Source organism: Sphaerisporangium sp. NBC_01403 (genome assembly GCF_045040145.1).
GTDB classification, from domain to species: Bacteria; Actinomycetota; Actinomycetes; order Streptosporangiales; family Streptosporangiaceae; genus Sphaerisporangium; species Sphaerisporangium viridialbum.
This window is the reverse complement of record NZ_CP109534.1, coordinates 7,495,301-7,608,489: the sequence shown is the minus strand read 5'-3', so window position 1 is coordinate 7,608,489 and position 113,189 is coordinate 7,495,301. Positions and strand designations below refer to the sequence as shown.

The window sequence follows — 113,189 nt, the reverse complement described above, 5'->3', positions numbered from 1 at the left end:
GAACCTTGAACGAGGTGCGCTGTAGCGATATCGGCCAGGATGATCGCGGCTCTCTTCCTCTCCACATGAGGAAGTCGTGCGATGACGGCGTGCGCCATCTCTTCTGCCTCGTTCAATCTTCCCATTCGCGAATAGGTGGCAATACGGAACGAGTCGAAGCGGTCTTGATCGAGAAACCGTGTCCAGACTCGATCTTCTTCGGGGTCCGAGATGCTGAAGGCTTCTTCGGCACGCGCCCATGAGTGAATAGCGCTCTCTTTGTCGCCAAGAGCCGCGCTCTCCTCTGCATGTCGCGCAGCGAGCCATGACATCGTGCCTGGCGAAGCAGAAGGCGGAAGTACCTCCAAGGCGCTTGCTAGCAATGCCCTAGCTCGCCCATGAGAGCCCTTAGCGCTCGGGATGTAGCTACGGTACGCGTAGGCGCACGCAACGATGCTGGGGTCGTTCGCCTCTTTAGCGGCTCTTTCCGCAGTGCTATAGAAGTTGCGCGCGGTCGTAGGGCTTCCCATGTCGCTGGCGATCCAGCCGGCCAGCACGCTACTTTCGGCCGCTACGACGATCAGACGCCGCCTTAGCTCGTCTTTCGGGTCGGTGGTCGTGCCGTTGAGAATGGTCCCAACCTCTTTGAGGTGGAGAGCAAGTCCTTTGTAGATAGAGCCTGCCGACATGATTTCTTCGAGGCGATGGAATCCCGCTGATCTAGCTTCCATCTCCCGAACGATCGCTTCGTCTATGGCACTTGGTTTGGCCAAGGCATACGAGAGTCGTTCCCAGACCTCATTTTGTGCGAGTGCTGTAGTGGCACCGAGGCGCGCAATCATGCCGAGTAGTTCGCGTCGCTTCAACGCGTCACCCCGCTTCCCGACTTCCTCCGCTAGAAGCTGCAAGTCGAACGTGTCTGTAGGGATTTGAAATTCGCCGCTGATGAGCTGCGCACCGTCCGCGCCGTTGCCGTCACTCTTTGGGGAAAGCCCCAAAGAGTGACGTAAGTGCGCAGGCATGCCCAAGCCATCAGCGAACGCCTCAAATGTAGACTTAGCGGTCGGGATGCGCTTGCCTGTCTTGTACTCGCTTATGCGCCCCTGGGCGATTCCTGTAAGACTGGCGATCTGCCCTTGAGTGACTCCGTACTTGCCGAGGATGCGGATGATGCCCCCGACGTCACGCCGCCGGCATACGTCATCCATGTCTTGACGTGCAAAAACGCCATCAAGGATCTCTCTGACGTTTCGCTGATCCATCGCCATGGCGTGCGTTCCGTCCCTTTGGCAGCTCGCCTGTAAAGAAGTTCGCAGATCTCTAAGTCCATCACATCGTGAGATATCACGGTGAGATTAGCCCGAACGCCTTTGCTTGAAACCCTCCCGTCAAGGCAAGACGCAGGTCAGGGCCGGGGACTCGCAGAGAGATGTGCGGCTCGCCGATCACAGGAGGTGCAGAGCCGTGATTGCTTCGTGAATACGTCGATACGGACCGCAATCGAGAGGTTGCGGAGCGCTGGAATCGAACTGAGAGCGGCCTCCCAAAGGGGGAGTGCCACGCATCCGATCGAGCCGCCTAGCGTGAGCAGGGTCATGAAGCCGGTTTATGACCCCTCTCAGCCCAATATCGCCCGGATCTATGACTGTTTCCTCGGTGGCAAGGACCACTTTCCCGTTGACCGACAGGTAGCCGCGAGGGTCATCGAGATCGCGCCGTACGTCCCTCGGCTTGCCGTAGCGAACCGGACGTTTCTCAGGCGTGTAGTCCGCTACTTGGCGCAGGAGGCGGGTATTCGACAGTTCCTCGACATCGGGTCAGGTCTACCGACACGGCAGAACGTGCACGAAGTGGCTCAGGCGGTCACGCCAGATGCCCGAGTGGTCTACGTGGACAACGACCCGTTAGTGCTGGCCCATGCAGACGCTTTGCTGGCCACCAACCCCACCACACACGCAGTCGGCGGTGACCTCCGGGAGTCCGGTGCGATCCTAGGGCAGGCCAGTACGCTACTGGACTTCTCCCAGCCGATCGCCGTCCTGTTGTTCGCGATCCTGCACTTCTTCCCCGATGGTGGCGAGCACGACCCGTACCGGATCGTCGGCACCCTGACTGACTCGCTGGCATCCGGCTCATACGTGGCGATCTCGCACCTGGAACCGACTCCGGCCATGATCGAGGCCTCCCATGGCTACACCGCTGCCGAGATCGCCTTCCGTGACCGCGACCGGGTGTTGCCGTTCTTCGCCGGAACCACGCTGGTAGAGCCCGGCCTGGTACGGCTGAACGAGTGGCGACCGGACGACTTCGACCCGGTGTACCCCAGCGATCACCCTGACGTACCCGTGTGGGTGCTTGGTGGCGTGGGGAAGAAGCCGTGATCAGGATGGTCACCGTTCAGCGCTCCCCTGTCGCGTCAGCCGTGCTACGGCTGTGCCGAGAGCTGGAGAGCCACGGGATCACCGCTGACCCTCATCCAGGCGACCAGGTGGGAGCGCTATCGCTCCGGTACGGCCTGGTCGTGTGGTGCGAGTACGGACCCAAAGGGCTGCATTACCGCTGGTGGACGGGACGCCTCTCCGAGCGCACCGGACGAAGGGTCTACACCTGCTGTCCCGCCGACGCTCCCACCACGGCAGCACGGCGAGTAGCCGAACGCTATCGGGAAATGGCCACCGACCATTCGCCGTCACCCGTGACAAATGCCCCTGTCCAGAGGGCGACCGACATCGACAACGAGTCCCTCCGTGGCTGAGTTTGAGATCATCTGGGTCCAGTCGCCGAAGATCAACGCATTCAAACACGGCATGGTCGGTGGCGTGCGTGCCTTCACCTTGGACGTGCTGTGCCGGCCGATGGAACTGCACTGCAAGCTGCCCGGTCCCAAGGGGGCACAAGCGATCGAAAGGCTCCCCACCGAGCAAGCCGCCCATGAGAGGGCACGCGAGAAGGTCATTGAGTTCTTGGAACTGTTCGGCCAGGCGTGCCCGCCATCTCGATAGCAGGATGCGGTGCCTCGCTGACGATTCTGTCTGACCCGGAGACGTTCAGCCACGCGCCGTAGTGTCCCAAGCTGCCCCCGGCAGAGCCGCAGCGTCTACAAGGCGCCTCATTCCTCGGCTCTGTCGGGGGCTTTCTCATGTCTGAAGTGGCATCTACCAGGCATTTATCTCACCACCAGATCCAGTTGATCTCATCGCAAGATCTCATCTCGTGATGGGGTCACCCCTTCCGCCGAACCTACCTTCGCTATCGCAAGGTTCCCCCCCGGCCGAAGGAAGTGATCCCGATGGCATACCCCGACCATGAACACCGCCCCCGCCTGATCACCGGACTCCGAGCGCTTGCGGACTTCTTGGAAAGCCGCCCCGCGGTGACCGCTCCGCGCGACGTGGCCGCCACAGTGTTCGTCCCGCGCGGTACCGACGCGGACATGCGCGCTGAGGTCGAGCGCTTGGCTGGCCTCATCGGCTCGACCATCGACCCCGAGGGCATCGCCTACGGCCACCACCGCACCGCCGTGCGCTTCGGTCCCGTGGAGTACGGGGCGGTCGCGATCCTGGCCGGTGCGCGTGCTCGTTACGAGGCCCTGATGTCCTACTCCGGCGCGGTCGTCCCTGACCTTCACGAGGGGGCGTGACCGTGGACATCTGCTTGATCATCGTGTTCCTCGCGCTGTTCCTGGCCGCTGTCGTGCTGGTGGCGTTCATCGCGTTGACCGCCAGCATCCGCAGGCAGGACCGCCGCATGAGCCTCGCCGGCGGACCGCGTACCTCCCTCGACGGCGCGACCCGTCGCCTTGTCGGCGTCCACGTCCGCCACTGCCACGACACCGCCCCCAGCTTTCACGACGTGAGGAGGTGAACCCCGTTGCGTATCCCTCGACTGTTCGGCCGCCGTTGCCCCTGTGGCGCCATCACTGACCCCGGTACCGGCCGATGCCGCAAGTGCCGCGCCCGTGCCCGCTGGCACCGCCGCAAGGCGCACCACGACGGCATCTGACCGCCAACCCCTGACCGGATCCCCCGCTACATGAGGCAAGTCGAGAGGAGGTGACCCGTTGACGGTATCGGTTCCCCTGGTGGTGCTTCTGGGAGTGGCCGTGCTGGTGGCCTGGCGCTACCTCGGCCTGAGGCTGTGGCAGGCGATCACATGCCTGTTGTTCGGCTTCTTCCTGGCCGCTACCGCCGTCGCCCCTGACATCCGCCGTCTGGTGAGCGCCGCCCTGAGCTGGCTCACCGGCTCCTGACCCTGTTCCCCGACCTAAGGAGGGATGCCTAGTGCCCTACACCAACCCTTATCCCGACCCGGCTCTTCAGGAGGTCATCGCCCGTAACCGCACCGCTCGTCAGCTCATCAACGCCTTCTCTTCCACCACCCTGACCCTGGCCGATATCTGGCAGCACGTCACGACCGCGCTGGACGACACGCTTTCCCTGGCTGCGGAGATCGCCAAGCTCCGTACTGAACTCGCGCGCACTCGCCGCAGGCGCGCCGACCTGATCGCCGCAGCTCGCGCGACCTTGAGCGCTCACCACGACGGCGAAACCGATTCGCTGTTCTACCTGCGCGACGAACTCACCGCACAGCACGCCGATTACGCGAGGCAAGGTGAGGCCAGATGGTGAGGCATCGCCACTCGCGGCACCGGTTGCGCCGCAACGCCCGCCGGATGCGTCGCGACGGTATCGAGCCCATGATGGTGCTCTCCGATGATCTGGAGTTCGCACCCATCGCCCTCGTGACCATCGCTCGCGCGATGTGGCGTTACCGCTCCGAACTCGCCCCCCTGACCGCGATGCTTCTCGCCCTCACGGGCGGGAAGATCCTGCACACGGCCTATCCCACCTGGTGGCCAACCGTCCTGATCCTCACCGGACTGGCAGCGTGGGCGCTGGCCTTGTACGGCCGATGGGTCAACCTGACTCGACCCGTGGAACGCGGCTACGCGGCCGCAACCGTCATGCTCATCGGCGGATGGACGGCTACCGCCACGGCCGTAGGCCCGTTCACCGCGCCGCTTCCGGCCACGCTCATCATCGGGGGGCTGGTCGCTGGCCTCCCGTGGTGGGCGCATCGCCGGCGTCGTGCTCGGGTACGCGTGGAACGCACGCTCGCCGCCTGGCCGGAGATCTCCCACGCTGTCGGGCTTACCGGCTCACGCATCCAATCGGCGATCGTCGATCTGTGGGGATACCGCGCCAGGGTCGCTCTGGCACGCGGTCAGACGGTAGAGGACGCCGTCGCCAAGCTGCCCGCTCTGGAGTCGGCCCTAGGAACACGACGCGGCGCGGTACGAGTTCAACCAGTCCCCGAACGCGCCAACCGCCTGGAATTGCGTGTCATCGAGACCGACCCGCACGCCGACGCGATCGCCTGGCCTGGCCCCTCCGTGACCTCCATCACGCAACCCGTCAAGCTGGGCCTATTCGAGGACGGTAGTCCCGTACGGGTCTCCCTGCTAAGGCGTCACGCGCTTGTCGGAGGCGTGGCCGGCGCGGGCAAGAGCGGCGGAGTCAACGTCATCCTTGGCGACCTGTCCGCCTGCCCGGACGTGGTCATTTGGGGAATCGACCTCAAACGAGGGATGGAACTCCTCCCGTGGGCATCCTGCCTCGATCGCCTGGCCACCACCCCCCAAGAGGCCGAAACGCTGCTGCGCGACGCGGTAGCCGTCTTGGATGGTCGGGCTGACATGCTCGCCCAGCAAGGCCTACGGATCTGGCAACCACGTCCTGACGCTCCCGCCCTGGTCATCCTGATCGACGAGTACGCCGAACTCGTCGACGAGGCACCGGAAGCCATCCGGCACGCCGACTCTGTCGCCAGACGCGGGCGCGCCGTCGCGGTCACACTCGTAGCCGCGACGCAACGCCCCTCCCAGAAGGCCATGGGCCACGGCGCGGTCCGCTCGCAGATGGACGTACGGATCTCGTTCCGCGTTCGGGAACGGCGTGACGTTGATCTGATCCTCGGCCAGGGCATGCTCAAAGCCGGTTGGCACTCCCACACCCTTAACGCGCCCGGCAAGTTCCTGGTCAGTGCGCCCGAACACGACATCCCCCGTCGCGCTCGCACCTACCTGATCCGTGACGACACGGTTCAGCAGGCGGCAAGGCACTACGCGCCGCACCGGCCGACCCTCGATGCCGTATCCGTGGCCGCGCTTGATGCCGTGCCGGCTGACCAGCAACCGCCGACAGAGCCCCCGGAGACCGACCCGGTACTCAACGGCAGGCACGCCCGTCAAGAGGCGCCCTATGCCGCTGAGGCGCTCCTATGGGCAGCCCTCCGCGATGCTCCCGCTCAGGGGGCGACCCTGGAAGATCTCATGCGGGACTCCGGCATGGGGCGCTCATGGGTCTACTACCGGATCAACGAGCATGCTCGCGCTGGGCGTGCCGAACAGACCAGCCGGGGACGGTGGCGCGCCATCCCTGACGTTCCGACTCCTGACAGTCCGTAATCGTCCACGTCCACGTCCACGCGCGCGCCTGCACGTAAGGGCAGCGAACGCGTCCATGGACGAACGCGTGGACGATCACCAACCGTAACAAGGGAGGGAGGTGATGCCCCAACGACAAGACCCGAGAAGCGACGGATTCCGTCACCGGAAGAGTGGGCGCAGGAGCAACTGAAGAACGCGCCGCCGCGATCGCACGAGTGGGCACGACGCGTTGCTCGTATCTACCAACTGGAACCCGATGAAGACGACGGCCTCTGAAACCAATGGCGCTGCCCAACGATCCCGCGCTGGCGGGGATCAGCTTGAAGGTGGGCGACCCCCGGCCCTACTTCGGCCTCAACGGTGAGCACGGAGCATGCACCGGAGATGGAAATGAGGGCCTCCACGACATGGTCACCGACCTCACCCCCGGTGACGACCCGGCGTTGCCCGGCGGGTGGAACCTGCCCGGCAAGTCCGCCCAGTCGTTCCATCCCAACTTGGAGATGGGCGCCCGTCTGTACACTCAGACGATGAACGCGGTCACCTTGGCGCCCGGATTCTAGTTGACACGACTCAAACTGCCCGGCCTGGCTGTGACGGTGGGTCTCTTGCTCGCCGTCACAGCTCCGGCCTGCGCTTTCGAGTCGCCTCGCGAACGGGTCACCCGCCTTGCCGCTGAAGGTGCCCGACACGAGGTCGACGGGGCCAGGACGCGGATGATCGGTCTCCTGCGGGAGGGCTGGAAATCCGGCCGGCTCTCCCCGGACAAGACCATGGAGGCGCTCGAACACGATTTCGGGCGGCGCGACGGCACACCCTACAGCGGGGCCATCTTCGCCATGGAGCCGGAACCGGATGGGACCGTTCATGCCGACATGGTCCTCACGTCGGGGGCCTCGGCAGGTGGTGGCCTCGACTATGTCCAGATGGGGGCCGCGGCCTGCGTCAGACTCTCCGGGAGACCAGCACCGGACCCCGCGGTCACCGTAAGCGACGTCACCTGCCCGGACGGCGTGGCGGCGAACAACGTGGTCGTCGTCAAGGTCGGCAAGTCGAGCTGAGCTCCACGGTCGGCCGCCGACCGGCGGGCGCCGGCCGCTGTCAGTTCCGTGGGCCGCGATCTTCTTTCCAGATCGGTTCGATCAGATTCGGATCGAACTGTCGCTGTCCGGGGCGCGTGGGGTAGATCACCACGGCTTGGAGGCTCTGGGCGATCGCGGCTTGCCGCTGGTCCAGGGTGAAGCTGGGATCCTTCCACTTCTCGGCGAGGTCGGCGACTCTCTCAGTACGCCGAACGCGTGCTGTCTGGTGTCTGCGCTGGTCAGCTTCGAGTCTGCGTTCCTCGGCCTCCAACTCTTCCAACAGCGTGAAGTATCGACTTCCCTTGATCCGCCGTTCCTTGTAAGCCGTCGTGATCTCTTGGAGCTGTTCCCTCACCTCGTCAAGGTCGCCCTGCCTGTCCCACTCTGGAAACTCGCCGATCTCACGGAGCTGGGCGCGTTGATGGTCTGCGATCACGAGGGCCGTGATGTACTCATCGACCTTCTCTGCGATGCGAGCGCAGCCGCCGCATCCTCCCTCTGTCTTGTCCCGACAGGCGTAGATGGGGGTTTTGGTGCCGTTCGCGCCGGGGCGCATGCCGCCGCGCATGCGGCTGTTGCACTTGCCGCAGCGGACGAAGGGGGAGAGCAGGTACTTGGTGGGGTGGCCGCGACCGTCACGGGGGTTGTCGCGGCTGTAGACCTTGAGTATCTGGACGAGGGTGTTGTGCTCATCATCGGTAATGATCGGTTGCCATAAGCCTCGTACCGGCTGACCGTCCTTGTCATTGAGGATCTCGCCCTTGTAGGTCTGGAGACCGCAGAGGCGAGGGTTGGTGAAGATCTGTTCGATGGTGCGCGTGGTCCATTGGCCTCCCGCCACGGTGGGGATGCCCTGTTCGGTCCACTCCCGGGCGACCGTTCGGGCCTTGACTCCGGCGATGATGCGTTTGGTCGCTTCCCTGATCAGCTCAGCTTCGTCAGGGTTGATGTCGAGCTTGTTCGCTTCCCAGCCGAAGGGGCGTAGCCGGCCGCCCATGGCACGCCCCTTCAGTGCGGCGCGACGCTTGCCCGTCGTGATCCTGCGGGACAGGTTCCGCGATTCGAGGTTGCGTTGGTTGACCTCGTTGCGCGCCATGGCGATGCCCGCATCGGTGGTGAGGTCGAGGTAACCCGTCATACCGACGACTAGCACGCCGAAGTGCTCGACAAGATCGATGAGGTCTTCCAGATCGCGGGGGTCGCGCATGCCTCGATCGATGTTCGGGAGGGCGAGCGCGTTGTACGTACCTCTGCGTAACTCGCGTAAGAGATCGTCCCAGACGGGCCGTACGACGCGGAACGCGACGGTGCCGTCTTCGAGGCGGACCCGCACCTTCTTGAACGCCGAGGTGTCGTTCTCGGCGTACTCCTTGCTGATCCTTCCGCCGATCTCGGCAGCGAAGGTACGGAGGTCGTCGAGCTGGTTCTCTACCTGCTCCGCCTCTCCCTCGGCATCCAGGGACTCGCGGGCGTACAGAGCCCAAACGAGCGGGTCAGGGACGATGTCCAACTCTGTACGACCGCCGACACGGCGGGGGTTTCCATGTCATGCATTCGATGGGTCCATCTCGAACGGCATCGGCGCGGGCTTCATCACGTACGTCCTGATCAAGCTCGTCAAGGGCAAGGCCCGCGAGGTCCACCCCCTGCTCTGGGTCGTGACCGCCCTCTTCGTGATCTACTTCGCGATCGGCCCCATCAAGATCCTGCTCGGCCTGTCCTGAGGTCCTTTCTGGCCTCCGTTAGGGATCCGCGGAGACCGTCATGTGGTTTACGGAAGTGAGCTTCGTGGCGGTCTCCTGTCCGGTGGGGTCGTTTCGAGCCGATCAGCGCACTGGCGCTCTTCCATTGGCGATCAAGATGCTGCATGCTGCTGATTTCGCTGGTTGCGGTGGTGAGCGGGTGGGAGTGACGGTGCGTGAAGAGGCGGAGTATGGCCTTCCTGCTGATCTTGGCATTGGCGGCTGTGCCGACACTCAGCACCGCCGCCCCACTGGCTTGCCGAGTGCGACCACTCACGGATGCGGAGTTCCTTGCGCTGCAGGAGTCGCTCCTGGAGGAGATGCGGAAGGAGTGGGTCCTGCCCAGCCCGAATCCGTCCGCGATGGTGTCCGGCGGCTACATGCCTGACGTGAAGGTGGGGACTGTGGCGCCCATCGGCGTTGACATCGTGGAGCCGCCAGGCTGTCCCGAGATCAGCGATCAACTGGACGTCCCCTACCCCGGTTCACCTGGTCCATCAGCAACGGAATCGGTGCCGGGTTCGTCACGTACGTCCTGATCAAGCTCGTCAAGGGCAAGGCCCGCGAGGTTCGTCCCCTGCTCTGAGTGGTCACGGCCCTCCTCGCGATCTGCTTCATTCGGATCACTACGGTGGCCGTCGTCGCCTGGGTTCCATCTTGACCGGGAGGCGGTCCGCATCAGCTATTGGATCGCATCCGGTAGGCGGATCATCCTGCTGACGGTGTTCCGAAAGCAGCGGATGCGTGAGACTGCCGAGATCGACAGAGCGTGGCGGGCCATGCGGCGATGCGTCGCAGAGGCGCACACGGCAGATGCGGAGTGAGCGAGATGGGCGAGCGCAAGGCGTGGGCCGACAAGCGAACCGAGATCATGAACCGTCCAGGTGCCGGAGCCGCTTACGAGTCTGCCCGGATTCGCTTCGAGCTGGGGGAAGCTGTCCGGCTTCGCCGCGAGGAACTGGGGCTGACCCAGGCGGAGTTGGCCCGGCGCACAGGACTCAAGCAGCCAGCGGTCGCACGGTTCGAGGCGGGCGGCACCATGCCCACCATCCCGATGCTCGAACGCCTGGCAGAGGCGCTGGAGATGCGGCTCAACGTCCAATTCGAGCCACACCGCCAGGCGAGTTGATCCAGCCGTTCGACCGAACAGACCGGCGGGGTCCACCCTCTGCTCTGGGTTGTGACGGCCCTCTTCGTGGTCTACTTCGCGATCGGTCTATCAAGATCCTCCTGGGCCTGGGCTGACGTCCCCGGCCGTTCCGGAGCCCACGCACTCCGGACTGGCCGGCACGCTCCCCGAAATGGGCCTCGCTTCGCTCGGGCAGTGTTCCAAAGGGTCTCCGGCCCTCTCGCGACCCATTAGCCGCTCGCAATGTGACTGCAAGACATCCAGATGACGTCCTGATCTCGTTCCGGCCTACGCGGCGCCCGGTTCCTCAACCGCTGCGGATCTCGTCGTACCTCGCGATCGTGCGGTGGGCGCGGGACGTGACAGGACCGCATCGAGTAGCGGCAGGGTCCTCCCGACCCGACCGGCGCGGATCACCAGGTCCCACAGCGGCTCGAACTTCTTCCAGCCTCCGGAGTACGCCACGTGCCGGGCGCGCCCCCGCAGCGTCGGCTTGACACGCGCTCCCTGCCATATCGATCTCCACCGGTAGAAGTCCCGGTACGCCCGCCAGTAGCCTTCCTCCAGCTCTCCGGGGGTCATCCGGGCCGGCCGGAAGACGGTGTGGCGGGTGTCGTAGCGGTCCCAGTCACTGTGCAGCATCCGTCCCTGCCCGGCCATCCGCTGTGGAGATCTGCCGCTGTTGCGTCCTGTTCAATCTGAGGAGTCCCGTTGATTTCGGCTACCGCGGTCCCGAGCTGCGCGAGAACCCTCGGGTAAAATCTGTCGTGCGAGCCAGCGACATTCCTTCTGGTCATGAGGGGCTGACGGGTGAACAGCGCAAGTGATCCTGAAGCCGATATCCGGGCTCGGCTCCAGCAGCACTGGGAGGCATCCGAACGCGGGGACGTCGACGCTGAGCACGCGATCTACGCCGCAGACGCGATCCTGGACTACCCGCAGTCGGGCGAGCGCTTCAGGGGCCGGTCAAGGATCCAAGCGCAACGCGGCGGGCACCCGGCCGAACGCCACTTCACCATCCGCCGGATCCTGGGCGGCGGCGACCTTTGGGTGAGCGAGTGTGTGATCACCTATGACGGCGTGCCCACATACTCGCTCAGCGTCATGGAGATCACCGATGGTCTCGTCACGCACGAGACCCAGTACTTCGCCGACCCCTTCCCCGCGCCTCCCGGGCGCGCTGCGCTAGCTGAGCCGATTCCGGTCCGCGACCAATAAGCCGATTGAGCTGTCGGGTCGATGGACGACATCGACCGGACGTTGCCGGATTTCCATCTGGAGGACTTCTACGCGGACCACACCTCGGTGCTCCGGGACGGTTGGCTCGGTAGGTAGTTGTGCTCAGGGGCGCCTGAGTAGGGCGGCGCATGCGAACGGTGACCTGAAGGGAGCATTGTTCTCCCATGCGCGGAGATGTGCGGTGCCCGGACTGCGGTGCGGCGTTAACCGGAGTAGGCCCCCCGGAGCCGGATTCGGCACCCAAGTGCCCTGAGTGTGCGCTTCCACTGTGGGGACCTGACGCGCACGAGCTGTGGCGGGTGGACGAGGCGCTCGCCGGGCTGCGGATCCAGGAGACCCGGCTGCTGGGCCGCCGCGAGGAACTGCTGGGCATCCTGCGCGACGGGCGCACGCGGGCGGCCCGGGAACCGGTCGGCCCGACGGCTCAAGGGCGTGCCGGCGGGGAAGCCGGGGGGCAGGCCGGCGCGCCGGCCCGGGGGCAGGCCGATGCGGCGGGGCAGGGACAAGGCGGTGCGGCGGGGCAGGGGCAAGGCGGTGCGGCGGGGCAGGGGCAAGGCGGTGCGGCGGGGCAGGGGCCGGTCGGGGTTGGAGCGGCGGGGCCGTACTCGGGGGCGGGTGGTGAGGGTCGGGCGCGGGAGGTTTCGGCGGGGGCCGTGCAGAACGTGCTGCTCGTGCTCGGGGGGCTGCTGCTGACGGTGGCCGCGGTGGTGTTCACCGTGGTGAGCTGGGGGCGGTTGGGCATCGGCGGGCGCGCGGGGGTGCTGGCGGGGTTCACCGCGCTGGCCATGCTGGCACCGGCGGTGCTGGTCAGGCGCGGGCTCACCGCGACGGCCGAGACCGTGGCCGGATTCACGGTCGCACTGTTGCTGCTGGACGGTTACGCGGCCAGGCGGGTGGGGTTCCTCGGGGCCGACGCCGTCGAGATGCTGGACTACACGGCCGGGGTGTTGGGGGTCGTCGCGCTGATCCTGGTGGTCTATGCCCGGGTCGTGCCGCTTCGTGGGCCCGTCCCGGTCGCCGTGGTGCTGGCGCAGCCGGTCCTTCCGCTGCTGGCCGGAGACGCGTCGGCGACCTGGGTGCTGGCCATGCTGGTGGCCACGGCGGCGCTGGACGTCGCCCTGGTGCGGTACGTCCGGGCGGGGTATGAGCGGGTGCGGTACGTCCGGGCGGGGTACGAGCGGGCGGAGTATGAGCGGGCGGGGTACGTCCGGGCGGGGTACGGCCCGGCGTGGACGACGGCCGTGCTCTGCGGTAGCGCGGTCGCGACCCTCGCACTGCTGGGCGGCGCGCCGTACGCGCTCGACGCCGGCTCCGTCGGGCAGGCGGTGGGCAGGTCGGCGCCGCTGGCCGGGCTGGTGCTGCTCGGCGCGTTCGTGGCGTGGAGCCTGGCCGGACGGGGCAGGACCGAGGGGCAGGTCTTGGCCTCCCTGGTCACAGTGGGAACCTCGCTCGCGCTGATCGCCGCACTGGCCGCGCCCGCGAAGTCGGCGCTGGGCATGCTCAGCCTGGACTGGAGCCCGCTGGCGTACCTGGTTCCGGCGCTCGTGGTGGTGCTCGCCGCCACCTGGCTGCCCTGGCGCAGGGTACGGTCGGCGGGCATGGTCACCGGCGGGCTGGTGGCGCTGCTGACGGCGCTTACGCTCCTGCCCTGGGTCGTGGTCACCCTCGCGGCGCCGCTGGCCTGGTTCGACACGCTCTGGACGGGCACCTGGGACGGCGGCTTGTGGCCGACCGGGGTGACGTCGCCGGTGGACGTGGTGGCGCTCGGCGTCCTCGCGGCCTGCCTCCTGGTGCCTGCCGTACGCGGAAACGGCGGGTGGCCGGTGAAGGCGGCGGTGATCGGCGCGCTGGCGTCCGGGGCGCTCATGGTCGCGGTCGCGCCCGATGCCCTCGCGATGGCCTACCCGGCGGCGGTGGCGGTGCAGGTGGCGCTGGTCGCGGTGCCGGCGGTGTCCGCCACGCTGGGCCGGACGCCCTGGTGGGCGGTGGCCTGCGCGCTCACCGCCGGTCTGGCCTCGGTGGAGGCGGCGGCGTACGCGTTCGGCGGCAGGACCGCGACCCTGATCGCGCTGCCGATCCTGGCGGTGGTGGCCGCCGCCGTGGCGCTGGCGGCCAGGGTGACGGCATTGCGGATGTGGGGGCTGGGCGTCGCCGTGCTGTTCCTCGGCCTGGAAGCGGTCGCGGTGGGACTGGCGGTGGGGCTGCAGGTCAGGGTGGCCGCGAGCGTGGGGTGCGCGGTGGCCGGGGTGCTCCTGCTGGGCAGGTCGCTGTGGGCGGGCCGGTCCGGCCGGGACGGGCTCAGGTACACGGGCACCGCCCTGCTGCTCCTGGCCTCGTGGTTGCGGCTGTGGGCCGGCGAGGTCACCGTCGTCGAGGCGTACACGGTGCCGTGCTCGCTGGTCCTGCTGGGATTCGGCTGGTGGCGGCGGCGGAGCACGCACGTTTCGTCGTGGGCGGCCTACGGTGCCGGGCTCTCCTCCACGATGCTGCCGAGCCTGGTGGCGGTCTACGCGGACACGGAATGGCGGCGGTCGATGGTGCTCGGCGTGCTGGCGCTGGCGGTGCTGCTCGCCGGAGCCCGGTTCCGGCTCCAGGCGCCCACGATGATCGGAGGCGTCGTGCTCGCCGGGGTCGCGGTGCGGGAACTCGCCCCGTACGTGTCGGAGATGTTGCTCGCGGTGCCGCGCTGGGTGCCGATCGCGGTGGGCGGGCTGCTCCTCGTGGTGCTCGGGGCGACGTACGAAGCGCGCAAGCGGGACCTGCGACGGTTGCGGGGCACCCTGGCCACGATGGACTGACCCCTCACCTTCGGGCGGGGTCAGTGGCGCGTTCGCCGGATGTGCGCGACGGCCGCGCGCACGGTTCCGGATGCCGCGAGAGGGGGCGGCGTGAGGGCGAGGCTAAGCGGACGTGGTCCAGTGGCCGACGAGGGACTGGTACATGTCGCATCCGGCCAGCAGTTCGTCGTGGGTGCCGAGATCGGGGCCCGGCCTGCCGAGTACGAGGATGCGGTCGGCGCGGCGGGCCGAGGAGATGCGGTGGGCGATGACGATCAGCGTGCCGGGCCTGGCCCGGAAGGCGGCCTCGACGCGGGCTTCCGCCACGGGGTCGAGGTGGGCCGTGGCCTCGTCGAGGATCACCACCGGCGCGGGCGCGAGGTAGGCGCGGGTGAGCTCCACGAGCTGCTTCTCTCCCGCGGACAGCGGCGAACCCCCGGCGCCCAGCTCCGCGTCGAGCCCGCCCAGCCTGTGGACGACGGCCGCGAGCCCGGTGACGCCGGCGGCCTCCCACAGGCGGGCCTCGTCCACCGCGGGGGCGAGGCAGGTGAGGTTCTCCCTCACCGTCCCGGCGAACACGTACGCGTCCTGGGAGACGAGAACGATCACGCCGCGCGGCAGATCCGCGACGGGAACGCCGCCAAGCAGCACGTGCCCGGTGCCGGGGCTGCACACGCCGGTGAGGAGGTCGGCCAGGGTCGACTTGCCCGCACCGCTCGGACCGACGATCGCCAGATGGCCTCCTTCCGGCACGCTCAGACGCAGGCCGTCGATCACGGGTTCGGCGCCGGGAGCATACGCGTAGCCCACCCCGGCGAGCTCGATCGCGGTGCCGTCGGCCCGGTGATCGGCCGGGGCGCCCGGACGTACGGGCGCGTGGGTCACCAGGTCGGAGAGCCGCCCGAGGACCGCGGCCAGCCGTGTGCCCCAGGAGGCGACGGTCTCCAGCCCCGCCCGCAGGGCCGGTTCCAGCGTGGTCGAGACGTAGGTGACGGCGCCCGCGACGGCGCCGGCGGTCATGCCGTTCCGCAGAAGCGTGGGCGTGCCGATCAGCAGGAAGACCAGCGGAAGCTGGCCGCCGAGCATGGCCAGGGCGGGCCGTACGGCGTCGAGCCCGGCGAGCGCTCGGCTGAGTGCCGCCTGCCGGTCGATGACGGCCGCGGCGTCGCGGTCGGCGCGTGCCTGGGCGCCGCACGCGGTGATGTCGCGCGTGGCGCCGAACAGGTCGCCGACGTGCCCGGCGGTCCGCTCCTCCGCGCGCATCAGCTCCCGTTGCCGCCGGGCGACGCGCCGCAGCAGCGGCACGGTGAGCAGCATCGACGCGACGACGGGCGGGAGGATCACGAGCAGGGCGCCGGGAGCGAGCGTGGCGAGGCCGCCGAGCGCCGCGAGGAGCCCGGTGACGGTCTGGCGGGCGCTGCGCAGCAGTACGGAGAGCAGGGTGCGCACCGTCTCCACCTGCTGGGTGAGGCGGGCGACACCGGCCTGGTCGGGCCGGTCGACACCGGCGGCCACACGGTCGAGCGTCGCGCCGACCACCGACCGCATGATGGCGTCCCGGATCCGCTCGACGAGGTCCGCGACGTACGGGGTGACGGCTCGGGTCGCGGCGGCCTTGAGCAGCATCGCCGCGCCGAACAGCGCCAGCCAGGCGCTCCCTGCCATCGGACGCCCCACCAGGAAGCCCCGGTCGAGAGCCTGGGCCACGAGAATCCCGGAGGCGAGCGCGGGCAGGGCCTCGACGGCGGACCACCAGGCGATCCAGCGGAGCGGTCGGGCATAGCCGGTCAGATCTGGTACGAGCCGGTGGATCGGGCGGGCATAGCCGATCAGATCCGGTACGAGCCGGCGGAGCGTGCCGGTCATCATGAGGTCTCCCCGTCGGACTCGGCGGGCTGGAACAGCGCGCGGTACTCGGGCAGGGTCCACAGCTCCTCGTGCGGCGCCAGGGCGCGGATCTTCCCTTCGTGCAGCCAGGCGACCAGGTCGCAGCGGGCCGCCATGGCGGCGCGGTGGGCGACGAAGAACCGGGTGCGCCCGGCCAGAGCCGCGTCGATGGCGGTGCTGACCTCGGCCTCGGTCACGGTGTCGAGGCTGGAGGTGGCGTCGTCGAGCACGGTCACGTCGGCGTCGCGGATCAGCGCGCGCGCCAGCCCGAGCCGCTGTGCCTCGCCGCCGGAGCGCGGGGCGTCGGCGAGCGGTGTGTCGTAACCCCGGGACGACCGGCGGACCCAGCCGTCGATGCGGGCCCGCTCGGCCGCCCGTACGACGTCGGCTCTGTCCACCGGCCCGAGCCCGTAGGTCAGGCCGTCGTGCACGGAGGCGCCGAGCAGGTGGGGGTGGGCGAACGCGTAGGCCACCAGGCGTCGCAGCTCGGCGGGCCCGATCGCGGAGACGGGCACACCGTCGAGGAGCACGGTGCCGTGGTCCGGGTCGCGCAGGCGCCCGACGAGCGCGACGAGGGCCGACTTGCCGGAGCCCGACCGGCCGACGACGGCGACGCTCGTGCCCGCGGGAACGGTGAGATCGAGCCGGTCGAGCACCGGGGTGCCGTCGACGAGGACCGTGATGTCGCGGAACTCCACGTCGGCTCGTACGGCCGGCAGGGTGGCGGTTCCCGAGCGGTCGGGCGGCTCGGTGGAGAGCACCTCGCCGAGGCGACCGGAGCCGGCGCGGGCGCGGGCTATGCCGAGCATCACCTCGACCAGGGCGATGCCCTGTAACGCGAGGCCCGCGTAGGCGACGGCGGCGAGGAGCTGCCCGGGGGACACGCGTCCGGCGGCGACGCCGTACCCTGCGATGCCCAGGGTGAGCATGCGCAGGGCCGGGATGATCAGGTCGAGATGGAACAGCACGGAGCGCTGCATCCGCCACATCGCCCGGCCCGCCTCCGCCATGCGGGGCAGTGGCTGGAGCACCCGGTGTTTCTCCCGGTCGACCATCCCGCAGGCCCGTACAGTGCGGACGCCCGCCATGACGTCGGCGAGCCGGGCGGCGAGGTCGCCCTGCGCCTTCTGGTAGTCGCCGGCCAGCGTGGTGGTGGCGGAGACGAACCGGCGGACCAGCAGCAGCGTCAGCCCGACGCCGAGGAGCAGTACCACGGCGGTGACGGCGTCGATGTACCACAGGACCAGCCCGCCGCCGAGCGCGGTGAGCGTCGTGGTCACGGCCGTGACCACCAGGGGGCCGATCATCGCCGTCTCGGTGGTGGCCGTCAGCAGCCTGCTCGTCAGGTCGCCAGGCGCGAAGCGCTGAAGCCCGCTGGTGAGGGAAAGGGTGTGGGTGACCAGTCGTCGCCGCAGGTCGGCTATGGTGCCGGCCGACCAGCCGCCCATCATGCGCGCCTGCGCCATCGCGAGCAGCGTCCCGGCGCCGTACAGAACCCCGAGCTGGAGGAGCGGGCCGGCGGTCGGTCGCCCGGCGAGCGCGGCGTCGACGGCGGCGGCGACGGCGAGCGGCCCGGTGAGGGTGACCGCCGTACGGGCGAGGGCCACCGCGGTGATCGCGGCGAGTCCTCGGCCGCGGTGCCCGGCCAGGGCGCCGGCGGTGACGGAGGAAGTGGTCATGGAGTTCTCCCAAGCGCGTGACCGGGCCGGGCACGTCATGACGTGCCCGGCCCGGTGCGTGCGGGTTCAGGACCTGATCGTGGTGGTGTGGAGAGTCTCGAAAGTGGAGGTGGGGAACGGCGCCAGGCCGTTCACCCCGCCGGGTTCCGCTCGGGCGAACGCCGCAGAGCGCCGGCTTCGAGACTCATAACGAACGGTCCTTTCCGATCGCGGGTTTTACAGCCAGCCGGTGAAGACCCACGTGCAGGTCCAGGTGAAGGTGGGCGGCGGGATCAGCCCGTCGGCCGCCGGGTTCCGCTCGGGCAGTCGCTGGAGGGCGTCGGTGTCGAGGCTCATGGTGAACAGTCCTTTCTGATCGGATCGTTGGATCGGTGCGTGCGGGTGTTACATCCAGGTGCTGGTCAGGTCGGTCAGGAACATCGTGCAGGTCCAGGTGGGCGGCGGCCGCAGGCCGTTGGCCGCCGGGTTCTGCTCGGGCAGTCGCTGGAGGGCGTCGGTGTCGAGGCTCATGGTGAACAGTCCTTTCTGATCGGATCGTCGGACGGTGGTGGCGCTCACCACGTCGCGGTGGACGTGATCGCGGTGGACGAGTGACACTGGAAGATCGTGGTCACCTCGCTCACCTGCTTCCGGGCCATGCCGGTCTGGTGGCCGGCGTGCTCGGGCAGCCTCTGCAGTTCCGCTACGTCGAAGCGCATGGCGGTTCTCTCTCGATCGACAAGCGGGGCTTGTCAGTTGGCGGTGTACACGCCGCAGATCGTCCACCAGATGATGTCGGTGAGCGTGCGGGACTCGTTTGCGGCCAGCCCCCTGGTCTCCGGCTCTCTCAGCGGCAGTCGCTGGAGAGCGTCGACGTCGAAGTTCATGGCATTCACCCCCTCTGTCGGTCCGGTGGCCGGAGTGCCGGTCACGTGGTGAAGATCGTCCAGACGATGATCGAGATGATCGACTCGCCGGCGGCGAGCCCCTTCATCTCAGGCTCGCGCAGCGGCATCCGCTGCAGGGCCTCCAGGTCGAAGGTCATGGTGTTCACCTCCTTTCTTCGGTCGCCGGGTCCCGCCGGCGGGTTCGCCGGGGGAGGTCTGAGGCGGTCAGGCCGGGTCCCGCAGGAGGAACCGGATCATCGCGTCGGCGAGCGCCGCGCCGCCCGGCTCGCCGATGGGGAAATGGCCGCCGCCGGGCACCTCGACGTAGTCGAGGTCGTCCGAGCGACCGGCGCGGCGCAGGAGGCCGACCAGCTCGCGGGACTGCTCGACCGGAACCACCTGGTCGCCGGTGCCGTGGATGATGTGCAACGGGACGGCCAGGCGCCGGTGCAGGTCGCCGAGATCGCGCGGGCCCAGCGCGTCGACGTGCACGTGGTCGCCGCCGAGTCGCGCGACGAGCCGCCGGGTCGGGTGCGACGCCTGCCGGTGCAGCCGCTGTCCCGACAGGAAGGGGGCGACCACGGCGACCCTGCCGAACAGCTCGGGGGCGGTGGCCGCGGCCAGCAGCGCGAGGAACGCCCCGTAGCTCGCGCCGTACAGCATCGGCGGCGGGAGCCCGGCGCCGGCGCGGGCCTCGGCCAGGTCGCGGGCTAGGGCGTGGACGTCGTCCAGGTCGGCGCCGCCCCAGGCCCCGTCGATGCGGGCACGGTACGGCTCTCCGTAGCCGGTGCTGCCCCGCTGGTTGGGGGCGACGACGGCGATGCCCGCCTGCGCGAACCACTGGAACTGCGGCTCGAACTCTAGCCGCCAGTGCGCCTCCGGGCCGCCGTGCAGCGCGATGAGCAGATGCCGGGCGTGCCGCCAGTCGTCGCCGTACACCACGGCCTCCATCGGTTCCCCGGCGCCGGTCAGCCAGACGGCGCGGCCGGGAACCCACGGCGTGGGCCGGGGCGTCGCGGGGTCCCCGGCGCGCACGAGCTCGCCGGGGATCGTGGGCGTGCTGACCGACACGTACAGGCCCGCCGGGTTCCACACGGCCTCCCGGTTGATGATCCCCACGGGAGTCGTGAGGCTCTCGGCCCGGTCGGTGTCCACGTGGTAGCCGAGCAGCCGGCTGGTCGCCCCCTGCTGCACTCGCAGCGCGAGACGTTCCCCGGTGGGGTCGATCGCGATCGGGGCCACGGTGCCGTCGATGGCGTTGAGCCCGGCGGGGAAGGTGACGTCGCCGCCCGGCGTGGCGCAGGCGACGCCGAAGTGGCCGGGGGCGTCGCTGGCGAGCACGAGGCGACCGCTGACCGGCGAGGCGAGCAGCAGGTGCTCGCGTGCCTGTGCGGACGCGCCCGGCAGCGGCGTGACGTCGCCGCCCAGCGTGTCCACGGCGACCGGCCGAGCGGTGTCGCCGGTGAGGTGGGTCATGCCGAGGCGGCGCCCGGCGGTGTCGAGCGGGAAGCCGCCGGCGAGCATCCCCTCGACGGTCGCGACGTGACTCACCCACGGCTCGTGGGGGAGCACCAGGAACAGGTGGCTCCTGACCAGCGCGTCGTCGAAGACCACGGCGTACGCGAGGACCTGCCTGGGTGGTGCCGCCAGCAACTTGGCCGACGTCCAGTCCAGGGTCCGCACGTGCCGGTCGGCGGCCGGGGACAGCAGGTGCAGGCGGTAGTCGCCCGGTGCGCCGCGCAACACGGCGATCTGGTCCCCCGCCACGGGCACGGCACGGGTGTAGGCGGTCTCGTCGTCGCTGAGCAGCCGCCACCTGCCGCCGGGCAGCCGCCGGACTTCGAGGGCGAGCCGCTCCTCGCCGTACGGGGCCGTCAGGCAGGTCACCGTCCGTCCGTCGGGCGAGGCCTGGAACGCGGTACGGAAGCGCATGCGGTCCACCAGGGCGGTGGCCGGAGCGATCGTGGGCGCGGTCACCTGGCTCCCTCTCCTTGCGGGATCGCGGGGAGCCACATGCGCGGGCCACCGTGGTGCAGCCGCGTCAGCAGCGCGAGCAGCCCGCTCAGCCCGGTGTTGTAGCTGGCGCTGACCCCTCGGCCCGGCGCGTCGGCGACGAGCAGGCGGCCCGCCTGGCGTACGGGACGGGCGAGCGCGCAGGAGGCGAGCTCCGCGGCCTGGTCCCGATAGCGGGGCTCGTCGAGTGCCTCGGCCAGGTCCAGCAGGAAGTCGGCGTCTCCGGCGAGGCCGTGGCAGGCGGCGGGAAGTGCCCGCCAGCGGTTGCGGTACACGGCCACCGCGGCCTCGCGCGCGAGCCCGGCGAAGCGGTCCTCACCGGTGACGGTCGCGAGGCGCAGCAGGAAGGTGCCGATGCCCGAGGAGCCGCTGCACCAGTGCGCGAGAGGAGTCGCGTCGTGCGGACCCGCGGGCCACCACGCGGCCCCGTCCTCTCGGACGGCCAGCCCCGCGAGGGTGGCGCCGGCCTCGACGGCGAGCGCGACAAGGTCCGCGCGTCCGCCGGCCGCCCCGGCGGTGAGCAGGAACGTCCCGATCCCGGCGACGCCGTGTGCGAAGCCGTAGTGGGTGGCGCCGGCCAACTCCGAGCGGAGGCTCGCGGGGATCGGCCAGTACACGCCGCCGTCGCGGCGGGTCACGGCGGCGGCCAGCCCGTCGGCGCAGGTCAGGGCGCGCTCGCGGAAGGTCTCCACGCCGGTGGCCCGCCACAGGTGAAGCTGGGTGAGGCCGGCTCCGGCAGCGCCGTGGCACACGTCCGGGTTCGGCCAGACCAGCGGCACGGCCTTGGCCTGGGCGAGCGCCACGGCGGCCAGATCGTCGTCGTCGAGCGCCCGGGCGGCGTCGTGCAGCGCCCACGCGGCACCGGAGCGGCCGAAGTACAGGCCGGGCAGGACGCGGTCGTCGCCCGCGAGCCTGTCGCGGATCCACCCGGCGGCGCGCCGCAGCGGGTCTTCCAGGCCACCGCCGAGCAGGGTGTGGGCGCGGGCGAGCACCCCCAGCGTGCCGGCCGCGCCGTGCTGGACGTTGAGCGGGTCGCTGTCCGCGTCGTAGTGCCACAGCCGGGCCTTGTCAGGGGTCATCGTCTCGGCGACGAACGCGAGCCCGTCGCGCAGCACCGACTCGTGCCGGGCGGCCGGCACGCGGGCGTCGCCGACGCGGGCCGGCGGGGCGGCGGGCGGGTCGACGTCCCGGAGGAAGTCACGCACGCGGCGCAGAGACCAGCGCGCGCCGGAATCGTCCGCGAGCAGCCCGAGCAGCAGCGGCCGCAGCCGCCGCACCGCGCCGTTGGTCACCGCGGCGATCCTGACCAGCTCCTCCGCGGGGCCGGCGCCGGGATGTCGCGGCCTGCCGTCCACGACGTCGTACGAGGACGCGGGCGGGGTGCCCCCGGTCAGCAGCGAGAACAGCAGCGCGCCGAGCGCGTATCTGTCGACCGCGAAGTCGGGGGCCGGTCCGGGCCGCATGGCGTCGATCTGTTCCGGCGCGGCGAACCCCGGGGTGTAGGCGGGCTGGACGAGATCGCCGGGCCTGGCCGCCATCTCCAGGTCGATCACGCGGACCTCGCCGCCGGGTTCGACGATGACGTTGGTCGCCGTGAAGTCGCGCAGCGCGTACCCCGCGCCGTGCACGCGTTCGAGGGCGCCGGTCAGGCGGCGCGCCATGTCGAGCACCACCGGCCAGGCCGGTTCGAGCGTGTCCAGGCCGTTGTGCGAGATCTGCTCGTGGCTCCAGGCGGCGAAGGTGGATCCCGTGACCTGTTCCTCGGCGAGGAAGAGGTCGTCGTCCTGCCGGAACAGCTTCACCGGACGCGGGGTGACGCCGAGGCCGGCGAGATCGGCCAGCACCTCCGCCTCGTAGCGCAGGCGGTCCTGCACGTCGTTGCCGGAGAGCCCGGAGTCCACGTGCCGCCGGGCCTGCTTGACGACCACGGTGGCGCCCGTCTCGGTGTCGGTGGCGAGGTACACGCCGCCGCGGTTGGCGTGCCGGATCGCCTCGTAGACCTTGAACCGGCCGTCGAGGAGCACCGCTTCCGGCGCGTCGCCCGCGGGCGGTTTCGCGGGGTCAGGCAGGGGCGCGGTCGCCCACGGCGGCGGGGTGAACCACGGATCGCGCCGGTCCTCGACGAGATCGCCGGCCGGGGAGACGATCACGTGCCTGATCCGCCCGTCGTCGTCGCGCTGGGGGAGCCCGCGGAACGCGCCGTACCGGTAGTGCACGAGGCTGCCGGGCAGGTACGGCCGGTCGGACAGGATCTGCGGGCCGGGAAGGCCCACGGTGGCCTCGTGCAGGCCGGCGGCGACGCGGCGGAAATGGTCGTCGTCGAGCGGGTAGGCCGTGATGAACTTGCCCGCGCCGCCGCGCGGGGTGTGCGCGCCGCCGAGTTCCAGCACGCGGGCGAGGGTGGGGGCGAACTTGAAGGCGCAGCCGTGGCGCACGAGCACCTGTGCGGCACGCCGCAGCACCAGTGGGGCCGCCAGCGCCGTCGTCGACACGTGCAGCTTCCAGCCCTGCGTGCGGTAGCGGTACCCGTGCGGTTCGACCGCGCACCACACGTCGCGGTCCCGCGTGACCCAGCCGTCCGCGTCCTCGCGGTCGAGGATCGTGCGTACCACTTCCGCGAGCGGGAACCCGTCGTCCGGTTGAGATTCGGCTGCCGCGCTGACCATGACGCCCCCCAGAGTTCTTTCGTGTCCGTCGAACAGGGGTAAGGCTGTCCGGCGGGACCACCGGGGCACATCCGTACGCTCCACCCGGTTTGCGGCGGGGGCGTGGCGGCGAGCGGGTAGGGGCGGCGGCCGTGACCGCCCGGCGCCCGGATCACCCGGCGGCTCGGCGGTTCACCGGCTGGGCGGTGGAAGTGCGCTGGTCAGCGGGTCGAGCGCAAATATGGGTACTCAGCACCCATGTCCGGCTGATCGCGGCCTGGCACAGTCGTCGCCATGCCCGGAACGCCGACTCTCGCCCCGTCACCGGTGATCGCACCCGCCTGGTGGACGCCCGGTCTCAACCTCGCCGAGCGTGCCGTGTCGCCGGTCGCCCCCGACGCGGCCGAGGCGCCCGAGTGGGCCACCGTCACGGAGCGGGTGCTGGCAATGGACCCCGGCGCTCGGACGGCTCCGGACGGCTTCGGGTCGATCGTGCGGCCGTTCGCCGCGCACGCCGAGCGCGAGCTGGCCGAACGGCTGCCGCCCTCGCGGGGCACGGTGGAGGTCGAGGCCGTCCTCGACGCCTTCGTCCAGCAGCTGAGCGCCCGGCTGGTCCGTACGGCGAGCCGTACGCTGGTCCTCGAACTCCACCGGGCCAGGAAGGCAGGCCGGCTCGGCGGGGCCACGCCCGAGCAGCGGTTCGCCGACTTCGTACGCCTGCACTCGACCCCCTCGGGTCTCACCGGCCTGATGTCCGAGTACCCCGTGCTCGCCCGGCTGCTGGCGCGGATGAGCGGGCAGGCCGTCGACGCCACCGCCGAGCTGCTGGAACGCTTCACCGCCGACCGCGGTGCGATCGTGGACCGGCTGCTCGGCGGCCGGGATCCCGGCCCTCTCACCCGCCTCGCCGAGTCCGGCGACCGTCACAGGGGCGGCCGTGCCGTGGCCGTGCTGCACTTCGCCACCGGGGCACGCGCCGTGTACAAGCCGCGCGCCGTCGCCGTGCACGAGCACTTCAACGACGTCGTCCGCTGGCTCAACTCCCTGGTGCCTGGGCTCGGGCTGCGCACCGTCGCCCTTGTCGACCGGTCGGCGTACGGCTGGGCGGAGTTCGTCCACCCTCGGCCCTGCGAGAGGCCGGCCGACGTCGAGCGGTTCTACCACCGGCAGGGCGCCCTGCTCGCCCTGCTGTACGCCCTCAACGGCACCGACATGCACTACGAGAACGTGATCGCCTGCGCGGACCAGCCGGTTCCCGTCGACGTGGAGACGCTGCTGCACCCGGCGCTTTCCACGGTGACCGATCCCGCCGCCGCGGCCCTGTCCGCGTCGGTGATGGAGACCATGCTGCTGCCGTTGTCCCTGGTCGGCGATCGAGGGGCGGCCGACATGTCCGGGCTCGGCGGCGACCACAGCGCCGTGTTCCCCGTCGACGTCGTGGAGTGGGACGCGCCGGGCACAGACGAGATGAGGCTGGTGCGCCGGCCCGCCCGGTTCACCGGCGGAGCCAACCGGCCGAGGCTCGACGGGGACTCGCCGGACCCGGCCGACCACCGTGACGCTCTGCTGTCGGGGTTCCGGGCCGCGTACGACGCGATCGTCGCGCACCGCGCCGATCTCGCCGGCCCGCGCGGCCTGCTGCACCGGTTCGCGGACGACGAGGTGCGCGTGCTGACGCGGCCGACCCACGTGTACGCGTCGCTCCTCGACGAGTCGACCCATCCCGACGTGCTGCGCGACGGGGTGGAGCGGGACCGTGTGCTGGACTACCTCGCCCCGGCGACCGCCGAACCCGTGCACGACCTGACGCTCGGCCACGAGCTCACCGAGCTGTGGAACGGCGACGTGCCGCTGTTCGGCACCCGGCCGGGGAGCCGGGACCTGTGGACCGGGTCGGGCGAGGTCGTGAAGGGAGTGCTCAGGAGGTCCGCCCTCGACGCGACCATCCTGAAGATCCAGAGCATGGGCCCGAGCGACCGGTGCGACCAGGAATGGATCATCAGGGCCTCGCTCTCGACGCGCCGTGCCGACGCCGGCCACGAGAGCGGAGAGCCGGTCCGGACCGTCCCGTCAGGCGCCGTCCCCGATCGCTGGCGTCTGCTCGCCGCGGCGTGTGGCCTGGCGGACCAGATCATCGGCCGTGGCTACCGGGACGGCACACGGGTCAACTGGCTGGGGCTCGAACCCGCGGGCGGACACCGGTGGACGCTCATGCCGCTCGGCGCGGGACTGGCCACCGGCTACAGCGGCACCGCCCTGTTCCTCACCGAGCTGGCCCACGTGACCGGGATCCAGCGGTACGCCACCGCGGCCCGCCGGGCACTTGCGCCGTTGCCCGATCTGCTCGCCGCCCTGGCCGCCCGGCCTGAACATGTCCCGGCCATCGGCTGTGGTGGTTTCTCCGGATTCGGGGGGATCGCCTACGCGCTCGCGCGACTGGCCGATCTGCTGGACGACGCGGTTCTGTCCGACTGTGCCGAGACCGCCGTACGGCTCGCCGCCCTGGCCGTGGAGACCGACGACGATCTCGGCGTCGCCGACGGCAGCGCGGGATGCCTCGCGGCGATGCTCTCCGTTCACGAGCTCACCGGGTCGCCCGCCGCGCGGCGTACGGCCACGGCCTGCGCGGACCGCCTGCTCGCGCACCCCGCCACCTCCGGCCTCCCCTCCGGCTTCGCCGCGGGAACGGCCGGTGCCGGCTGGGCGCTGCTGCGGTTCGCCGCGTCCGGCGGCGGTGACCGCTACGCCGAGCACGGCCGCGAGCTGCTCACCCGCTCGGCTTCTGAGCTACTGACCGGCTCGGCATCTGAGCTGGTGACCCGCTCGGCTTCTGAGCTGGAGACCGGCTCGGCTGCGAGCCTCACCTCGGCACCATCCTGGTGCCGTGGCGCTCCCGGCGTGGCCCTGGCCCTCGCCGACAGCCCCGCGCTGCTCGCCGACCCCGCGATCTCCGCGCTCGTCGACCGGGTCGTCACCGGCATCCCACGAGGGGGGCTGCTGCCCGACCACAGCCTGTGCCACGGCGAGGCGGGCCGTCTCGACCTGCTCGCGGTCGCGGCGGAACGCGGGCGCACGCCGGCCGTGATCGCGCTGCTCCAGCAGGGGGGCGCCCTGCTGGCGGCCCTGGAGAGGTACGGCCCGAGATGCGGCACCGCCGACGTCGCCGGCCCCGGCCTGTTGCACGGCCTCGCCGGAATCGGGTTCGCGCTGCTCAGGCTGGGCGCGCCGCACCAAGTTCCCTCGGTGCTGCTTCTTCGGGCACCGGGGCGTCAGAGGGGCACCTGAAGATCGGGCGCCCATGTTCCTAAAGGGGGAGAAGGCAGTATGGAGAACAGTGATGCCGTTCCGTCGACGGCCGAGCGCGGTGCCGACGACGCGAACGCGGGGGAGCACCCCGCGGGGGAGATCAAGATCAGCGTGCTGAGGCGCGCGACGCTTCGAGCGGGGCTGCTCGCCGGGGCGATCGGGCTGGGGGGCGGCACCACGGTGGACCCGGGTAACAGCACCCATTCAACCGTGTTCATGTGATCTGGTGACGAGGGCGCCGGGCCGTCACCCGGCGCCCTCGTCGCGCGGATGCAATCGCGAATCGATCGTTCGTCAACCTCCCTGATCAAGCCTCGGATCATGCGCGTTTTCTCACCTGTCCTTGTCGGTCGTGATGACGAGCTGGAATTGATCGGCGATCGGCTGGCCGCCGCCCGCGACCGGCGCGGTGACACCGTCTTCGTCCTCGGAGACGCCGGCATCGGCAAGACACGGCTCGTGGGAGAGAGCGCCCAGCACGCCGCGGAGAAGGGCATGGTGGTGCTGCGCGGTCGCGGGAGCGCGGTCGGCCCGGCGGTGCCGTTCCGGGCGGTCACCGAGGCGCTGCTCTCGCTGCCCCGCGCGGGCGGCATACCGCTCGACGACCCCGATCTCGCGCCCTACCGCCCCGCTCTCGGCCGGCTCGTCCCCGACTGGCGCGAGCACGCGGCACCCGGCACAGGGGAGTCGGTGATCGTGCTCGCGGAGGCCGTGCTCCGCCTGCTCGCGGTCGTCGGCCGCGACCGCGGCTGCCTCCTGATCCTCGACGACCTGCACGACGCCGACGCCGAGACCCTGGCCGTCGCCGAGTACCTCGCCGACAACCTCGCCGACCAGCCGGCCCTCCTGCTCGCCACCCTGCAACCTGGCTCGCACGCCGCGGGGGACGTGAGCCGCGCCGCGGTCGTCCGGCGGGCCGCGACGGCCGTCACCCTGCGCCCCCTCGGCACGGAGCACGTGAGGGCTCTTGCCGCCGCCTGCCTCGGCATCGAGGCCGGCGCACTGCCAGGCCCCGTCTCCGACCGGCTCACCCGCGACGCCGACGGCATCCCCTTCATGGTCGAGGAACTGCTCGGCGACCTGCTCGACCGGCGTGTCCTGGTCCGGGACGGCAGCGCGTGGCGCCTGACCGCGGCGCCCGGCAACGACGTGCCCTCGAACGTCACCCGCGGCGTCGCGCAACGGGCGACGGGTCTCGGCCCCGAGACGCAGGAGGTGCTGCACCTGGCCGCCGTGCTCGGACGCCAGTTCCCCCTGGAGGCCGTCCGCGCCGTCCTCGGGCTCGACGAACGCGTGCTCTTCGGCCACCTGCGCGCCGGCGTCGACGCCCAGCTCCTGGTTCCCGATCCGGCCGTGCCCGACTGGTACGCCTTCCGCCACTCCCTGATCGCCGACGCGCTGCTGGCGGTGCTCCCCGCGGCGGAACGCGCCTCGCTGGCCCGGCGGGCGGCCGATGCCATCAGCGCCGCGCACCCCGGGCTGCCGGACGACTGGTGCCAGTTCGTGGCGGGACTACGCCTGACGGCCGGCGACGCGCACGCCGCCGCGCTGCTGCTGGCGGAGGCGGGCAGGCGTGCCCTGGCCACGGGCGCCACCGCGTCCGCGGCGACCCTTCTCGAACGTTCCTACGAGCTCGCCGACGGTACCTGCGCCGACGACCGCGCCCGGATACTCGAATCATTCCTCCAGGCCCTGGCCGAGGCGGGCCAGGCCGACCGGGCCTTCTCCGTGGCCGCCCGGGCCACCTGGGCCAACGTCGCGACGCTGAGCGCGGAACCGCACGTGGCGCTGCACGCCAGGCTGGCCTGGGTCGCCGTCGTGACCGGACGCTGGGCCGAGGGCGCGGCCTCGGTGAAGACCGCGCGCGCCGTGCTCGGATCCGCGCCGGAGCCGGGGCTCATCGCCCGCATCGACGTGGTCGAGGCCCACCTGATCCTGAACGACGGCCTGGGCCACGACCGCGCCGTCGAGGCGGAGCGACTCGCCCGCCACGCCGTCACGTCCGCCATGGAGGCGGGGCTGCCCGAGGTGGCCTGCCAGGCGCTGCAACTGCTGGCCATGATCGCCCGGCAGCGCGGCTTCGACGAGGCGGACGCCCATCTGCGCCGCATGCTCGCCGTCGCGGAACAACATGATCTCCGCATGTGGCAGATCAACGCGCTGTTCCGGCTCGGGGTCAACGAGAGCATGCGCACGGGCGAGCAGGTCCGCCTCGAACAGGCCCAGCAGGCGGCCAGGCAGACGGGCGCGATCATGCTCGGGTACAGCATCGACGCGGTCTTCGCGATACGAGCGGTCATGCACGCCGAGTTCGACGTGGCGCGGGCGCTCGCCGATCGTTGCGCGGCGGCCACCGCCCGGCTGCGCAACGCCGACGACCACCAGTTCGCGGTGCTGACCGCCGCGGCCGCCGCCGCCCACCAGGCCAGGCGGCAGGAGATGGAGTTCATGCTCGGTGAGTTCGGCCGGCTGGGCGGCGCGCGCACCCAGCAGGCCCCGCTCGTCTCCGGTTTCTGCCAGGCGACGTGCGCCCTCCTTGAGGAGGACAGGCAACGGGCGATCGACGAGCTCGACCTGGCGTGGGCCTGGGAGGAGGACAACCCGCCGGTCTTCTTCCTGACGGGGCGCTACGGTCTGCGGCCGTTGCTCGCGGCGCTGCGATCCGCCACGGACCTCGCGGAGTACGAGGCCGTGGCCGGCGATGCAGCGGCGGAGCTGCGATGGAACCGGCAGTTCCTCCACCTGACGCAGGCGGTCCTCCTCGGCAGGTCAGGCCGCCACGACGCCGCCGCCTCGGCGGTCGCGGAAGGGATGCGGGCCGCGGCCCCGTACCCCATGGCCGGCCACCTCGGGCTCAGGCTCGTCGCCGAGGCCGCCCTCGCCGACGGCTGGGGCGACCCGGTGACCTGGCTGCACACCGCCGAGGAGTACTTCCACAAGGTCGACGTCCCCGCCGTCGCGGCCGCGTGCAGAGGGTTGCTCCGCAAGGCGGGCATCACCGTGGCGCAACGCCGCACCGGCCATGACCGCATCCCGGCCGAACTCCGCAAGCAGGGCGTCACCGTGCGTGAGTACCAGGTGCTCGAACTGCTCATCGACCGCCACACCAACCACGACATCGCCCACCGCCTGCACCTGTCCCCCCGCACTGTCGAGAAGCACGTCGCGAGCCTCCTCGCGAAGACCGGGCACCCCAACCGCGTCGACCTGGCCCTCTACGCGGCCGACCTTCACTAACCGCAAGGACCACCGGCGACGCGGGACAGATACAGCGGTAGTAGTCAGCGGCGTCGGCAGTAGTCAGCGGCGTCGGCCCCCGGCCGTGCCGTCGAGGACATCTCCTTAGCCGTAGAAGCGGAGATCGTGTTGCCGGGTACCGTGTGCCCGCACAAGATGAGGTGGTGGATGGTCTTGCCGGGGTCGTCTCCCCGGAGGCGTGGGGGAGTCTGGTCTCGGCGGGTGTGCCGCGGACGTACGAGCCGGGTTCGACGGTGCTTCGCCAGGGTGACACGGCGACGCATGTGCTGCTGCTCCTTGCCGGTCGCGTCCGGGTGTCCAGGGTGGCCGCCGACGGCACCGTGCTGGTGCTCGCCGTACGCGGCCCGGGCGAGCTGCTCGGCGAGATGGCGGTCCTCGGGGACGACGACCGTTCGGCCACGGTGACGGCGATAGACAGGTGCGAGACGCGGTCGATTCCGGCGGCCCGGTTCGTCGGGCTCGTCCGTTCGCTCGGGCTGGAGGGCGAGCTGCTGCGCCATGCCATGAGGCGGATACGTGAGGGGGAGGAGCTGCGCGCCGAGCTGGCGGCGTTGCCCGCCGGGCAGCGCATCGCGCACGCTCTGATGAGGCTCGGCGTTCCGCTGACGGACGCCCGCGTCTCGGTGGACGTGGGCCTCGACCAGACCGAGCTAGGGCAGGCGACCGGGCTGTCTCGCAGTACGGTCGCGGCCGAGCTCGCGCGGCTGAGAGAACAGGGTTTGATCGTCACGGCGAGGCGCCGGATCGTCGTCACTGATGTCCGTGCGCTCCGCGAGCTTGCCGGTGGGTGACGCTTGCATTCCCAAATCGGGCCAATGTCTGGTTTCCGACAGATGGCTGCCATTCGGTATCGCACAGTGTGCCCCAGATGACAGGAGGATCTTCAATGTCCGAGATGAGCCCGTACCGCGCGCTTCTGACGGTGGACGCGTCGGGTTACGGCCAGCAGCCAGATGCCCTGCTTCCGTTCGTCCACCACGAGATCCACACGGCCCTGACGAACGCCTGTGAGCGCAGCTCGCTGAGCGAGCCGTGGGAGTCGGTGTCGCTGTTGCAGAGGCCGGGGGACGAGCTGGTCGCCCTGCTCCCCGTGGAGACGCTTCCCCTGCTCGTCCACCCTTTCCTCGACAACCTGCAGGACGAGCTGGCGCGCACCGACCAGAGGGTCTTCGAGCAGGACCATGGCCCCCGGTTGCGGCTGCGGGCGGCGGTGCATGTGGGGTCGCTGCAGGAGGACGGCTCGGTCACGACGGGCATCGCGCGGGCGGTGAACGACATCCACCGGCTGCTCAACTGCGAGCCGCTGATAGACGCGCTGTGCGACAGCGACCCCGACGTCACCTTCGTCGCGGCGATCATCTCGTCGGAGGCGTTCAGCAGGTACGTGGAGGAAGGGCGGACGAGCCTGGATCCGTCCCGCTTCACGAAGGTCCGGGCGCGGGTGAAGAAGTTCGACCACCCGGCCTGGCTGTACGTCCCCCGGCCGTCCCAGGCCCCAGAGCAGGCGGCTCCACCCGCACCCCAGGAAGGCGTGCATTAAGGAACCTGCACCAGATCCTTGTCTCCTGAATGCCGGTGGATCAGGACAGGACCGCGCATAGAGCGGTCGTGTGGACAGTGACGGGCCAATTGTTGGGGTTGGTGGCCCGATAACCCCAGGTGTTCCGCAGCTTGCCGGTTGATGGGTCCAGGCTCAAGCCCGTGTAGCCCACCAGCATGTTGTCTTCGAGGTTCCAGTGGTCGGCACGCCCGTAGGCGTACCCCCCGCTGAGGGGCAGCTTGCCCTCCGGACAGGTCACTACGGCATCTCCCTGCTGGTGGGCGCCGATCGTGACGGTGCGCTCGACCATCTGCAGTCCGGAGATGCCCGCCTCGCCCTTCGGCCCAGCGGGTCCCACCGCCCCCGATGGTCCAGTGGGTCCTTCCGGTCCCGTCCTGTTCCAGGAGATCTCCTTCTCCCCGGCCATGCAGCCTCCCGGAAGGGGGGTGGGGCTGCCGGTGGGAACCACCGCGAGCGACTGCGGAGACGTCGATGTGGGGGTGGGGTTTGGCCTCTGCGGGATACGCACCGTGCCATTGCCGTTCACGCATGCGATGATCTCGTCGCTTTCGGCCGCAACTGTGGCGACCGCCACACCCGACCAGCCGACGAACAGCCCTATTACCGCGCCGATGGCCAGTGACCCCTTGCTTACTCTCACCGCTGACTCCTTAGTAGCTGAGGTTTACTGCGGAAGTTGCGACGAAGTGCGGTTGCTGACGGCTGACGGCGTCTTTGGTATGCCAGAGATATTGCGATATGCCGAGGGTGGCGGTCTGACCGCTGGGGCAACGCGCCGAACAGGAGCGGCTCCGCTTCGAGGCCGCGGCACTGTTCGCCAACTCGAACTCAGGGTCAGGTCGTCCACCCACGAACGCATACTCACCGAGTCGCGCTCTTCGGCCTGATGATGACGCCCGACGGCCCGGAACGTTGGCGCGGTCTCACCTAGTGGCAGGTCACCGCGTCCTTGACCGATGGCGGGCGGGAGGGGTGAGCCTAGGCAGGCCGAGGTACGGAAGCCCATAGGGGGAGTTTGAACCACCGGGGCACGGCGCGGCGTAGCGCTTCGGGACCGTGCACCTCGACCGCGTGGGTGCCCAGCGCATCCGACCAACCCAGGTCGCCGCGCCAGACCTCGGTCATGCTGCGCAGGTCGGCGGTAACCGTCACGGTCACGGCGTGGCCGGGGTCTGTGTCGCAGACGTCGACCTCCTCACGTGTGATCACGAGCCACCAGTGGCGACTCGTAGGTGGCACGTCCGGGAATTGGAACTGGATGACCGTCCGCCCGTCCGGAACGGCGGTCTGGTCGACGTTGCGGTGCATGTCCCACAGCAGCAGCTTCGGGTCCAGATCCTCGTCGCCCAGCTCTCCGATCCAGCGGATGCCCCAGGAGGCGAGCGCCTCGACCACCGGCCGCAGCTCGTGGCCGGCCTGGGTCAGGACGTATCGCACATCGTTGTCCTCGACACGCCTGTGCACGATGCCGGCACGTGTGAGCTGGTACAGCCGTCGGGACAGCAGCGTGGGAGACATACGCGGCAGACCGCGACGCAACTCGTTGAAACGCTCGGTCCCGCACACCAGTTCGCGGATGACGAGCAGCGTCCAGCGGTCGTCGAGTAATTCCATGGCCTTGGCGACCGGGCAGAACTGGTGATACGAGGAGCCCATGCCCGCAGTCTAGGTTCGGCGGCCGACGCGAACACTGACCACCGAGTCCGGGTTCCAGTACAGATCGTGTACTAGATAGCGGACTTCTCCTTTCTTACCGTCGACCCCAGACCACCGGGGGATGACGACGAGGGAGAAGCAGATGAACGTACAGAGCGTAGAGGCCGACCGTGTCCTGAAAGCCAAGCATCGCGACATGTGGGCTCTGGGCGACTATCCCGCGGTCGCCGCCGAGATCATCCCCGATCTGGGCGCGATCCTCGTCGAGGCGTGCGGGGTGGGACGTGGGGACCGGGTGCTGGACGTGGCCGCCGGGTCGGGCAATGCCGCCATTCCCGCGGCGCTGGCGGGGGCGAGCGTGGTGGCAAGCGACCTGACCCCGGAACTGCTGGAGTCGGGACGGGCCTTGGCCGCGCGGCGCGGTGCGGAGGTCGAGTGGCGGCAGGCCGACGCGGAGGCTCTGCCGTACGCCGACGGCGAGTTCGACACGGTCCTGTCCTGTGTCGGGGTCATGTTCGCTCCCCACCACAAGGCCGCCGCCCGCGAGCTGATCAGGGTCTGCCGGCCGGGCGGGACGATCGGCCTGCTCAGCTGGACTCCCGAGGGGTTCATCGGCCAGATGTTCGCGACGATGAAGCCGTACGCGCCCGCGCCTCCGCCCGGCGTGCAACCTCCTCCGCTATGGGGTAGCGAAGACCACGTCCGTGAGCTGCTCGGGGGCTCGGTCACCGATGTCGTCGCGCGTCGGCAGACGGTCACGATCGATCGGTTCGCTCATCCCGGCGAGTTCCGCGACTACTTCAAGGCCAACTACGGCCCGACCGTCGCCGTCTACCGAGGGATCGCCGGGGACCCCGACCGGGTCGCCGCACTGGACCACGACCTCACCGAACTGGCCCGCCATCATCTGCGAGGAGAGGACAAGACAGTGATGGAGTGGGAATACCTCCTGCTCACGGCACGCAAGCACGACTGACGGCCAGAAACCACAGAGGCCCGGTTCGTGCACCGGGAAGCCCTCGGCCGCGGCCGAGGGCTTCCCGTGCTTCCGAGGGTCGGGGTCAGAAGTCGAACTCGCCCTTCTTGGCACCGTCGATGAAGGCGTCCCAGACACCGGCGCTCACCACGAAGGGCGCTCGCTCGGGAGCCTCGGTGTCCCGCAACCCCACCCGACCACCGGACAGCGGCGCGACCTCCAGGCAGTTTCCCTGGTTGGGCCCGCTCTTGGCGGCCTTGCGCCAGGCCGCTTTCTGCAGCTCGTCACTCAGGTCCATAGCTTCTCGGCCTCCCTGATCAAGTCGATCGACACAGAGTGCGGCTGTGCCTGAGCTCGTACAGTGTCGTAGCTGCTCTGAACCATTTTGACGTCTTCAGGGCGGTTTGACACGTGCCCGTGAGTCGCGGATTCGATGTACACGGTATCCGGACTATCCGGAAGTTGCGCGATGACGAATCCTCCCAGCAGCCCCGTAGTGACGCCGAGAGCTGTAGGCACGACTTGGATGCCGATATGCGGGGACTCGGCCGCTTCCAGAAGTCGCTGGACCTGGCGTCGCATGACCTCTTTGCCGCCGATCGGCCGCGCCAGCACTCCCTGATCTATCACAGCCCAGAGCATCGGCGGGGAGTCGCGAATGAATATTTCCTGGCGTTCCAAACGAGTGACCACAGCCTTCTCGACCTGCGCGGCGGTTATTCCGGCTTCGCCGCGAATGACCATTCGCGCGTACTCTTCGGTCTGGAGCAGACCTGGAATGACCAACGGTTCCCACGTGTGGAGCGTGTGAGCCTCCTGTTCTATGTCGAGCCATCCACGGAACCACCGAGGGCTTGCGTCGCGGGTGAGCTGTGCCCACAGGCGGACGATCTCCCCTCCTGCCTCTAGGGCGTCGTCGCACCGTTGTGCCAGGTTACGGCTGGGCGTGCGCTCGCCTCGTTCGACGAAGCCCAGCAGACTCCGGCTGAACTGCGTTATTTCGGCCAGCCGCCCTTGAGTGACATCAGCCCGTCTGCGGCGCTCGCGAAGCTCGGCACCGAAAACGGCTAGGGGCTTCTCGGCTGGGTCGTGCTCCAACAACATGGACATTTTGGCTCCGTCCGGCGAGGGAAGACTGCGCGGCCACGGAAATGGCACACCCAAGACACAAACTGTCTCAGTGGTGTGCCTGGGATTTCGCTTCAAAACGTAGCCGGGTGAAGGCACCCTGTGAGGGGATTCGGGAAATCGGGAATCCGTACGAGGAGCTTGCGCCTACCTATCGAAGTGCGCCTCTGTTGCCATCACAAGAATCACCGGATATGTCCGGATAAGAGAGGTCAGAAATGAAGGTCGAGCCACAAGGAGGTGTAGCCCTCATGGGTGATCGACGTATCTCGCGGATACCGGCTTGTCACCGGTTGGAAAGCCGGTTCGTGGTCGCGATCCACCTACGTGCGCCGGGCCGCCCGCCGTACACGGCGCCGACTTCACCGCCCCACGACTCGCCGACCCGGCGCCGTACACGACAGGCGTCTGCGGCGCAGTGAAGACCAGCACGGCCCCGCAGAATCACCCCGCCCTACCGGGGGTAACCCCGCCCTCCCGGGGGTAACGGGGGACGCCCCGTACAACCGCTGTCAACGTGCAGGACGGCCCTAGGAGGACTGTCCCCTCCCTGAGGGCAACGGGGCCGGCCCGTACACCTCACCCGAAGCCTGTGACGAACGGCCGCACATGAAACGGGGCTCGCCTCGGCGGGTGACCAGCCGGCGCGCACCCAGGCGATCGCCGTGACCGACCACACCCGCCCGTACACACACCCCCACCGCCCCCCCGAGGAGTGACCATGCTCAACATGCCGGACGGCTCGCGTCGCGTCTGCTGGGACGTGCCCCACGATCTGTCGATGGTCGGCAAGACCCGGGGCATGGTCAACGAGATCCTCACCGCCTGGGCCCTCCGGCATCTCGCCGACGACGTCGTCCTGGTGGCAGGCGAGCTTCTCGCCAACGCGATCACCTACGGCGAACCTCCGGTACGGCTCACCCTGAGCGCCGGGACCGGCGAGCTCCACCTCCAGGTCACCGATCACGGCCCCGAACAGCCCCGCCACCTCCACCTCAGCCTCGAAGCCGTTCACGGCCGCGGCCTGACCATCGTCGAAGCCCTCGCCCACCAATCAGGCGTCACCCAGCTCCCCGGCACCCAAGGCAAGACCGTCTGGGCCCGCTGGCGCCTTCCCCCTCGCCTACCTCGCCTGAGCGAAGCGGGCCGCGCGGGAGGCGCTGGTTCGGCGGGCGCGAGCCGTACCGAGCGGAGATGACGACATGAACCAGCCTGGCACCCCGATTGTTCACCAGGGTCTGCGATGATTTGTCCTGGTTTGTGATCACGTATCGGGGAGGGGTGCTCAGGTGGCCGTCGTGCACGGTGCCCTGGATCATCGCTATCGCGGCGAGCATCCTCTGCGGACGCTGGCGTACCTGTTCCGCGAGGACCGGAACAGCATCGCGATCGCGTGCGGCGCGTTCATGGTCAAGCACAGCCCGACATGGCTGCTGCCGCTGATCACCGCGAACATCATCGACGTCGTGGTAGGGCACCTGCCCATCTGGCAGCTGTGGGTCAACACCGGCGTCCTGCTCGTGCTCCTGATCCTGAACTACCCGTTCCACCTCGCCTACGTCCGCCACCTCAGCGGGGCGATCCGCCGGATGGGGACGAGCCTGCGGTCGTCGCTGTGCCGCCGCATGCAGCAGCTCTCCATCGGCTACCACTCCCGCGTCAGCGCCGGGGTGCTCCAGACCAAGGTCATCCGCGATGTGGAGAGCGTCGAGCAGATGCTCCAGCAGGCGGGCGACCAGGGCCTGGCGGCGCTGTGGATGCTCGGCGGCGGGCTGGTCGTGATCGCCGTGCGGGTGCCGGCCGCGCTGCCGGTCTTCCTCCTCGTCGTCCCGACGGCGGCCCTCCTGGTGATGCGGATGCGGGACCGGCTGCGCACCAACAACGAGAGCTTCCGCCAGGAGGTGGAGCAGCTCTCCTCGCGGGTGACCGAGATGACCCACCTCATTCCGATCACCCGCGCGCACGGCCTGGAGCAGGACGCGCTCAACCGGGTCGACGGGACGCTGTCCAAGGTGCTCCGCACGGGCCTGCGGCTCGATCTGCTCAACGGGCGGTTCGGCGCGCTGGCGTGGATCACCCTCAACGCCCTCGGCGTCGGCTTCCTCGCCACGTCGGCGTGGGTCGCGTACTACCAGGTTCTGCCCATCACCCCGGGCGACGTGGTGATGCTGAGCACGTTCTTCGCGACGCTGACCTCCTCGGTGACCACGCTGATGAGCCTGACCCCGGTGATCAGCAAGGGCCTGGAAGCCGTACGCTCCATCGGCGAGGTCCTTCAGGCGCCCGACCTGGAGAACAACGCGGGCAAGGCCGAGATCGACTCCGTCCGCGGCGTGGTGGAGTTCCAGGACGTGACCTACGCGTACGAGGGGAACCGGCAGGCGGTCCGCGACTTCAACCTGACCGTTTCGCCGGGTGAGACCGTGGCGCTCGTCGGGGCCTCGGGCGCGGGCAAGTCGACCATACTCAACCTGGTCATCGGCTTCCTGCGGCCCACCTCGGGACGTATCCTGCTGGACGGCCGCGACATGGAGACGCTCGACCTGCGCACCTACCGCCGGTTCGTCTCGGTCGTGCCCCAGGAGTCGATCCTGTTCGAGGGGAGCATCCGGGACAACGTCCTGTACGGCATGCGGGACGTCTCCGACGAGACGCTCAGGATCGCCCTGCGGGACGCCAACGCGCTGGAGTTCGTCGACCGGCTTCCCGACGGGCTCGACACGGTCGTGGGCGAGCGCGGCGCGCGGCTGTCCGGGGGGCAGAAGCAGCGCCTCGCGATCGCCCGCGCGCTCATCCGCGACCCCCGGGTGCTCATCCTCGACGAGGCGACGTCCGCGCTCGACACCAGGTCCGAGGCGCTCATCCAGCAGGCGCTGGCGCGGCTGGTCGCCGGTCGCACGGTCTTCGTGGTGGCCCACCGCCTGTCGACCATCCGTACGGCGGACCGCATCGTCGTCATGGAGGACGGCCGCGTCGCCGAGGTCGGCACGCACGACGAGCTGGTCCGGCGGCGCGGCCTCTACTCGGGACTCCAGGCCGCCCAGCTCGGATGAGGGCGGCCGGAAAACGGATTGCCTGTTCGGGGGCCGCCTCACTACCGTCGAAGTCCTCTGCCCCGCGTTCGATCGGAAGATAGTCATGCTGTGGCGCGCCCTAGCTCGCCGCTTCCCGGTGCTCGCCATCCGCGACTTCCGGCTGTTGCTCGCCGATCGCCTGCTCGCACCGGCCGCGTTCGCGTTCTCGCTGGTCGGCGTGTCGTTCGCGGTGCTGGACATCACCGGGTCCACCGCCGACCTGTCGTACGTGCTGGCGGCGCAGATCGCGCCGTCGCTGGTGTTCACGCTGATCAGCGGGGTCATCGCCGACCGCATCCCCCCGCAGCGGGTCATCGTCGCGGCCAACGTCATGATCGCGGTGGGCGAGGGCACCTTCGGGATCCTGGTGCTCACCGGTCAGGCAGTCCTGTGGCAGATGATCGTGCTGGAGACGCTGACCGGCGTGGGCATGGCCGTCTTCTGGCCGGCGTCGCAGGCCCTGCTGCCCAAGATCGTGCCTGACACGCTGCTCCAGCAGGCCAACGCCATCAGCAGGCTCGCGATGAACGGCGCCCAGATGGGCGGGGCCGCCGTCGCCGGAGTGGTCGTCGCGGCCGTCGGGCCGGGATGGGCCCTGTCCGTCTGCGGCGTCGGCCTGCTCGGCACGATCCCGATGCTGCTCGCCATCCGGGTGACCGGTCACGAGCGGGCTCGCGACGCCGGCATGCTCGGGGAGCTGCGCGACGGCTGGTCGGAGTTCGTCTCCCACACCTGGCTGTGGGCGATCGTCGCCCAGTTCGGCGTCATCATGATGGCCTGGTACGGGGGCTTCCAGGTGCTCGGCCCCGCGGTGGCCAAGGCCCATCTCGGCGGTTCGGCCGCGTGGGGCGCGATCGCCGCGGCGGAGGCCCTCGGCCTGATCATCGGGGGTGTGCTCTCCCTGCGCTTCACCCCGAGCAGACCCATGCTGTTCGTGGTCTGCATCGGCGCCGCCATGGCGATCTCGCCGCTGTCGCTCGCCATGCACTGGCCCCTTCCCGCGCTCTGCCTGGCCGCGGTGTTCCTCGGGGTGATCATGGAGATCATGATGGTCCAGTGGAGTGTCGCATTGGCCCGCAACGTGCCGCCGGGCAAGCTGGCCCGCGTCTCGGCATACGACGCGCTCGGCTCCGTCATGGCCATGCCGCTCGGCGCGCTGGTCGCGGGGCCGATCGCCGCGAAGGTCGGGCTCTCGGCCACGCAGTACGGCGCGGCGGCGCTGATCGTGGCGGCGTCGGCGCTCACCCTGCTGTCGCGCGAGGTGCGCACCATGCGTTCGCCCGTGGACGCCGGCACGGCCGGCGAGCTGTCGGAGACGCGCGCCTGACCCGCGAGGCCTCGCGGGGTGTGTACGCGGATCTTAAGTGCTGTGCGCGAACGTCTCGGGGGTCGCGCACGTTCGGCATGTCAGAGAAGGTCGTACGCCGAGAAAAACATCGAGCCATCTGGAATCATGACATGTCCTATATAGTTAGCAAAGGTAATGACTCATGCTAACGAACACTCCAAAGACGGGGCGCCTGTCGGACCTACGCAGCGACGCCGGGCTGGCGTCCGCGCTGCGCGTCTCCCTGGCGCGGCTGACCAGACGGCTGCGGCGACAGGCCGGAGCCCACACACTGACCCCCACCCAGCTCGCGACGCTCGCCGCCGTCGAACGGCACTCAGGGATAACCCCTGGCGAATTGGCCGAGCTGGAAAAGATGCAACCCCCCTCGATGACCCGGGTGATCGCCGCGCTGGCGGAGCGGGGGCTGCTCGCCCGTACCCCGCACCCGACCGACAGGCGCCAGGTGACCGTCAGCGTGACGGAGCACGGCCGAGGGCTCCTGAAGGAGGAGCGCCGGGGCAAGGAGGCGTGGCTCGCCCAGCGGTTGAAGGAGCTGACTCCCGAGGAGCGGTCGACGCTGCGGGCGGCGGCGCCGATCCTGGAGAAGCTTTCCCAGATGTGACCCGCCCACAGGCTGTGGACGAGGACGCCGGAGACCCTCCCGAACCAGTGGCGCGAGCCGTGGAAGCGCTGGCGGAGATCGAGGAGGCCGAGCTCCGTGAGGTGCAGGCCGACGAGACCCGGGGCGTGCAGGCCGAGGAGGCGCCGGCCGCCCGGTCGGCCGCCCGGTCGGGCGGCGGGATGTTCCGCTCGTTGCGCAACTACAACTATCGCCTGTTCGTCTCCGGCAGCGTCGTGTCGAACGTCGGCACCTGGATGCAACGCACCGCCCAGGACTGGCTGGTCCTGGAGCTCACCCATGGCAGCTCGGCCGCCCTCGGCATCACGACCGCCCTGCAGTTCCTGCCGGTGGTCCTGTTCGGCCTCTGGGGCGGCATGCTGGCCGACCGGTACCCGAAGAGGCCGCTGCTCATGGGCGCCCAGTCGCTCATGGGCCTGCTCGCGCTCACGATGGGCCTGCTGACGGTCACCGGGCACGCCCAGACGTGGCACGTCTACGTGATGGCGTTCATGCTCGGGCTGGTCTCGTGCGTCGAGGTGCCCACGCGTCAGTCGTTCGTCGTCGAGATGGTCGGCCGTTCCGACCTGTCCAACGCGATCGCCCTGAACAGCTCCACCTTCAACCTCGCGCGCGTCGTCGGCCCCGCCGTCGCCGGCCTGCTGATCTACGCCCTGGGCGGCACCGGTCCGATCTTCCTGCTGAACGCGGCGTCGTTCGCGGCCGTGATCACCGGTCTGTTCCTGATGCGTTCGTCGGAGCTGCGCACTCCGGAGCCCCTCGCCCGGGCCAAGGGGCAGCTTCGCGAGGGCCTGCGGTACGTGTGGCAGCGCCCCGAGTTGCTGATGCCGATCCTGCTCGTGGCGTTCGCGGCGATGTTCGCGACCAGTTTCTCGATGAGCATCGCACTGATGGCCAAGCAGGTGTTCGGCCAGGACGCGTCGTCGTTCGGCGTGGCGTCCAGCGTGTTCGCGGTCGGGGCGCTGGGCGGGGCACTGCTCGCCGCCCGCCGGGCGCGCCCGACACGCCGTCTGCTGGTCGGCGGGGGCGTCTGCTTCGGCGTCGCGCAGATCGCCGCCGGGTTCGCGCCCGCGTACCCGATCTTCCTGATCCTGCTGGTACCCGCGGGCATGGCGATGATCACGACGAACACCGCCGCGAACTCCGCCGTCCAGCTCGCGGCGTCACCTGAGATGCGTGGCCGCGTCATGGGAATCTATGTTCTGGTGTTCACGGGTGGAGCCCCCATCGGCGCGCCGCTGATCGGGTGGGCCGGCGAGCTCGCCGGGCCCCGCCTCGGAGTGGTGATCTGCGGTGTGATGTGCCTGGTGGGCGTCGGTCTCGCGATCCTGCTCACCAGGTTCGCGGCGGGAAGGACACGCGGTGCGGTTGTTCGTGGCGTTGTCGCCTCCCCCGGAGGCGCTCGCTGAGGTGGCGCGGGTCGTCGCCTCCCACAGCGAGGCGTGGCCGGAGCTGCGGTGGGTGGCGCCCGAGACCTGGCACGTCACGATGACGTTCCTCGGCGAGGTCGCCGAGGAGGTGCTGCCGCGCCTTGAGGTACGGCTGGCGCGGGCGGCGGGCCGCTACCCCACGATGACGCTGACCTTCGGGGGGGCGGGCGCCTTCTCCTCCGCCGCCCGCGCCCGGGTCGTCTGGCTCGGCCTTTCCGGCGGAGGCACCGCCCTGCCCCGGCTGGCCGCCTCGCTGGCCGCGGGCGCGCAGCGCGCCGGGGCCGTCCACACCGACAGGAAGCCGTTCCATCCCCATCTCACCCTCGCCCGCTCCCGCGCCCGTACGGGCACCGACGCGCGGGGGCTGGTCGAGTCGCTGGGCTCTTTCGGCGGTACGCCCTGGCGCGCGGACTCCGTGCACCTGATGCGCAGCCACCTCGGGCCGTCCGTGCGTTACGAGACTCTCGGGTCATGGCCACTGGCAGGACGCGACTAGGCTCCTGTGCGTGGACCGTCCCCGTCGCTGGCTGCTGCCCACGGTGCTCGCCCTGCTGGTGATCATCGTGGTGATCGGCGCGCTGCTCTCGTAGAGCCGCCCCGGCCCGATGAGGGCGGAGCCGCGGCCCTCGCTGGGAGCAACCACGGCTCCGCGTCTCCGGTCAAGGCCTCTACCAGGCGTACGCCTCGGGAGCCGGGCCGCCGGGGCCGGGGAAGATCTCGTCCAAGCGGGCGAGCGCCTTGTCGTCGAGCTCGATCTCCAGCGCGCGGAGGCTGCCTTCGAGCTGCTCGACGGTGCGGGGGCCGATGATCGGGCCGGTCACGGCCTGCTGCTCCAGGAGCCAGGCCAGCGCGACGTTGGCGGGGTCCTCGCCCAGCTCGTCGCAGAACGCCTCGTACTGCTCGATCTGCTCCCTGTGCTTCTCCAGCTCGGAGAGCATGTGCTCCGAGGCGGAACGCCCCTTGTCGATCTTGCGGAGCACGCCGCCGAGCAGGCCGCCCGCGAGCGGGCTCCACGGGATCACTCCGAGCCCGTAGTCGTCGCAGGCCGGCAGGACTTCCAGCTCCACGGTGCGGGTGAGCAGGTTGTAGTGCGACTGCTCGGAGACCAGGCCCAGGAAGTGGCGCCGCTTGGCCTCCTCCTGCGCCTTGGCGATGTGCCACGCCGCGAAGTTGGACGACCCGACGTAGATGATCTTGCCCTGCTGGCGGAGGACCTCCATCGCCTCCCAGATCTCGTCGACCGGGGTGTTCCTGTCGACGTGGTGCATCTGGTACAGGTCGATGTAGTCGGTCTGCAGCCGCTTGAGCGAGGCGTCACAGGCCCGGCGGATGTTCAGGGCGGAGAGGTGCTTCTCGTTCGGCCAGTCGCCCATGGCGCCGTTGAGCTTCGTGGCGATGACCGTCTTCTCCCGGCGCCCGCCGCCCTTGGCGAACCACCGCCCGACGATCTTCTCGGTTACTCCCTCGCCCTTCTTCCAGCCGTAGACGTTCGCCGTGTCGAAGAAGTTGATCCCCAGCTCGTGGGCCCGGTCCATGATGGCGTGCGAGTCCTCTTCCGAGGTCGAGGGGCCGAAGTTCATGGTGCCCAGGCAGAGGCGGCTCACGGAGAGACCGGCGCGTCCAAGGTATGCGTATTCCATGTCTTCACCCTAAGCACCTGGAGTGCACTCCAGCCCAGCCAGGGTTGGGCGGAAGGCCCGTTCCGGCCACGACGCCCCGTCCAGAGGAGCCCCAAGTCCAGCCCAGGCCCGGTGCGGCTCCGGCGCGGTGCCTTCGAGAGCGGGGCATGATGAGCGGATGGGGAGCAGACGGGTGGTCGCGGCGGCAGGGGTCCTTACGGCGGTCGGGCTGGTGATGGCCGGTCCCGTGCCGGCGTCCGCCGGCGGGGGTGCGGCGCACGGCCAGGTCCGGCCGCACGGCGAGGGCAAGGAGCCGGGCAAGGGCGACGAGCGGCTGCTGTTCCGCTTCAAGGACCCGCGGATCTCGGAGTCCAGCGGCCTCGCCGTCTCGCCCACGCACAAGGGCGTGATCTACACCCACAACGACAGCGGCGCCGGCCCGCAGTTCTACGCGGTCGGGCCGGACGGCCGCACCCTGGCGATGTTCACGCTGGCCGGGGCCGCCGCGAGGGACTGGGAGGCGATGGCCGCCTCCGTCGACCCGGCGACCGGCGAGAGCTTCCTGTGGTTCGCCGACATCGGGGACAACCTCAACGGCGCCTGGCCCGACTACTCCATCTACAAGGTGACCGAGCCGAAGACCATGCGCGACCAGACGCTCCAGGCGACCCGCTACCGCTTCCGGTACAAGGACGGCGGGCGCAACGCCGAGGGCATCATGGTGCACCCGGTCACCGGGCGGCTCTACGTCGTGAGCAAGGAGTTCGCCGGGTCGATCTACGCGGCCCCGGCCAAGCTGCGCACCGACAAGGTCAACATCCTGCGCCGGGTCGGCCCCGCGCCCATCATGGCGACGGACGCCGCCTACGCCCCTGACGGGTCGAGCTTCGTGATCCGCACGTACTTCTCCGCGTCGCTCTACCGGGCCCCGGGCGAGCTGATCAGCCGGGTCTCCATGCCGCCACTCCAGCAGGCCGAGTCGATCACCTACACCCGCGACGGCAAGGCACTGCTGACCGGGTCCGAGGGCGTCAACAGCCCGGTGTACCTGGTGCCGCTCCCGGCCGCCGCCGCGGCGAGGACGGCGACCGGCACCCCGACACGTACGGGCACCGCGCCGTCCAGGGTCGCCGGGGTGCCCGACGCGTCGGCCTCGAACGCCGCCGCGGGCGACGGCGACTCAGGGGTGCCGGCCGGGGTCATCGCCCTGTGGCTCGGCGTCGCCCTCGGTGCCACCGGCATCATCGCCGCCATCGCCCGCCGCGTCGGCTGAGCCCGGTCAGCCGGGCCCGTCGGCTTGGCCGGCTGAGCGCCGTCAGCGCGTCATCGTCTCCGCCGGAGGGAGGACGATCGGCTCCGCCCCGGCGCCGGGCGGCGTGGTACCGCCGGGCGGTGCCGGCGGCGCGACGGGAAGGGGCGCCAGCGGGAGCCCCAGCGAGTCGCACGACCGGCGGGTGAACTTCACCTTCGGGCAGGCGCCGGTGCAGCCGATCTCCACGGAGTCCAGGAGGTTGCCGGAGGTCGGCGACCCCGAGGCGGCGGAGACCGACTCGATGGAGATACGGGTCACCTTCTGCCGCTTGGGGACGCGGTAGATGCCCATGTAGTGGCCCCAGGCCATGCCGCCGTCGGCGATGGCGCCCGTGGTCTGGCCCAGCGGCACCTGGACCGCGGTGGCGCCCGGCGCGCCGATCTTGACGCGGATGACGTCCTTCTGCTCGGGGCTCGCGCTCCGCGCGCGGTGGGCCAGCCGCCACACCAGCAGGGTCTTGGGCCTGGTCGTGAGGTCCTGGTGCAAGGTGGAGGCCTGCGTCCCGTTCAGCTCGGCGAACTGGATGCCCGAGTCCGCGGGGATCTCGACGCCGGTCGCGCTCGCGTTGCCCCGTCCCCAGATCTTGATGAGGCCGTCGGCCGAGTTGGTGTGCCAGCTCGGCACGTCCTTCTTCAGCGTGCCCGCGCCGTCGACGCCGGGGGGCTCCTCGAAGCCCCCGTTGCCCGGCAGGCAGGCGATGGGAGGCGAGGTGTGCGGGCCCTTGGGAGACGGGTGCGCCGAGGCAGGGGAGGCCCGGAGACCGGCGGCGGGGACGGTGAGGAGTGAGGCGGTGACGCCCAGGAGGAGGACACGCCGTGGCAGGGATGCCAGAGCATGGGGTTGATTCATGGACTTCCCCTCGATCGGATGACCGCCCCGGGAGGCCGGGGCGAGGAGAGCGCGCCCTGAACACCAGTGCGGATCATGCGACGCGCCTGTCGAGGTATGCCCTGGTGAAACGCGAAACCGCGGGAGGCCGGAGACTCTTGGACCCTCCCGCCCCATGCTTTTACCTGGGCGGTCTTCTTTGCCCCGAGGTGTCCATGCGGGCGACGAAGGGCTCGCCGCGCAGGGCCTGCTCGACCAGTTCGACCGAGGCGGCCAGTCGCACCAGCCGTGGGCCCTCACGGCGGTAGGCCTCAAGGACGGCCTCGATGGCGTGGGGCGGCAGGTGCCCCTTGAGGTCGACCGCCGCGCCCCGGTAGCCGGTGCGCGCGGCCTCGACCATGGCGTTCACGTGGTGGCGGGCCATGCGCGCCAGCGCGAGCGGATGGCGCCGGAGCACTCCGTACGCGCGGTAGTCGGGGGGCACGGCGTCGAGCAGCCAGGCCACCGCCGAGGACTCCCAGTCGGGGCTCCCCGGCGGGAGGACCTCCGATGGCCACCCGGGCGGAACGTACACGCCAGGCAGTGTATCGAATGTCTGTTCGATGGCTATGTGGGGTGTTATAGCCTCTTTCCAGGCAGTCTGCCAAGCGCTAGCTTGCGTTCATGCGCATTGTGGTCACCGGGGCCTCCGGATACGTCGGCTGCCACGCGGTAGCCGCGTTACGGGCCGCCGGACACGAACCCGTCCTGCTCGTTCGCAACCCCAAAAGGGCGGTGAAAGTCCTTTCAACTCTTGGCATCACCGACCCGATTGAGACCTACGAGGCCGACATCCGGAACGCCCGGGCCGTACGGGAGGGGCTCGCGCACGCGGAGGCCGTGCTGCACACCGCCGCCGAGGTCGGGGTGACGGGGCACGGCGGAGACCTGGCGGGCACCAACGTCACGGGCCTCAGGAACGTCCTCGGCCAGGCCGTCGAGCTGGGCCTCGACCCGGTGGTCCACGTCTCCACGACCGCGGTCTTCGTACCGCCGCGCGACCCCGTCATCACGCTCGACAGCCCCCTGGCGTCCCCCAGGACGGCCTACGGCAGGACGAAGGTCGAGGGGGAACGGTACGCGAGGGCGCTCCAGGACGAGGGGCACCCGGTCACGATCGTCTACCCGTCGGCGGTCATCGGCCCGCACCAGCCGACCCTGGACTCGATGGTCGAGGGCCTGCGCGGCGGTCTCACCCAGGGATGGCCGATCACCTCGGGCGGCGTCGCCCTGATCGACGTGCGCGACCTCGCCACCGTGCTCACCCGCTGCGCCGAGCCGGGCAGGGGGCCGAGGCGGTTCCTGCTCGGCGGCCACTTCCTGCGCTGGGCGGAGCTCGCCGACGTGTGCGACGAGGTCACCGGCGGCCGGTGCCGCCGCTTCCCCGCTCCCGCGCCGCTGCTCAGGGCCGCGGGGAGCATGCTGGACGGCCTCAAGAAGATCAGGCGCATCGACTACCCCCTGACCCGGGACGCCGCCGACATCATCGTGTCGATGGTCCCCGTCGACGACACCGCGACGCTGGAAGCCCTGGACGTGCGCCTCCGGCCCGTACAGGAGAGCGTGGCAGACACACTGCGCTGGCTCGCCGAGGCGGGGCACCTGGCCCCCCGCCGCGTCGGCCGTCTGGCGCGGCCGGCGCAAAGCGAGGAAGATATCGCCCTGTGAGCGAGCGAATCGGGGTCGTCGGTGCGGGCATCCTGGGGCTGGCGGTGGCCAGGGAGCTGGCGTCGCGCGGCGCCACGGTGACCGTTCTCGACAAGGAGGACCGCGTCGCCGCCCACCAGACCGGCCACAACAGCGGGGTCGTCCACGCCGGCATCTACTACACCCCCGGCTCGCTCAAGGCCAGGCTCTGCCGGGACGGCGTCGCGCTGCTGCGGGAGTACTGCGCGGAGCACCACATCCCGTACGAAGAGGTCGGCAAGCTGGTCATCGCCTCGACCTCGGCCGAGCGCGCCGGGCTCAAGCGCATCGCCGGCCGGGCCAGGGAGAACGGCGTGCCCGGCATCGCCGAGCTGGACGCCCTCGGGCTCCGCGAGATCGAGCCGCACGCGGTCGGGGTGGGCGCCGTCCACTCCCCGCACACGGCGATCGTCGACTTCCCCGCCGTCGCCCGCCGCCTCGCCCTCGACGTCGCCGACCTGGGCGGGTCCGTACGGCTCGGGCATCCCGTACGCGCGCTGCGCGAGACCGCGAGCGGCGTGGAGGTGCTGGCGGGGACCACGCGGTTCGCCTTCGACCGGCTGGTCTCCTGCGCCGGGCTGCGGTCAGACGCCGTCGCCGCGATGAGCGGGCACGCGGGCGACGTGCGCATCGTCCCCTTCCGCGGTGAGTACTACAAGCTCGCCGGTTCCGCCAAGGACCTCGTCCGCGGGCTCGTCTACCCGGTGCCCGACCCGCGCTATCCCTTCCTCGGGGTGCACCTGACCCGGCGCATCGACGGCGAGGTGCTGGTCGGGCCCAACGCCGTGCTGGCGCTGTCCCGCGAGGGCTACTCCTGGGGCCAGGTGTCGCCGCGCGACCTGCGCGAGATCGCGGCCTGGCCCGGCACCCGCCGGATGGCCGCTGCGCACTGGAGGACCGGCATCGCCGAGGTCTACGGCTCGCTCGCGAAGAAGTCGTTCCTCAGGGCCGCCCGCCGCTACGTGCCCACCCTCACCGCGCAGGACCTCGTGCGCACCCCCGGTGGGGTGCGGGCCCAGGCCGTCGCCCGGGACGGGAGCCTGGTCGACGACTTCGTGGTGGACGTGCACGGCCGGGTGATCCTGGTGCGCAACGCCCCCTCACCTGCCGCCACATCAAGCCTCGCGATCGCCCGCCACATCCTTTCTTTCATCCCAGCTTAAGGAAATCAGGCCACTATAGGGGCGTGACCGATTCGCCTGAAGCCCGACTGCTGGTCGTCGAGGACGACCCGAACATCCTCGAACTGCTGGCGGCCAGCCTGCGGTTCGCCGGGTTCGAGGTGACCCCCGCCGGAAGCGGGGCCCAAGCGGTCGAGGCCGCCCAGCGCCGCCGCCCGGACCTGATCGTCCTGGACGTCATGCTGCCCGACATGGATGGCTTCGATGTCGTACGGCGCCTGCGCGGCGGCGGCACGCACACTCCTGTGGTCTTCCTCACGGCGAGAGACGCCACCGAGGACAAGATCAGGGGTCTCACGCTCGGCGGCGACGACTACGTGACCAAGCCGTTCAGCCTCGAAGAGGTGATCGCGCGCATCCGCGCCGTCCTCCGCCGTACGGCCGGCGACCCCATGGCCCCGCCGCCCCGCATGACCTTCGCCGACATCGAGCTGGACGAGGAGAGCCACGAGGTGTGGCGGCGCGGCGCGGTCATCCCGCTGTCGCCCACCGAGTTCAAGCTGCTCCGCTACTTCATGGCGAACGCCGGGAGGGTGCTGTCCAAGGCGCAGATCCTCGACCACGTGTGGGACTACGACTTCCGGGGCGACGCGGGCATCGTCGAGTCGTACGTGTCCGTCCTGCGCAGGAAGATCGACAATTCGAGCCCCCGGCTGATCCACACCCTGCGGGGCGTCGGCTACGTGCTGCGCACCCCTCCCACGTGAACGGTGCCGCGCCCGTGAACACCACCCCGCGATCGGCCCTGTCGTCCGTCTTCGCGCGGACGCCGCTGCGCATCAAGCTGATCGCCACGATGCTGGCGCTGGTCGCGATCGCGCTGGCGGGCATCGGCGTGAGCAGTGTGTCCGTGCTCCGCGGCTACCTCGTCGACCGCATGGACCAGCAGCTGGCGACCTTCGCCCAGGACGTCGCCCGGCGCCTGCAACGCGGTCCTGGCCTCGGCAACCGGGTGCCCCCTGACGGGCTCATACAGCTCCGCGACCGTGACGGGAAGGTCGTCGCCACGCTGGCCGGGCTGGAGACCGAGAACCGGCCCGGGCCCGTGCTGCCGGACCTGAGCGAGGTGTCGGCCTGGGAGCCCGAGACGGTGCCCGCGGCCTCGGGCGGGGGCGAGTGGCGCGTCCGTGTGGTCTCCGTGGTGGGGGTGGGAAGCGTCGTCATAGCGATCGACCTGTCGTCGGTCGACCAGATCACCGCGCGCCTCGCCCTGACCGAGCTGCTCGGAGGCGGGGTCGTCATGGTCGTCCTCGCCCTGTTCGGCGTGGTGATCGTGCGCAGGAGCCTCCGGCCGCTGGTGGAGATGGAGCACACCGCGGCGGCGATCGCCGCGGGCGACCTCGGCAGGCGGGTGCCCGACCGCGACCCGCGCACCGAGGTGGGCAGCCTCGCGGCCTCGCTGAACGGCATGCTCGCCCAGATCGAGACCGCCTTCCGCGCCCGCGAGATCTCCGAGGCGGCGGCCCGTACGTCCGAGGAGCGCATGCGGCGGTTCGTCGCCGATGCCTCGCACGAGTTGCGCACCCCGCTGACCTCGATCCGGGGCTTCGCCGAGTTCTACCGGCAGAACCCCGCGGGCGACCCGGCGAGGCTCATGCGGCGCGTGGAGGACGCCGCGGCCCGCATGGGCGTCCTGGTCGAGGACCTGCTGCTGCTCGCCCGCCTCGACCAGCAACGGCCGCTCACGGTGGGGCCCGTCGACCTGCTCGCCCTGGCCGCCGACGCCGTCCAGGACGCGCGCATCCTCGCGGGCGACCGTGACATCGCCCTGGAGGTCGCGGGCGAGGTGGCCCCGATCGTCTCCGGCGACGAGGTACGGCTGCGCCAGATCGTCGGCAACCTGATGAGCAACGCGCTCACGCACACCCCACCCGGCACCCCGATCAGGGTCCGAGCGGGAACCGGCGGCGCCACGGCGTTCCTTGAGGTGATCGACAAGGGGCCCGGTCTCGATCCCGACCAGGTGGAGCGGGTCTTCGAGCGCTTCTACCGCGCCGACCCCTCACGATCCCGCGCACCGTCCACGGGCGAGCCGACCGGTGCGGGTGACGAGAACGTTCCGGCGCAGCAGGTGTCCTCCGGGGGCAGCGGGCTCGGGCTCGCGATCGTGGCGGGGCTGGTCGCCGCGCACGGCGGAGCCGTCACCGTGGAGACCGCTCCCGGCGCGGGAGCGACGTTCCGGGTCGTCCTGCCACTCGCCCCCGATGTGCTCCCGTCGCCGTCCGGCATCCCGTGATCCCGGCGCACCGGAGGTCACGGTGAGGTCCAGCGCGGCGAGGGGCGCTTTCCCGGCCTATACCCCCGCGGCAAGATCGATTAGCGGCCGCGGGGAAGCCGGACGGTGACGGCCAGGCCGCCGCCGTCGCGGGGGACGGCCTCGGCGGTGCCCCCGTGCGCGCGGGCGACGGCGCGTACGATCGACAGGCCCAGCCCGGCGCCGGACGCCGATGCGGTGCGGTCGCCGTCGAGACGGCGGAACGGCTCGAACAGGCGGGATACCATGCCGGAGGCGATCGTCGGGCCGGTGTTCTCCACCGCGACGAACGCCCCGTCCAGGTCCGATCCGGTGCGTACGGAAACGGTGCCGCGTTCGTCGTTGTACTTGACCGCGTTGTCGGCGAGGTTGGCGATCACCCGTTCCAGCAGGACGGCGTCGCCCATGGCAGGAGCGGGGCGGAGGTCGGCCTCGATTTCCTGGTACCGGGCGAGGGTGGTGCGGGCGAGATCGGACAGGTCGACCGGTTCACGATCGGTCAGCTCCCTCTCGGTGTGGGCGAGCGTGAGCAGCCCTTCGATGAGGCGTTCCTGGCGGACGTTCGAGGCGAGCAGCTCGTCGCGTACCGGCCGCAGTCCCGCCGGGAGCGCCGGATCGGAGAACGACACCTGCAAGAGCGCCCGGTCGATCGCGAGCGGCGTCTTGAGCTCGTGCGACGCGTTGGCGACGAACCGGCGCTGCCCGTCGAAGGCGCGGTCGAGCCGTTCGAGCATGGAGTCGAAGGTGTCGGCCAGCTCCCTGATCTCGTCACGCGGCCCGTCCATGGAGATCCGGCGGTGCAGGGTGCTATCGGACAGGCGCCGGGCCGTCTCGGTGACCTTCTGGAGGGGCGCCAGCACGCGCCGGGCGATGGCCCAGCCGACGGCGAGCCCGGCCAGCCCGACGAGCAGCGTGGCCAGGATCGACCACACCACGGTCGAGGTAATGACCTGATTCTTGTAGGCGTTCACCTCGACCGCGACTTGCCGGAAGAGGATCTGGTCCGCGGGCTCGGGCGGCAGGGCCGGCCCGACAGGCCGGCCCCCGACCGAGATCGGCCGGCTGACGATCCGCGTGACGACGAAGTAGTTGACGATCACCAGGATGCCTGCGGCCAGGAAGAACAGGCTCCCGTACACAAGAGTCAGCCGCCATCTGACCGGCAGGCGCCGCCCGCTCACAGGCGGTATCCCGCGCCGGTCACCGTCTCGATCACCGGCGGCGGGCCCAGCTTCTTGCGCAGCGTCCCGACGGTCACCCGCACCGAGTTAGTGAAGTAGCTGATGTTCTCGTCCCACGCCTTCTCCAGCAGGTCCTCGGCACTCACCACGGCTCCCTCCGCGCGCAGGAGGACCTCCAGCACGGCGAACTCCTTCGGGCTGAGCGCGACGTAGTGGCCGTCCCGGAACACCTCGTGCCGCGCCGGATCCAGGGTGATGCCGGCCCGCTCCAGGATGGGCGGGACCCGTGCCGGCGCCCGGCGGGCCAGCGCCCGCAGCCGGGCCACCAACTCGGGGAAGTCGAACGGCTTGGCCAGGTAGTCGTCCGCGCCGAGCGACAGCCCTTCCACCTTCGAGCGCAGGTCGCCCGCCGCGGTGAGCATGATGATCCGGGCCGTGACCCGCTCGGCGGCGAGCCTGCGGCACACCTCGTCGCCATGGACCAACGGCAGGTCCCGGTCGAGCACGATCACGTCGTAGTCATTGGTCATCGCACGCTCCAGAGCCGCGTCGCCGTCGTACACGACGTCCACCGCCATCCTCTCCTTGCGCAATCCGGTCGCCACGACGTCGGCGAGAACGTGCTCGTCCTCCACGATCAGTACCCGCATGTCCCGATGATCCCAGGTGGTGCACACCATGACCCAAAGCTCCGCTCGGCCGTCAACGGGATGTCACGCCGTGGAAAGGGCCAGCGTGGGCGACATCCGGGCGGCACGCATCGCCGGGTAGATCCCGGCGATGGTGCCCACCAGCAGCGTCGCCGCCAGCCCGCCGCCCAGAGCCCATGCAGGCAGCACCATGGGCAGGTCCCGCCACGTCGCGTAGCCGTAGGTGACGATGGTGCCGAGGAGCGCACCGCTAGCCCCGCCGAGCCCGGCCAGCAGCAGCGATTCCGCCAGGAACTGGACCCGCACCTGCCCGCGGGTCGCGCCGAGCGAGCGGCGCAGGCCGATCTCACGCCGCCGCTCCAGCACCGAGATGACCATGGTGTTGGCCACGCCGACGCCGCCCACGAGCAGCGCGACCCCGCCGATGCCGAGCAGCAGGTTGGTGAACGCCCCGGCGGCCGCCGTCCGCGCGGCCAGCACGTCCGACGGGCGGGCGACGGCGACCTCCTCTGGATGCTCGGGGTTGGCCGTACGAGCCAGCACCGCCCATACGTCCGAGATGTACTCGTCGGCGACCCTGGTATAGACCGTGGTGGGATGCCCGTCGAAGTGGAGGACCGACTCGGCGGCAGGGAAGCCGACCAGCGCCGAGACGTCGATCTCCTCGGCGAGTGGCGAGGCTTCCAGCACGCCGATCACCGTCCACCACTGGCCGTCGATCCACACCGGGTCCCCGGCCGTCACGCCCAGCCGCTCGGCCGCCGTCACTCCGAGCACCACCGCTCGCCGCGCTGCGGTGGCCTGGTCCAGCCATATGCCGGCCCGCACCTGGATCCGCAGGGTCAGCGGCAGGTCCAGGGATGTGGCGCGAACCTGCAGCCCGCCGGTGCGGGTGTTCGGGATGCGGTCGCTGCGGTAGATCGGCACCTCGGTGTCGCCTGTCTCGCTCGCCATCCGGACCGAGGCGATCGCCCGGATCATCGCGGGCGCCCGCTTCGGCAGCTCCGCCTGCCCGCCGCCGAAGAGCCGCCCGCCGGGACCGACCGTCAGCAGGTTCGTGCCCAGCTTGTCGAGCTCCTGCAGCAGCCGCGCCTGGCTGGAGAACGAGATGCCGAGCACCGCCACCATGGTGGCGATGCCGATCGCGATCCCCAGCGCCGACAGGATCACCCGCGTGGGCCGGGCGCGCAGCCCCGCGGCGCCCACCCGGGCCACATCCGCCGCGCTCAGCCGCGCCGGGGCCGGCCGGTCCCCCCGGTACGGCGCCACCTGGTCACTCATGCCCGCTCCTCCTTCCCCTGCCCGTACGCAAATGGACCGGCGACGCGTCCAGGCCGGAGGCCTCGTCAGCGACGATCTGGCCGTCACACAGCCGGATCCGGCGGGGCGCGGCGCCCGCGACGTCGTCGTCATGGGTGATGATCGCCACGGTGGTACCTGCCGCGTTGAGCTCTCGCAGGATCGAGACGATCGCGGTCCCCGATGCGCTGTCGAGGTTCCCGGTCGGCTCGTCGGCCAGGAGCAGCGATGGCCGGCCGACCACCGCGCGGGCCACCGCGACCCGCTGGCGCTCCCCGCCGGACAGCTGGTCCGGCCGGTGCTCCAGCCGATGCCCGAGGCCGACCCCCGTGAGCGCCTCGGCGGCCTTGGCACGGCGCTCGCGCCGCGGCACCCCGGCGTACAGCAGTCCGTCCGCGACGTTGTCCAGCGCGGACACCCCTTCAGCCAGGTGGAACCGCTGGAACACGAACCCGATCCGCCGTGCTCGCAGCGCCGACAGTTGCCGGTCGCTGAGCCCGGCCACGTCGTGGCCCGCGATCCGCACCGTCCCGGCCGACGGCCGGTCCAGGGTGCCGATCAGGTGCAGCAGGGTCGACTTGCCCGACCCGGACGGGCCGACGATCGCGACCAGTTCTCCGGCCGCCACCCGCAGATCCACTCCCTGAAGCGCGTACACGTCGCCCGGGTACTCCTTGGCCACGCCGACCAGCTCGATCACCAGGTTCTCGGTCATAAGGCGGGAACCTCGACCTTCATGCCGGCGGCGAGGCCGGCGCCGGAGATCTCGACGCGGCTCACGGCGTACAGGCCGGTCCTGACCGGCACCACACGGGGGGTGGAGCCGGTCACGACCCGCACGCCGTAGCCGCCCTCGCGCAAAGCGAGCAGCGCCTCGACCGGCACCGACAGGACGTCCGCATGCCGCTCGGTCCGCAGGTCGACCGTCACCGGCGCCTGGTCCAGACGGCCCGGCTTCCCGGTCACGGTGGCCTCGACGGCGATCGTCGCCTGGCCGTCCCGGTCGGAGGCGGCCGTAGCGGTGGCTCCCACCGAGGAGATCCGGCCCTTGACCGTGCGGCCGTCCGGCAGGTCCACCGTGACCTTCGCACCCACCCGGGCGAACTGCTGGTAGGACGCCTGCAGGTCGATGTGCACGGCTCGCCGGGTACTGGTGGTCGTGACGACCGACGCCCCGGCGGGATCGCCCTTGAACGCGGTGTCACCAGCGACGCGCAGCGGTCCTGGGGCCACGATCACCTTGGCGGAGTCGACCGAACCCGTCTCGGCCAGGCCGTTGTCGTCCTGCCATTCCCGCACCGCCTTCGCGGTTCGCCAGGTGAAGTCGTCGTCGACCGTGCCCGGGCGGTAGCCGAGCGCCGTGAGGTTGCGCTCCAGTTGCCGGACATCGGCGCCGCCCGAGCCGAGGCCGAGGCGCCGGTACATGGGGATCGATCCGTACATGAGGACGACGGGACGCCGATTTACCTCGTACAGCCACCCTCCACGGCGCACGACCGTCCCCTCGGCGCGCGTCCTGGTCACCGTGCCGCGCGCGTGGTTCGGCTGCGCCCGGCGGCCCCGGTAGCCGAGCGTGCCCCCGACCCGCTTGGTATCCACCAGGTCCGAGCGGGTGATCTCCGCGGTGGCCGCCACGGTCGTGGCGCGCGCCTCACCCGAGCCTTCGGCCAAGGCGCCGGCCGATCCCCCGGTGAGCGCGGTCACCGCCGTCACAGCGCCGGCCGCGACCGCCACGGTCACCACGGCCACCACCGCCACCGCCCTGCGGCTCACTGCGGACCCTGGAGCATGAAGGCCCGGCACGCATTCCGCGCCGCCTGTATCGCCGGCGTGTTCTCGTCCATTCCCGGCGGTAATTCCTGATTGATTCCGCCCTTCGCGTCCTGCTGCGGGTCCGGCATGTTCACGCCGTGCTCGCGCATGCAGGCGGTCAACTTGAGGGCCCGGTCCATGAGCTTTTTCTTCTCTTCCGCCGACATGCCGGACAGGACGGGCGCGTATTGTTTGCAGGCATTCTCGGCCGCCTGTCCCGTCTGCGGATCGGGCCCGTTGACCTTCAACGAGTCCTCCTTCTGGACTACGGTGAGGCCGTGCTCGCGTAGGCACGCCGCGTACTTCGCCAGGTCGGCGGGTGAGACCCGCGAGCCGGTGTCCTGTCCTCCGGAGGCCGTTCCGGAACCGGGCCCGTTACCGCCGCACGCGCCGAGGAGGAGTGGGATCGCGATCAGAGCGGCGATCCGGATTCTCGTATCTGTCATGCCAAATTAGTAACGAGAACCCGTTAAACATGCGTTAAGCGAATTCGCTTATGCGATTTTTAACTCTGTGGCGGAAGAGTGGCCGGGGCGGCCGGGAGGCCGGGGAAGGTTCCGTCGGGGAAACCGCCTGAGGTGGCGCTGGTGGGGATCTGGATCTGGTCGCCGTCAGAGAGGCCGGAGCGGATCTCGACGTACTGGTCGCCGCGCACGCCGAGCTCGACCGTCCGCTCCACGCTCTGCCCGCCGCTCCGGACGAGCACCGTCGCGACTCCGTCGGCCCGGGTCCGTACGGCTTGCGCCGGTACGTAGACGGCGTCCTCGGCCTCGTCGAGCGTGACCTGGACGGTCGCCGATTGTCCCAGCATGAGGCCGGCGGGCTGGCGGTCGAAGGCGATCATGACTCCGTACTGCACGAGCTGGTTGCTGCTGGTCGCCATCACATCGATGTGGGTGACCTCGCCGTCGTACGTCTTGCCGGCGCGGGTCGCCAGTGACACTGCGGCGGTCTGGCGGATCTTCAGGCGTCCGACGTCGGTCTGCGAGAACATCGCCTTGACCTGCAGTTCGTCCAGGTTGCCGAGGGTCACGAACGCCGAGCCGGCGCTCGCCTCCGTGCCGACCGTGCCGGCGATGGTGAGGATCGTGCCCTTGGCGGGTGCCTTGATCTTCACCCCGGCCAGCGCGTCCTCGGCGTTCCGCAGCGTGGTCTTGGCCCTGGCGATGTTCGCCTCGGCCTGCGCCACAGTGGTGATCGCCTGGCCGCCTTGACCTCGGCCCGAGCCCTGGCCCTGGCCTTGTCCGCTCCGGCCCCCCTGTCCGCCCTGACCACCCCGGCCTGACCTGCCCTGGGGCTGTCGCTGGGTGGGCTTGCCGCTCGGGTTCACGTTGTCGTGCCCGTCGGGGGTTCCGCAGGTCGGGGACGGCCCGGCGGTGGGCGTCCGGGTGGGTTTCGGTGAGCCGCCGGGGTCCGGGACGTCACTCGGCCCGCCCGGCGGCGGCACGACGACGACCGGAGTCCGGGACGGCCGCGCCGTGGGCCGGCTCGGGTGCGTAGGCGTCGGCGAGGCGCTGGGGGTGGCCGACGGCGAGGGGCTGGGCGTACGGGAGGCGGTGGGGGTGTGGGTGGGCTTCGGGTTCGGTGTGCGGGGGGTGGTGGGGGTGGGTTTGGGGGTTGGTGTGCGGGGGGTGGTGGGGGTGGGTTTGGGGGTTGATGTGTGCCGGGAGGTGGGGGTCTGGGAGGGCTTGTGGGTGGTGCTGTGCCCGGTGACGGGGGCGCGTGTGGGTCTCTTGACCGGCGTCTTCGACTCGGTGGGGGCCTGAGACGGCGTCGGGGTTGGGGTGGGGCTCGGAGTCGGGGTGGGGGTCGGTGTCTCCGGCGCTGCCGGAGAGGGGGTGTCGGCGGCCGGGGAGCGGTCACCGGTGATGGAGACCTCCGCCGCAGCCAGCACGGCCGCGTGCGGCGTGATCGTGAAGCCGACCGTGGGCTCGGGCATGGGGGACGCGTCCGGCCTTCCCGAGGCCGAGGCCGACGGACGGGGGCTACCGGACGTCCCGGGCGGGCACGACGGCGAACCGGACGGGCCGCTCGACGGTTGTCCGGAGGGCCGGGTGGAGGGGCCGTTCGACGGTTGTCCGGACGGCCGGGTGGACGGGCCGCTCGACGGTTGTCCGGACGGGCCTGTGGAGGGTTGGGCCGGGGGGCGGCCGATCGGGGCGGTTCCGCCGGATCCGCCCGACGTGCCGGAGCCGGTGCTCTGGGCCTCTTCGAGCTTGTCGAGCGTCTCCTCGGCGGCGGCCAGCGACGCCTTCGCGGCCGTGTAGTCCTCGCGCGCGATCGTGTCGTCGACGCGCGCCAGGACCTGGCCCTTCTTCACCTTCTGCCCCACGGTCACGTACACCTTCTCGACCGTGCCGGACGCGCCGAAGGCCAGGTCGCGGAGGTTGGCGTCCACGGTGTTCCCCGCGGCGGAGACGCCGCTCACGACCGTGCCCCGCCTGGCCGACGCGAGCTCGATCCGCGTTCCCGTGGAGGCGTCTCCACCGCCGAGGTAGATCATTCCGGCGCTCACCAGGACGATCCCCGCGAGCGCGAGTCCTCCAACTCGTACGGCGGCCGGCGGAGTGCTCGATCTCATGCGGGCCATCCTGGTCAGCCGACGTCACTCCCAGCTCAGCCGGGCCTGAGAGTTTCCTGTGGATCGGCGGCAGGAAAGCCCCGGTCGAGCCGTGATTCCGGAGACTCGCACCCATCGGCTGAGTCCAAGCGGCTCCGCGTTGTCAGGAAACCTTCAGGGACGACGGAGGTTCACCCAAGCGGGGTGGGCCAGGCTCAGGGGTCGTGAAGCTGTCGACGAAGCGCAGAGCGCTGATCGTGAACGGTGCCCTCGGGGTGCTGTTGCTGGGCGGCGCGGGCATCGCCTACGCATCCCTGAACGGGGGTTCCTCCGGAGGGGCGGCGCCGCTGACCACGCGTGTCACCCGAGGCACCGTCCTCGCCTCGGTGTCGGCCTCGGGCTCGGTGGAGAGCGGCAGGACCAGGTCGCTGGGCTTCAGCACCAGTGGCACGGTCGAGAAGATCTACGTCAAGGCCGGTGACAAGGTGTCCAAGGGCCAGATCCTGGCCAGGATCGACGACACGGCCGCGCAGGAGAGCCTGGACGCCGCGGCGGCGAGCCTCGACGCGGCGGACGACGCCGACACGACCACGGCTTCCGGTTACTCGCAGTACGTCCAGGCCAGGAACGCCTACCGGGACGCCAAGCGGACGGTCGACGGGACGGTGATCAAGGCTCCGTTCGCCGGCACGGTGACCGCCGTGAACGGGACGGTCGGCGGCTCCTCGTCCGGTTCTGGGTCGTCGGGTTCCGGCGCCTCCAGCGGCTCAGGGGCCTCCGGCGCCGGTAGCGGGGCCGGGGCCTCCGGCGCCTCGTCCGGCTCCGGTTCGTCCGGCGGCTTCGTCGACATCGCCGACACCAAGCGCCTCCAGGTCGTGGGCGACTTCACCGAGTCCGACGTGACCAAGTTGAAGGTCGGCCAGCCCGCGACCGTCACCTTCGACGCGCTGCCCGGCGTCACGGCGTCCGGCAAGGTGACGCTGATCGATCCGGTGGCCCAGACCAGCAACAACGTCGTGCAGTACTCCGCGACGATCTCGCTGAGCGACGTGCCGAAGACGGTGAGGCTGGGCCAGACGACCAGTGTGCAGGTCATCGTGGCCAAGGCCGACGACGTGCTGACGGTGGCCAGCTCGGCGATCACGACCGCCGGTGGCCAGAATACGGTCACCGTCCTGGAGGGCCAGAAGCAGGTCACCAGGCGGGTCGAGATCGGCGTCAAGGGCGACTCGACCACCGAGATCAAGTCGGGGCTCAACGAGGGCGACCAGGTGGTGCGCGCCACGGCGGGCACGGGCGGCAACCTGCAGGGAGGCTTCCCCGGCGGTGGATTCCCCGGCGGTGGCGGCGGCATCCGCCTCGGCGGCGGCGGTGGCGGTGGCGGGGGCGGACGGTGACCCCCTGGGACCGCGGAGACCGCACGGAAGGCGGCGCACGGCTCGCGGCGAGTCGTACGGCCCCCGTCCTCGACGTGCGCGAGGTCAGCAAGATCTACGGCACCGGTGACGCCACCGTGCACGCGTTGCGCGGGGTGTCGCTGGAGGTAGACAGGGGCGACTACCTGGCGATCATGGGCGCCTCCGGCTCCGGCAAGTCGACGCTGATGAACATCCTCGGATGCCTGGACGTGCCGAGCACCGGTCGCTACCTGGTGGACGGCACCGACGTGGGGGCGCTCGACGACCGGCAACTGGCCATCCTGCGCAACAGGAAGATCGGCTTCGTGTTCCAGTCGTTCAACCTGATCCCGCGCATGAGCGCGCTGGCCAACGTGGAGCTTCCCCTGGCGTACGGGGGTGTCGGCGCGGGAACGCGCCGCCGGCGGGCGCTCGCGGCGCTGGACCAGGTGGGGCTCTCCGACCGCACCCACCACGATCCGAACGAGCTCTCGGGTGGCCAGCAGCAGCGTGTCGCCGTCGCCCGCGCGCTGGTCACCGCGCCGTCGCTGCTTCTGGCCGACGAGCCGACGGGAAATCTCGACACCAGGTCCACCGCCGACGTGCTGCGGATCCTCGACAGGCTCAACGCGGCCGGGCGGACGATCGTCCTGATCACGCACGAGGACGACGTCGCGAGCCACGCGAAGCGGATCCTCCGCCTGGTCGACGGCCTGATCGTCGAGGACCGCCGCCAGGCTCCCGTGGACGGCCCCCCGCCGAGGCTGCCGAGCGTGACCCCATGAACTGCTGGCCCCATCAACAGCCGGGCACGGAGCGGCTCCGGCTCCGGCGAGGAGCGGTGAGCGATCGATGAACGCCCTGGAGGTCCTGCGCTTCGCCGTACGTGGCCTGACGGCCAACAAGATGCGCAGCGCCCTCACCACGCTGGGCATCCTGATCGGCGTGGCGGCGGTGATCCTGCTGGTCGCGGTGGGTGAGGGCACGTCACAGTCGATCCAGCACAACATCCAGCGCCTCGGGTCCAACACGCTGACCGTGATGCAGTCCTTCACGGGCGGCGGCGGTGGCGGGCGCGGTGGCGGAGGCGGAGGGTTCGGCGGCGGTGGCGGAGCCCAGCAGCAGGGCGGCACCGGCCCGCGCACCCAGGCCAGGCAGCTGACCCTCGACGACGCCAGGGCCATGGCCGACCCGACCGGCGCGCCCTCGGTGAAGAGCGTGTCCCCGGTGGTCACCGCCTCCGCGCAGACGGCGACGTACGAGGGGGCGAGCCACGCCATCTCGCAGCTCGTGGGCACCTACCCGAGCTACTTCGAGGCGTCGAACAAGCCGGTGGCCAAGGGCTCGTACTTCGTCAACGACGACGTGCTGGCCGCCAGGAAGATCATCGTGATCGGCCAGACCGTGGCGGAGGACCTGTTCGGGACCGTCGACCCGCTCGGCAAGCAGATCAACATCACGGGCGTGCCGTTCACCGTGGTGGGCGTGCTGAAGGAGGCGGGCTCGTCCGGCTTCCAGGACGCCGACGACGTCGCGATCGCGCCGCTGCCCGCCGTACAGCAGAGCCTGACCGGGTTCGGGTCGCTCGGGCAGATCGTGGTGCAGGCCAAGAGCGCGACGGCGGTGGACGCGGCCCAGACGGAGATCACCGAGATCCTCAACCAGCGCCACGGCATCACCGGCACCGCCACGGCGGACTACCGGATACTCAACCAGGCCGCCCTCCAGGAGACGGTCAGCGCGGCGACCGGCACCTTCACGGTGCTGCTCGGCGCCGTCGCCGCGATCAGCCTGCTCGTCGGCGGCATCGGCATCACCAACATCATGCTCGTGACCGTCACCGAGCGGACGCGGGAGATCGGCATCCGCAAGGCCATCGGAGCGCCCCGGGGCGCCATCCTCGGCCAGTTCCTCGCGGAGGCCACGATGCTCAGCCTGGTCGGCGGCCTGCTGGGCGTGGCCATCGGAGTGGCGGGCAGCAGGTTCACGATCGCCGGTGTCCAGCCGGTCATCGTGCCCACCTCGATCGTGCTCGCCCTCGGCGTCTCGGTCGCGATCGGGCTGTTCTTCGGCAGCTATCCGGCGAACCGGGCCGCGAAGCTGCGCCCCATCGAGGCACTGCGGCACGAGTGACGTACGGCTACCGCACCAAGGAGAGATCATGAGTACGAGCAGGCGCAAGTCGTACCCGGCGGACGAACCGGTGACGGCGGGGGAGCTGCTGGAGGCCTCGCCGTTCGAGGGCGACCTCGACGCCGAGCTCGCCGTGCGGCCGGAAGGGCGCCGGATGTCCACCCTCACCCTGGTTCTCGGCGCGGGGGTGCTGCTCGTGGCGGGCATGCTCGCGGGCATCCAGGCGCAGAAGGCGTGGGGGTCTTCCGCCACGGGCAACCGGCAGGCGGCCGTGCAGGCGCTCCTCGGCGGCAACGGCGGGCAGCAGCGGGCCGGCGGCGCGGGCAGGGCCGGTGGCTACCTCGGCGGCGGCCAGGGCCCCGGGCAGGCGGGCCAGGGCGGTCAGGGCCAAGGGCAGGGCCAGGGCCAGGGCGCGTTCGGCAATGTGACGGTCGGCACGGTCAAGCTCGTGGACGGCGACAAGATCTACCTGGAGACGACGGGCGGCGGGGTCGTCATCGTCAGGACCTCGGGCGACACCAAGATCCAGGTCAGCAAGGAGGGCAAGGTCAAGGACCTCAAGCCCGGCGGCATGGCGATCGTCCAGGGTGAGCGGGGCAGCGACGGCAGCGTCAGCGCCACCTCGGTGAGCCAGGGCGGTGCCACAGGCGGCTTCGGCGGCAACCGAGGCGGTGGCTGATGTCGGGGAGACGACCGGTGCCGGGGGAAGCGAAGGCGGTACGGCGAACGGGGACGAATCATGCAGGGTGAGGCGAAACTGCTGGTCGTCGACGACGAGCCGAACATCCGCGAGCTGCTGTCGGCCACGCTCAGGTACGCCGGGTTCGACGTCATGACGGCGGCGGACGGGCGCGAGGCGGTGCAGCTCGCCGAGCGCGTACGGCCCGACCTGGTCGTGCTCGACGTGATGCTGCCCGACATGGACGGCTTCGCGGTGGCGAACCGGCTCCGCTCGGCCGGGAGGCGTACCCCGGTGCTGTTCCTCACGGCCCGCGACGAGACCGAGCACAAGCTCACCGGGCTCGGCCTGGGCGACGACTACGTGACCAAGCCCTTCAGCCTGGAGGAGGTGCTGGCCAGGATCCGGGCCGTGCTGCGCCGCACCCGGGCGGACCTCAACCTGCCCTCGCGGCTCCAGGTGGCGGACCTGGAGCTGGACGAGGAGGGCCACCAGGTCTGGCGCGCGGGCAGGCGGGTGAAGCTGTCGCCCACCGAGTACAAGCTGCTGCACTACTTCATGGTCAACACCGGGCGCGTGCTGTCGAAGGCGCAGATCCTCGACCACGTCTGGAACTACGACTTCGGCGGCGACAGGAACGTGGTCGAGTCGTACGTCTCGTACCTGCGGCGCAAGGTCGACACCGTGGAACCCCGCCTCATCCACACGCTCCGGGGGGTGGGCTACGTCCTTCGCGCACCACGTCAATGAGCCGGCGATGAGACCGAGGCCCGTCCAGGTGCTCAAGCGGCGCCTTGCCCGGTCGCCCCTGTGGCTGCGCCTGGTCGTGGGAACGCTACTTCTGGTCACGCTCGCCATCGCCCTGACCGGCGGGTTCGCCGTCCAACTGCTCCGCGGCTACCTCGTGGACCGGGTCGACAGGCAACTCGAACTGGCCAGCCGCCCGAGGCGCGACAACTACATCCCGCCCGCCCTGCAGTCGCTGGACATCCCCCGGACCCAGAGGCAGGTCGGCCTGTTCTACATGGCCATGCTCGGATCCGACGGCGCCGTCGAGCGCACCCTCCAGGAGAACCCGGACAGCGACCCGCCCAAGCTCCCCCCGCTCACGCTGGACAAGGTGCGGCGCGCGACGCCGCGCCCGTTCACCGTGGGGTCGGACTCCGGCCTGAGCTGGCGGGTGATCGCCGTGGCCGACGGCACGCACATCCGCGTGATCGCGGTCCGCATGGACGACATCGACGCGACCGTCACCCGGCTCGCGACCATCGTGGCGACCGTGGGCGGCGGCGTGCTGGTCCTGCTCGGCTTCGCCTGCCACTGGCTCGTACGCCGGAGCCTGCGCCCGCTCGGCGAGATCGAAAGGACCGCCGGCGCCATCGCCGGAGGCGACCTGTCCCGCCGGGTGCCGCTGCGGCACCGCCGTACCGAGATGGGACGGCTCGGAAGGGCGATCAACGGCATGCTCGCGCAGATCGAGGCCGCGTTCAGGGACCGCGAGGCCTCGGAGATCGCGGCGCGCAAGTCGGCGTTCCAGGCGCGCCGGTCAGAGGACCGGATGCGGAGGTTCGTCGCCGACGCCTCCCACGAGCTGCGGACGCCGCTCACCTCCATCAGAGGCTTCGCCGAGCTCTACCGCCACGAGGCCCCCGACCTGGACGAGGCGGCCCGGCTGCTGCGCAGGATCGAGGACGAGGCCACCCGCATGGGCATCCTCGTCGACGACCTGCTGCTGCTCGCCCGGCTCGACCAGCAGCGGCCACTCGAACGCCGTACCGTCGACGTGCTCAGCCTGGCCGCAGGGGCTGTGCTCGACGCGCAGACGCTCGCCCCCGACCGCGAGATCGACCTGGTGCGGCTGGACGACTCCGAGGATCCCGTCACGGTCAGGGGGGACGAGGCCAGGCTCCACCAGGTGATCGCGAACCTGGTGGGCAACGCCCTGCGTCACACCCCGGCGGGCACGGCGTTCCGGGTGGGCGTCGGGGAGGTCGAGGGGAACGTGGTGGTCGAGGTGGCGGACGAGGGCCCGGGGCTGCCGGTCAAGGACGCGGAGCGGGTCTTCGAGCGCTTCTACCGCGCCGACCCCTCGCGCACGCGGAGCGGCTCTGGCGGCACCGGCCTCGGCCTGTCGATCGCCGCCGCCCTGGTCCAGGCGCACGGGGGCGTGGTCACCGTCGACAGCGAGCCCGGCCGGGGAGCGACCTTCCGCGTCACCCTCCCGGCCGACGCCTGACGGACGAAGGATCGACCTCCCTCGTCACTCACGCCGGGGCTTGACGGACGAAGGAGCGGCCTCCCACGTCACTCACGGCCGGGGCCTGACGGGCGGCCGGGGGGTTTGACAGGTGAATTTCAGCTTCATCGCATGTGGCGCTGAGCTTGGGGGCCTGTCATGGATATCGCCAAAGTCCCTCGGTTTCCCGATGGAGTCCACCCTGTGATCGCGTTGCCCCGTGTTCTCGGCGTCGCCGCTGTGGCCGCCGTCCTGCTGACCTCCGGGTGTGGTGGAGATTCCAACGCCACGGCCGGTGCCCAGGCTTCGCCCGGCGGGTCCGGTGACCAGCGGGCGGCATTCACCGAGTGCATGCGCAAGAACGGGGTGGAAATGCCCACCCGCCGCCCTGACGCGGCACCCACGGCTCGGCCAAGTGGTACCCCGTCCCCTCGGCCGAGCGGACGACCGGGGGGCTTTGGCACCATGTCACCGGAGATGCAGAAGGCCTTCGAGGCGTGCCGCTCGCTGATGCCGCAGGGCGGTTACGGGCAGGGACGCGGCCCGAGGGGCGGCATGGACGACTCCGCGCTCCAGGCGTTCCGCTCGTGCATGAAGGACAACGGGGCCGAACTCCCGCAGAACGGCGGCATGCGCGAGCTGAAGACGAGCGACCCCGCCATCGCAAAGGCCCTGGAGAAGTGCCGCCCGCTCCTTCCCACCGGCCGTTCCGGGCAGCCGGGAGACCAGCCCTCCGCGCAACCCACCGCTTAGCGCGGAATGCCCCTCTGAGCAGCGCTTTTCCGCGGGCTGCGGATACCTCGGCTCTCTGGGGGCATGACGGGTCTTATGGCGGGGAACAATGGCCTGCTCGTGGCCCTTACGACCCTGCGGCGTCAGCTCGATCACGATCTGTTCCCCCTCGCGATCGGCGACGTCGCTTCGCACCGTCGTGCCCTCAAGGAGCTCAGAGGGCAGCTCGACGACTACCTCCTGCCGCGCGTCGCGGCCATGGACGCTCCGTTGCTGGCCGTCGTCGGGGGCTCGACGGGGGCGGGCAAGTCCACCCTGGTCAACTCCCTCGCCAGCGCGGACGTCACCGAGCCGGGAGTTCTGCGGCCCACGACGCTCGCCCCCACCCTGGTGGCCAACCCGGCCGACGAGGTGTGGTTCACCCGGCAGAAGGTGCTGCCCGGCCTGGCCAGGACGACAGGACGGGGTCGCGGCGAGCCGGGCACCCTGCGCATCGTCACGGCCACCACCCTTCCTCCGGGGCTCGCCCTGCTGGACGCCCCCGACATCGACTCGGTCGTCACGGCCAACCGCGAGATCGCGGCGCAGCTCCTCGCGGCGGCCGACCTCTGGCTGTTCGTCACGACGGCCTCCCGTTACGCCGACGAGGTGCCGTGGGGCTTCCTGCGCAGCGCCCGCGAGCGGAGCACGGCGCTGGCGGTGGTCCTCGACCGGGTGCCGCCTGAGGCGCTCGAACCGGTGAGCGCGCACCTGCACCGCCTGCTCGACGCCAACGGCCTCGCCGGCACGCCCCTGTTCAGCGTGCCCGAGGTGGTGCTCCCGGAGGAGAACGCCCGCCTGCCCGAGGAGGCCGTACGGGCCGTGCGCGACTGGCTGGCCGCGATCGCGGCCGATGCCCAGGCGCGGGCCGAGGTCGTGCGCAGGACCCTCTCGGGGGCGCTGGAGAGCATCACCGCCCGGGTCCCGATGCTCGCGGACGAGGCCGACCGGCAGCGGGCCGGGCTCGCCGACCTGCGGGTCTCCGTGGAGTCCGCCTACGGGACGGCCATGGCCACCTTCGACGACGGCATACGCGACGGCTCGCTGCTGCGCGGCGAGGTGCTGGCCCGCTGGCAGGACTTCATCGGCACCGGCGACTTCATGCGCACGCTGGAGTCGCGCATCGGCTGGCTGCGCGAGCGCATCGTCTCGGCGTTCACCGGGCGGCCCGCTCCTGACACCCAGCTCAGGGTGGCCCTGGAGACCGGGGTCGAGGCGCTGATCCGCTCGGCCGCCGACGCCGCCGCCGAGCGCACCCTGGAGGCCTGGTCCGGCATGCCGGCGGGCCGCGACGTCATCGAGCGGGCGGGCGCGGTCTCGGCGGGGCGGCTCGGCCGCGCGTCCGCCACGCTTCCCGAACGCGCCTCCTCGGCCGTGCGGGCCTGGCAGGGGTACGTCCTGGACCTGGTCGCCAAGGAGGGGGCCGAGAAGCGCACGACCGCCAGGCTCGCCTCGTTCAGCGTGAACGGCGCCGGCCTGCTGCTCATGCTCATGGTCTTCGCCTCCACAGGGGGGCTCACCGGCATCGAGGTCGGCATCGCCGGAGGCACGAGCGTGCTGAGCCAGAAGCTCCTGGAGGCCGTCTTCGGGGACCAGGCCGTACGGACGCTCACCCAGGCGGCACGCGAGGACCTCCAGCAGCGGGTGCGCGAGGTGCTCGACGCGGAGGCGTCCCGGTTCACCTCGCTGCTCGAAGGCGTCGGGCCCCCCGAGGACATGTCCGCCGCGCTCAGGCAGGCGGCGCGGACCGTACGGGACCACCGGGGTGAGATCGACGTGCCCGCGGTGGAAGCCGGGGTGGACCGGCCGTGAAGGTGCTCCGGCGGTCCTCCGCGGTGTCGCTGGACGACAGGCTGACCGCGCTCGCCGAGGCGGCGGACCTCGCCGAAGGGCGCCTGGACGAGGAGGCGGTCGCCGAGGCCCGCGCCGTGGTCTCCCGGGCGGGGGCGCGGCGGAGCCTCTCGGTCGACCACACGGTCGTGGCGCTCGCCGGGGCGACGGGCAGCGGCAAGTCCTCGCTGTTCAACGCCCTGTCGGGCACCACGCTCGCCGGGGTCGGGGTGACCCGGCCGACGACCTCGACGGCCCAGGCGGCGATGTGGGACCCGGAGGGGGCCGGGCCGCTCCTCGACTGGCTGGAGATCCCGCGCCGCCACATCGTCGACGGCATCGACGGCTCGCTCTCCGGGCTGATCCTGCTGGACCTGCCCGACCACGACTCCATCGAGCTGGCCCACCGCCTTGAGGTGGATCGCCTGGTCGCGGTGGTCGATCTGCTGGTGTGGGTGCTCGACCCGCAGAAGTACGCCGACGCGGCCGTACACGAGCGCTACCTCCGTTCGCTGGGCAGGCATCGGGACGTCATGGTGGTCGTGCTGAACCAGACCGACCGCCTCACCCCCGCGGCGGCCGACCGCTGCCTGGGCGACCTGCGGCGGCTGCTGGACGAGGACGGGCTGCCGGGCGTGCCCGTCGTCGCCACCTCCGTGCCCAGGGACACCGGGATCGCCGACCTGCGCGCGACGCTGGCCAAGCGCGTCGCGGAGCGGCGTACGTGGGCCGCGCGGCTGGCGGCGGACGCCGGCACGGCCGCCGACCTGCTGGCGCTCGCGTCGTCGGGCGGGCCCGCCGACGAGACCTCCCTGCCCGAGGGCGGTCCCGACAGGGCGGCCCCGCTGTCCACGGGCGAGCTGGAGAAGCGGGCCAGGGCCGCCGAGGCGGCGCTGTCGGACGAGCTGGCCAGGCCGCTGACCGCCGCGCTCGCGGAGGCGGCGGGCGTCCCGCTCGTGGTGGAGGCGGTCGCCAAGGCCCACAGGCACCGGTCGATCGCGGCCACCGGCTGGCCGGTGACCCGGTGGCTTCGGCGCTTCAGACCCGACCCGCTGCGCCGCCTGCACCTCGGCGTCCCCCTCGCGGACGGCGCGCGTACGTCCCTGCCGCCTGCGGAGCGCGGCGACGAGGGCTCGCCGGCCCGGGTGGAGATCGCGGGACGCACGTCGATCCCGCCCGCGACGGCCGTCCAGCGGTCGCGGATGGACACCGCGATCAGGGACGTCGGCTCGGCCGTCTCCGCCGGTCTGCCGGAGCCGTGGGCGGTGTCCGTACGGCGGTCGGCGCGCTCGCGGGCGGACGACCTCGCCGAGAACCTCGACCGCGCGATGGCGGTGACGTCGGTGGGCAGCGGCAGGCGTCCCCGGTGGTGGCGGGCGGTCGGGCTGCTCCAGTGGCTGCTGTTCGCGACCATGCTGGCCGGCGTGCTCTGGCTGTCGGGGCTGTTCCTGCTCGAATACCTCCGCTTCCCCGCGCTGCCGACGCCGACGCTCGGCGAGGCGCCGTGGCCCACCGTCCTGCTGGGGGGAGGAGCCCTCGCCGGGCTTCTCGTCGCCCTGCTGTCGCGGGTCGCGGCGGCCCTGGGCGCGAGGCGCAGGGCGCGCAAGGCGCGGCGGGCGCTCTGGGCGAGCGTGGACACCGTGGGCCGTGAGATGGTCCTCGACCCGGTGCGCGACGAGCTGTCGCGCGTACAACGCTTCGCGGGCCTGCTCACCACCGGCCGGGGCTGACCTCGGCCGGTGGCTCAGCCCCCTGGACGCGGGGGCTCAGGACTCGTCGGGACGAGGCTCCCTCAGCGCCTCGGCCGGCTGGGGCCGCGCGTTTCCGAGCCCGGACAGGGCGTCGGTGGCGGCCGTCCCGGGGCCGAGGCTGCGGGGGCCGGTCTCCTCCGCGTCGGCGATGGCGTCCTCGGCGGCCTTCGCGGCGATGGCCGCCTCTTCCTTCGCCGAGCTCTTCGTCTCGGTGACCTCGCGGGTGGCGGGGGACCGGGGCAGCGACTCGGTGAACGCTCTGGACACCCCCTGCAGGGCGGAGGTGACCTCGCTGGGGATGACCCAGAAGGTGTTGCCGGAGCCCTGGGCGAGCTGCGGGAGGACCTGGAGGTACTGGTACGCCAGCAGCTGCGGGTCGGGGTCGTTGCGGTGGACCGCCTGGAACACCTCGTCGATGGCCTGCGACTGGCCCTCGGCCTTCAGGATCGCGGCGGTGCGGTCACCCTCGGCCCGGAGGATCGCGCTCTGCTTCTCGCCCTCGGCGGTGAGGATCTGCGACTGGCGGAAGCCCTCGGCGGTGAGGATGGCGGCTCGCTTGTCCCGCTCGGCGCGCATCTGCTTCTCCATCGCCTCCTTGATGCTCTTGGGCGGGTCGATGGCCTTGATCTCTACCCGGTTGACCCGGATGCCCCACTTGCCGGTGGCCTCGTCGAGTACCCCGCGCAGCTGGCTGTTGATGGTGTCGCGGGAGGTCAGGGTCTTCTCCAGGTCCATGCCGCCGACGACGTTCCTCAGGGTCGTGACCGTGAGCTGCTCGACGCCCTGGATGAAGTTGGCGATCTCGTACGCCGCCGCGCGCGGGTCGGTGACCTGGAAGTACAGCACGGTGTCGATGTCGACGACGAGGTTGTCCTCGGTGATCACCGGCTGGGGCTTGAAGGACACCACCTGCTCGCGCAGGTCGATGAGGGGCTTCACGCGGTCGACCCACGGGATCAGGAAGTTCAGGCCTGGCCCGAGTGTGCGGGAGTAGCGCCCGAGGCGTTCGACGTTGCCCGCCCGCGCCTGGGGGACGATCCGGATCGAGCGCAGCACGGTGAACACCGCCAGCAGGGCGATCAGGATTCCGGCGATCAAAGCGGCGTCCATGTTCACTCCCGGGGATAGACGAGGGCGGTCGCGCCCTCTATTTGTATGACGTCCACGGTCGCGCCCGCCGGGATCACCAGGGTCTCGTCGTAGGCGCGGGCCGACCACTCCTCTCCTCCGATGCGTACCCGGCCGTTCAGGCCGGTGACCTCACGGGTGACGTAGGCGGACTTTCCGACCAGGGCCGCGACGCCGAACCGCTGCACGGGAGGCAGGGCGACATGTCGCTGCGCGATGGGCCGGAGAACGGCGAGACCGGAGACGGAGGAGAGGATGAAGACCGCGAGCTGGAGGCCGGTAGGCAGGCCGATGGCGGCGACCACCGCCGTCAGGAGCGAGGCGGCACCGAGCAGCCCGAGTGCCGCGGTGAGCGTGAAGAGCTCCGCCACGCCGAGCACCGCCGCCAGTATCAGCCAGAAGATCCATGAGTCCATTTGCCCCGGCCCTCCCTTATAAGGAGAAACGCGTTCTAGGCGTCGGTGGTTCCTTGTTCACCACCGTAGTCCTAAATTTTGGGGTACGGCAGGGCAAGCTCGCGCGTGCCGTGGACTGTTGAGCTTCCTCATGGAGGAACTCGCCCCGCGTGGGATCAACTTGCACATCCTGTCAGGCGTCAGCGCCGGGATTCACCGGCCACACGGGAAGAGCTTCGCCGACAGAATGCTGTTCGTGCTCGCCGCTATGGCCACCGAGATGGAGCGCGATCTGATCAGCGAGCGCACTATGGACGGGCTAGCACTTGCCGCGATCCCTTGGGGATTGAATCCCTTCGAGCGCAGCTGAGCTGCGCTGCTCCCATAGCCGCGGCCAGACGCAAACGAGTGCGCAGTTTCCTGCACGCATGACCGCCGCTGATCGTTCCATTCCTCCCCGAGGGCCTACCTTGGCTGGACACCCCTAGCAGACGCCGCGCAACTTGCACACCTTGGCGGCCATCTTCTTGGCGTCCTTGGTCACCCGGCCGGGCTCGTACTCTGCCTCGGTGGTGGTGTAGATCATCAGTGCTTTGCCCTTGCGGGCGACGAGACCGCTGATCGTCTCGTTCACGCTGCCGTCCTGCCGGGTCTGGTAGCCCATGCCGATGGCCTCGTCCCCCACCTTGGCCTTGCTCGTCCGCCAATGGATCTTGAGTTCGGGCGCCGAGGGGTCGCTCTTGCGTGCGCACTTCTTGGCCTCGGAGCGCAAAAGGGTGAACGCCGCGTGCGCGGCGCGGGAGCTCTTGTAGATGACGAGTTGTTCGGAGGAGTCGCTAGGGCCGCTGGTCCAGTGCGAAATCGTGCGGGCCGCCACCCGGTCGCGGTCGACGGCGCTCCGGTGCACGCACGGGTTCAGCATCAATGGCTTGGTGAGTTTGTCGCTGATCTCGTAGCCCTGTTCGGTTGCCTCTTCCGGGCTCAAGTGCCTGCGCGCGTCGCGCTCAGTGAGCAGGAAGTTCTTCGGAATCTCGGTCACGATCGCGGGGGCGGACAGGGCCAGCAGCAAAGAGAGTGTCATGCTGATCATGGGGAGTTAGACGCCATCGGGAACGACTTTGTTCGCATGAACACAGAACGCGACAATCTCCACAAAGAGGTCTGCATGCGGCCGGACCGGTCCGGGAGGTCACGGCCAGCTCGGAAACTTCTCGGACGTAGGTTCCTGGATGGCGTTTCCGCAGGTGAGCCGATCGTCCGAGAACCTGTACGTTTCCGGACGACGGGCGGCTGGGCTTGCAACGTCGCATGTCAGAGGCTCAGCGGCCCGAATCTTCCGTATTCCGGTGGCACCCCAGGAGGGAGCCGAGGAACGGTCCTCCAGGGTGACGCCGGTTACGGGACCGCGTTCATACCGTCGGCGCCATGAAAAAGAGCGGAACACGGATCACGGTCGCGGCTCTGGCGGCCGTCACGGTCATGACGGCGGCGCCCGCCGCGACGGCGGCCGCGAGCGCGCGGGACGCCGCCCTGGACGGCGTGTGGCAGACCGACGGCTACGGCACGATCATCACCGTCGACGGGGACCGGCTCCGGTACTTCGACATGACAGCGATCAGCTGCCTGGCGGGCGTCATGTCGGCCAAACGGCAGGGCGGGCCGGGGTCGTTCGTCGCCGACGACGGCTCCCGCCAGATGGCGATCAGACTCCAGGGCCGGCAGCGGGCGCGGCTGCGCTACGTGGGCGCCGTCGGGGAGATCGGCCTGCGCCGGCTGCCCGCCCTTCCCGCCCGCTGCTCGGTGAAGGCCCCCGCCGCGGACCCGGTCACGGTGTTCGACGTCTTCTGGACCACGTTCGCGGAGAACTACCCGTTCTTCGCGACGAAGGGCGTCGACTGGCAGGCGGTGCGCGACCGATACCGTCCCCGGATCGGCCCGAACACCACCGACGCCGAGCTGTTCGGCGTGCTGCGCGACATCCTGAAGGACCTCGGCGACGCCCACACCGCGCTGCGCGCCGGAAAGGACGAGTTCGCCCGGCCGCTGCGCCCCGGCACGAGGCCGCTGGACGGCCTGCCGGCCTTCATGGCCCTGAACAAGCGGGTCCTCGATCTCGTGGAGAAGCACGACGTCCAGAAGCCGCTGACGACATGGGGCCGGGGCGTGATCGGGTACGCCGACCTGCCGGGCGGGTTCGGCTACCTGCGGCTGGCCGCCTTCGACGGGTACGCCGACGGCTGCTTCGCGGCCAACGCGAAGGAGCTGGACCGCGCGCTGGACGAAATCTTCACCCCCGCCCGGACGTCACGCCTGAAGGGCCTCGTCCTCGACGTCCGCCTCAACTTCGGCGGGTACGACGCCCTCGGCATCCAACTCGCCTCCCGCCTCACCGGCCGGCCGTACGTCGCCTACGCCAAGCAGGCGCGCAACGACCCCTCCGACCCCACCCGGTTCACCCGGGCGCGACCGACCTGGGTGCGTCCGGCGGGTTCTCGCTACACCGGGCCGATCGCCCTGCTAACCAGCCCGTTGACCATCAGCGCCGGGGAGACGTTCAGCCAGGCCATGACGGCCCGCACTCCCGCCCCTCGGCGGATCGGCGACGCCACCCAGGGCGCGTTCTCGGACTTCCTGTGGCGCACGCTGCCCAACGGCTGGACCTTCGCCCTGCCCAACGAGCGGTTCCTCACCCGGCAGGGGACCACCTTCGACGTCACCGGCATCCCGCCGCAGGACAGGATCGCCGAAACGCTCAGCGACGGCGAGCTCGCCGCGGGCCGCGACGCCGCCTTCGAGCGGGCGCTCGCCTACCTGCGCACGGCCGGGAGATCCGGCCGGTGACCCGCGTCGCGCGCTGCCCGGTACGCCGCGCGCCGGCGGGGCGGGGCGGCCTCCCGTCACAGGTGGACGCGAAGGTCGCCCATGAGGACGATGCGACCCGCCCGGCACGTCCATAGGCTGGGGGAATGATCTATCAGGGGCCGATCGCGAAGCCGGGGCCGCTCCTGCGGGCCGTGCTGCGGGCGGTCGTCACCGGTACGGCCGACCCGCCGCCGCCCGCGCCACGGCGCGGGCAGGTGCGGGTGCCGTGGCCCCGCGGCCTACGGGGCGTCACCCTGGATCTCGTCCGGATCGGCGACGCGGCCCTGGCGTTCGTGGCGTTCGCGAGCGGGGTCGCGTATATGGAGGGCCCCGCGGCCGCCGCGCGGTGGCCGCACGACGAGGCGTACCTCGTGATCGTGTCGGCGGCCTTCTCGCTGCCGCTGGTGCTGCGCGACCGGTGGCCGCTGGCGGCCTGGCGGTGCGCGCTGCTGGCGCTTCCGGCCGGCTCGGCGGTCGTCGGCGGGTTCCTCAGCCCGCCGTACACGCCGGGCGCGGCGATCGCCTGCCTGCTCGTGGCGTACTCCGTCGCGGTCCGCTGTGACGGCGCGGTCGCGGCGGGGGTGTGGCTGGTCTCCTGCCTTGCGGCGGCGGCCGTCGATGTCGGTACGGCGGTCCCCGCGGTGACCGGGATCACCGTCGCCGTGCTGTTCGGCCACAACGTACGGGCGCGGCGGCTGGCGACCGGGAAGCTGGCCGACGAGGAGCGGCGGGCCGAGGACGCCCTGGCCGAACGGGCGGCGCTGGCCGAGCGGGCCAGGATTGCCCGCGAGCTGCACGACGTGGTCGCCCACCACATGTCGGTGATCGCCATCCAGGCCGAGGCGGTCCCGCTGCGGGCGGGAGACGACGCGGGCCTGCTGGCGCAGGGGCTCGCCGAGATCCGCGCGCTGTCGCTGAAGACGCTGGCCGAGATGCGTCAGGTGGTCGGCGTGCTGCGCGGCGCGGAGGGCGCGAACACCGCGCCCCAGCCCGGCCTCCACCAGATCGACGAGCTGGTCGCGACCGCGTCCCGCGCCGGGGTGACCTTGAGGGTGTCCGGTTCGGGCGAGCTGGGCGACCTGCCGGGCACGGTGGGGCTGACGGCGTACCGGATCGTGCAGGAGTCATTGAGCAACGCGATGCGGCACGGGTCGGGATCGGACGTCACCGCGGAGCTGGTCCGCGACGGCGCCGAGCTGCGGATCCGCGTGGTCAACGGCCTGCCCGCCGATCCCGAAACCACGCCGGGCGGACTCCCCGGGAAGCGGTCGGGCCACGGGCTGGCCGGCATGCGGGAGCGGGTGGCGATGCTCGGCGGCACGTTCCGGGCGGGCCGGGTCGGCGCGGAGTTCGTGGTGACCGCGACCCTGCCGATCGGAGGAGACGCCGGATGAGCATCAGGGTGCTCGTCGCCGACGACCAGGGCATGGTGCGGACCGGGTTCACCGTGTTCCTGAGTACGCAGCCGGACATCGACGTGGTGGGCGAGGCGGCCGACGGCGAGGAGGCCGTGCGCTGCGTCGCGGAACTCTCGCCCGACGTGGTGCTCATGGACGTCAGGATGCCGGTGCTGGACGGCCTGCAGGCCACCCGGCGGATCCTGTCCGCGGGCGGCCGGCCCCCGAAGGTGCTGATCCTGACCACGTTCGATCTGGACGACTACGTGTACGAGGCGCTCCGGGCGGGCGCCAGCGGCTTCCTGCTGAAGGACGCCTCCGCCGGGCAGCTCGCCGAGGCCGTCCGGGTGGTCGCGGCCGGCGAGGCCCTGCTCGCGCCCTCCGTCACCCGGCGACTGATCTCCGAGTTCGCCCGCCTCGGCCCGCGCCGTCCCCGCGCCACCCTGGACGGGATCACCGAACGTGAGTCGGAGGTGCTTACCCTGGTCGCCCACGGCCTGTCCAACCAGGAGATCGCCGAACGGCTCGTCCTGTCCGAGCAGACGGTGAAGACCCACGTGGGCCGCGTCCTGGCGAAGCTCGGCCTCCGCGACCGGGCCCAGGCGATCGTCCACGCGTACGAGACGGGCCTGGTCCGCCCGGGTGAGTGAACCCGGCGGGGTCGCCCGATTTCCGTGCTGGTGAACGGCCGGAGACAGGCTCTGGTCCCGTGAAGTGACGACGCGCCGTCCCCCGTGCCGGACGCCGCACGCGGCGAGTGGGTGACCAACGAGAAGCGGCTGCTGCGCCGAGCCGGGCTGCGTGACATCGACGCGATCGTCGCGGCGCTGCGGCCGGGGGTGCCCGTAGCAATCGCGGAATCAGGCCTGGCGCGGGGTCGGCCCGGCGAGAATGGCGGGGCTGTCCTGCACGCGGGTGGCGCGTTCGGCGGCGGCCCGGGCCAGGGCGCGGGCGCGGCTAGCCTGTCCCGGCGAGGCGTGCGGCTGCTCGGTCTCGGTGACCGGCCCGGCGATCTCGCACTGGAAGACCCCCTCCGGCTCTGTGAGCGGCCCTTCAGGGGCGATCGGTCCCGCCGGGACACCGAATCCGGGGTGGTGATCTCCGGCCGCCTGCGGCGATCCTGGGCGGCCTCACGCTACTCGCGGATCTCGCGATCCCGGCGGCGGAGTGCGCTCGCCCTGAGCCACTCGTCCCAGGAAAGCTGGTCGGGTGGACGCCGCTGGTGGTGGTGTACTCGCGGGCGGAGCCGTTGGCACACCGAGTGATCAGGCCCTGAGGGGGTCAGTTTCGTGAGGGAAGGATCGTGCCCGTCACCTCGCCCAGCGCGATCTCCGTGCCGTCGGGGCCGGGGGCCGTCGCGGTGATGCGCACCGTGTCGCCGTCTTCGAGGAAGGCCCGTGTCTGGCCGTCCGAGAGCTTGACGGACTCGGTGCCGTTCCAGGTGATCTCGATCAGCGACCCCCGCTGGCCCTGCTCGGGCCCGGAGACAGTGCCACTGGCGAACAGGTCGCCCGTGCGCAGGGAGGCGCCGTTGACGCTCATGTGGGCGAGCATCTGGTCGGGCGTCCAGTACATCTCGCGGTACGGCGGGCTGGAGATCGGCTCGCCGTTGAGCTCCACGCCGAGCGTGAGGTCGAGACCCCACGGCTCCCGCCTGGCAAGGTAGCCCAGCGGCTCGGGATCCTGCGCCCGTCCGGGCACGCGGGCGTGTTCGAGGGCCTCCAGCGGAGTGATCCACGCGGAGATCGAGGTGGCGAACGACTTGCCGAGGAACGGCCCGAGCGGGACGTACTCCCACGCCTGGATGTCACGGGCGCTCCAGTCGTTCACCAGCGTGACCCCGAAGACGTGATCGGCGAAGTCTCCCGCGCTCTCGCCGAAGCGGGTCGGCGCCCCGACGACGAACCCCAGCTCGGCCTCGATGTCGAGCTTCACGGACGGCCCGAACACCGGCACGTCGCCGTGCGCGGGGGCGCGCTGGCCACGGGGACGGGTGATCGGGGTGCCGGAGACCACGACGGTGCCCGACCGGCCGTGGTACCCGACCGGCAGGTGGCGCCAGTTGGGCTTGAGGGGGTTCTCACCGGGCCTGAACATGCGGCCGAGGTTGGTCGCGTGCTCCAGCGAGCAGTAGAAGTCGACGTAGTCGCCGACCTCGATCGGCATGTGGAGCCGCACCTGGTGCAGCGGGATGAGGTGGGGCTCGGTCGCCGCGCGGTTCGCCGACGCCTCACCGGCCTCCGCCGAGAGCAGGCGCTGGATGCGGCGCCGGGTGTCCCGCCAGGCCCTACGGCCCCGGGCCAGGAAGCCGTTGAGGCTCCCGGTGGCGAACACCTCGTCGTGCAGGGCGGGCGCCAGGTCGAGAACGTGGTCGCCGATGCGCGCGCAGGCGCGGGGAGCGTGCCCGGGGCGGGAGAACACGCCGTAGGGCAGGTTCGCCACGGTGTAGGCGGACGCGTCGGCTCCGGGTACCCAGCTGGTGGTCACGATCTCCTCTTTGACGGCCGCCGCCGGCCTCCGGTGGTGGTCGGCCAGGCCGAGCCGGGCCAGGTCGTCGATGGGTGTGAATGTGTTGCACGAGCCGTAGGAGACCAGCAGCTCCCTGGCCCGCCGCGCGGTCTCGTGCGGCACGGCCCGCGCCAGCTCCACCAGCTCGCGCTTGTCCATGAGGTCGAGCACCCGGACGGGGTCACGGCCCTCGACGGCCGCGCACACGGCCATCAGGATGTTGAGGAAGCCGTGCCGGTAGACGCCGAGGCCAGGATCGGGGTGGCGGACCGCGTGGTGCAGGCCGGCGGTCGCCTTGAACGGGATGTTCCGCTCGACGCAGTTGCGGATGAAGACGCCCAGCTCGTGCGTGGAGGGGAACAGCTCGGGCGTGAGCCCCCCGCAGCGGACCTTCAGCCCCACCCCCTCAGGCACCTCGTGGAGGTCGGTGGGCGGCACCTCGACGAACAGCCGCGCGCCGGAGTTCCTCGGACGGACGCGCTCGACCACCTCGGCGATGCTCGAACCCGGCGGAAGGGCCGTCTCCACCAGCTCGACGTCGATGCCGGCGAGCTCGCCCTCGCCGAGCAGGTCAAGGCGGGGGAAGTCGGGCGTGTCGATGATGAGCCCCACCCTGATGGGCCGGGTCAGATGCGCGCGCAGCTCGTGCAGGCGGCTGGCCTGGCAGAGGAACCGGTGGCTGAGCACCGGGCTTCCGGCGTCCTCGTCGGCGTAGTGCCGGGCGACCGCGTCCGACATCGGCAGGAGCGCGGGAGGGAACAGCCCGGCGTCGTCGACGAGAGCGGTGAACAGCGGGCTCGTGCCGGGACGGGTCATCGGGCCCACGTCCAGGCGTACCCCGGGTCCTCGCAGGACAGCGCGGCGTCGCCGAGGTCGAGCGGCCGGAAGGTGTCGACCATCACGGCCAGCTCGCTGGTGACCGTCATGCCCCGCCGCACGGCGTCGACGGCGGCCTCGACGGCGCCCGGCTGCGGGCCGTGCGTGAAGCCGGCCGGATGCAGGGAGATGGACCCGACGTCGATGCCCGAGCCCTTGCGCGCGGTGTAGTCGCCGCCCGCGTAGAACATGAACTCGTCGGAGTCGACGTTGTGGTGGTTGTACGGGATCGGCACGGCGTCGGGATGGAAGTCCAGCGGCCGGGGGCAGAACGAGCAGATGACGAAGCCCGGCCCCTCGAAGGTCTGGTGGACGGGCGGCGGCGCGTGCGTGCGCTTCACGATCGGCTCGAAGTCGGCGATGTTGAAGGCGTACGGGTAGAGGTAGCCGTCCCAGCCGACCACGTCGAACGGGTGGTGCGCGTAGGTCAGCCTGGTCAGGCCGCCTCGGGTCCTGACCAGGACGGGCGTCTCGGAATCCTCCACGATCAGCGGCTCGCCGGGCGCCCGCAGGTCGCGCTCGGAGTAGGGCGCGTGCTCCAGGAACTGGCCGTACTGCGACAGGTAGCGCTTCGGGGGCCGGATGTGCCCGGACGCCTCGATGGCGAGGGCCCGCACCGTGGTGCCGTCGAGCGGCACCCAGCGGTGGATCGTGCCGGTGGGGATCACGACGTAGTCGCCCTCTCCGGCCTCGATCACCCCGTACGTGGACTCGAAGCGCACCCGGCCGCTCGCGACGTAGACGCACTCGTCGCCCTTGGAGTCGCGGTAGAGCTCGCTCGGCCGGTCGGCGGCGGCGTACGACAATCGGACGTCCGCGTTGCCCGCCAGCGGCCGCCGGCCGGTGACGAGATCACCGCCCGAGGGAAGATCCTGGGTGCGGAAATGGCGTGGGGACAGCGGAAGGTTCGGCGAGAGGCCCGCTCGCGTGCCGTCGGCCACCGCCTCCGCCTTGACGATCGCGGTCGGCAGGTGGCGGTGGTACAGCAGCGAGGAGTCGGAGGAGAAGCCTTCCTCCCCCATCAACTCCTCCGCGTACAGCCCGCCATCAGGCTTCTTGAACTGGATATGCCGTTTGCGCGGCACCTCGCCGACGGTGCGGTAGTACGGCATCGGCCCTCCTGTGTACGCATATCGGACACCATTGTCCTCTATACGTACGACGATCCGCCATCGCGCCAGCGATGTCAATCTCACGCGGGCAGGTCAGAACCCGCACGCTCATTCGAGGGCCCGGCGGAGCTCGGCGGCGGCGGCGGAGACGCGGGGGCCGAGGGTGGCGGCGTCGATGGCGCCGAACGTCACGATGCCCACGGACGCCTCCAGCCACGGCAGGCCGGGCAGCGGGGCCGCGATGCCGCGCGCGCCCTCCTGGAGCTGCCCCTCGGTGACCAGGTAGTCCGTGCGGCCCTCGCGCAGGGCCAGGATCGCCAGCCCCGCCGCCCCGCGCGAGAGCGGATGGCGCGAGCCCTCGCGGTAGGCGACGTGCATGTCCGTCCAGGTCGGCTCCACCACGGCGATCGCCAGCCCCTCGTCTCCCTCGGCCGCCGTCAGGTGCGCCGTGGCGCCGGTCTCCTCGGCGAGGCGGCGCAGGGCAGGGAGCGCGGCGGCTCGCAGCAGGGGCTGCACGGCCCTGGCCAGCGCGAGGACGCCGAAGCCCAGATGAGCGCGTCCCTCGGCGTCCCGGCGGGCGAAGCCCTCGTTCTGGAGGGTGGTGAGCAGCCGGTAGACGATCGGGCGGCTCAGCTCCAGCTCCTGCGCCAGCTCCGTGGGGGTGCGCCCTCGGTGGCCGTCGGCGAGCAGCCGGAGCAGCCTCAGCCCCCGCTCCAGGGTCTGGGCCGACTCCGGGCTCCCCTTGTGATCGCGCATCTCCCGATTATGCGAGGTGACACCACGTGCGAGTCGGCGCGGGTGGCCTCCCCGGACGCGTGCGGTGTCCGTAACGCCCGGTTGCGGGGGCCGTACGGGAGAGAGAATTTTCGCGTTCGCCCGGTGGTGCCCGAGAGGATCATGCGAGGTGAGGGCCGATATCGGCATATTCGCCGGTCAAGGAATCCCGCTGAGCCACTGGTCGAGTAAAGATACGCCCGATACAGTCGTTTCGATCGTTTACGGGCGATCACTATTCATTTCGCTCCGCCCAAGGAGACGCTTGATGCGAATCAGGAGAGCCCTCGCCCTCAGCGCCGCACTCACCGTGCTCGCGGTGGGCATCCCGGCCGCCACGGCGTTCTCCGAGGACGGCGCCGACGAGTGTAAGAACGTCACCAACGGTGGCTCGCAGTCCGACCCGCAGTGCTTCTGGATGGCTCCGACCCCCCAGGACGCGCTCGACATCGTGCGGTTCTGGGCCAAGGACGACGGAGCCAAGCTCAAGGGGGCCACCGAGTACCCCGTCGGGTGGATCGACTGCACGGTGGAGGCCTGCAGCGCCGACGGCGAGGGTGACGGCCAGGCCCACGGCGAGGGAGACCCCGCGCCCGAGGGCTACCAGGACGACAACACGCCGCCCGCCTGCCAGACCGCCGGCGAGACCTGCTCGGTGACCCCCGAGGAGATCGCCGCCGCCGCGCAGACCGCCGCAGGGCGGGCGATCGCCGCCGCCGCCGCGAGCGGCATGCGGGTGTGGGTGGACACCGAGCTCCTCGACGACTACAAGGCCGGCACCGCCGCCTTCGCCGCCGCCGTCAGGAAGGCCGGCGCGCTCGCCGCGCAGCCGGGCGTCGTCGGCATCCGGTTCACCTCGCAGCTCGGCTACAACGGCGCGGTGAAGACGCCGGAGGAGATGCAGTCGTTCGTCACGGCCGCCGCCGGCGCGCTGCACCAGGTGGCCCCCGGCAAGAAGCTCGGCGTCCACACGGTGGTGCCGGAGTTCGGCTGCGGCAACAGCGACCTGTGCAAGGCCGAGATGACCAAGAAGTATCCGCTGCTCGCGCCGAAGAACATCGAGCCGCTGCTCACCTCCGGCTCGGTCGACCAGCTCGCGCTCGACGCCGGCCTCCTCTCGACCGCGTACGCCACGTGGAACATCACTCCGCAGCAGGCGCAGCGCAACCAGTGGAGCAAGGTCAAGACCCTCGCCTGGGACACGCTCGCGCAGATCGCGGCCGAGGACGCCGGGCTGGCGGGCAAGAACGCCTCACCGCTCACCGCCGAGCAGGCGGCCACGGCGGCGCAGGAGCGCATCACCACCCCGCTGAAGGACGGCGCCGCGACGGTCAACCTCTGGACCCGCTGGCAGGACGGCACGGGCGCCACGTACCGCGTGATGGGCTCGGGCCTCGCCTCGACGCCCGCCTGGGAGCAGCTCGGCAAGCTGGAGCCGCTCCAGCGCCGCCTGACCACGATGTTCAACCCGGCTTCGCCCGAGGTCGGCATCGCCGAGGACGTCAAGAAGCTGTCCGAGGTGTTCAGCCAGGTCTACGTCACCGACTAGGCCTGGACGCGCGGGGGAAGGCGCGGCACGCTGTCGACCAGACGGCGGGTGTAAGGATGACGAGGAGAGCCGAGCACGGCGGCGGTGTCGCCCTGCTCGACGATCCGGCCCCGTTCCAGCACGGCGGTGTGCCCGCACAGCGTCGCCACCACGGCGAGGTCGTGCGACACCATGACCACGGTCAGGCCGCGCGTCTCCCGCAGTTCGGCCAGCAGGTCCACGATGCGCACCCGGGTCGAGACGTCCAGAGCGCTGACGGGCTCGTCGGCGAGCAGCACGCGCGGCTCGCACACGATGGCCCGCGCGATGGCGATGCGCTGGCGCTGCCCGCCGGAGAACTCGTGCGGGTAGCGGCGGGCGGCGTCCGCCGGAAGCCCCACCGCGTCCAGCGCGGCGGCGACGCGTACGTTGGCGGGATCTCCCTGGGTGCGGGGGGCCGTGAGCAGGCCAAGCGAGCGCAGCGGTTCCGCGACGATCCTGCCCACGCGCTGCCGGGGGTCGAGCGAGGAGTACGGGTCCTGGAACACGGTCTGCACGCTGCGCCGGAAGGCGCGCATCCGGCCTCGCCCCCGAGGTGAGAGCTCCGCGCCGTCGAACAGGATCTGCCCGTCGGTCGGCCGCGCGAGCCCGAGGAGCAGGCGCAGCAGGGTGGTCTTCCCCGCGCCCGACTCGCCGACCAGCGCCACGCTCCGGCCGGGCGTGACCGCGAGGGAGACGTCCGACAGCACGGGCGCGGCGCCGCGGTAGGCGAAGCCCACCTGGCGCGCCTCAAGGATGGCCGGGGTCAACGTTGGCTCCAATCGAGCGCGCTGTCGAGTTGCCGCGCGCTGCCCACCAGGTCACGGGTGTACGGATGGCGCGGCGTGCTGACGATGTCGAGAACGCGCCCGGACTCCACGGCCACGCCGTCCTTGAGCACGAGCACGTGGTCGGTCACGGCCGACACGACCGCGAGGTCGTGGCTGATGAACAGCAGCGCCATCCCGCGCGCGGAGACCAGGCCGTCCAGCAGCGCCAGCACCTCGGCCTGGACCGTCACGTCGAGGGCCGTGGTGGGCTCGTCGGCGATCAGCAGGGCCGGTTCGCAGGCGAGGGCCATGGCGATCGCCACCCGCTGGCGCTGGCCACCGGAGATCTCGTGCGGGTAGGCCTTCGCGATGCGGCCGGGGTCGGTCAGCCGCACCTCTTCGAGCGCCGCGATGACCGCCTTGCGAAGGGCGGCGCCCCGCAGCCCGCGTACGCGCCGGAGGGGCTCGGCGAGCTGGCCGCCGACCCTCATCAGCGGGTCCAGGGCGGTGAGCGGCTCCTGGAAGACGATGGTCGCGGCCCGGCCGCGCAGCCCGTTCAGCCGCCGCTCCGCCGCGCCCACGACCTCGGTCCGTACGAGCCCGGGGGCGTCCAGCACCACGCTGCCCGACACGGTCATCCCGGCGGGAGTCAGCCCCATGATCGCGAGCGCGGTCAGCGACTTGCCGGAACCGGACTCCCCGATCAGGCCGAGGCGGGCGCCCGGCTCCATCGTGAACGACACGCCGGAGACGAGCGCGCGGCCGTCCGCCGACTTCACTGTGAGCTCGGTGACGTCGAGCAGGCTCATCGGGTCCTCCGCCGGGTCGGGTCGGCCACGTCCCTGAGGCCGTCGGCGACGAGGTTCACCCCGACGACCAGCACGACCAGGAGCACGCCGGGCGCGATCGCCCCGAGCGGCGCGGTCAGCACGGTCGCCTGGGCCTCCTGCAGCATCCGTCCCCACGAGGCGTTCGGCGGCGGCGCCCCGAGCCCGAGGTACGACAGGCTCGCCTCGGCCAGCACGGCGAGGCCGAGTTGCAGCGCGAGGTTGACCAGCAGCGTCGGCCAGATGTTGGGAAGGACGTGCTCGGCCACCACGCGCGGCCAGGAGGTTCCCGACGTGCGCGACGCGGTGATGAAGTCCTGGGCCAGCACCCGCTTGACGAGCACGCGGGTCAGCCGCGCGACGATCGCCGACATCGCGAGCCCGATCGCCAGGATGGCCGAGGTGAGGGACGCGTCCCGCGCCGCCACCACCAGCATGGCGAGCAGGAGGGTGGGGAAGGCGATCAGGATGTCGAGCAGGGCCGAGATCGTGTCGTCCAGCCACCGGGTGGCGAACCCGGCGAGCAGGCCGGCGGCGACGCCGAGGAGTCCGCCGAGCGCCACGGAGCCGGCGCCGGCCGTCAGCGCCACCCGGGCCCCGATCATGAGCTGGGTCAGCAGGTCGCGGCCGAGCTTGTCCGTGCCGAGCAGGTGGGGCGGGCCGGGGGGCGCGAGCCGCCCGCCCGAGGTGTCCTCGGGCGCGAACGGCACCCAGAACAGCGAGACGACCGCCACCGCGACGATCGCGCCGGCCAGTAGGCAGCCGATCACCAGGGTCGCGGAGCGGCGACGGCGACCGGCTGGTGCCGGATCGGCCGCCTTGAGGGGGCCGGCGGTGTGCGGGTGGCTCATCGGGCGCTCCGTGACAGGGTGCCGCGCAGGCGCGGGTCGATCAGGCGCTGGACCAGGTCGGCGAGGAATCCGATCACCAGCACGCCGAAGGTGCTGACGAACAGAACGCCCTGGACGATCGGGTAGTCATGCTGCGCGATCGCCTTGGCCAGCATGCTGCCGAGCCCCGGCAGGGCGAACACGCTCTCGACCACGACCGCGCCGAGGAACGTCGTGGCCAGCTCGATGCCCAGGATCGAGACGACGGGCACGGCCGCGTTGCGCAGGCCGTGGCGCCACATCGCCATGGTGAACGACGAGCCCATCGCCCGGAACGTCCGCAGGTAGTCGCTGTCCAGCACGTCCACGGTGGCCGAGCGCACGTACCTGATGAGCGAGGCGGACATGACGAGGGCGATGGTGACGACGGGCAGGGCGAGCGAGGTGAGCGCGTCGGCGGGGTCGGCCCAGTCGTCCTGCGGGAAACCGCCTGCGGGAAGGATCTGGAAGTACAGCGCGAACGCGGTGATCAGCAGCATTCCCACCCAGAAGACCGGGACGGCGATGCCGAGCTGCGAGATCCCGTTGAGCAGCGGCCCGTACCAGCGGTTCGACCGGTGGGCCGCGACGAACCCGACCGGGACGGCGACCACGACGGCGAGGAGGAACGCCAGCAGCGTGAGCGGGACGGTCACCACCAGGCGCGAGGCGATCTCGGGGCCGACGGGAAGGGTGCTGATGAACGACGTGCCGAGGTCGAACGTCGCCATCTGCCCGAGCCAGGTGACGAACTGCTCGGGCAGCGGGCGGTCCGACCCGATCCGGTGGCGAGCGGCCGCGATCTGCTCGGGCGAGGCTCCGACCGACAGCAGCGAGTTGGCCGGGTCGCCGGGAAGCAGGCGCAGCAGCAGGAACAGCACCGTGCTGGCCAGCAGCAGCGAGATGACCAGGAAGGCCACGCGCCGCAGCAGGTAGGTGGTCATGACAAGCCGATCGATCAGGAGGACACGCCCGCGCCCCGGCGGGCCGTACAGGCCCGGGCCGGGGCGGGAGGTGCCGGGTCAGGCCTTCTTGATGCCGTACGCGTAGAACTGGGAGTTCAGGCCGTTCAGGGGATAGCCCGACAGCTTGGACGACGCGACGACGATCTGCGGGTAGAGGTAGAGCCAGTCGCTGGCGGCGTCGGCGGCGATCTGCTGGTTGGCCTTCTTCAGCAGCTCGGTCTGCGCCTCGGCGGTGTCCGACTCCTCGGCCTCCTTCACCCACGCGGTGACCTGCGGGTTGTCGTAGCCCCAGTAGAAGTCGGGGTCGCCGTACCAGACGACGTCGCGGTCGTTGACGTGTTCCTGCATCGTGGCGGCGAAGTCGCGGTTCTTGTAGACCTTGGTGTACCACTCGTCGGCCGTGATGACGTTGATGTTCACGGTGATGCCGACCTTGGCCAGCTCGGACTTGATGAACGTCGCCGCGGTGGGGTGCGGGTCGTAGTTCGGGGTGTCGAGCGTGAAGCTGAACCCGCCGGCGTACCCCGCGTCGGCGAGCTGCTTCTTGGCGAGGTTCACGTCGTACGGGTTGACCTTGGTGAGGTCCTCGTACCACGGGTCGGTGGGCGGCACCATCGAGCCGATCAGCGTGCCGTACTCGCCCCAGATGGAGCTGAGCAGCTTCTTGTTGTCGATCGCCGAGGTCACGGCCTTGCGGACGAGCGGCTTGTCGAACGGCGCCTTGCGGTCGTTGAACGCCAGCAGCAGCTTGGTCGTCGAGTGCCCGTTGTTCACCTTGTAGTTCGCGTTGTTGGTGAACTGCGCGAGCGCGTCCGGGCTCTGCTCGCTGGTCACGACGTCGACCGCGTTGGTGAGCAGGGCGTTGTTCAGCGCCGTCGCGTCCGTGTAGTAGTGGAACACCACCTGCTTGTTGGCGGCCGCCGTGCCCCAATAGCCGGGGAACCGGTCGAGGCTCAGCGAGGCGCCGCGCTTCCACGTGCCGAGCTTGTACGGACCGGTGCCGTCCTCGGTCGTCGCGAGGTCCTTCGCCTGGTCGTTGATGATCCAGATGTAGCTGAGGTTGTACACGAACGAGATGGACTTGCTCGACAGCGTCACGGTGACCGTGTGGTCGTCCGGAGTCTCGATCTTCTTGATGACGGCGAAGCTGCTCTTGCGGGCGGACTGCGAGCCGTCCGCGGTGACCTTCTCGATGCTGTACTTCACGTCGGCGGAGGTGAGCGGCTCGCCCGAGTGGAACTTCACGCCGTCCCGCAGCGTGAAGGTGTAGGTCAGGCCGTCGGAACCGACCTTGTAGTCCTTGGCCAGGAGGTTCTCGACCTTGCCGTCGTCGGTGAGCCTGAACAGGCCTTCGTAGACGTTGCCGTTGAACGCCTCGGTCGTGCCCTGGCCGCCGCCCGCGGTGTTGTCGAGGTTCTGCGGCTCGTAGAGCGATCCGATGCCGATCGTCGCTTCCGTGTCGGACGAGTCCGCCGGCGAGGTGCTCTTCGTTCCCGAGTCGCCACCTGCGCCGCCGCAGGCGGTGAGGGCGAGCGCGAGCGCGATGGCGGCGCCGAAGAGCGACGTCGTCTTCCTGTTCACTGTTTCTCCTGGTCGACGGCCTGTGCGGCCGCGTATATGGGGGCGACCCGCGTGGAGTCGGAATCCTACATTAATAGTAGGGTTTGGCCGTTTTTCGGGGGCCTGCACCATGCAACTGAGCCGCGGGCGAAACGATTCCAGGTCCGGTAAAACGCGCGACGGCCCGCACCGCGTCTCCACGCGGTGCGGGCCGTGCCGCTGGGATCTGCCGCCAGGCCGGCTCGTCTCCTACGACGTCGGGGGCGGCGTCGTCGGTGCGGCACCGGTGGGCGTCGGCGTGGGCGTCGTGAGCTCGGCGCCGGTCGGCGTCGGCGTGGGGAGCTGCTCCTGCATTTCGCAACTGCTGTCCTTCGAGGCCCCCTCCGCCTGCGGCAGCTCGTCGGTCACGGAGACCTTCAGCTGCGCGGTCAGGGCCATGACGCTGCCAACGGGCGCGCCCGCGGCCTTCTCGTCGACGACCGTGCCGCGCTCCCCGAGGAACATGTACGTCTCCGGGTCGAAGATGAGCATGGTGGCGATGCCGTTTCGAGGCCTGCCCAGCGCCACGCCTTCGCGTCCCGCCGAGTCCTTGACGCCCACGGTCACCACGACGCCGGGGATCGTCTTGGTGGCCTCGAAGAGCGCCTGCCTCTGGGCGCGCGGCAGGTAGTTCTCCCTCAGCAGGTCGCCTGCTGTCCCGAACGCCCCGTCATCGGCGGGGATGTCGCCATGCGGCCGGTTGTAGAGGTACTCGCGCATCCCGGCCTCGTCGGTCGGCAGGGTGCTCAGGTACGCGTAGTCGGTGCGGGTGTCCTCGGGCCAGCCGGGGCAGTGCCCGGAGATCTCGCTCCACCCCTCGCCCCGCCACTGCTTCGCCTCCTCCGGCAGCGGCCAGCCGGGCCACTGCTTGGGCGCCAGCCCGGCGCTCCACAGCAGGCCCTTCGAGTTCCCGTCGACCGGCTTCCAGATCTTCCGCTTGGTCCGGTAGAGGTAGCGGCTCTGCGTCCCGCCCTCACCCATGCTTTCGGACGTGTACATCGTCTCCGACTCCACCAGGATGTACTGGCCCGGCTTCGGAAGCGGCTCGGCGGCGTCCTGTGAGGGCGCCACCGCCACGGACTCCTCGGACTCGGAGGCCGGGTCGGTCGCGGTGGCCCCCGGCACCGCGACCGGAGCGGTCCGCGACGACAGGGCGACCCCGAGGCCGCCCACCAGGGCCACGGTCAGCCCGAAGGCACCCACCGCCTGCCACCCGAGCCTCGGCCGCCGGAACCGGCGCCGTCCGGCCGCCTCCGAGAGCAGGCGGTGTCGCGCGGCCTCACGCGCCTCCGGCGGGTACGGCGGTGCGGCCGGACGGTTGTCGGCGAAAGGTCTGAGTTCGTCATCCATGCTGGGGCTCCAAAGTGAGGGGGTCGACGCCACCGAGCGCCCGGCGGAGTTTCACCCGGACGCGGTGAAGGCGCGAGCGCACCGTGCCGACGGGGATGCGAAGGGCCTGGGCGACGTCCTCGTAGCTCAGGTCGGTCCACGCCACGAGGAGCAGCAGGTCGCGCTCGCGCGACGACAGCTTGGACAGCGCGCGGGCGAGCCGCGGCTGGAGCTGTTCGGCGGTGACGCGGTCGACGCTCCGGTCGTCGAACGAGCCGGGCCGGTCGGCGGTGACCCTGGCCATGGCCTGGGTACGCCGGCGCTCGGCCCTGCGGTGCTGCGACCCCACGTTGGTCGCGATGCCGTACAGCCAGGGCCTCGCGTCGGGACGCGAGCGGTCGTAGCGGGCCCGGCCGCGGAACGCGACGAGGAACACCTCCGCCACCACATCCTCGGCCGGCTCGGCTCCGAGCCGTCTCGCGGCGTATCGGAAGATCTCGTCGGCATGCCGGTCGAACACCATCGCGAACAGCTCGGGCTGCTCCAGCGAACGTGCGATCACGATGGAGTCGTCCAGGGTGGAGCCGTCGAGCAGTGCCTGCGCACTCACCACGTGCGGGTCCTCTCCGGGGTCTGATGCGGTCACCCCGTACTTGGCCGCACCCGCGACCCCGGTTCCCATTTTTCCGAATCGACCGGTTCGCTGCTCGTGGCGGTCAGGGGTTGAGCGCTTGGCGGGCGCGCAGGACGATCTCCAGTTCGAAGCGGATGTCCGGGTCGGCGAGCTGGTCGCCGTACAGCTCCTCCAGTTGCCGCAGCCGGTAGCGAACAGTCTGCGGGTGGATGTGGAGGCGGGCGGCGACCTCCCCGGCGCCCCGGCCGTGGCGGAGCCAGGCGAGCAGGGTCTCGGCCAGCCGGTCCTGCCGGCTCGGCCGCAGGTGCGCGAGGGGCGCGAGCCGTACCGCGGACAGGGCCTTCACCAGCTCCTCGTCCTTGAACACGATGAGCGTGGCCATGTGGTCGGCGCAGCGCAGCACTCTCGCGGACCCGGGCAGCACCCCGCGATCGGCCAGCGCGAGCGCCTCCATGGCCCACCGCAGTGACGTGGCGGCGTTGAGCAGCGGCACGGAGGGCCCGATGGCGGCCCGCCAGCCGCGCAGTCCCGTCTCCAGCATCCGCGCCTGCCCCGGCCCGTCCGGGTCGGGGACGATCAGGCAGGGATGCCGGCGGTCCAGCCCCACCAGCACGTCGGGAGGCAGCGACGGCGCGCGGTAGCCGCCCCGTTCCTCGAGCGCCACGCCGGCCACGGTCTTCGGCGGACGCCAGCCGGCGGTCCTGGCAAGGTCGGCGATGGCGTCGGGGGAGGCGGGCGGCTGAGAGAGCAGCAGGTCGAGCAGGCGGTGGCGGCGGCGCTCGATCTCGCCCGCCGCGTTGGCGCGGGCCTCGTTGAAGCCGTCGGTCGCCGCGTCGGCGAGCTGGTCGAGGAACACGAAGATGGCCTCGCCCAGGTCGTACAGCGTCTTGGGGTCGAGGCGGAGCCGCTCGGCCTGCTCGGTGAGGCGGTGCCACGCCACCCGCGCGCCGAGGCGCATGGCGGTCTGGAAGGGTTCGAGGTTGCGGCCCTCGGCGGCCTCGCCCCGGCCGATCGCGCGGAACACCTCGGGATCCCACGGGTCGTGGGGCCGCTCGATGCGCCGGAGGAACCGCTGGAGCGCCTCGTCCACGGCGATGCGCAGCACCTTGATGTAGACCTCGTCGGAGGGACGGGCGTACTCGGGCACGCGCCGCTGGATCTCGAAGATCATCTGATCGGCGAGATCGCTCATCACGGGACGGAGGCGTCCCGCCACACCGGCCGGTACGGCGGCCCAGAGCTCGTTGTCTGATGTGATCGCCAATTGGCCCTCCCGTCGGAGTCCGTCCAATTGTGACGTATTAGACAGGAGGTTAGTAGCGGGCGACGCGACGATGTCGCGCGTGTTACGGACTGGCGGCGGACGCGGCCCGCGGGCCCAGGACGCGGGCGATCGCACGGAGGGCGCGGGCGGGGGCGGCCGGGTCACGGTGGAGCTGGATGGACTGGTCGGCGGCCAGCGCGACGCCGTTCAGCTCGAAGACGAACTGGTCGACGTCGGTGTCCGCGGGCAGCTCGCCCGCCTCGACGGCCGCGCGCAGCTCGGCGGCCACGTACGCGGACCAGCTCGCCAGCGCGGCCAGCACGGCGTCGCGCACCGGACCCGGACGCCCGTCGAACTCGGTGGCGACCGAGGTCAGGAAGCATCCCCCGTGCCCCTCGGCGCCCGCCATGTAGTCGATCCACTCCCCGAACGCGCGCGCTAGCCGCTCGGCCCCCGGCCTCGCGCCGACGACCCGGGCGGGGACCCGCAGGCGGAACCTCTCGACCGCGGCGTCCAGGGTGGCGAGTTGCAACGCCTCCTTGGAGCCGAAGTGGCCGATGACTCCGGCCTTGCTCATCTCCAGGTCGGCGGCGAGGCGGCCGATGGTCAGGCCTTCGAGGCCTTCGGCGGAGGCCAGCGCGAACGCGCGCTCGATGATCCTGGTGCGGGTGGCCACCGCCTCGACGGCGGACTTGCGCGGGCTCATGGCATCAGCTTAACCTACCGATCGTTCGCCAAAAACGTACGATCGTTCGTTAGTTAAGAGGTCCGCTGTGAAGATCCACCACCTCAACTGCGGTTCCATGCGGCAGATCGACACGGCCCAGGGAAGCCTCCCCGCCGTCTGCCACTGCCTGCTCGTCGAGACCGGCCACGACGGCCTCGTCCTGGTGGAGACCGGCCTCGGCACGCCCGACGTCGCCCGCCCGGAAGAGACCCTCGGTCCGGACTTCCTCGGCAGGGCCCAGCCCGTGCTCGACCTGGCGGAGACGGCCGTCCACCAGGTGGCCAGGCTGGGCTTCCGGCCCGAGGACGTGCGGCACATCGTGCTGAGCCACCTCGACCTCGACCACGCCGGCGGGCTGCCCGACTTCCCCTGGGCGAAGGTCCACCTGCGCGAGGCCGAGCACCGCGCCGCGATGGCCGCTCCCGGCCACCACCCCGAGGACCGCGTCCGTTACCGGCCGGCCCAGTGGGCGCACCGGCCGCACTGGGTGACCTACCCCGCCGCCCAGGGCGACCCGTGGTTCGGCTTCGACGCGGTACGCCCGCTGGAAGGCCTGGACGCGGACATCCTGCTCGTACCGCTCGGCGGGCACACCCTCGGGCACAGCGCGATCGCCGTTCGCGCCGACGACCGGTGGCTGCTGCACTGTGGCGACGCCTACTACTTCCACGGCGAGATCGACCCCGACGCCCCGCATGGCCACCCGGGCATGGACATCCTCCAGCAGATCACCGAGGTCGACCGGCCACTGCGGCTCGGCAACCACGCCCGCCTGCGCGAGCTGGTCCGCCTGCACGGCGACGAGGTGAGCCTCGTGAGCGCCCACGACCCCTGGGAACTGGCCCGGTACGTCGCCTAGACACGTCTATCCCGGGAGGAACCGGCCTGATATGTCACCTAGACACGTCTATCCCGCGACGCCGATCCGCGAAGCAGGACCTAGCTGGTGGCGCTGAGGTAGTGGGAGAACTCCTCGAGCGAGATGAGCCCGTCGCCGTCGACGTCGAGCTTCTGGACCGCCGCCTCGGCGGCCTCGGCGGTCACCGGCTGGCCCAGCACCTCCATGAGGTGCAGCAGCTCCCCGGCCGAGATCAGCCCGTCCTTGTCGGCGTCGACCAAATCGAAGGTCACCGCGTACTCGCTCATTGCCACTCCTCGTTTGATCAGTCGTCCAGAACCTTAGTCGGCTCCCCACCGCCGTTCACGGGTTTTGAGGTAGTTCGCCCACCCAACAAACCCCCTGACCGGCAGGTAAAGCCGCACCCCCTCTGCCCCCCACCGCCCAGGACAACCATCGGTAACGCGTCATCCTGCGAGCGGACTAGCGCCCGGCGAGCGGCCCGCTGTCTCTAAGCAACTTGGGTTGACTAACTCTGAATTAGTCAATTAATGTTGCTTACATGCCCGTGAGTGACATCCCCGTCCCCCAGGACCCCGCCGACGAACTGGCGGCCGTAGGAGCGCTGCGGCGCCTGGCCGACCAACTGGAGGACGCCGCCGTCGAGCATGCGATGCGCGCGGGTTGGAGCTGGCCACAGGTCGCCGAGGCGCTCGGCGTGACCCGTCAGGCCGTCCACAGGAAGCACGCCAAGCGGCTCATCGCCGTGGGCGTCAAGCTGAGGAGACGTTCACCATGAGCACGTTCGACGCATACCTTCATACGATCCTCACGGAGGGAGGGGTCGAGGCGCAGAGGCACGGATCGGCCACGGTCGAGGCGCAGCACCTCCTGCTCGCCGTCGCGGCCCAGGAGGGCACCGCCCCGCAGCGCGTCCTGGCCTCCGTCGGCCTCGACCACCAGGCGACCCGGGCTGCTCTCGACCGGGAGTTCGACCACAGCCTGGCCACCGTCGGGGTGTCCCGCGCATCCTTCGGCCTCTCCCGGCCGAGCGCCACGCTGAAGCGCCGGCCCACCATGGGCGCGACGGGCAAGCTCGCCCTTGAGCGTGGCTTCGCCGCGGTCTCCCGCAAGAAGGACCTGCGACCAGCGCACGTACTGCTCGGAATCCTGCGGGGCGAGGTCGGCACGGTGGCACGCGCCCTGGCCCTGGCCGGCGTCGACCGTTCCGACCTGCTGACCCGCGTCCACAACACCATCACCAACGACGACACCGAGTAACGAGTACGCCAGCCCTTCCATGGTCCCGAAGTGCCGTTCGCGCTTCGCTCATGAGCACCTGAGACAGCAGGCACCGCCTGTCAGAAGGATGCGCTTCATCGGCTACGCCCCCATTCGTACCGGGCACGCCCACCGGCGGCGCGACGATCCGAACAGATCGATCAACGGCACCTTCCGCAGCCTTCAGCGGCCTTCACGCTCCTGTCGGAGCAGCGCCTTTTCTGCATAGCCATGCCTGCGCCACCCCCTCCAACCTTCTTTCCGTGCCCAAGGAGGCAACTGTCCATGTTCGGTGCCCGCGCGGGCCTGCTCGTCGCCGTGACGGTGGCAGGGACCGCCATGATGACTTCCGCTGCCTCCGCAGCCGACCGCGACCGAGGCCACGCCAAGATCCGGCGCGTGCTCGACCGGGCCGTGGCCGACGGCGGCGGCCCAGGCATCGTCGCCGAGATCAGAGACGGCCACACAACACCGTGGTTCGGCACGGCAGGGGTCGCCGACATGACGACCGGTCGCAAGCGCCAACCGGGCGAGCATTTCCGCATCGGAAGTTTCACCAAGGCGTTCGTCGGCACGGTGGCTCTGCAACTGGTGGCCGAAGGCAAGCTGACCCTGGACGACACGGTGGCCAAGTGGCTGCCCGGCGTGGTGGAGGAGTACATCCCCGGCGCGGACGGCACCAAGATCACCGTCCGGCGGTTGCTCAACCACACCAGCGGACTCCCCGACGCCATCCCCGGCCAGGAGACCCCGCGCCCCGAAGAGCCCGGCAAGCGCTTCATCTACTCAAAGGTCAACTACAACCTGGCGGGAATGATCGTTGAGCGTGCGACAGGCTCGACCCTCGCGGACGAGATCGAGCGCCGCATCGCCCGCCCGCTGCGCCTGACGGGAACCTACCTCCCTGGCACCGACAACACGATCCGCGACCCACACGCCCGCCACTACTCCAAGCAAGACGAGACCGGCCACGACGCGGAAATCCACGATGTGACCGAGATGGACCTGAGCTGGGCCTGGGCCGCCGGCGGCATGATCTCGACGACCTCGGACCTGCACCGGTTCCTGAGCGCCCTGCTGCGCGGCCGCCTCCTCCCGCCCGCCCAGCAGAAGGAGATGTTCACCACCGTCTCGACGGAGGGCTCAGGCTGGGTCCCGGACACCAGGTACGGCCTCGGCGTCTACTCCCAGAAGCTCTCGTGCGGGGTCACGGTCTGGGGCGGCGGCGGCTTCATCCAGGGCTCGATGTCGTACGCGATGGGCAACCGCCAGGGCACCCACACGCTGGTGAGCAACCTGAACGGCGACTGGAACGACTTCCTGAAGACCTTCACCGACCTCTTCGAACCTCTCTTCTGCCCGACGACCTCTCGAAACCCGGCCTTGTAACCTGCGGGACGGGGATAGTCTCCGTCGGCCCGCGCCCGCCTTCTGAGCGGCTGAGGCCTCGGCCCGAACGCGGGTCTGGGCCGGCCAGTAGGAGTGGGTCCCGATTGCGCTTAAAGGTTTGAGTTGCCAGTTTCGGTGAGTTGCCAGTAGTTGGCAACTCACCGAAACTGGCAACTCTTGCTTGGTTTCTCGAAAGTGCCATGCCATCCTGGGGAGGTGACCGGCACCCTTGGCGATGAGGAACAGCTCCTGGCCCTGGGGATCGCCCAACTGGCCGCGCTCCTGGGAAGCGACTGGGAGATCTCCCTGGAGCCTGAACCCTCTTCGCCGCGACCTCAGGGTCTATCCCCGGGCAGGCCTGACAGGTTGATCGGCGTCACCGACTCCGCTCACACCTTCTATGGCCAGGTGCTCGCAGAAGCGGTGCTCGACCCGACCCCTGCTCGCCTTGAACGTGAGTTACTGCCGCGGATCTCAGTGATGCGTCGCTTCAGCCCGGGAGCGTCAGCGGTAGTGATCGCACCGTGGCTCAGCCCGCGTACCCGTGAGCTGCTCTCTCGATGGGACTGCGGCTATCTGGACCTGACCGGCAACGTCTCGTTCACGATGAGGCGGCCGGCCGTTGTGATCCGCACCGACGGAGCCGCGCGGGATCCCCGGGGGCGCCGAGGGAGTGGCGGGCGCGGGCTGAGGGGTCTTCGCGCGGGACGGCTGGTACGGGCGCTGGCTGATGTACGGCCCCCATATAGAGCTGCCGAGTTGGCGCAGGCCGTCGCCTTGAGTCCTCCATACGTTTCACGGCTGCTTGACGTCATGGAGGAGGAGGGGCTCATCCGGCGGCGTGACAAGGTGGTCACGAAGGTCGACTGGGAGTCGTTGCTCCGGGCGCGCGCCTCGGCGACAAGCCTGCTCAAGACGGGTGATTTCCGTAGCCTTCTTGCTCCCAATGGTCTGGACTCCTTCCTTGAGTGGCTAAGCGGTCAGGAGCAACTGCGACCTTCGGTTGCCGTGACCGGCCCGGTCGCCGCCGCAGCGGTCGCTCCACTCGCGATAGGCGGCCAAGCGGTCCTCTACACGCGTGGCGACGTCCAGAACGACCTGATCGCTGAGCAAGGGCTCCTCGCTGTGGACCAAGGGGCGGATGTCTTGCTCATCGAAGCCAGAGATCCTGTGATGTTCACCGGGCTACGGCTGATCCAGGGCCTGCCGCACGTGGCATTGAGCCAGCTGGCACTGGACTGCCTGTCCGGTTCCGGACGTATGCCCGCAGCGGGCGAGGCGGTCCTGGATCACATGCGTGACCATGAGAAACAGTGGCGCATGGAAAGTCTTGATCAATTAAGATGTGACGCACCGTAGTGCTCGCGCTGCCTTAAGTGATCGAGCTCCAGCTGTGGAGGCAACATGGCACGCGTCCCTGAAGGTGTGAATCGTCATGAACTGACCGTGGTGGCCCGTCGCGTGCTTCTCGACGCACTCGAAGCGCTCAAGGAGCAACTCAACGCGGTGGTCCTGGTAGGCGCGCAGGCTGTACACCTTCACACTGGGCACGTACTGCTCGCCAGTTCGGCGTACACCAGTGACGCGGATCTGACCTTGAATCCAGCCGACGTGCTCGGTGAACCATTGCTGGACGAAAGGATGAAGGCCGCTGGGTTCGAGCTGAATGACCCATTTCAGCCGGGCATTTGGACCCGTACGGAGATGATCGGCGGCCAGCCGCACCGCGTAGGAGTGGATCTTCTCGTGCCCGAGGGCTTGGCCCCGGTGGCAGGTGGACGAAGCGCTCAGATCCCTCCGCATTCGAAGATGGCGACCCGGCGTGTCCTCGGACTCGAAGCCGCCGTGTTCGATCGCTCAGTGATGCCGGTGGCGAGCTTGGAGCCAGAGGTGGACGGGCGGCAGTTCAAGATTCAGGTCGCCGGCCCGCCGGCACTCCTGATCGCGAAGGCCTTCAAGATCCGGGACCGCTTGCGAAGCGGCGTCAAGTCACCGGGGCGGCTCACGGACAAGGATGCGGCCGACGTAGTGCGGCTGATGATGGCTGCGCGGAACATTCGTCCTGTCTTCGACAGACTTGCCATGCAGTCGCAGATTAGGAACATGGTCCTTGAAGGCTGCGAACTCCTTCATGACCAATTCGGCTCGGCGCGGGGCGATGGAGTGCAGATGGCGGTGCGCGCTCTCACAGGTGACCTTCCAGAAGAGCGTATCCGCCTTCTGGCGCCCGCGTTCGTCAGGGAGAACGGTCCATAGGGCTTCCGACAGGTTGCGAAGAACAGAGGTGTCGATGAACTCGACCCTGCGACGCGCGCTCATTCAAGCCCCATGAGACGGTCGAAATCGCTGAAGTCCTTGCCGGTTTCGCAAGTCTTGCCCAGGAGGCCTGAAGGGCATTGGGCTTGCCGCTGCTGTTACGACCGATGAGCACAGTCTTGGGGAACAGTGGCAGAGTTTCTTCATTAAACGTCTTGAAGTGTGAAAGGGGTAGCTCCACCAAAAACGGCCTCATGGAGAAACGCTATCCGTACTGGGCGTACGAGACGACCAGTACGGCAAAGCACTCCACCATCGTGAGCGCCGCTCCCGGTATCGGGACCGGCGCGGTTCTGCTGAGGGATCAGGGAGCCGTGGGGCTCAGCCGCTGAGGCCGCCGTTCTTCAGGGTGGAGAGGAAGGCGTTCCACTCGGTCGGGGGGAAGCTGAGGATCGCACCGGCGGGGTTCTTGCTGTCTCGTACGGCTATGCCGCCGGGGAGGGGTGCGACCTCGACACAATTACCGCCGTTGCCACTGCTGTACGAGGACTTGCGCCAGCGCAGGTCTGTCAGGTCCATGTCTCTGCCACCTTTGTCATCAGCTCGATCGATTGCTTCATCGGCAACGCCTCGGCCCGCAGGGATTCCCATAGGCGTTTCATGGTCGCCACGTCGGGTGCGTGCTCGATGACGTCTCCGCTCAGGGCATTGTCCACGTAGACGACCTCCCTGCCACCGAAATCGGCGATGACGAAGGGCCCGGCCAGGCCAGAATAGGCACCGGCTTCAATCGGCACAATCTGAATAACAACCTCCGGTCGTTGAGCGGCGTCGAGCAGATGGGCGAGCTGGTCACGCATGACCTGTGCTCCGCCGACCGGCCGGTGGAGCACGCCCTCGTCGAGTACGACGACCAGCATCGGCCTGCTGTCGAGAGTCAGGATGCGCTGGCGCGCCACGCGCGCTTCAACCTGATCGTCGACGTCGAACGGCCTGCCGGATGTGGCGATGACCTCCCGTGCGTACGGCTCGATCTGCAGTAGACCGGGTACAGCGGCTCGTACGAGAGCAGTGAGGTAGCCGTGCCTTCGATCTGCAGCCATTTGCCCAGCCACTCCGGTGGCATCCCCCGGCACACCAGGTCGTCGGTCAGGCGCGAGAGGATGCCGCTGGTCTCCAGGACGCGGTCGCAGCGCTCGGCGAAGTCCGGCTTCGGCACCCTGCGGCTGGTCTCGACCATGGCGACGAAGGACGGGGAGTAGCCGACGATCGCGGCGGCGAGCTGGGCCTGACTCATGCCGGCGGCCTCGCGCGCCCGCCGAAGCTCCCTGGCGAAGAATTCGAGCGCTGTCATGCGATTGCCGTTCACGATCCCTCACAGACATTCACGAGGTTGATGCCGCGTTCACGTTTGGCGGTGCGTGCGGCGCCTTATGTCGGAGCCTACGACCATGGTTATAAACGTGTGAAGCGTAAAGAAAAACTGTGGAAGGACGATCGCGCGGGAGTCGAGATGTTCGTGGTTTGGGGTAGTAATTACCGATGTCCGAAATGCGCTTCTCGTTGGGGTGCCTATCTAGGATCTTAGCGAACAATCGGGCATGTGGGCCTTGTGGGTATTAGGCGATCCATCCCAACTCTCTTACCAGCATAAAGTAGCTAAGAGTGTCGCTCTCCTTCTCAGTGGCCAATAGGCAGCTTTCGGGAAGCCGGGGCCCGCCACAGCAATGCAGGCCGGGCGAGCCCCTTGAACCGGACAATGGAGGTCCGATCCCATGCGCAACAATAGTGGTGTCATCCGCGTCATTCGGGTTCGTTGGCATGCTGAGCAGCCGCCGATGCCGTTGGGGTGTCGCTGGTGTGGTCATCCGCCGTACGCCCACGAGGGCGCGAGCCTTCCGCACCGTCCACGGCATGAATGGGAGCAGCCCACTCCCGCGCAGGTCCACGCCCGGATGAGCGCTCGGCGGCGTCTTGGGTCGGGCGGCCGGTTGCCGATGGCGACACCGGTGTGCCGCCCGCTGCCGAGCCCCGAGCCGTCCCAGATTCCGTCCGAGTCTTACGTCATCACGGCTGGGCGCCACAGGCGCAACGCGGAGCCCGTGCCGGCGAGTGCCGTGCCCTACCGGCGTGGCCGGGCTCCAGGTACGCGGCACTCTCCCGGCGAACGTCAGCCGTACCGAGACGGCATGGCGGCGTGAAGAGACGCGATCGTGAGTCGCGATCGGGCGGACGGCACCGGCGAGGGGCGCGTGCGCGTACCGAACAGATGCCCCACGGGCGATGGGATCTCGCCAAGCGGGCTGCCGCGCAGCAGTTGGACCAGATGGAGCCCGCGTGGAGCGTCTGGTACGGCGTGGGCACGCGCCGCTTCTACGCCGTCGCCACCTGGGCCTCGTCCGAGCCACTCCTCGTGCTGGCGCCCACCCCCGAGGAACTGCGCGACCTGATGCGGGACGTGGAGCGCATCCGAGCCAAGGCCGGACACCGTGGCAGGACACCTCATGTATCCGTACGAAACCCCCCGGACCCGAAGGTGGGCCTCGATCAGCCACATCCGGCCCTCACGGACCGCCTGATGACTTACGGAGTCTCGATGAAAGAAAGGCCGGACGGTCTGCGTACCGTCTGCTGGGATCTACCCCACGACCTGTCGATGGTCGGCAAGACCCGCGGTCTGGTGAAGGACGTCCTCACCGCCTGGGCGCTTGCCGATCTCGCGGATGACGTGGTTCTCGTGGTCGGCGAGTTGCTGGCCAACGCGATCAACTACGGTGATCCCCCGATCAGGCTCTCCCTGTGGGGCGGACCCGGAGAGCTGCGCGTACGGGTCACCGATCACGGGTCCGGGCAGCCGCGCCATCTCGACCTTGGCATCGAGTCCGTCCATGGCAGGGGCCTCATCATCGTCGCCGCTCTTGCCGGCGACCACGGTATTACTCCGCTTCCCGACGGCTCGGGTAAGACGGTCTGGGCGCGCTGGGGACTTCCCTCCGGACACGACACTGGCGTCTCCACGAATACGTCGATCCGGCGCCCTCCGTTTCACTAGTCGCTGGCGGCTACCTCTATGCACCGACTGGTCAGGGACGGCCTGGGTGGGCAGCAAGTGGCTCACCCGTTACGCGGGTCACGGGTGGGGGGAAATCGTCCCCGCATCTCCTGTGTGGGGTGGTTCCCAGACGGAGGCGTCGTGGGCGAAGAGGATTCGGCGGGGGTCGAAGTCAGTGAGGCGGTTCAGCCAGGGCTGGTAGATGGGGAGGGGCTGGGCCAGGCCGTGGAGGGTGGCCTGGCGGGCCAGGTGGTCGGAGGAGAACTCGGACGCGAAGTCGTGCGCCTGGCCGGCGAGGATGACGGTGCCGTCGCTCTGCCGGACCACCATCGACTGGTGCCCCGCGGTGTGCCCGGGAGTCGGGATGATCCAGACCCCCGGCCAGACCTCGGCCTCACCGGTGATCTCTTCGTAGACCGCGCCGGGGAAGTCGACGAGCTCGTCGATCGTGTAGTCGCCTCCGCGGGCGGTGGCGAGCTCCGTGGCCTGCACCACGATCGGCCTCCCGGCCAGTGAGGGGTTACCCCCGCAGTGGTCGAAGTGGAGGTGGCAGTTCACGACCAGGGAGATGTCCGCGAGGGTGACTCCCGCGTCGGCAAGGGCGCCTTCCAGCGCGTTGCGCCGGGGCCGGTAGTGGGCCTCCGTCTCGGGGTCCGCGGCGCCGATGCCGGTGTCGAAAAGAATCAACCCCTCGTCGCGCCGCACCAGATAGGCGAGGACGGGCTCGACCCTCGGCTGCGGGCCCCCCGTCTCCGATGCGGGCCGGACGAAGTACCCCAGGTCGAGTCGGCGCACCGCCGTGTCGTTCCCCATCTGATGATCCTCGCAGGTGGGTGGGTGATTTCCGGAAGCGTCCGCCGAGGGCGAATGCTCCGGAGAGACGCGCGCGGGCCCGGTGGTGGCCGGGCCCGCTTCGCCGTCGTGGATCAGTTGTTGTTGACGAACTGCTGGGCGAGCTGCTGGCCGAGGGTCACGGCCTGGGAGTGGGTCTGGATGGTCGACACCTTGGTGCCCGATCCGGCCGACGTTGTCGGTGGAGACGTTCCAGGCGAGCGATGCTGCTGCTGGTGGTCGCGGTCACGCGTACGCCGGCGGGCACGGTCGGGGCCTGTGTGTCGGTGCCGTTGACCGCGATGTCCATCGCCCGGTTGGCCGTGGTGCCGTTGGCATACCGGATGGCGAGGGTCGTGCTTCCGGCCGTCGCGGCGTTGACCGTCCACTCGAAGTAGCCGCCGGCGACGTTGGTGTAGTCCACGAAACCGGTCCCGGTGAAGCCCGTGTGGTTGGTCGCCACGGCCGCCTGCGAGAGGGTCGCGTTCTCGGCCTCGTATTCGGAGGACGGGGTGTCGGAGACGGTCGCCTCGATGTAGTCGAGGTTCGGGTTGCCGTTCGCGGAGGTCGCCGTGATGTGATCGAACCATTTGTGAGGCCGTGCCGTGAAGGGGGCCAGAGGGCCCAAAAATCACGCTTTATACGGGCGTTGCGTTCCGGCGCAGGTCGGAGCGGACTACCTGTCCAGGGGATGTGAGGCGGCCCGCCGCTCGCGAGGATGCGAGGAGAGCGCATTCGCCTGCCCGGGTGCGGCCAGCCCGCCGGGAGACGGATGGGAGGAGATGACGCGACATGGTGGTAGGCGAAGTGAGCAAGTTCGAGCGCTTCTTCCGCGCTGCCGCAGAACTGGACGTCGACAAGGACGACCTGAAGCGCTACCACGACTTCCTCGACCAGAAGGTCTACGACCTGCTCGTCATCGGCCAGGCTTCGGCGAAGGCGAACCGCCGCGACATCATGGAGCCCCATGACCTGCCCATCACCAAGGGCCTGCAGGAGATCATGTACGTCTTCCGCGATCTCGATCGGGAGATCGAGGTGAGTCCCATCCTCGATCGGCTGACGGCCAGGCCGCCCCTTGACGTGACCCTCAGCGAGGAGACCGAGGAACGGCTGCCCATGGTGGTGGGAGGGCTGACGATGGCACTCGCGCGTGCTTTCAAGATCCTCGATCCGGAGACGAAGAATCCGCAGACCCGGGATTGGGAGCGGGTCGAGCGGATCTTCGAGTTGCTGCTCTAGGCGGACGGCGAGATCGGAAGGGGCCCGGTACCGATGGCCACCGAGGACGAGGCGGCGCTACGCGAGGAACTCCGCATGGTGGAGGAGGACCTGACGAGGCTGCGGCAGACGGCGGCGGAGTTGCGTGAGCGCGTCGGGGAGCGCGCCGACTCCCCGACCGACTCGGCCGAGATCTCCACGCTGATCACGATGGCGGAGGAGCAGGAGGCGTTCGCCGAGACGCTGGAAGCCAGGCGGGAGGAACTGCTACGCCGGCTCGGCGAGCAAGAGCAGGCGGGCGGTGAACAGGCGGGGCGGTAGCAGGCCCACGGTGAGCAGGTCCACGGTGAGCGGGCGGGCGGTGAGCGGGCGGGCGGTGAGCGGGCGGGCGGTGAGCGCCGGGACCGCAGTACCGCAGGAGTTCGGGTGCGTCAGTGCATTTCGAGGGGCACCTTGTGGAAGGGCGGAGGGAAGGCCTCTTCCAGGACGTACAGGTCGTTCGGCGTGAGCGTGATGCCGACCGCGGCGCGGTTCTGGTAGACGTGCCCGGGTGTCCCCATCTTGGGGATGGCGTTGACGTTGCCGTGGCCGATCACCCAGGCCAGCGCCACCTGCGCTGGGGTCGCGTCATGCCGTTCCGCGACGCCGCGCAGCGCGGGGTGGCTGAGCAGTTCCCCCTGCTCGATCGGCGAGTACGCCATGATCGGGATCTGGTACTCCTGACACCAGGGCAGCAGGTCCCACTCGATGCCCCGCCGCATGAGGTTGTACAGCACCTGGTCGGTCTGGACCCCCGCGCTGCCGGAAAGCTGCGAGAGGTCGCGCATGTCCGGCTCGTCGAAGTTGCTCACGCCCCAGTGCCGGATCAGGCCCATGCGCATGAGCTCGGCGAAGCCCGCGAGCGTCTGCTCCAGCGGCACCCGCCCCCGCCAGTGCAGCAGGTAGAGGTCGAGGTGGTCGGTGCCCAGGCGGCTCAGGCTGCCCTGGCAGGCCGCGATCGTGCCTTCGTAGGTGGCGTGGTGCGGCAGGACCTTGCTGATCAGGAACACCTCGTCCCTGCGCCCGGCGATCGCCTCGCCGACGAGCACCTCGGTGGCGCCGTCGGCGTACATCTCGGCGGTGTCGATGAGCGTCATGTCGAGGTCGAGCCCGAGGCGCAGGGCGGCGATCTCGTGCTCGCGGGAGCCCGGATGCTCGGCCATGTGCCAGGTGCCCTGCCCGAGGACCGGGATGGCCTCGCCGGATGGAAGTGTGACTCTGCGCATGGTCGTCAGCAGCATGGCGGATTCCCCTCGAACGAACACGACCCCGTCATGTTCCGAGCCGGCCGCCAGGACGAACGTCCGGCCTGGTCGCACTACTTTTCAGCGTACGCCGCGCGGGGGCCGGGCCCCTTTCGGGGCCTGGCCCCCCGGAGATCAGCCGCAGTGCTCGAAGGGGCTGTCGTAGGTCGACGACCCGGCCTTGCCGCCCCATTTGACGCACTTGTCGATGGCGGCCGCCCGCACCGGCCCCGCGTAGTAGGCGAAGTTGCCGGAGTCGGTGATCCTCGTCTTCCCCTGCACCTCCAGGTACGCCGCCGTGGCGGAGGCCGTGCCGAGCGAGGTGGACTTGATCGTGGTCACGCAGTTGTAGCCGCTGACGGAGTCGTACAGCAGGTACGCCGTCCCCGCGGACCCGAGCGCGGCCGAGTCGATGACGCTGTACCCGGTGCCGCAGACCTGCTCGGGGGTGTACGGGTTGGTGGGCGCGCCGCCCGTCACGAGCTGCATGTACCTGGTCCAGTCCCAGTTCGGCCCCGGGTCGGTGTGGTCGGTGCCCGGCACCTGGACGTGGCCGATGATGTGGGTGCGGTCCTTCGGGATGCCGTACTTGTCGGCGACGTACCGGGTCAGCGCGGCGGACGAGCGGTACATGGCGTCGGTGAACCACGAGGCGTCGTTGACGTAGCCCTCGTGCTCGATCCCGATGGCCCGGTCGTTGTACGTCGTCGCGTGGTACGCCACGTCCTTGTCGCGCACCATCTGGGTGATGTCGCCGTCCGACGACCGCACCAGGTAGTGCGAGGAGACCTTGGCGCTCGGGTTCTGGAACCAGGAGATCGTCCCGGCGTACGAGCCCTGCATGACATGGATGACGATGCGGTCGATCGTCCCGGCACCCCTGCTCGCGACCCGGTAGTTGCCGGTGTTCGCCGGGACCCAGTGGGCGCTCGGATAGTCGGCCGCCGCCACGAGCGGGGCGTTCAGGTCGGGCGCGTCCGCGTACCCGCCTCGGTCCGGCACGACCGCCTGCGCCTTCACCGTCACGGTCTCACCGCCGCGCGTCACGGCGCGTACGCCCCCGGCCAGCATGTCGTAGACGGTGTCGGCGTAGAGCCGTGCCGTCCCCGGGTTCGGGGCGCCGCCGTACCTGGCCACGGCGGTGTACCACTTGCCGATGTCCCTGCGGCCGGCCGCGCTCAGCCCGAGCTTGTCGGCCTCGGCCCGCAGCACGGCGGCGGCGCCCGCGATGTTGGCCGCCGTGTCGGACTTCAGCGTCGCCACCGGCTTGGCGGTGAGCGCCGAGGCCTGTTCCAGCGTGTGGTTGGCGGGGTTGGTCACCAGGTGCATGACGCCGTAGCCGCCGCTCGCGCTCGGCTTGCCGTCGTGCCCGTCCAGGTGGGTCTCGGAGTAGGCCAGCGCGACGAGCAGGTCGCGGGGCACCTCGTACGCCGCCGCGGCGCCGCTGAACGCGCCGTCGAGGGGCCCGGCGGGTGCGGCGCTCGCGGGTTGGCCGAGCAGGCACAGGGGGGTCGCGAGTAGGCCCGCCACCGCCACCGCCAGGCGGTGCGGCCGGCGCGCTCGGGGAGCCATCATGAGTCCTCCTCAAGAGAGGCCTTCCGACTACTGGAACGCCATGCCTGACAGCGTCAGGAGAACCCGTATAAGAAAGCTCCAAGGCGCCTACAAACCGCCCCGGCCCAGCGGAGGCCCGGGCCCGGGGCGGTGCGGCGCGGGTCAGGCCGGTACGGCCCGGGTGGGACGCCTGGGGAAGCGGTGGGCCGCGACGGCCGCCGCGAAGGACGCCATGAACCCCTCCAGGTCCTCTCCCGACGAGGTGATGACCCCCTGCTCCCGATCCTCTGTGACGTGGGCCGGCCCCAGCAGCTCGGTGCCCGCGCCGAGGGCGCCGACGGCCTTGCCGTGTTTGTACGCCTCTGCCACGAAGTGCACCGCGTCCCCGTCTTCGGCGAGAGCCCGTACGCTCTCCTCCCCGCCCGGCACCACCACGGCGTCGAACAGCACGGACGCGGTGGTCGGCAGCGGCCTGGTCACCGCGAACCGATGACCGCCGGTCCCCTGCACGGCGCCGCCGTGCGCGGCGAGGATCTCGCAGAAGGCGCCCCTGGCCGTGAGGTCCGACATGAGGGCGTCGATGTGCGTGGCGTCCACGCCGTCCGCGACCAGGAACGCGATCTTGCGGGTGGCGATGGTGTCCGCCGGCTCGTTGTCCATGCTGAGCGCGGGGGAGCTGCGGCCGTGGTTGGGCGCCAGCGGCTGGCCCGGTGCGTCCACGCCGATGCCCTCGGCGACCCGCACGGCGAGGTCGTGGTCCACCTCGTTGAGGTTGCGGACCACGCCTTCCTGGACGTGGCGGGCGCCGACCTTGCCGAGCTCGAAGCGGAAGGCCGCGATGATGTGCTCCCGCTCCCAGCCGGACATGCTGTTCCAGAACAGGGTGGCCTGGCTGTAGTGGTCGCCGAAGCTCTCGCTGCGCTTGCGGATCTTGTACCCGTCGACCCGCTCCTGGTAGTGGGTGTAGCCCTTGTCGCCCGCGGGCTCCGGCCACCCGCCGTCCAGGGAGTTCGGGTGGTAGGCCGCCCGGCCCTTGTGGATCTGCGTCTGGTGGTAGCCCTCGCGGTGGTGGTCGTGCACCTCCGCGACCGGCCGGTTGACCGGGATCTGCGGGAAGTTCGGGCCGCCGAGCCTGATGAGCTGCGTGTCGAGGTAGGAGAAGGCGCGGCCCTGCAGCAGCGGGTCGTTGGTGAAGTCGATGCCGGGGACGACGTTGCCGAGGTGGAAGGCGGCCTGCTCGGTCTCGGCGAAGAAGTTGTCGGGGTTGCGGTCGAGCACGAGGCGCCCGACGGGGCGGAGCGGCACCTGCTCCTCAGGGATGATCTTCGTCGCGTCCAGGATGTCGAAGTCGAAGGAGTGCTCGTCCTCCTCCTGCACCAGTTGCAGGCCCAGCTCCCACTCGGGGTAGGCGCCGCGCTCGATGGCCTCCCACAGGTCGCGCCGGTTGAAGTCGGGGTCCTTGCCGGCGATCTTCTGCGTCTCGTCCCAGACCAGGGAGTGCTTGCCGAGCTTGGGCTTCCAGTGGAACTTCACGAAGGTCGCCCGGCCGTCCTCGTTCACCAGCCGGAAGGTGTGCACGCCGAAGCCCTGCATCATGCGGAAGCTCCGGGGGAGCGCCCGGTCGGACATCAGCCACATCATCATGTGAGTGGTCTCCGGCTGGAGCTGTACGAAGTCCCAGAGCGTGTCGTGCGCCGACGAAGCCTGCGGGATCTCGTTGTGCGGCTCGGGCTTCACCGCGTGCACGAAGTCCGGGAACTTGATCGCGTCCTGGATGAAGAACACCGGGAAGTTGTTGCCCACCAGGTCGAAGTTGCCCTGGCGCGTGTAGAACTTCGTGGCGAAGCCCCGCACGTCCCGCACCGTGTCGGCGGACCCCCGCGACCCCACGACGGTGGAGAAGCGGACGAACACCGGCGTGCGCAACCCGGGCGTGGCAAGGAACTCCGCCCGGGTGATGGAGGCCAGCGAGCCGTCGTAGGGCTCGAAGTAGCCGTAGGCCCCCGAGCCCCTGGCGTGCACGACCCGCTCGGGGATCCGCTCGTGGTCGAAATGGGTGATCTTCTCGCGGAAGTGGAAGTCCTCCATCAGCGTCGGGCCGCGCTCGCCCGCCTTCAGCGAGTTGTCGGTGTCGTCGACCGGAACGCCCTGGTCGGTGGTGAGGAAGGAGTCCCGCTGGTCGACGCGGTAGGCGTCGAGCTGCCGGTCCTTCTCGGTACGGTCGTCTTTGGTCATCGTCGTATCCCCCCGGGTCGAGCATTGAGCGGGACCTACACGGCCCATGTGGTGCCGTGGCAGCACGCGCCACGGCGGCTGATCAGGGGGGAGTGCGCCGTCTTGGAAAGATCAGACCCGGTCGTCCCGCCGCAGGCGGTTGAGCGCCAGCACCAAGGCCGTGCCGTACACCGTGTGCCCGGCGGCCATGACGGTCTGGCGTCCCGGCCTGTCGCGGTGGATGGGCGGAAGGATCCCGAGGCCCGGCACCCATCCCTGGTAGCTGACCGCCCAGATCGCCAGGCCGTACACGACGCCCAGCGGAAGCCGGGGCCGGCGCCCGTCCACCACCACGGCGAACAGCGCGCCGCAGGAGGCGCCGAAGCCGAAGTGCGCGACCGCGCCCAGCACGCCCTCGCCGGTCTTTGGCCGGTGCTTCGGGCCGGGGAGCGCCGCCCGGGCGATGCGCTTGGGCGGGTGTTCCCCCATCAGCCCGGCCCGGTCGCCGGCGAGCATCACGGCACTCATGGCGGCCGTGGCGAGCACGCCGCTGACGGCGCCCTGGACGAGGTTGCGCATCATTGCCGCTACGTGCCCTCGCTCGAATGCGGGAAAACTGATGATCGATTCAGGGTTCTCCCGCGCGAGGCACTGGTCAGGGCATCGCCGAGTCGGAGTCCTGGCCGGACACGGCGAGCACGCCGTCGATCTCGGCGAGCGCGGCGGTCAGCTCCGAGATCGGGCCGGGGCCGTGGACGGTCAGCCACAGGGAGACCGTCGCCTGGTCCTGGTACTCGGCCCGCTGGTCGACGGAGAGCTCGGTCACGCTGAACCCCCGGCCCGTGCACTCCGCCAGGACCCGCCGCAGCACGCCCCGGCCGTCGAGGTAGGTCAGGTGCAGCCGCGAGGGGGCGTACTTGGAGCGCGGCAGCCGGGCGGCCAGCGGGGTCAGGACGAAGACCGCCAGGAAGTGCCCCAGCGTGACGATGCCGGCCAGCAGCCACAGCCCGGCCCCCGCCGCCATGCCCACGGCGGCGGTGAGCCAGATCGTCGCGGCGGTGGTGAGCCCGCGCACCGCGTCCTGCCGGACGAAGATGAGGCCGGCGCCGATGAAGCCGATGCCGGAAACGATCTGGGCGGCCACGCGGGACGGGTCGAGGACGATGTGCTCCCCGAGCACGTCGCCGAAGCCGTACTTCGACACGAGCATGACCAGGGCGGCGGCGAAGCCCACCAGGGTGTGGGTGCGCAGCCCCGCGCTCTTCTGCCTGATCTCCCTTTCGAGGCCGATCGCGGCCGACAGCACGAAGGCCAGGGCCAGCTCTCCGACCTGCTTCCAGCCCTGCCCGGCGAGGTCACCCAGATACGCGAGCGCCATCGACCCAGGTTAGATCACGCGATGCTCCGGCCGGGAATCACGGATCACGCCGGGCCGACGCCAGGGCGTCCTTCAGCACGCGGGGAGCCTCGGCGAGCGAGGGGCCGTACCACGTGAGGTGCCGGCCGCTGACCAGGGCGGCCGGCACGCCGGGGAAGAACCCGGGCCCGTCGTCGGGCGTGAACCGGTACGGCTCGTCCGGCAGCACGACGAGATCGGGACGGGCCGCCAGCAGCTCGGGCAGCGGGATGCGGGGATAGCGCTCGGCGTGGGCGGCGTAGAGGTTGCGCACGCCCAGGCGCTGGAGCAGGTCGCCGGCGAAGGTGTCCCGTCCGACGACCATCCACGGCTTGCGCCACACCGGGATCACGGCACTCTGGCCGCCCTCCGCGAGGTCGGCCGACCACGCCCGTCCGGCGTCCGAGAGCCACCGCGGCTCGGGCAGGCCCATGGCGGTGACGAGCGTCCGCCGGAGCGAGGCGAGCGCGTCGTCGAGCGTGCGGATCACCGTGACCCAGACGGGCACGCCGGCCGCCCGGAGCGCGTCCAGGTCGGGCACGCGGTTCTCCTCCTCGTTGGCCAGCACCAGGTCGGGACGCAGGGCCACGATGGCGTCCACGTCGGGGTTCTTGGTGCCGCGCACCCGCGTGACGTCGAGGCCGGCCGGGTGCGAGCACCAGTTCGTGGCCCCCACCAGCAGTCCGGGCGCCGTGGCCGCGACCGACTCCGTCAGCGACGGCACCAGTGACACGACCCGGCGTATCTCATCGGGAAGCGGCACAGGGAGGCCGAGATCATCCTCAAGCGGCCGGGTCACCGTGCCCCTCCTGCCTGTCGCGCCGTCCGCGCCCACTGGCTCTCGCGGACCGCCGGGGCCAGCAGGGCGCAGTCGTCGCACATGCCACCGCCGGGTACGCGGTAGTAGAGGCAGCAGCTCGTCCTGACGAAGAAGTGGTGGCCCGGCGCGGGCTCGGCGGGCTCACCCGTGCCCGCCAGCACGCCGAGCCGGAGCAACTCGCCCACCAGCCGCGCCGCTCGGGGCCCGAGGTCGGGACGCGCGGGGGGAAGGGTGCGGAGCGTCCCGGCCAGGGCGGAGGCGGCGTTGCCCCACAGCAGGGAGGGCGCGACCTTCGTGACGCTCTGGAAAGCCCCTACCAGGGGGTCGAGCAGCTCGGCCACGACCGCCTGGTAGACCATCTCGGCGCACTCGGCCTGTCGTACGGTCGCCCAGCCCGCCGTGCGCGGCGTCCACAGGGGCAGCGGGCCGGTCGCGACCGGTCGCCAGCGCAGGTGCGCCGGGGCCGCGACGGGCACCAGACCGTGGGCCGTGACGGTTCCGACGACCGGAGACCACAGCCGCGCCGCCAGCCCCTGGAACAGGATCGACGCCGCGACCCGGCGCTCGCCGGTGCCGAGCCGCCGTTCGAAGTCGGTGACCCTGGCCGCCAGGGCTTCGAGGGCGGTGGAGAGCTCCGCGAGTGGACGCCAGGAGGGGTCGCTCTCATGACCGGGCTCGGTGGAGACCGCGAAGTACGGCCCGATGGCCGACACGTCGGCGAGGGCCCTCACCACCAGCGCTGGATCCGCCGTCACACCGGGACCCCCGCGTCCATCGCCCACTGAGCGCCTCCCACGCCGGGAACCTGTCGAATGCCAGCGTAAGGCGAGGACACAGGACCCGGGTCAGAGGACCCCCACCGCCTCGGACAGTGGAAGGCTGTCCGCCTGCTCGGCGAGGATCCGTGCGGGGATGGCCGCTACGCCGTCGATCTGGACGTTCAGCTCGGGGGTGGTCAGCGCGTCGAGCACCGCGATGGAGTTCGCCGGGTAGCCGCCGTCGGGGTACCACCGGGCGAACACCTCATGCCGGGCCCTGCGGCTGCCCTCCAGGTGCTCGGTGCCCGTGACCATCGTGAACAGCCTCACGAGGTTGTCCGGCCCCGCGCCTATCGACGCGAGCAGGGTCTCGATGTTGAGGAAGATCTGCCGGCTCTGGGTCTCGGAATCCGGGCCCGCGAGGGTGCCGTCCGGCAGGAGCCCGAACTGGCCGGAGATCAGCACCAGGTCGTGGTCGGACGGCACCGAGACCAGGTGGCTGTACTGGGAGAGCGGCGGGGCCACGCCAGGCGGATTCCAGTGGCGGATCATCGGTTCCCCTCTTTCGCCCCCGGCGGGCTTGACGCTGATCTTCCGGCCATCGTGACGCCGTCGATCTTCAATGGTATTCACGCGCCCGGCCGATCACGCGGCGGCGCGGCGGGCGGGTTTGGGTCTTGCCGACGCTGGGAGCCAGGGTTACGATCCGCGCAACTCTTAGGAAACTTTCCTAAAGAAAAGAGCCCCTACATGCGCAGATTCGCCGCCGTGCTGCTGGTACTGGTCATGTCGACCTTCCTGTCAGCTCCCGCCGACGCCGCCGTCCGCCTGACGGCGGCGTACACCCTGACCGGCGGTCAGGGCAAGTTCGTGGTGAGCAACCCCGGCACCACGCCGGTCTCCGGCTGGTCGATCCAGTTCGACCTCCCCGCGGGGGTGACCGTGAGCAACCCCCAGAACGCCACGACCACGCAGAGCGGGACCCGGGTCACGCTCACGCCCGCGTACTACATCGCCACCGTGCGGGCGAACGGGAACACCGACCCGTACAGCCCGACGTTCACGCTCAGCTCGCCCGTACAGCCGACGAGCTGCACCATCAACGGCGCGAACTGCGACGGCAGCGGCGACCCGCCGCCACCGCCGGCCCCGGTCACCGCCGCGTACTCGGCCAGTGGCACGCAGGCCAAATTCGTGGTCAGTAACAACACCGATGCCGCGCTGAACGGCTGGTCGATCACCTTCGACCTCCCGGCGGGCGTCACCGCGAGCGGGGCGCAGAACGCCACGCTGAGCCAGAGCGGGCGCCAGGTGACGCTGAGCCCGCTCTACTACAACACCACGGTGGCGGCGCACGGATCCACCGAGCCGTACAGCCCCGCGTTCACGCTCAGCTCGGCGTCGGCCGAGCCAGCGAACTGCCGGATCAACGACGTCAGGTGCGACGGGGCGGCGGACTCGCCCCCGGGCGCCCCCGGGAACCTGCGCTCGCCGGTCAAGACCACCAAGACCGTGTCGCTGGCGTGGGACGCCGCCACCGCGGGGAGCCTGCCGATCGCCGGCTACCAGGTGTACAAGGGCGCCGACCTCGCCACGACGGTCACCACCACGAGCGCGACCGTCACCGGCCTGACCCCGAACACCGAGTACACGTTCACCGTCAGGACCAAGGACCGCAAGGGCAACCTGTCCCCGGCGAGCGCGGCGCTCAAGGTGACGACCGGCAATCCGGCCGACGACACCCAGCCGCCGACCGCGCCCGCGAACCTGCGCGGCACCGGTACGGGGTCGGCGAGCGTGTCGCTCGCGTGGGACGCCTCCACCGACAACAAGGGCGTCGCCGGGTACGACGTCTACACGGGCACCACGCTTGCGACGTCCGTGACCGGCACCACCGCGACGGTCACCGGCCTGTCGCCGTCCACCGAGTACACGTTCACCGTGCGCGCCCGCGACCTCTACGACAACATCTCGGCGCCGAGCGGTGCGCTGAAGGTGAGCACGGCCGACATCATCGGCAGCGGGTACGCCAGGGTGGGCTACTTCGTGCAGTGGGGCATCTACGGCCGGCAGTACTTCGTCCGCAACCTCGACACGACCGGCGCGGCGGCCAAGCTGACCCACCTGAACTACGCCTTCGGCAACATCGACCCGGTCAACCTGACCTGCCTCAACGGCGTGACCAAGGGCACCACGGCGAACCCGCAGGACCCGAGCCAGGGTGACGGCGCGGGCGACGCGGACGCCGACTACGGCAGGCCGATGAGCGCGGCGCAGTCGGTGGACGGGGTCGCCGACACCGGCTGGGAGAACCTGCGGGGCAACTACAACCAGCTCCGCAAGCTCAAGGCGAAGTACCCGCAGCTCAAGGTGCTGATCTCGCTCGGCGGCTGGACCTACTCGAAGTACTTCTCCGACGTGGCGGCCACCGACGCGTCCCGGCGCAAGTTCGTGAGCTCCTGCATCGACATGTACATCAAGGGCAACCTGCCGGTGTACAACGCCGCGGGCGGGCCGGGCAGCGCGGCCGGGATCTTCGACGGCATCGACCTCGACTGGGAGTGGCCCGGCGCGGAAGGCCACGCGGGCAACCACGTGGGCGCGAACGACAAGGCGAACAACACGGCGCTCATCGCGGAGTTCCGCAGGCAGCTCGACGCGCTGACCCAGGAGACCGGCAAGCGCTACCAGCTCACCGCCTTCACCCCCGCCGACCCCGCGAAGATCGCGGCGGGCTGGGACCTGCCGCAGGTGGCCAAGTCGCTGGACATCTTCAACATCCAGGGGTACGACTTCCACGGCGCCGGCAGCGACAACTCCTGGGAGCCCAACAGGACGGGCCACCAGGGCAACCTGTACGCCGACACCGACGACCCGTACTCCTTCCACTTCAGCGTCGAGAACGCGGTGAACCTGTATCTGCAGGCAGGGGTCAACCCGCGCAAGCTGACCATCGGCCTCGCCTACTACGGGCGCGGCTGGCAGGGGGTCGCCGACGGCGGCAAGCTGGGCGAGTGGCAGGCGGCCACCGGCGCGGCGCCCGGTCAGTTCCCCGAGGAGGCGGGCACGCGGGGGTACGCCAACCTGGTGGCGAGCGTGCCAGGGTGCACGGTTCAGCACGACACCCAGTCGGTGGCGACGTACTGCTACACCGGCGCCGGCGGCCAGTGGTGGAGCTTCGACGACACCTGGTCGATCGCGCGCAAGACCGCGTGGCTGCGGAGCAAGGGCCTGCTGGGCGCGATGATCTGGGAGATGTCCGGTGACCCCGGCACGCTGACCACCGCGCTGGACGCCGGTCTGAAGTAGCCGGGACCCGGCGTTCGTACGTGCCCGCCGCGACCGGCGGGCACGTACGAACGCCAATGTGATGGCCGGGTCGTATGTTACCAACAGGTCAGTAACTTGTAATGTGAGGTTGTAAATCAGGTCAAGCTGGCTGACATTCTGATCGTCAGATCCGCTCGGGGGATGCCCCAGGAGACCAGCTTGGACTTCCGCAGCCGTACCCTCACCCTCGTTCTCCTCGCAGCCGTCGCGTTCACGTCCGTCCCGGCCACCGCCATGGCGGCCGCCCCTCCCGTCCCCGGCACCATGGCATCGATGGGCGACTCCATCACCCGCGGGTTC

At 70.4% G+C, this 113,189-nt stretch carries 110 protein-coding genes (2 of these 110 running past the window's edge); 57 read left to right on the top strand and 53 right to left on the bottom strand.

Annotated elements, in window-relative coordinates; genetic code table 11:
* A protein-coding gene (locus tag OG589_RS34025; RefSeq protein WP_405142246.1) for a helix-turn-helix domain-containing protein crosses the window boundary here: on the bottom strand, window positions 1-1,247 show its 5' portion. It extends 190 nt beyond the left edge of the window; the window shows 1,247 of its 1,437 coding nt (coding positions 1-1,247); it begins with the start codon at window positions 1,245-1,247; its stop codon lies off the left edge, out of view.
* A gap of 315 nt (window positions 1,248-1,562) precedes the next feature.
* Here OG589_RS34025 and OG589_RS34020 point away from each other — a divergent pair, with 315 nt between their 5' ends.
* From OG589_RS34020 to OG589_RS33980, 9 genes are all read left to right on the top strand, one after another.
* Window positions 1,563-2,360 carry an SAM-dependent methyltransferase gene (locus OG589_RS34020; protein ID WP_405142245.1) on the top strand — a complete coding sequence of 266 codons (798 nt, stop codon included), beginning with the start codon at window positions 1,563-1,565 and terminating at the stop codon, window positions 2,358-2,360.
* Window positions 2,361-2,726: 366 nt separating this feature from the next.
* The gene (locus OG589_RS34015; RefSeq protein ID WP_405142243.1) at window positions 2,727-2,981 is read left to right on the top strand and encodes a hypothetical protein; all 255 of its coding nucleotides are present in this window, start codon (window positions 2,727-2,729) and stop codon (window positions 2,979-2,981) included.
* Window positions 2,982-3,268: 287 nt separating this feature from the next.
* Window positions 3,269-3,619: a hypothetical protein gene (locus OG589_RS34010; RefSeq protein ID WP_405142242.1), complete on the top strand. Its 351-nt coding sequence runs from the start codon at window positions 3,269-3,271 to the stop codon at window positions 3,617-3,619.
* Entirely contained in the window at window positions 3,616-3,843 is a 228-nt protein-coding gene (locus OG589_RS34005; protein WP_405142241.1) for a hypothetical protein, read from the top strand. Before OG589_RS34010 ends, OG589_RS34005 begins: the two co-directional genes overlap by 4 nt.
* 196 nt (window positions 3,844-4,039) lie before the next feature.
* The gene (locus OG589_RS34000; RefSeq protein ID WP_405142240.1) at window positions 4,040-4,228 is read left to right on the top strand and encodes a hypothetical protein; all 189 of its coding nucleotides are present in this window, start codon (window positions 4,040-4,042) and stop codon (window positions 4,226-4,228) included.
* A gap of 31 nt (window positions 4,229-4,259) precedes the next feature.
* The gene (locus OG589_RS33995) at window positions 4,260-4,607 is read left to right on the top strand and encodes a hypothetical protein (RefSeq protein WP_405142239.1); all 348 of its coding nucleotides are present in this window, start codon (window positions 4,260-4,262) and stop codon (window positions 4,605-4,607) included.
* On the top strand, window positions 4,601-6,445 hold the full coding sequence (locus OG589_RS33990; RefSeq protein WP_405142238.1) for a cell division protein FtsK: 1,845 nt from the start codon (window positions 4,601-4,603) through the stop codon (window positions 6,443-6,445). The genes OG589_RS33995 and OG589_RS33990 overlap by 7 nt, the downstream gene beginning before the upstream one ends.
* A 263-nt stretch (window positions 6,446-6,708) precedes the next feature.
* Window positions 6,709-6,990 (top strand): hypothetical protein, encoded by a 282-nt coding sequence (locus OG589_RS33985; RefSeq protein WP_405142237.1) that lies wholly within the window; start codon window positions 6,709-6,711, stop codon window positions 6,988-6,990.
* Between the two features lie 153 nt (window positions 6,991-7,143).
* The gene (locus OG589_RS33980; protein ID WP_405142236.1) at window positions 7,144-7,488 is read left to right on the top strand and encodes a hypothetical protein; all 345 of its coding nucleotides are present in this window, start codon (window positions 7,144-7,146) and stop codon (window positions 7,486-7,488) included.
* Between the two features lie 40 nt (window positions 7,489-7,528).
* On the opposite strand, the gene OG589_RS33975 is transcribed toward OG589_RS33980, so the two are convergent.
* Window positions 7,529-9,019, bottom strand: a complete 1,491-nt coding sequence (locus OG589_RS33975) for a recombinase family protein (protein ID WP_405142235.1) — start codon at window positions 9,017-9,019, stop codon at window positions 7,529-7,531.
* Between OG589_RS33975 and OG589_RS33970 the strand changes: the two genes are divergently transcribed.
* The 3 genes from OG589_RS33970 (at window position 9,012) to OG589_RS33960 (ending at window position 10,380) form a co-directional block, all read left to right on the top strand.
* Window positions 9,012-9,233, top strand: coding sequence for a hypothetical protein (locus tag OG589_RS33970; protein WP_405142234.1), 222 nt, complete (start codon window positions 9,012-9,014; stop codon window positions 9,231-9,233). The genes OG589_RS33975 and OG589_RS33970 overlap by 8 nt on opposite strands.
* Before the next feature lie 209 nt (window positions 9,234-9,442).
* Complete coding sequence (locus tag OG589_RS33965) at window positions 9,443-9,790, top strand: hypothetical protein (protein ID WP_405142233.1); 348 nt, start codon at window positions 9,443-9,445, stop codon at window positions 9,788-9,790.
* A 290-nt stretch (window positions 9,791-10,080) separates the two neighbouring features.
* Window positions 10,081-10,380 carry a helix-turn-helix domain-containing protein gene (locus OG589_RS33960; protein WP_405142232.1) on the top strand — a complete coding sequence of 100 codons (300 nt, stop codon included), beginning with the start codon at window positions 10,081-10,083 and terminating at the stop codon, window positions 10,378-10,380.
* A 288-nt stretch (window positions 10,381-10,668) separates the two neighbouring features.
* Here OG589_RS33960 and OG589_RS33955 read toward each other — a convergent pair whose 3' ends face one another.
* Window positions 10,669-11,022 carry a hypothetical protein gene (locus OG589_RS33955; RefSeq protein ID WP_405142231.1) on the bottom strand — a complete coding sequence of 118 codons (354 nt, stop codon included), beginning with the start codon at window positions 11,020-11,022 and terminating at the stop codon, window positions 10,669-10,671.
* A 168-nt stretch (window positions 11,023-11,190) separates the two neighbouring features.
* Here OG589_RS33955 and OG589_RS33950 point away from each other — a divergent pair, with 168 nt between their 5' ends.
* Window positions 11,191-11,598 carry a nuclear transport factor 2 family protein gene (locus OG589_RS33950; protein ID WP_285704993.1) on the top strand — a complete coding sequence of 136 codons (408 nt, stop codon included), beginning with the start codon at window positions 11,191-11,193 and terminating at the stop codon, window positions 11,596-11,598.
* 320 nt (window positions 11,599-11,918) lie between these two features.
* On the top strand, window positions 11,919-14,417 hold the full coding sequence (locus OG589_RS33945) for an SCO7613 C-terminal domain-containing membrane protein (protein ID WP_405142230.1): 2,499 nt from the start codon (window positions 11,919-11,921) through the stop codon (window positions 14,415-14,417).
* 102 nt (window positions 14,418-14,519) lie between these two features.
* On the opposite strand, the gene OG589_RS33940 is transcribed toward OG589_RS33945, so the two are convergent.
* The 7 genes from OG589_RS33940 to lanL form a co-directional block, all read right to left on the bottom strand.
* Complete coding sequence (locus tag OG589_RS33940) at window positions 14,520-16,265, bottom strand: ABC transporter ATP-binding protein (RefSeq protein WP_405142229.1); 1,746 nt, start codon at window positions 16,263-16,265, stop codon at window positions 14,520-14,522.
* Window positions 16,262-17,962, bottom strand: a complete 1,701-nt coding sequence (locus OG589_RS33935; protein ID WP_405142227.1) for an ABC transporter ATP-binding protein — start codon at window positions 17,960-17,962, stop codon at window positions 16,262-16,264. Before OG589_RS33935 ends, OG589_RS33940 begins: the two co-directional genes overlap by 4 nt.
* Window positions 17,963-18,346: 384 nt before the next feature.
* Window positions 18,347-18,472: a hypothetical protein gene (locus tag OG589_RS33930; RefSeq protein ID WP_405142226.1), complete on the bottom strand. Its 126-nt coding sequence runs from the start codon at window positions 18,470-18,472 to the stop codon at window positions 18,347-18,349.
* Between the two features lie 44 nt (window positions 18,473-18,516).
* Entirely contained in the window at window positions 18,517-18,660 is a 144-nt protein-coding gene (locus OG589_RS33925; RefSeq protein ID WP_405142225.1) for a hypothetical protein, read from the bottom strand.
* Window positions 18,661-18,693: 33 nt separating this feature from the next.
* Window positions 18,694-18,828: an ALQxL family class IV lanthipeptide gene (locus OG589_RS33920; protein WP_405142224.1), complete on the bottom strand. Its 135-nt coding sequence runs from the start codon at window positions 18,826-18,828 to the stop codon at window positions 18,694-18,696.
* Window positions 18,829-19,053: 225 nt separating this feature from the next.
* Window positions 19,054-20,805, bottom strand: a complete 1,752-nt coding sequence (locus tag OG589_RS33915; RefSeq protein WP_405142223.1) for an alpha/beta hydrolase family protein — start codon at window positions 20,803-20,805, stop codon at window positions 19,054-19,056.
* Window positions 20,802-23,507 carry a class IV lanthionine synthetase LanL gene (lanL, locus tag OG589_RS33910; RefSeq protein ID WP_405142222.1) on the bottom strand — a complete coding sequence of 902 codons (2,706 nt, stop codon included), beginning with the start codon at window positions 23,505-23,507 and terminating at the stop codon, window positions 20,802-20,804. The genes OG589_RS33915 and lanL overlap by 4 nt, the downstream gene beginning before the upstream one ends.
* A gap of 273 nt (window positions 23,508-23,780) precedes the next feature.
* On the opposite strand from lanL, the gene OG589_RS33905 reads away from it, so the two are divergent.
* From OG589_RS33905 to OG589_RS33885, 5 genes are all read left to right on the top strand, one after another.
* Window positions 23,781-26,771 (top strand): type 2 lanthipeptide synthetase LanM family protein, encoded by a 2,991-nt coding sequence (locus tag OG589_RS33905; RefSeq protein WP_405142221.1) that lies wholly within the window; start codon window positions 23,781-23,783, stop codon window positions 26,769-26,771.
* Window positions 26,772-26,810: 39 nt separating this feature from the next.
* The gene (locus OG589_RS33900) at window positions 26,811-27,014 is read left to right on the top strand and encodes a hypothetical protein (RefSeq protein WP_405142220.1); all 204 of its coding nucleotides are present in this window, start codon (window positions 26,811-26,813) and stop codon (window positions 27,012-27,014) included.
* A 99-nt stretch (window positions 27,015-27,113) separates the two neighbouring features.
* Window positions 27,114-30,029 (top strand): helix-turn-helix transcriptional regulator, encoded by a 2,916-nt coding sequence (locus tag OG589_RS33895; RefSeq protein WP_405142219.1) that lies wholly within the window; start codon window positions 27,114-27,116, stop codon window positions 30,027-30,029.
* Window positions 30,030-30,193: 164 nt separating this feature from the next.
* Window positions 30,194-30,841 carry a Crp/Fnr family transcriptional regulator gene (locus OG589_RS33890; protein ID WP_405142218.1) on the top strand — a complete coding sequence of 216 codons (648 nt, stop codon included), beginning with the start codon at window positions 30,194-30,196 and terminating at the stop codon, window positions 30,839-30,841.
* Window positions 30,842-30,936: 95 nt separating this feature from the next.
* Window positions 30,937-31,590: a hypothetical protein gene (locus OG589_RS33885; protein ID WP_405142217.1), complete on the top strand. Its 654-nt coding sequence runs from the start codon at window positions 30,937-30,939 to the stop codon at window positions 31,588-31,590.
* A 40-nt stretch (window positions 31,591-31,630) separates the two neighbouring features.
* On the opposite strand, the gene OG589_RS33880 is transcribed toward OG589_RS33885, so the two are convergent.
* Together OG589_RS33880 and OG589_RS33875 are read right to left on the bottom strand one after the other, a co-directional pair.
* Complete coding sequence (locus OG589_RS33880; RefSeq protein WP_405142216.1) at window positions 31,631-32,251, bottom strand: hypothetical protein; 621 nt, start codon at window positions 32,249-32,251, stop codon at window positions 31,631-31,633.
* 338 nt (window positions 32,252-32,589) lie between these two features.
* Entirely contained in the window at window positions 32,590-33,267 is a 678-nt protein-coding gene (locus tag OG589_RS33875; protein WP_405142215.1) for a winged helix-turn-helix transcriptional regulator, read from the bottom strand.
* A 142-nt stretch (window positions 33,268-33,409) separates the two neighbouring features.
* On the opposite strand from OG589_RS33875, the gene OG589_RS33870 reads away from it, so the two are divergent.
* Window positions 33,410-34,243, top strand: a complete 834-nt coding sequence (locus tag OG589_RS33870) for a class I SAM-dependent methyltransferase (protein ID WP_405142214.1) — start codon at window positions 33,410-33,412, stop codon at window positions 34,241-34,243.
* A gap of 85 nt (window positions 34,244-34,328) precedes the next feature.
* On the opposite strand, the gene OG589_RS33865 is transcribed toward OG589_RS33870, so the two are convergent.
* Together OG589_RS33865 and OG589_RS33860 are read right to left on the bottom strand one after the other, a co-directional pair.
* Window positions 34,329-34,541 (bottom strand): DUF397 domain-containing protein, encoded by a 213-nt coding sequence (locus tag OG589_RS33865; RefSeq protein ID WP_405142213.1) that lies wholly within the window; start codon window positions 34,539-34,541, stop codon window positions 34,329-34,331.
* The gene (locus OG589_RS33860) at window positions 34,532-35,353 is read right to left on the bottom strand and encodes a Scr1 family TA system antitoxin-like transcriptional regulator (RefSeq protein ID WP_405142212.1); all 822 of its coding nucleotides are present in this window, start codon (window positions 35,351-35,353) and stop codon (window positions 34,532-34,534) included. Before OG589_RS33860 ends, OG589_RS33865 begins: the two co-directional genes overlap by 10 nt.
* Window positions 35,354-36,092: 739 nt before the next feature.
* Between OG589_RS33860 and OG589_RS33855 the strand changes: the two genes are divergently transcribed.
* The 6 genes from OG589_RS33855 to thpR all read left to right on the top strand — a co-directional run bounded on the left by OG589_RS33855 (window position 36,093) and on the right by thpR (window position 42,341).
* Entirely contained in the window at window positions 36,093-36,569 is a 477-nt protein-coding gene (locus OG589_RS33855; RefSeq protein ID WP_405142211.1) for an ATP-binding protein, read from the top strand.
* A 91-nt stretch (window positions 36,570-36,660) separates the two neighbouring features.
* Window positions 36,661-38,424, top strand: coding sequence for an ABC transporter ATP-binding protein (locus OG589_RS33850; RefSeq protein WP_405142210.1), 1,764 nt, complete (start codon window positions 36,661-36,663; stop codon window positions 38,422-38,424).
* An 85-nt stretch (window positions 38,425-38,509) separates the two neighbouring features.
* Entirely contained in the window at window positions 38,510-39,772 is a 1,263-nt protein-coding gene (locus OG589_RS33845) for an MFS transporter (protein WP_405142208.1), read from the top strand.
* A gap of 163 nt (window positions 39,773-39,935) precedes the next feature.
* Complete coding sequence (locus OG589_RS33840) at window positions 39,936-40,397, top strand: MarR family winged helix-turn-helix transcriptional regulator (protein ID WP_405142206.1); 462 nt, start codon at window positions 39,936-39,938, stop codon at window positions 40,395-40,397.
* Entirely contained in the window at window positions 40,394-41,824 is a 1,431-nt protein-coding gene (locus OG589_RS33835) for an MFS transporter (protein ID WP_405142205.1), read from the top strand. The genes OG589_RS33840 and OG589_RS33835 overlap by 4 nt, the downstream gene beginning before the upstream one ends.
* Entirely contained in the window at window positions 41,778-42,341 is a 564-nt protein-coding gene (gene thpR / locus OG589_RS33830) for an RNA 2',3'-cyclic phosphodiesterase (protein WP_405142204.1), read from the top strand. Before OG589_RS33835 ends, thpR begins: the two co-directional genes overlap by 47 nt.
* A 172-nt stretch (window positions 42,342-42,513) precedes the next feature.
* Here the strand turns inward: thpR and OG589_RS33825 are convergent, their stop codons facing one another.
* Window positions 42,514-43,485, bottom strand: a complete 972-nt coding sequence (locus OG589_RS33825) for an aldo/keto reductase (RefSeq protein WP_405142203.1) — start codon at window positions 43,483-43,485, stop codon at window positions 42,514-42,516.
* A gap of 157 nt (window positions 43,486-43,642) precedes the next feature.
* On the opposite strand from OG589_RS33825, the gene OG589_RS33820 reads away from it, so the two are divergent.
* Window positions 43,643-44,737 (top strand): hypothetical protein, encoded by a 1,095-nt coding sequence (locus OG589_RS33820; protein ID WP_405142200.1) that lies wholly within the window; start codon window positions 43,643-43,645, stop codon window positions 44,735-44,737.
* A 42-nt stretch (window positions 44,738-44,779) separates the two neighbouring features.
* Here OG589_RS33820 and OG589_RS33815 read toward each other — a convergent pair whose 3' ends face one another.
* Together OG589_RS33815 and OG589_RS33810 are read right to left on the bottom strand one after the other, a co-directional pair.
* Window positions 44,780-45,625, bottom strand: a complete 846-nt coding sequence (locus OG589_RS33815; RefSeq protein ID WP_405142199.1) for a hypothetical protein — start codon at window positions 45,623-45,625, stop codon at window positions 44,780-44,782.
* 160 nt (window positions 45,626-45,785) lie between these two features.
* Window positions 45,786-46,178 (bottom strand): hypothetical protein, encoded by a 393-nt coding sequence (locus tag OG589_RS33810; RefSeq protein ID WP_405142198.1) that lies wholly within the window; start codon window positions 46,176-46,178, stop codon window positions 45,786-45,788.
* Between the two features lie 89 nt (window positions 46,179-46,267).
* Between OG589_RS33810 and OG589_RS33805 the strand changes: the two genes are divergently transcribed.
* The 4 genes from OG589_RS33805 to OG589_RS33790 are packed head-to-tail and all read left to right on the top strand — an operon-like array spanning window position 46,268 to window position 50,746.
* Entirely contained in the window at window positions 46,268-47,311 is a 1,044-nt protein-coding gene (locus tag OG589_RS33805; RefSeq protein WP_405142197.1) for an NAD-dependent epimerase/dehydratase family protein, read from the top strand.
* Window positions 47,308-48,492, top strand: a complete 1,185-nt coding sequence (gene lhgO, locus OG589_RS33800; protein WP_405142196.1) for an L-2-hydroxyglutarate oxidase — start codon at window positions 47,308-47,310, stop codon at window positions 48,490-48,492. Before OG589_RS33805 ends, lhgO begins: the two co-directional genes overlap by 4 nt.
* 23 nt (window positions 48,493-48,515) lie before the next feature.
* On the top strand, window positions 48,516-49,217 hold the full coding sequence (locus tag OG589_RS33795; RefSeq protein WP_405142195.1) for a response regulator transcription factor: 702 nt from the start codon (window positions 48,516-48,518) through the stop codon (window positions 49,215-49,217).
* A 14-nt stretch (window positions 49,218-49,231) separates the two neighbouring features.
* Window positions 49,232-50,746 carry an ATP-binding protein gene (locus OG589_RS33790; protein ID WP_405142194.1) on the top strand — a complete coding sequence of 505 codons (1,515 nt, stop codon included), beginning with the start codon at window positions 49,232-49,234 and terminating at the stop codon, window positions 50,744-50,746.
* Window positions 50,747-50,826: 80 nt separating this feature from the next.
* On the opposite strand, the gene OG589_RS33785 is transcribed toward OG589_RS33790, so the two are convergent.
* From OG589_RS33785 to OG589_RS33755, 7 genes are all read right to left on the bottom strand, one after another.
* A complete protein-coding gene (locus OG589_RS33785; RefSeq protein ID WP_405142193.1) occupies window positions 50,827-51,945 on the bottom strand; it encodes a sensor histidine kinase in 1,119 nt (372 codons plus the stop codon).
* Window positions 51,942-52,595, bottom strand: coding sequence for a response regulator transcription factor (locus tag OG589_RS33780; RefSeq protein WP_405142191.1), 654 nt, complete (start codon window positions 52,593-52,595; stop codon window positions 51,942-51,944). The genes OG589_RS33785 and OG589_RS33780 overlap by 4 nt, the downstream gene beginning before the upstream one ends.
* A gap of 63 nt (window positions 52,596-52,658) precedes the next feature.
* Window positions 52,659-53,876 (bottom strand): ABC transporter permease, encoded by a 1,218-nt coding sequence (locus tag OG589_RS33775; RefSeq protein WP_405142190.1) that lies wholly within the window; start codon window positions 53,874-53,876, stop codon window positions 52,659-52,661.
* Window positions 53,869-54,609 (bottom strand): ABC transporter ATP-binding protein, encoded by a 741-nt coding sequence (locus tag OG589_RS33770; RefSeq protein ID WP_405142189.1) that lies wholly within the window; start codon window positions 54,607-54,609, stop codon window positions 53,869-53,871. The genes OG589_RS33775 and OG589_RS33770 overlap by 8 nt, the downstream gene beginning before the upstream one ends.
* Window positions 54,606-55,667 carry a peptidoglycan-binding protein gene (locus OG589_RS33765; protein WP_405142188.1) on the bottom strand — a complete coding sequence of 354 codons (1,062 nt, stop codon included), beginning with the start codon at window positions 55,665-55,667 and terminating at the stop codon, window positions 54,606-54,608. Before OG589_RS33765 ends, OG589_RS33770 begins: the two co-directional genes overlap by 4 nt.
* Window positions 55,664-56,152 (bottom strand): hypothetical protein, encoded by a 489-nt coding sequence (locus OG589_RS33760; RefSeq protein ID WP_405142187.1) that lies wholly within the window; start codon window positions 56,150-56,152, stop codon window positions 55,664-55,666. The genes OG589_RS33765 and OG589_RS33760 overlap by 4 nt, the downstream gene beginning before the upstream one ends.
* Window positions 56,153-56,211: 59 nt before the next feature.
* On the bottom strand, window positions 56,212-58,287 hold the full coding sequence (locus OG589_RS33755) for an efflux RND transporter periplasmic adaptor subunit (protein ID WP_405142186.1): 2,076 nt from the start codon (window positions 58,285-58,287) through the stop codon (window positions 56,212-56,214).
* Window positions 58,288-58,490: 203 nt separating this feature from the next.
* Here OG589_RS33755 and OG589_RS33750 point away from each other — a divergent pair, with 203 nt between their 5' ends.
* From OG589_RS33750 to OG589_RS33710, 9 genes are all read left to right on the top strand, one after another.
* Window positions 58,491-59,663, top strand: coding sequence for an efflux RND transporter periplasmic adaptor subunit (locus OG589_RS33750; protein WP_405142184.1), 1,173 nt, complete (start codon window positions 58,491-58,493; stop codon window positions 59,661-59,663).
* Between the two features lie 74 nt (window positions 59,664-59,737).
* Window positions 59,738-60,448, top strand: coding sequence for an ABC transporter ATP-binding protein (locus OG589_RS33745; RefSeq protein ID WP_405152186.1), 711 nt, complete (start codon window positions 59,738-59,740; stop codon window positions 60,446-60,448).
* Between the two features lie 67 nt (window positions 60,449-60,515).
* The gene (locus tag OG589_RS33740; protein WP_405142183.1) at window positions 60,516-61,796 is read left to right on the top strand and encodes an ABC transporter permease; all 1,281 of its coding nucleotides are present in this window, start codon (window positions 60,516-60,518) and stop codon (window positions 61,794-61,796) included.
* A gap of 28 nt (window positions 61,797-61,824) precedes the next feature.
* The gene (locus OG589_RS33735; protein ID WP_405142182.1) at window positions 61,825-62,475 is read left to right on the top strand and encodes a hypothetical protein; all 651 of its coding nucleotides are present in this window, start codon (window positions 61,825-61,827) and stop codon (window positions 62,473-62,475) included.
* Window positions 62,476-62,535: 60 nt separating this feature from the next.
* A complete protein-coding gene (locus OG589_RS33730; RefSeq protein ID WP_405142181.1) occupies window positions 62,536-63,225 on the top strand; it encodes a response regulator transcription factor in 690 nt (229 codons plus the stop codon).
* 7 nt (window positions 63,226-63,232) lie between these two features.
* Window positions 63,233-64,711, top strand: a complete 1,479-nt coding sequence (locus OG589_RS33725) for an ATP-binding protein (RefSeq protein WP_405142180.1) — start codon at window positions 63,233-63,235, stop codon at window positions 64,709-64,711.
* A gap of 465 nt (window positions 64,712-65,176) precedes the next feature.
* Window positions 65,177-65,464 (top strand): hypothetical protein, encoded by a 288-nt coding sequence (locus tag OG589_RS33720; protein WP_405142179.1) that lies wholly within the window; start codon window positions 65,177-65,179, stop codon window positions 65,462-65,464.
* Window positions 65,465-65,539: 75 nt separating this feature from the next.
* Window positions 65,540-67,294, top strand: a complete 1,755-nt coding sequence (locus OG589_RS33715) for an ABC transporter (protein ID WP_405142178.1) — start codon at window positions 65,540-65,542, stop codon at window positions 67,292-67,294.
* Window positions 67,291-69,042, top strand: coding sequence for a GTPase (locus OG589_RS33710; RefSeq protein WP_405142177.1), 1,752 nt, complete (start codon window positions 67,291-67,293; stop codon window positions 69,040-69,042). The genes OG589_RS33715 and OG589_RS33710 overlap by 4 nt, the downstream gene beginning before the upstream one ends.
* Before the next feature lie 36 nt (window positions 69,043-69,078).
* On the opposite strand, the gene OG589_RS33705 is transcribed toward OG589_RS33710, so the two are convergent.
* The gene (locus tag OG589_RS33705) at window positions 69,079-70,173 is read right to left on the bottom strand and encodes an SPFH domain-containing protein (protein WP_405142176.1); all 1,095 of its coding nucleotides are present in this window, start codon (window positions 70,171-70,173) and stop codon (window positions 69,079-69,081) included.
* A gap of 2 nt (window positions 70,174-70,175) precedes the next feature.
* Window positions 70,176-70,607, bottom strand: coding sequence for an NfeD family protein (locus OG589_RS33700; RefSeq protein ID WP_405142175.1), 432 nt, complete (start codon window positions 70,605-70,607; stop codon window positions 70,176-70,178).
* A gap of 130 nt (window positions 70,608-70,737) precedes the next feature.
* Between OG589_RS33700 and OG589_RS33695 the strand changes: the two genes are divergently transcribed.
* Window positions 70,738-70,956: a recombinase family protein gene (locus OG589_RS33695; protein ID WP_405142174.1), complete on the top strand. Its 219-nt coding sequence runs from the start codon at window positions 70,738-70,740 to the stop codon at window positions 70,954-70,956.
* 114 nt (window positions 70,957-71,070) lie between these two features.
* Here OG589_RS33695 and OG589_RS33690 read toward each other — a convergent pair whose 3' ends face one another.
* A complete protein-coding gene (locus OG589_RS33690; RefSeq protein WP_405142172.1) occupies window positions 71,071-71,667 on the bottom strand; it encodes a hypothetical protein in 597 nt (198 codons plus the stop codon).
* Window positions 71,668-72,011: 344 nt separating this feature from the next.
* On the opposite strand from OG589_RS33690, the gene OG589_RS33685 reads away from it, so the two are divergent.
* From OG589_RS33685 to OG589_RS33670, 4 genes are all read left to right on the top strand, one after another.
* Window positions 72,012-73,427 carry a S41 family peptidase gene (locus OG589_RS33685; RefSeq protein WP_405142171.1) on the top strand — a complete coding sequence of 472 codons (1,416 nt, stop codon included), beginning with the start codon at window positions 72,012-72,014 and terminating at the stop codon, window positions 73,425-73,427.
* A 125-nt stretch (window positions 73,428-73,552) separates the two neighbouring features.
* Window positions 73,553-74,842, top strand: a complete 1,290-nt coding sequence (locus tag OG589_RS33680) for a sensor histidine kinase (protein WP_405142169.1) — start codon at window positions 73,553-73,555, stop codon at window positions 74,840-74,842.
* Complete coding sequence (locus OG589_RS33675; RefSeq protein ID WP_405142167.1) at window positions 74,839-75,495, top strand: response regulator; 657 nt, start codon at window positions 74,839-74,841, stop codon at window positions 75,493-75,495. The genes OG589_RS33680 and OG589_RS33675 overlap by 4 nt, the downstream gene beginning before the upstream one ends.
* 111 nt (window positions 75,496-75,606) lie before the next feature.
* Window positions 75,607-76,110 carry a hypothetical protein gene (locus OG589_RS33670; RefSeq protein ID WP_405142165.1) on the top strand — a complete coding sequence of 168 codons (504 nt, stop codon included), beginning with the start codon at window positions 75,607-75,609 and terminating at the stop codon, window positions 76,108-76,110.
* Between the two features lie 16 nt (window positions 76,111-76,126).
* Here the strand turns inward: OG589_RS33670 and fahA are convergent, their stop codons facing one another.
* The 3 genes from fahA to OG589_RS33655 all read right to left on the bottom strand — a co-directional run bounded on the left by fahA (window position 76,127) and on the right by OG589_RS33655 (window position 80,097).
* On the bottom strand, window positions 76,127-77,332 hold the full coding sequence (gene fahA / locus OG589_RS33665) for a fumarylacetoacetase (RefSeq protein WP_405152185.1): 1,206 nt from the start codon (window positions 77,330-77,332) through the stop codon (window positions 76,127-76,129).
* 833 nt (window positions 77,333-78,165) lie between these two features.
* On the bottom strand, window positions 78,166-79,341 hold the full coding sequence (locus OG589_RS33660) for a homogentisate 1,2-dioxygenase (RefSeq protein WP_405142164.1): 1,176 nt from the start codon (window positions 79,339-79,341) through the stop codon (window positions 78,166-78,168).
* Between the two features lie 108 nt (window positions 79,342-79,449).
* Window positions 79,450-80,097, bottom strand: a complete 648-nt coding sequence (locus OG589_RS33655) for a helix-turn-helix domain-containing protein (RefSeq protein WP_405142162.1) — start codon at window positions 80,095-80,097, stop codon at window positions 79,450-79,452.
* A gap of 286 nt (window positions 80,098-80,383) precedes the next feature.
* Here OG589_RS33655 and OG589_RS33650 point away from each other — a divergent pair, with 286 nt between their 5' ends.
* On the top strand, window positions 80,384-81,664 hold the full coding sequence (locus tag OG589_RS33650; RefSeq protein WP_405142160.1) for a hypothetical protein: 1,281 nt from the start codon (window positions 80,384-80,386) through the stop codon (window positions 81,662-81,664).
* Here the strand turns inward: OG589_RS33650 and OG589_RS33645 are convergent.
* The 9 genes from OG589_RS33645 to OG589_RS33605 all read right to left on the bottom strand — a co-directional run bounded on the left by OG589_RS33645 (window position 81,661) and on the right by OG589_RS33605 (window position 90,645).
* Window positions 81,661-82,452, bottom strand: coding sequence for an ABC transporter ATP-binding protein (locus OG589_RS33645; RefSeq protein ID WP_405142158.1), 792 nt, complete (start codon window positions 82,450-82,452; stop codon window positions 81,661-81,663). The two genes, OG589_RS33650 and OG589_RS33645, sit on opposite strands and share 4 nt — an antisense overlap.
* Window positions 82,449-83,261: an ATP-binding cassette domain-containing protein gene (locus tag OG589_RS33640; protein WP_405142156.1), complete on the bottom strand. Its 813-nt coding sequence runs from the start codon at window positions 83,259-83,261 to the stop codon at window positions 82,449-82,451. The genes OG589_RS33645 and OG589_RS33640 overlap by 4 nt, the downstream gene beginning before the upstream one ends.
* Window positions 83,258-84,130, bottom strand: coding sequence for an ABC transporter permease (locus OG589_RS33635; RefSeq protein WP_405142155.1), 873 nt, complete (start codon window positions 84,128-84,130; stop codon window positions 83,258-83,260). The genes OG589_RS33640 and OG589_RS33635 overlap by 4 nt, the downstream gene beginning before the upstream one ends.
* On the bottom strand, window positions 84,127-85,092 hold the full coding sequence (locus OG589_RS33630; protein ID WP_405142154.1) for an ABC transporter permease: 966 nt from the start codon (window positions 85,090-85,092) through the stop codon (window positions 84,127-84,129). Before OG589_RS33630 ends, OG589_RS33635 begins: the two co-directional genes overlap by 4 nt.
* Window positions 85,093-85,170: 78 nt before the next feature.
* Entirely contained in the window at window positions 85,171-86,694 is a 1,524-nt protein-coding gene (locus OG589_RS33625) for an ABC transporter substrate-binding protein (protein WP_405142153.1), read from the bottom strand.
* A 228-nt stretch (window positions 86,695-86,922) separates the two neighbouring features.
* Window positions 86,923-88,062: a CU044_5270 family protein gene (locus OG589_RS33620; RefSeq protein ID WP_405142152.1), complete on the bottom strand. Its 1,140-nt coding sequence runs from the start codon at window positions 88,060-88,062 to the stop codon at window positions 86,923-86,925.
* On the bottom strand, window positions 88,055-88,723 hold the full coding sequence (locus tag OG589_RS33615) for an RNA polymerase sigma factor (protein ID WP_405142150.1): 669 nt from the start codon (window positions 88,721-88,723) through the stop codon (window positions 88,055-88,057). The genes OG589_RS33620 and OG589_RS33615 overlap by 8 nt, the downstream gene beginning before the upstream one ends.
* A 34-nt stretch (window positions 88,724-88,757) precedes the next feature.
* Entirely contained in the window at window positions 88,758-89,939 is a 1,182-nt protein-coding gene (locus OG589_RS33610; RefSeq protein ID WP_405142149.1) for a helix-turn-helix domain-containing protein, read from the bottom strand.
* An 82-nt stretch (window positions 89,940-90,021) separates the two neighbouring features.
* On the bottom strand, window positions 90,022-90,645 hold the full coding sequence (locus OG589_RS33605; RefSeq protein ID WP_405142148.1) for a TetR/AcrR family transcriptional regulator: 624 nt from the start codon (window positions 90,643-90,645) through the stop codon (window positions 90,022-90,024).
* Window positions 90,646-90,712: 67 nt separating this feature from the next.
* Between OG589_RS33605 and OG589_RS33600 the strand changes: the two genes are divergently transcribed.
* Window positions 90,713-91,525 carry an MBL fold metallo-hydrolase gene (locus tag OG589_RS33600; RefSeq protein ID WP_405142146.1) on the top strand — a complete coding sequence of 271 codons (813 nt, stop codon included), beginning with the start codon at window positions 90,713-90,715 and terminating at the stop codon, window positions 91,523-91,525.
* An 80-nt stretch (window positions 91,526-91,605) separates the two neighbouring features.
* Here the strand turns inward: OG589_RS33600 and OG589_RS33595 are convergent, their stop codons facing one another.
* Window positions 91,606-91,812 carry an EF-hand domain-containing protein gene (locus tag OG589_RS33595; RefSeq protein ID WP_405142145.1) on the bottom strand — a complete coding sequence of 69 codons (207 nt, stop codon included), beginning with the start codon at window positions 91,810-91,812 and terminating at the stop codon, window positions 91,606-91,608.
* Between the two features lie 254 nt (window positions 91,813-92,066).
* Between OG589_RS33595 and OG589_RS33590 the strand changes: the two genes are divergently transcribed.
* The 5 genes from OG589_RS33590 (at window position 92,067) to OG589_RS33570 (ending at window position 96,430) form a co-directional block, all read left to right on the top strand.
* Window positions 92,067-92,303 carry a hypothetical protein gene (locus tag OG589_RS33590; RefSeq protein ID WP_405142143.1) on the top strand — a complete coding sequence of 79 codons (237 nt, stop codon included), beginning with the start codon at window positions 92,067-92,069 and terminating at the stop codon, window positions 92,301-92,303.
* Window positions 92,300-92,785, top strand: a complete 486-nt coding sequence (locus OG589_RS33585; RefSeq protein ID WP_405142142.1) for a Clp protease N-terminal domain-containing protein — start codon at window positions 92,300-92,302, stop codon at window positions 92,783-92,785. Before OG589_RS33590 ends, OG589_RS33585 begins: the two co-directional genes overlap by 4 nt.
* Window positions 92,786-93,070: 285 nt before the next feature.
* Complete coding sequence (locus OG589_RS33580; protein ID WP_405142140.1) at window positions 93,071-94,174, top strand: serine hydrolase domain-containing protein; 1,104 nt, start codon at window positions 93,071-93,073, stop codon at window positions 94,172-94,174.
* Between the two features lie 216 nt (window positions 94,175-94,390).
* Window positions 94,391-95,533: a winged helix-turn-helix domain-containing protein gene (locus tag OG589_RS33575; RefSeq protein ID WP_405142138.1), complete on the top strand. Its 1,143-nt coding sequence runs from the start codon at window positions 94,391-94,393 to the stop codon at window positions 95,531-95,533.
* A gap of 45 nt (window positions 95,534-95,578) precedes the next feature.
* Window positions 95,579-96,430 (top strand): hypothetical protein, encoded by an 852-nt coding sequence (locus OG589_RS33570; protein ID WP_405142136.1) that lies wholly within the window; start codon window positions 95,579-95,581, stop codon window positions 96,428-96,430.
* A 381-nt stretch (window positions 96,431-96,811) separates the two neighbouring features.
* Here the strand turns inward: OG589_RS33570 and OG589_RS33565 are convergent, their stop codons facing one another.
* From OG589_RS33565 to OG589_RS33555, 3 genes are read right to left on the bottom strand one after another with little or no spacing between them, the layout of a single operon-like run.
* Complete coding sequence (locus OG589_RS33565) at window positions 96,812-97,009, bottom strand: DUF397 domain-containing protein (protein ID WP_405142135.1); 198 nt, start codon at window positions 97,007-97,009, stop codon at window positions 96,812-96,814.
* On the bottom strand, window positions 97,000-97,464 hold the full coding sequence (locus OG589_RS33560; RefSeq protein WP_405152184.1) for a DUF5753 domain-containing protein: 465 nt from the start codon (window positions 97,462-97,464) through the stop codon (window positions 97,000-97,002). Before OG589_RS33560 ends, OG589_RS33565 begins: the two co-directional genes overlap by 10 nt.
* On the bottom strand, window positions 97,368-97,784 hold the full coding sequence (locus OG589_RS33555; RefSeq protein WP_405142133.1) for a multiprotein-bridging factor 1 family protein: 417 nt from the start codon (window positions 97,782-97,784) through the stop codon (window positions 97,368-97,370). Before OG589_RS33555 ends, OG589_RS33560 begins: the two co-directional genes overlap by 97 nt.
* 915 nt (window positions 97,785-98,699) lie before the next feature.
* Between OG589_RS33555 and OG589_RS33550 the strand changes: the two genes are divergently transcribed.
* On the top strand, window positions 98,700-99,482 hold the full coding sequence (locus OG589_RS33550) for an ATP-binding protein (protein ID WP_405142132.1): 783 nt from the start codon (window positions 98,700-98,702) through the stop codon (window positions 99,480-99,482).
* Between the two features lie 78 nt (window positions 99,483-99,560).
* On the opposite strand, the gene OG589_RS33545 is transcribed toward OG589_RS33550, so the two are convergent.
* Both OG589_RS33545 and OG589_RS33540 read right to left on the bottom strand, forming a co-directional pair.
* Complete coding sequence (locus tag OG589_RS33545; protein WP_405142130.1) at window positions 99,561-100,295, bottom strand: N-acyl homoserine lactonase family protein; 735 nt, start codon at window positions 100,293-100,295, stop codon at window positions 99,561-99,563.
* A 157-nt stretch (window positions 100,296-100,452) separates the two neighbouring features.
* Window positions 100,453-100,941: a CBM35 domain-containing protein gene (locus OG589_RS33540; RefSeq protein WP_405142129.1), complete on the bottom strand. Its 489-nt coding sequence runs from the start codon at window positions 100,939-100,941 to the stop codon at window positions 100,453-100,455.
* 164 nt (window positions 100,942-101,105) lie between these two features.
* On the opposite strand from OG589_RS33540, the gene OG589_RS33535 reads away from it, so the two are divergent.
* Both OG589_RS33535 and OG589_RS33530 read left to right on the top strand, forming a co-directional pair.
* Window positions 101,106-101,555, top strand: coding sequence for a DUF1931 family protein (locus tag OG589_RS33535; protein ID WP_405142127.1), 450 nt, complete (start codon window positions 101,106-101,108; stop codon window positions 101,553-101,555).
* 33 nt (window positions 101,556-101,588) lie between these two features.
* Window positions 101,589-101,855 (top strand): hypothetical protein, encoded by a 267-nt coding sequence (locus tag OG589_RS33530; protein WP_405142126.1) that lies wholly within the window; start codon window positions 101,589-101,591, stop codon window positions 101,853-101,855.
* 110 nt (window positions 101,856-101,965) lie between these two features.
* Here OG589_RS33530 and OG589_RS33525 read toward each other — a convergent pair whose 3' ends face one another.
* The 8 genes from OG589_RS33525 to OG589_RS33490 all read right to left on the bottom strand — a co-directional run bounded on the left by OG589_RS33525 (window position 101,966) and on the right by OG589_RS33490 (window position 110,111).
* Window positions 101,966-102,814 (bottom strand): aldo/keto reductase, encoded by an 849-nt coding sequence (locus OG589_RS33525; protein ID WP_405142124.1) that lies wholly within the window; start codon window positions 102,812-102,814, stop codon window positions 101,966-101,968.
* A gap of 138 nt (window positions 102,815-102,952) precedes the next feature.
* On the bottom strand, window positions 102,953-104,392 hold the full coding sequence (locus tag OG589_RS33520) for an N-acetylmuramoyl-L-alanine amidase (protein WP_405142122.1): 1,440 nt from the start codon (window positions 104,390-104,392) through the stop codon (window positions 102,953-102,955).
* Between the two features lie 141 nt (window positions 104,393-104,533).
* On the bottom strand, window positions 104,534-106,606 hold the full coding sequence (locus OG589_RS33515) for a catalase (RefSeq protein ID WP_405142121.1): 2,073 nt from the start codon (window positions 106,604-106,606) through the stop codon (window positions 104,534-104,536).
* A gap of 111 nt (window positions 106,607-106,717) precedes the next feature.
* Window positions 106,718-107,167: a DUF6789 family protein gene (locus OG589_RS33510; RefSeq protein WP_405142120.1), complete on the bottom strand. Its 450-nt coding sequence runs from the start codon at window positions 107,165-107,167 to the stop codon at window positions 106,718-106,720.
* A gap of 73 nt (window positions 107,168-107,240) precedes the next feature.
* Window positions 107,241-107,963 (bottom strand): MgtC/SapB family protein, encoded by a 723-nt coding sequence (locus tag OG589_RS33505; RefSeq protein WP_405142118.1) that lies wholly within the window; start codon window positions 107,961-107,963, stop codon window positions 107,241-107,243.
* Window positions 107,964-108,000: 37 nt separating this feature from the next.
* A complete protein-coding gene (locus tag OG589_RS33500) occupies window positions 108,001-108,780 on the bottom strand; it encodes a helical backbone metal receptor (protein WP_405142116.1) in 780 nt (259 codons plus the stop codon).
* Complete coding sequence (locus tag OG589_RS33495) at window positions 108,777-109,556, bottom strand: (2Fe-2S)-binding protein (RefSeq protein ID WP_405142114.1); 780 nt, start codon at window positions 109,554-109,556, stop codon at window positions 108,777-108,779. Before OG589_RS33495 ends, OG589_RS33500 begins: the two co-directional genes overlap by 4 nt.
* 90 nt (window positions 109,557-109,646) lie before the next feature.
* Window positions 109,647-110,111: a RidA family protein gene (locus tag OG589_RS33490; protein ID WP_405142113.1), complete on the bottom strand. Its 465-nt coding sequence runs from the start codon at window positions 110,109-110,111 to the stop codon at window positions 109,647-109,649.
* Window positions 110,112-110,309: 198 nt separating this feature from the next.
* Here OG589_RS33490 and OG589_RS33485 point away from each other — a divergent pair, with 198 nt between their 5' ends.
* Window positions 110,310-112,868: a glycosyl hydrolase family 18 protein gene (locus OG589_RS33485; protein WP_405142111.1), complete on the top strand. Its 2,559-nt coding sequence runs from the start codon at window positions 110,310-110,312 to the stop codon at window positions 112,866-112,868.
* 180 nt (window positions 112,869-113,048) lie between these two features.
* Window positions 113,049-113,189, top strand: the 5' end (the start) of a protein-coding gene (locus OG589_RS33480) for an SGNH/GDSL hydrolase family protein (protein ID WP_405142109.1). The gene runs 681 nt beyond the window's last position; only the first 141 of its 822 coding nucleotides appear in the window; its start codon is at window positions 113,049-113,051; its stop codon lies off the right edge, out of view.

Coding starts and splice junctions, on each gene's coding strand:
- OG589_RS34010 (WP_405142242.1), top strand. CDS start 3,269: ATGGCATACCCCGACCATGAACACCGCCCCCGCCTGATCACCGGACTC.
- OG589_RS33990 (WP_405142238.1), top strand. CDS start 4,601: ATGGTGAGGCATCGCCACTCGCGGCACCGGTTGCGCCGCAACGCCCGC.
- OG589_RS33985 (WP_405142237.1), top strand. CDS start 6,709: ATGGCGCTGCCCAACGATCCCGCGCTGGCGGGGATCAGCTTGAAGGTG.
- OG589_RS33980 (WP_405142236.1), top strand. CDS start 7,144: ATGATCGGTCTCCTGCGGGAGGGCTGGAAATCCGGCCGGCTCTCCCCG.
- OG589_RS33970 (WP_405142234.1), top strand. CDS start 9,012: ATGTCCAACTCTGTACGACCGCCGACACGGCGGGGGTTTCCATGTCAT.
- OG589_RS33965 (WP_405142233.1), top strand. CDS start 9,443: ATGGCCTTCCTGCTGATCTTGGCATTGGCGGCTGTGCCGACACTCAGC.
- OG589_RS33960 (WP_405142232.1), top strand. CDS start 10,081: ATGGGCGAGCGCAAGGCGTGGGCCGACAAGCGAACCGAGATCATGAAC.
- OG589_RS33955 (WP_405142231.1), bottom strand. CDS start 11,022: ATGCTGCACAGTGACTGGGACCGCTACGACACCCGCCACACCGTCTTC.
- OG589_RS33940 (WP_405142229.1), bottom strand. CDS start 16,265: ATGATGACCGGCACGCTCCGCCGGCTCGTACCGGATCTGATCGGCTAT.
- OG589_RS33935 (WP_405142227.1), bottom strand. CDS start 17,962: ATGACCACTTCCTCCGTCACCGCCGGCGCCCTGGCCGGGCACCGCGGC.
- OG589_RS33930 (WP_405142226.1), bottom strand. CDS start 18,472: ATGAGCCTCGACACCGACGCCCTCCAGCGACTGCCCGAGCAGAACCCG.
- OG589_RS33925 (WP_405142225.1), bottom strand. CDS start 18,660: ATGCGCTTCGACGTAGCGGAACTGCAGAGGCTGCCCGAGCACGCCGGC.
- OG589_RS33920 (WP_405142224.1), bottom strand. CDS start 18,828: ATGAACTTCGACGTCGACGCTCTCCAGCGACTGCCGCTGAGAGAGCCG.
- lanL (WP_405142222.1), bottom strand. CDS start 23,507: ATGGTCAGCGCGGCAGCCGAATCTCAACCGGACGACGGGTTCCCGCTC.
- OG589_RS33905 (WP_405142221.1), top strand. CDS start 23,781: ATGCCCGGAACGCCGACTCTCGCCCCGTCACCGGTGATCGCACCCGCC.
- OG589_RS33900 (WP_405142220.1), top strand. CDS start 26,811: ATGGAGAACAGTGATGCCGTTCCGTCGACGGCCGAGCGCGGTGCCGAC.
- OG589_RS33895 (WP_405142219.1), top strand. CDS start 27,114: ATGCGCGTTTTCTCACCTGTCCTTGTCGGTCGTGATGACGAGCTGGAA.
- OG589_RS33885 (WP_405142217.1), top strand. CDS start 30,937: ATGTCCGAGATGAGCCCGTACCGCGCGCTTCTGACGGTGGACGCGTCG.
- OG589_RS33875 (WP_405142215.1), bottom strand. CDS start 33,267: ATGGGCTCCTCGTATCACCAGTTCTGCCCGGTCGCCAAGGCCATGGAA.
- OG589_RS33870 (WP_405142214.1), top strand. CDS start 33,410: ATGAACGTACAGAGCGTAGAGGCCGACCGTGTCCTGAAAGCCAAGCAT.
- OG589_RS33865 (WP_405142213.1), bottom strand. CDS start 34,541: ATGGACCTGAGTGACGAGCTGCAGAAAGCGGCCTGGCGCAAGGCCGCC.
- OG589_RS33860 (WP_405142212.1), bottom strand. CDS start 35,353: ATGTCCATGTTGTTGGAGCACGACCCAGCCGAGAAGCCCCTAGCCGTT.
- OG589_RS33855 (WP_405142211.1), top strand. CDS start 36,093: ATGCTCAACATGCCGGACGGCTCGCGTCGCGTCTGCTGGGACGTGCCC.
- OG589_RS33845 (WP_405142208.1), top strand. CDS start 38,510: ATGCTGTGGCGCGCCCTAGCTCGCCGCTTCCCGGTGCTCGCCATCCGC.
- OG589_RS33840 (WP_405142206.1), top strand. CDS start 39,936: ATGCTAACGAACACTCCAAAGACGGGGCGCCTGTCGGACCTACGCAGC.
- OG589_RS33825 (WP_405142203.1), bottom strand. CDS start 43,485: ATGGAATACGCATACCTTGGACGCGCCGGTCTCTCCGTGAGCCGCCTC.
- OG589_RS33820 (WP_405142200.1), top strand. CDS start 43,643: ATGGGGAGCAGACGGGTGGTCGCGGCGGCAGGGGTCCTTACGGCGGTC.
- OG589_RS33815 (WP_405142199.1), bottom strand. CDS start 45,625: ATGAATCAACCCCATGCTCTGGCATCCCTGCCACGGCGTGTCCTCCTC.
- OG589_RS33805 (WP_405142197.1), top strand. CDS start 46,268: ATGCGCATTGTGGTCACCGGGGCCTCCGGATACGTCGGCTGCCACGCG.
- OG589_RS33780 (WP_405142191.1), bottom strand. CDS start 52,595: ATGCGGGTACTGATCGTGGAGGACGAGCACGTTCTCGCCGACGTCGTG.
- OG589_RS33775 (WP_405142190.1), bottom strand. CDS start 53,876: ATGAGTGACCAGGTGGCGCCGTACCGGGGGGACCGGCCGGCCCCGGCG.
- OG589_RS33770 (WP_405142189.1), bottom strand. CDS start 54,609: ATGACCGAGAACCTGGTGATCGAGCTGGTCGGCGTGGCCAAGGAGTAC.
- OG589_RS33760 (WP_405142187.1), bottom strand. CDS start 56,152: ATGACAGATACGAGAATCCGGATCGCCGCTCTGATCGCGATCCCACTC.
- OG589_RS33755 (WP_405142186.1), bottom strand. CDS start 58,287: ATGAGATCGAGCACTCCGCCGGCCGCCGTACGAGTTGGAGGACTCGCG.
- OG589_RS33740 (WP_405142183.1), top strand. CDS start 60,516: ATGAACGCCCTGGAGGTCCTGCGCTTCGCCGTACGTGGCCTGACGGCC.
- OG589_RS33735 (WP_405142182.1), top strand. CDS start 61,825: ATGAGTACGAGCAGGCGCAAGTCGTACCCGGCGGACGAACCGGTGACG.
- OG589_RS33730 (WP_405142181.1), top strand. CDS start 62,536: ATGCAGGGTGAGGCGAAACTGCTGGTCGTCGACGACGAGCCGAACATC.
- OG589_RS33725 (WP_405142180.1), top strand. CDS start 63,233: ATGAGACCGAGGCCCGTCCAGGTGCTCAAGCGGCGCCTTGCCCGGTCG.
- OG589_RS33720 (WP_405142179.1), top strand. CDS start 65,177: ATGTCACCGGAGATGCAGAAGGCCTTCGAGGCGTGCCGCTCGCTGATG.
- OG589_RS33715 (WP_405142178.1), top strand. CDS start 65,540: ATGGCGGGGAACAATGGCCTGCTCGTGGCCCTTACGACCCTGCGGCGT.
- OG589_RS33705 (WP_405142176.1), bottom strand. CDS start 70,173: ATGGACGCCGCTTTGATCGCCGGAATCCTGATCGCCCTGCTGGCGGTG.
- OG589_RS33700 (WP_405142175.1), bottom strand. CDS start 70,607: ATGGACTCATGGATCTTCTGGCTGATACTGGCGGCGGTGCTCGGCGTG.
- OG589_RS33695 (WP_405142174.1), top strand. CDS start 70,738: ATGGAGGAACTCGCCCCGCGTGGGATCAACTTGCACATCCTGTCAGGC.
- OG589_RS33690 (WP_405142172.1), bottom strand. CDS start 71,667: ATGACACTCTCTTTGCTGCTGGCCCTGTCCGCCCCCGCGATCGTGACC.
- OG589_RS33685 (WP_405142171.1), top strand. CDS start 72,012: ATGAAAAAGAGCGGAACACGGATCACGGTCGCGGCTCTGGCGGCCGTC.
- OG589_RS33680 (WP_405142169.1), top strand. CDS start 73,553: ATGATCTATCAGGGGCCGATCGCGAAGCCGGGGCCGCTCCTGCGGGCC.
- OG589_RS33675 (WP_405142167.1), top strand. CDS start 74,839: ATGAGCATCAGGGTGCTCGTCGCCGACGACCAGGGCATGGTGCGGACC.
- OG589_RS33660 (WP_405142164.1), bottom strand. CDS start 79,341: ATGCCGTACTACCGCACCGTCGGCGAGGTGCCGCGCAAACGGCATATC.
- OG589_RS33655 (WP_405142162.1), bottom strand. CDS start 80,097: ATGCGCGATCACAAGGGGAGCCCGGAGTCGGCCCAGACCCTGGAGCGG.
- OG589_RS33650 (WP_405142160.1), top strand. CDS start 80,384: ATGCGAATCAGGAGAGCCCTCGCCCTCAGCGCCGCACTCACCGTGCTC.
- OG589_RS33640 (WP_405142156.1), bottom strand. CDS start 83,261: ATGAGCCTGCTCGACGTCACCGAGCTCACAGTGAAGTCGGCGGACGGC.
- OG589_RS33635 (WP_405142155.1), bottom strand. CDS start 84,130: ATGAGCCACCCGCACACCGCCGGCCCCCTCAAGGCGGCCGATCCGGCA.
- OG589_RS33630 (WP_405142154.1), bottom strand. CDS start 85,092: ATGACCACCTACCTGCTGCGGCGCGTGGCCTTCCTGGTCATCTCGCTG.
- OG589_RS33620 (WP_405142152.1), bottom strand. CDS start 88,062: ATGGATGACGAACTCAGACCTTTCGCCGACAACCGTCCGGCCGCACCG.
- OG589_RS33615 (WP_405142150.1), bottom strand. CDS start 88,723: ATGGGAACCGGGGTCGCGGGTGCGGCCAAGTACGGGGTGACCGCATCA.
- OG589_RS33605 (WP_405142148.1), bottom strand. CDS start 90,645: ATGAGCCCGCGCAAGTCCGCCGTCGAGGCGGTGGCCACCCGCACCAGG.
- OG589_RS33595 (WP_405142145.1), bottom strand. CDS start 91,812: ATGAGCGAGTACGCGGTGACCTTCGATTTGGTCGACGCCGACAAGGAC.
- OG589_RS33590 (WP_405142143.1), top strand. CDS start 92,067: ATGCCCGTGAGTGACATCCCCGTCCCCCAGGACCCCGCCGACGAACTG.
- OG589_RS33585 (WP_405142142.1), top strand. CDS start 92,300: ATGAGCACGTTCGACGCATACCTTCATACGATCCTCACGGAGGGAGGG.
- OG589_RS33580 (WP_405142140.1), top strand. CDS start 93,071: ATGTTCGGTGCCCGCGCGGGCCTGCTCGTCGCCGTGACGGTGGCAGGG.
- OG589_RS33570 (WP_405142136.1), top strand. CDS start 95,579: ATGGCACGCGTCCCTGAAGGTGTGAATCGTCATGAACTGACCGTGGTG.
- OG589_RS33565 (WP_405142135.1), bottom strand. CDS start 97,009: ATGGACCTGACAGACCTGCGCTGGCGCAAGTCCTCGTACAGCAGTGGC.
- OG589_RS33555 (WP_405142133.1), bottom strand. CDS start 97,784: ATGACAGCGCTCGAATTCTTCGCCAGGGAGCTTCGGCGGGCGCGCGAG.
- OG589_RS33550 (WP_405142132.1), top strand. CDS start 98,700: ATGCCCCACGGGCGATGGGATCTCGCCAAGCGGGCTGCCGCGCAGCAG.
- OG589_RS33545 (WP_405142130.1), bottom strand. CDS start 100,295: ATGGGGAACGACACGGCGGTGCGCCGACTCGACCTGGGGTACTTCGTC.
- OG589_RS33535 (WP_405142127.1), top strand. CDS start 101,106: ATGGTGGTAGGCGAAGTGAGCAAGTTCGAGCGCTTCTTCCGCGCTGCC.
- OG589_RS33530 (WP_405142126.1), top strand. CDS start 101,589: ATGGCCACCGAGGACGAGGCGGCGCTACGCGAGGAACTCCGCATGGTG.
- OG589_RS33525 (WP_405142124.1), bottom strand. CDS start 102,814: ATGCTGCTGACGACCATGCGCAGAGTCACACTTCCATCCGGCGAGGCC.
- OG589_RS33520 (WP_405142122.1), bottom strand. CDS start 104,392: ATGATGGCTCCCCGAGCGCGCCGGCCGCACCGCCTGGCGGTGGCGGTG.
- OG589_RS33515 (WP_405142121.1), bottom strand. CDS start 106,606: ATGACCAAAGACGACCGTACCGAGAAGGACCGGCAGCTCGACGCCTAC.
- OG589_RS33510 (WP_405142120.1), bottom strand. CDS start 107,167: ATGATGCGCAACCTCGTCCAGGGCGCCGTCAGCGGCGTGCTCGCCACG.
- OG589_RS33505 (WP_405142118.1), bottom strand. CDS start 107,963: ATGGCGCTCGCGTATCTGGGTGACCTCGCCGGGCAGGGCTGGAAGCAG.
- OG589_RS33490 (WP_405142113.1), bottom strand. CDS start 110,111: ATGATCCGCCACTGGAATCCGCCTGGCGTGGCCCCGCCGCTCTCCCAG.
- OG589_RS33485 (WP_405142111.1), top strand. CDS start 110,310: ATGCGCAGATTCGCCGCCGTGCTGCTGGTACTGGTCATGTCGACCTTC.